Annotated in this window: 83 protein-coding genes, 1 tRNA gene and 4 pseudogenes (1 of these 88 cut by a window edge); 50 read left to right on the top strand and 38 right to left on the bottom strand. The window is 70.5% G+C overall.

The window, feature by feature from the left end:
- Positions 1–702, bottom strand: partial view of a 3-hydroxyacyl-CoA dehydrogenase family protein gene (locus ACFVWW_RS05725; RefSeq protein ID WP_386876122.1) — the 5' end (the start) only. The gene continues 1,080 nt to the left of window position 1, outside the view; the window shows 702 of its 1,782 coding nt (coding positions 1–702); it begins with the start codon at positions 700–702; its stop codon lies beyond the left edge, outside the window.
- Positions 703–1,030: 328 nt separating this feature from the next.
- Between ACFVWW_RS05725 and ACFVWW_RS05720 the strand changes: the two genes are divergently transcribed.
- On the top strand, positions 1,031–1,597 hold the full coding sequence (locus ACFVWW_RS05720) for an adenylosuccinate lyase (protein ID WP_384181324.1): 567 nt from the start codon (positions 1,031–1,033) through the stop codon (positions 1,595–1,597).
- Between the two features lie 37 nt (positions 1,598–1,634).
- Here ACFVWW_RS05720 and ACFVWW_RS05715 read toward each other — a convergent pair whose 3' ends face one another.
- Both ACFVWW_RS05715 and ACFVWW_RS05710 read right to left on the bottom strand, forming a co-directional pair.
- Positions 1,635–2,048 carry a RidA family protein gene (locus ACFVWW_RS05715; protein WP_386876120.1) on the bottom strand — a complete coding sequence of 138 codons (414 nt, stop codon included), beginning with the start codon at positions 2,046–2,048 and terminating at the stop codon, positions 1,635–1,637.
- 69 nt (positions 2,049–2,117) lie between these two features.
- Positions 2,118–3,176 (bottom strand): Rv2578c family radical SAM protein, encoded by a 1,059-nt coding sequence (locus tag ACFVWW_RS05710; RefSeq protein ID WP_386876118.1) that lies wholly within the window; start codon positions 3,174–3,176, stop codon positions 2,118–2,120.
- A 136-nt stretch (positions 3,177–3,312) separates the two neighbouring features.
- Here ACFVWW_RS05710 and ACFVWW_RS05705 point away from each other — a divergent pair, with 136 nt between their 5' ends.
- From ACFVWW_RS05705 to ACFVWW_RS05690, 4 genes are all read left to right on the top strand, one after another.
- Positions 3,313–3,804 (top strand): SRPBCC family protein, encoded by a 492-nt coding sequence (locus ACFVWW_RS05705; RefSeq protein ID WP_384181332.1) that lies wholly within the window; start codon positions 3,313–3,315, stop codon positions 3,802–3,804.
- A 255-nt stretch (positions 3,805–4,059) separates the two neighbouring features.
- Positions 4,060–6,513 (top strand): MFS transporter, encoded by a 2,454-nt coding sequence (locus ACFVWW_RS05700; RefSeq protein ID WP_384181335.1) that lies wholly within the window; start codon positions 4,060–4,062, stop codon positions 6,511–6,513.
- A 135-nt stretch (positions 6,514–6,648) separates the two neighbouring features.
- Complete coding sequence (locus tag ACFVWW_RS05695) at positions 6,649–9,099, top strand: SpoIIE family protein phosphatase (RefSeq protein ID WP_386876117.1); 2,451 nt, start codon at positions 6,649–6,651, stop codon at positions 9,097–9,099.
- A 100-nt stretch (positions 9,100–9,199) separates the two neighbouring features.
- Positions 9,200–9,928 carry a class I SAM-dependent methyltransferase gene (locus ACFVWW_RS05690; protein WP_386876115.1) on the top strand — a complete coding sequence of 243 codons (729 nt, stop codon included), beginning with the start codon at positions 9,200–9,202 and terminating at the stop codon, positions 9,926–9,928.
- A 305-nt stretch (positions 9,929–10,233) separates the two neighbouring features.
- Here the strand turns inward: ACFVWW_RS05690 and ACFVWW_RS05685 are convergent, their stop codons facing one another.
- Positions 10,234–11,199 (bottom strand): hypothetical protein, encoded by a 966-nt coding sequence (locus ACFVWW_RS05685; RefSeq protein ID WP_386876113.1) that lies wholly within the window; start codon positions 11,197–11,199, stop codon positions 10,234–10,236.
- Between the two features lie 206 nt (positions 11,200–11,405).
- Here ACFVWW_RS05685 and ACFVWW_RS05680 point away from each other — a divergent pair, with 206 nt between their 5' ends.
- From ACFVWW_RS05680 to ACFVWW_RS05655, 6 genes are all read left to right on the top strand, one after another.
- Positions 11,406–13,292, top strand: coding sequence for a LamG-like jellyroll fold domain-containing protein (locus ACFVWW_RS05680; protein ID WP_386876111.1), 1,887 nt, complete (start codon positions 11,406–11,408; stop codon positions 13,290–13,292).
- A 103-nt stretch (positions 13,293–13,395) separates the two neighbouring features.
- Positions 13,396–14,229, top strand: a complete 834-nt coding sequence (locus tag ACFVWW_RS05675) for a M55 family metallopeptidase (RefSeq protein ID WP_384181343.1) — start codon at positions 13,396–13,398, stop codon at positions 14,227–14,229.
- Position 14,230: 1 nt separating this feature from the next.
- Positions 14,231–15,571 (top strand): M20/M25/M40 family metallo-hydrolase, encoded by a 1,341-nt coding sequence (locus ACFVWW_RS05670; protein ID WP_384181486.1) that lies wholly within the window; start codon positions 14,231–14,233, stop codon positions 15,569–15,571.
- 20 nt (positions 15,572–15,591) lie between these two features.
- Positions 15,592–17,604, top strand: a complete 2,013-nt coding sequence (locus ACFVWW_RS05665) for a prolyl oligopeptidase family serine peptidase (RefSeq protein WP_386876759.1) — start codon at positions 15,592–15,594, stop codon at positions 17,602–17,604.
- A complete protein-coding gene (locus ACFVWW_RS05660; RefSeq protein WP_386876109.1) occupies positions 17,601–18,533 on the top strand; it encodes an LD-carboxypeptidase in 933 nt (310 codons plus the stop codon). Before ACFVWW_RS05665 ends, ACFVWW_RS05660 begins: the two co-directional genes overlap by 4 nt.
- A 63-nt stretch (positions 18,534–18,596) precedes the next feature.
- The gene (locus tag ACFVWW_RS05655; RefSeq protein ID WP_386876107.1) at positions 18,597–19,157 is read left to right on the top strand and encodes a GNAT family N-acetyltransferase; all 561 of its coding nucleotides are present in this window, start codon (positions 18,597–18,599) and stop codon (positions 19,155–19,157) included.
- On the opposite strand, the gene ACFVWW_RS05650 is transcribed toward ACFVWW_RS05655, so the two are convergent.
- A complete protein-coding gene (locus ACFVWW_RS05650) occupies positions 19,138–19,473 on the bottom strand; it encodes a DUF6204 family protein (protein ID WP_386876105.1) in 336 nt (111 codons plus the stop codon). The genes ACFVWW_RS05655 and ACFVWW_RS05650 overlap by 20 nt on opposite strands.
- A gap of 383 nt (positions 19,474–19,856) precedes the next feature.
- On the opposite strand from ACFVWW_RS05650, the gene ACFVWW_RS05645 reads away from it, so the two are divergent.
- Positions 19,857–21,827 carry a DUF5107 domain-containing protein gene (locus tag ACFVWW_RS05645; protein WP_386876103.1) on the top strand — a complete coding sequence of 657 codons (1,971 nt, stop codon included), beginning with the start codon at positions 19,857–19,859 and terminating at the stop codon, positions 21,825–21,827.
- 53 nt (positions 21,828–21,880) lie between these two features.
- On the opposite strand, the gene ACFVWW_RS05640 is transcribed toward ACFVWW_RS05645, so the two are convergent.
- From ACFVWW_RS05640 to ACFVWW_RS05625, 4 genes are all read right to left on the bottom strand, one after another.
- A complete protein-coding gene (locus tag ACFVWW_RS05640; RefSeq protein WP_384181353.1) occupies positions 21,881–22,240 on the bottom strand; it encodes a VOC family protein in 360 nt (119 codons plus the stop codon).
- Between the two features lie 57 nt (positions 22,241–22,297).
- Positions 22,298–23,107 carry a class I SAM-dependent methyltransferase gene (locus ACFVWW_RS05635; RefSeq protein WP_386876101.1) on the bottom strand — a complete coding sequence of 270 codons (810 nt, stop codon included), beginning with the start codon at positions 23,105–23,107 and terminating at the stop codon, positions 22,298–22,300.
- A 70-nt stretch (positions 23,108–23,177) separates the two neighbouring features.
- Positions 23,178–23,753 carry a GNAT family N-acetyltransferase gene (locus tag ACFVWW_RS05630; protein ID WP_384335184.1) on the bottom strand — a complete coding sequence of 192 codons (576 nt, stop codon included), beginning with the start codon at positions 23,751–23,753 and terminating at the stop codon, positions 23,178–23,180.
- Positions 23,754–23,829: 76 nt separating this feature from the next.
- A complete protein-coding gene (locus ACFVWW_RS05625) occupies positions 23,830–25,335 on the bottom strand; it encodes a bifunctional phosphatase PAP2/diacylglycerol kinase family protein (protein WP_386876099.1) in 1,506 nt (501 codons plus the stop codon).
- Positions 25,336–25,679: 344 nt separating this feature from the next.
- Between ACFVWW_RS05625 and ACFVWW_RS05620 the strand changes: the two genes are divergently transcribed.
- Positions 25,680–26,897 carry an aminotransferase class I/II-fold pyridoxal phosphate-dependent enzyme gene (locus ACFVWW_RS05620; RefSeq protein ID WP_384335178.1) on the top strand — a complete coding sequence of 406 codons (1,218 nt, stop codon included), beginning with the start codon at positions 25,680–25,682 and terminating at the stop codon, positions 26,895–26,897.
- Positions 26,898–26,956: 59 nt separating this feature from the next.
- On the opposite strand, the gene ACFVWW_RS05615 is transcribed toward ACFVWW_RS05620, so the two are convergent.
- The gene (locus ACFVWW_RS05615) at positions 26,957–27,574 is read right to left on the bottom strand and encodes a DedA family protein (RefSeq protein ID WP_386876757.1); all 618 of its coding nucleotides are present in this window, start codon (positions 27,572–27,574) and stop codon (positions 26,957–26,959) included.
- A gap of 11 nt (positions 27,575–27,585) precedes the next feature.
- On the bottom strand, positions 27,586–28,377 hold the full coding sequence (locus ACFVWW_RS05610; RefSeq protein ID WP_386876097.1) for an MBL fold metallo-hydrolase: 792 nt from the start codon (positions 28,375–28,377) through the stop codon (positions 27,586–27,588).
- A 220-nt stretch (positions 28,378–28,597) separates the two neighbouring features.
- Here ACFVWW_RS05610 and ACFVWW_RS05605 point away from each other — a divergent pair, with 220 nt between their 5' ends.
- The 4 genes from ACFVWW_RS05605 to ACFVWW_RS05590 all read left to right on the top strand — a co-directional run bounded on the left by ACFVWW_RS05605 (position 28,598) and on the right by ACFVWW_RS05590 (position 32,041).
- Positions 28,598–29,002, top strand: a complete 405-nt coding sequence (locus tag ACFVWW_RS05605) for a hypothetical protein (RefSeq protein WP_384181365.1) — start codon at positions 28,598–28,600, stop codon at positions 29,000–29,002.
- An 87-nt stretch (positions 29,003–29,089) separates the two neighbouring features.
- Positions 29,090–31,309 (top strand): phage holin family protein, encoded by a 2,220-nt coding sequence (locus ACFVWW_RS05600; RefSeq protein WP_386876095.1) that lies wholly within the window; start codon positions 29,090–29,092, stop codon positions 31,307–31,309.
- Between the two features lie 91 nt (positions 31,310–31,400).
- Complete coding sequence (locus ACFVWW_RS05595; protein ID WP_386876093.1) at positions 31,401–31,787, top strand: hypothetical protein; 387 nt, start codon at positions 31,401–31,403, stop codon at positions 31,785–31,787.
- Positions 31,788–31,861: 74 nt separating this feature from the next.
- Complete coding sequence (locus ACFVWW_RS05590) at positions 31,862–32,041, top strand: hypothetical protein (RefSeq protein WP_386876091.1); 180 nt, start codon at positions 31,862–31,864, stop codon at positions 32,039–32,041.
- A 170-nt stretch (positions 32,042–32,211) separates the two neighbouring features.
- Here the strand turns inward: ACFVWW_RS05590 and ACFVWW_RS05585 are convergent, their stop codons facing one another.
- The 7 genes from ACFVWW_RS05585 to ACFVWW_RS05555 all read right to left on the bottom strand — a co-directional run bounded on the left by ACFVWW_RS05585 (position 32,212) and on the right by ACFVWW_RS05555 (position 38,927).
- Positions 32,212–33,798: an AbgT family transporter gene (locus ACFVWW_RS05585; protein WP_384181374.1), complete on the bottom strand. Its 1,587-nt coding sequence runs from the start codon at positions 33,796–33,798 to the stop codon at positions 32,212–32,214.
- 57 nt (positions 33,799–33,855) lie between these two features.
- Positions 33,856–34,872, bottom strand: coding sequence for an alpha/beta hydrolase family esterase (locus tag ACFVWW_RS05580; protein ID WP_386876089.1), 1,017 nt, complete (start codon positions 34,870–34,872; stop codon positions 33,856–33,858).
- 292 nt (positions 34,873–35,164) lie between these two features.
- Positions 35,165–35,938, bottom strand: a complete 774-nt coding sequence (locus ACFVWW_RS05575; RefSeq protein WP_386876087.1) for a creatininase family protein — start codon at positions 35,936–35,938, stop codon at positions 35,165–35,167.
- Positions 35,935–36,672 carry a FadR/GntR family transcriptional regulator gene (locus ACFVWW_RS05570; protein ID WP_386876085.1) on the bottom strand — a complete coding sequence of 246 codons (738 nt, stop codon included), beginning with the start codon at positions 36,670–36,672 and terminating at the stop codon, positions 35,935–35,937. The genes ACFVWW_RS05575 and ACFVWW_RS05570 overlap by 4 nt, the downstream gene beginning before the upstream one ends.
- Before the next feature lie 32 nt (positions 36,673–36,704).
- A complete protein-coding gene (locus ACFVWW_RS05565) occupies positions 36,705–36,974 on the bottom strand; it encodes a hypothetical protein (RefSeq protein WP_386876083.1) in 270 nt (89 codons plus the stop codon).
- Between the two features lie 96 nt (positions 36,975–37,070).
- A complete protein-coding gene (locus ACFVWW_RS05560; protein ID WP_384181384.1) occupies positions 37,071–37,964 on the bottom strand; it encodes an RNA polymerase sigma factor SigF in 894 nt (297 codons plus the stop codon).
- A gap of 135 nt (positions 37,965–38,099) precedes the next feature.
- The gene (locus ACFVWW_RS05555; RefSeq protein WP_386876080.1) at positions 38,100–38,927 is read right to left on the bottom strand and encodes a helix-turn-helix domain-containing protein; all 828 of its coding nucleotides are present in this window, start codon (positions 38,925–38,927) and stop codon (positions 38,100–38,102) included.
- A gap of 146 nt (positions 38,928–39,073) precedes the next feature.
- Here ACFVWW_RS05555 and ACFVWW_RS05550 point away from each other — a divergent pair, with 146 nt between their 5' ends.
- Together ACFVWW_RS05550 and ACFVWW_RS05545 are read left to right on the top strand one after the other, a co-directional pair.
- Positions 39,074–39,379, top strand: a complete 306-nt coding sequence (locus ACFVWW_RS05550) for a 4a-hydroxytetrahydrobiopterin dehydratase (protein ID WP_386876079.1) — start codon at positions 39,074–39,076, stop codon at positions 39,377–39,379.
- A gap of 47 nt (positions 39,380–39,426) precedes the next feature.
- Positions 39,427–40,428, top strand: a complete 1,002-nt coding sequence (locus tag ACFVWW_RS05545; RefSeq protein ID WP_386876077.1) for an AraC family transcriptional regulator — start codon at positions 39,427–39,429, stop codon at positions 40,426–40,428.
- Positions 40,429–40,524: 96 nt separating this feature from the next.
- On the opposite strand, the gene ACFVWW_RS05540 is transcribed toward ACFVWW_RS05545, so the two are convergent.
- The 7 genes from ACFVWW_RS05540 to ACFVWW_RS05510 all read right to left on the bottom strand — a co-directional run bounded on the left by ACFVWW_RS05540 (position 40,525) and on the right by ACFVWW_RS05510 (position 50,682).
- Positions 40,525–41,355 carry an aldo/keto reductase gene (locus ACFVWW_RS05540; protein ID WP_384181392.1) on the bottom strand — a complete coding sequence of 277 codons (831 nt, stop codon included), beginning with the start codon at positions 41,353–41,355 and terminating at the stop codon, positions 40,525–40,527.
- 103 nt (positions 41,356–41,458) lie between these two features.
- Positions 41,459–43,258, bottom strand: a complete 1,800-nt coding sequence (locus tag ACFVWW_RS05535; RefSeq protein ID WP_386876075.1) for an AMP-dependent synthetase/ligase — start codon at positions 43,256–43,258, stop codon at positions 41,459–41,461.
- Between the two features lie 799 nt (positions 43,259–44,057).
- The gene (gene fdhD, locus ACFVWW_RS05530) at positions 44,058–44,897 is read right to left on the bottom strand and encodes a formate dehydrogenase accessory sulfurtransferase FdhD (protein WP_384336893.1); all 840 of its coding nucleotides are present in this window, start codon (positions 44,895–44,897) and stop codon (positions 44,058–44,060) included.
- A 24-nt stretch (positions 44,898–44,921) separates the two neighbouring features.
- Positions 44,922–45,779 carry a 2Fe-2S iron-sulfur cluster-binding protein gene (locus ACFVWW_RS05525; protein ID WP_384181398.1) on the bottom strand — a complete coding sequence of 286 codons (858 nt, stop codon included), beginning with the start codon at positions 45,777–45,779 and terminating at the stop codon, positions 44,922–44,924.
- A complete protein-coding gene (locus tag ACFVWW_RS05520) occupies positions 45,776–47,656 on the bottom strand; it encodes an NAD(P)H-dependent oxidoreductase subunit E (protein WP_386876073.1) in 1,881 nt (626 codons plus the stop codon). Before ACFVWW_RS05520 ends, ACFVWW_RS05525 begins: the two co-directional genes overlap by 4 nt.
- A 6-nt stretch (positions 47,657–47,662) precedes the next feature.
- Positions 47,663–49,588, bottom strand: a complete 1,926-nt coding sequence (locus ACFVWW_RS05515; RefSeq protein ID WP_384181402.1) for a molybdopterin oxidoreductase family protein — start codon at positions 49,586–49,588, stop codon at positions 47,663–47,665.
- Between the two features lie 116 nt (positions 49,589–49,704).
- Positions 49,705–50,682, bottom strand: coding sequence for a 2-dehydropantoate 2-reductase (locus ACFVWW_RS05510; RefSeq protein WP_384181404.1), 978 nt, complete (start codon positions 50,680–50,682; stop codon positions 49,705–49,707).
- A gap of 184 nt (positions 50,683–50,866) precedes the next feature.
- Between ACFVWW_RS05510 and ACFVWW_RS05505 the strand changes: the two genes are divergently transcribed.
- The 19 genes from ACFVWW_RS05505 (at position 50,867) to ACFVWW_RS05415 (ending at position 74,317) form a co-directional block, all read left to right on the top strand.
- Entirely contained in the window at positions 50,867–52,228 is a 1,362-nt protein-coding gene (locus tag ACFVWW_RS05505) for an OFA family MFS transporter (protein ID WP_386876071.1), read from the top strand.
- Entirely contained in the window at positions 52,191–52,337 is a 147-nt protein-coding gene (locus tag ACFVWW_RS05500) for a hypothetical protein (RefSeq protein ID WP_384336889.1), read from the top strand. Before ACFVWW_RS05505 ends, ACFVWW_RS05500 begins: the two co-directional genes overlap by 38 nt.
- A gap of 114 nt (positions 52,338–52,451) precedes the next feature.
- Positions 52,452–53,399 carry a beta-ketoacyl-ACP synthase III gene (locus ACFVWW_RS05495; protein WP_384336887.1) on the top strand — a complete coding sequence of 316 codons (948 nt, stop codon included), beginning with the start codon at positions 52,452–52,454 and terminating at the stop codon, positions 53,397–53,399.
- A gap of 93 nt (positions 53,400–53,492) precedes the next feature.
- Positions 53,493–54,170 (top strand): GntR family transcriptional regulator, encoded by a 678-nt coding sequence (locus tag ACFVWW_RS05490; protein ID WP_384181410.1) that lies wholly within the window; start codon positions 53,493–53,495, stop codon positions 54,168–54,170.
- A gap of 345 nt (positions 54,171–54,515) precedes the next feature.
- Positions 54,516–55,697, top strand: coding sequence for an ROK family protein (locus ACFVWW_RS05485; RefSeq protein ID WP_384181412.1), 1,182 nt, complete (start codon positions 54,516–54,518; stop codon positions 55,695–55,697).
- Between the two features lie 284 nt (positions 55,698–55,981).
- Complete coding sequence (locus ACFVWW_RS05480; RefSeq protein WP_384181414.1) at positions 55,982–57,517, top strand: sugar ABC transporter ATP-binding protein; 1,536 nt, start codon at positions 55,982–55,984, stop codon at positions 57,515–57,517.
- Positions 57,514–58,584 carry an ABC transporter permease gene (locus ACFVWW_RS05475; protein ID WP_384181416.1) on the top strand — a complete coding sequence of 357 codons (1,071 nt, stop codon included), beginning with the start codon at positions 57,514–57,516 and terminating at the stop codon, positions 58,582–58,584. Before ACFVWW_RS05480 ends, ACFVWW_RS05475 begins: the two co-directional genes overlap by 4 nt.
- An 83-nt stretch (positions 58,585–58,667) precedes the next feature.
- Positions 58,668–59,699: a substrate-binding domain-containing protein gene (locus ACFVWW_RS05470; RefSeq protein ID WP_384181418.1), complete on the top strand. Its 1,032-nt coding sequence runs from the start codon at positions 58,668–58,670 to the stop codon at positions 59,697–59,699.
- A 52-nt stretch (positions 59,700–59,751) separates the two neighbouring features.
- Positions 59,752–60,993: a Gfo/Idh/MocA family protein gene (locus tag ACFVWW_RS05465; RefSeq protein WP_384181420.1), complete on the top strand. Its 1,242-nt coding sequence runs from the start codon at positions 59,752–59,754 to the stop codon at positions 60,991–60,993.
- An 8-nt stretch (positions 60,994–61,001) separates the two neighbouring features.
- Positions 61,002–62,006 carry a sugar phosphate isomerase/epimerase family protein gene (locus ACFVWW_RS05460; RefSeq protein ID WP_384181422.1) on the top strand — a complete coding sequence of 335 codons (1,005 nt, stop codon included), beginning with the start codon at positions 61,002–61,004 and terminating at the stop codon, positions 62,004–62,006.
- Positions 62,007–62,450: 444 nt separating this feature from the next.
- On the top strand, positions 62,451–66,143 hold the full coding sequence (locus tag ACFVWW_RS05455; protein ID WP_384181424.1) for a ThuA domain-containing protein: 3,693 nt from the start codon (positions 62,451–62,453) through the stop codon (positions 66,141–66,143).
- 120 nt (positions 66,144–66,263) lie between these two features.
- The gene (locus ACFVWW_RS05450) at positions 66,264–67,397 is read left to right on the top strand and encodes an inositol-3-phosphate synthase (protein WP_384336885.1); all 1,134 of its coding nucleotides are present in this window, start codon (positions 66,264–66,266) and stop codon (positions 67,395–67,397) included.
- Complete coding sequence (locus tag ACFVWW_RS05445; protein ID WP_384336883.1) at positions 67,394–68,359, top strand: SCO3242 family prenyltransferase; 966 nt, start codon at positions 67,394–67,396, stop codon at positions 68,357–68,359. The genes ACFVWW_RS05450 and ACFVWW_RS05445 overlap by 4 nt, the downstream gene beginning before the upstream one ends.
- Positions 68,356–69,201: a sugar phosphate isomerase/epimerase family protein gene (locus tag ACFVWW_RS05440; protein WP_386876067.1), complete on the top strand. Its 846-nt coding sequence runs from the start codon at positions 68,356–68,358 to the stop codon at positions 69,199–69,201. The genes ACFVWW_RS05445 and ACFVWW_RS05440 overlap by 4 nt, the downstream gene beginning before the upstream one ends.
- Positions 69,198–69,815 (top strand): EboA domain-containing protein, encoded by a 618-nt coding sequence (locus tag ACFVWW_RS05435; RefSeq protein WP_386876065.1) that lies wholly within the window; start codon positions 69,198–69,200, stop codon positions 69,813–69,815. Before ACFVWW_RS05440 ends, ACFVWW_RS05435 begins: the two co-directional genes overlap by 4 nt.
- Positions 69,815–70,663 carry a TatD family hydrolase gene (locus ACFVWW_RS05430; RefSeq protein ID WP_384181434.1) on the top strand — a complete coding sequence of 283 codons (849 nt, stop codon included), beginning with the start codon at positions 69,815–69,817 and terminating at the stop codon, positions 70,661–70,663. The genes ACFVWW_RS05435 and ACFVWW_RS05430 overlap by 1 nt, the downstream gene beginning before the upstream one ends.
- Positions 70,664–70,667: 4 nt before the next feature.
- Entirely contained in the window at positions 70,668–71,837 is a 1,170-nt protein-coding gene (eboE, locus tag ACFVWW_RS05425; protein ID WP_384336877.1) for a metabolite traffic protein EboE, read from the top strand.
- Positions 71,834–73,216, top strand: a complete 1,383-nt coding sequence (locus tag ACFVWW_RS05420) for an alkaline phosphatase family protein (protein WP_384181438.1) — start codon at positions 71,834–71,836, stop codon at positions 73,214–73,216. The genes eboE and ACFVWW_RS05420 overlap by 4 nt, the downstream gene beginning before the upstream one ends.
- 54 nt (positions 73,217–73,270) lie before the next feature.
- On the top strand, positions 73,271–74,317 hold the full coding sequence (locus ACFVWW_RS05415) for a sugar phosphate isomerase/epimerase family protein (RefSeq protein ID WP_386876062.1): 1,047 nt from the start codon (positions 73,271–73,273) through the stop codon (positions 74,315–74,317).
- Between the two features lie 109 nt (positions 74,318–74,426).
- Here the strand turns inward: ACFVWW_RS05415 and ACFVWW_RS05410 are convergent, their stop codons facing one another.
- The 4 genes from ACFVWW_RS05410 to ACFVWW_RS05395 all read right to left on the bottom strand — a co-directional run bounded on the left by ACFVWW_RS05410 (position 74,427) and on the right by ACFVWW_RS05395 (position 81,038).
- Positions 74,427–75,815 carry an OFA family MFS transporter gene (locus ACFVWW_RS05410; protein WP_384181442.1) on the bottom strand — a complete coding sequence of 463 codons (1,389 nt, stop codon included), beginning with the start codon at positions 75,813–75,815 and terminating at the stop codon, positions 74,427–74,429.
- 130 nt (positions 75,816–75,945) lie between these two features.
- Complete coding sequence (locus ACFVWW_RS05405) at positions 75,946–78,084, bottom strand: acetate--CoA ligase family protein (protein ID WP_384181444.1); 2,139 nt, start codon at positions 78,082–78,084, stop codon at positions 75,946–75,948.
- Between the two features lie 2 nt (positions 78,085–78,086).
- Positions 78,087–79,343: a formyl-CoA transferase gene (gene frc / locus ACFVWW_RS05400; protein WP_386876060.1), complete on the bottom strand. Its 1,257-nt coding sequence runs from the start codon at positions 79,341–79,343 to the stop codon at positions 78,087–78,089.
- 12 nt (positions 79,344–79,355) lie between these two features.
- Positions 79,356–81,038: a thiamine pyrophosphate-binding protein gene (locus tag ACFVWW_RS05395; RefSeq protein ID WP_384181448.1), complete on the bottom strand. Its 1,683-nt coding sequence runs from the start codon at positions 81,036–81,038 to the stop codon at positions 79,356–79,358.
- A gap of 148 nt (positions 81,039–81,186) precedes the next feature.
- Between ACFVWW_RS05395 and sucC the strand changes: the two genes are divergently transcribed.
- The 4 genes from sucC (at position 81,187) to ACFVWW_RS05375 (ending at position 85,192) form a co-directional block, all read left to right on the top strand.
- The gene (gene sucC / locus ACFVWW_RS05390) at positions 81,187–82,320 is read left to right on the top strand and encodes an ADP-forming succinate--CoA ligase subunit beta (RefSeq protein ID WP_384181450.1); all 1,134 of its coding nucleotides are present in this window, start codon (positions 81,187–81,189) and stop codon (positions 82,318–82,320) included.
- A 13-nt stretch (positions 82,321–82,333) separates the two neighbouring features.
- On the top strand, positions 82,334–83,236 hold the full coding sequence (gene sucD, locus ACFVWW_RS05385; RefSeq protein WP_384181452.1) for a succinate--CoA ligase subunit alpha: 903 nt from the start codon (positions 82,334–82,336) through the stop codon (positions 83,234–83,236).
- A gap of 137 nt (positions 83,237–83,373) precedes the next feature.
- Complete coding sequence (locus ACFVWW_RS05380; RefSeq protein WP_386876057.1) at positions 83,374–84,927, top strand: aldehyde dehydrogenase family protein; 1,554 nt, start codon at positions 83,374–83,376, stop codon at positions 84,925–84,927.
- A gap of 177 nt (positions 84,928–85,104) precedes the next feature.
- Positions 85,105–85,192, top strand: a tRNA-Leu gene (locus ACFVWW_RS05375).
- Positions 85,193–85,295: 103 nt separating this feature from the next.
- Here ACFVWW_RS05375 and ACFVWW_RS05370 read toward each other — a convergent pair.
- Both ACFVWW_RS05370 and ACFVWW_RS05365 read right to left on the bottom strand, forming a co-directional pair.
- A complete protein-coding gene (locus ACFVWW_RS05370; protein ID WP_386876055.1) occupies positions 85,296–85,454 on the bottom strand; it encodes a hypothetical protein in 159 nt (52 codons plus the stop codon).
- 147 nt (positions 85,455–85,601) lie between these two features.
- Positions 85,602–86,372, bottom strand: a complete 771-nt coding sequence (locus tag ACFVWW_RS05365) for an SDR family oxidoreductase (protein ID WP_386876053.1) — start codon at positions 86,370–86,372, stop codon at positions 85,602–85,604.
- 57 nt (positions 86,373–86,429) lie between these two features.
- Here ACFVWW_RS05365 and ACFVWW_RS05360 point away from each other — a divergent pair.
- Positions 86,430–86,516, top strand: a pseudogene (locus ACFVWW_RS05360) (alpha/beta hydrolase); the annotation flags it as partial.
- Positions 86,516–86,674 (top strand): annotated as a pseudogene (locus ACFVWW_RS05355) (transcriptional regulator); the annotation flags it as partial. The pseudogenes ACFVWW_RS05360 and ACFVWW_RS05355, both read left to right, overlap by 1 nt.
- A 152-nt stretch (positions 86,675–86,826) precedes the next feature.
- Here ACFVWW_RS05355 and ACFVWW_RS05350 read toward each other — a convergent pair.
- Positions 86,827–87,360, bottom strand: coding sequence for a putative immunity protein (locus ACFVWW_RS05350; RefSeq protein WP_386876051.1), 534 nt, complete (start codon positions 87,358–87,360; stop codon positions 86,827–86,829).
- A 196-nt stretch (positions 87,361–87,556) separates the two neighbouring features.
- Positions 87,557–91,000, bottom strand: coding sequence for a CARDB domain-containing protein (locus ACFVWW_RS05345; RefSeq protein WP_386876049.1), 3,444 nt, complete (start codon positions 90,998–91,000; stop codon positions 87,557–87,559).
- Positions 91,001–91,579: 579 nt separating this feature from the next.
- On the opposite strand from ACFVWW_RS05345, the gene ACFVWW_RS05340 reads away from it, so the two are divergent.
- Positions 91,580–92,773: a beta-propeller fold lactonase family protein gene (locus ACFVWW_RS05340; protein WP_386876047.1), complete on the top strand. Its 1,194-nt coding sequence runs from the start codon at positions 91,580–91,582 to the stop codon at positions 92,771–92,773.
- Positions 92,774–92,850: 77 nt separating this feature from the next.
- On the opposite strand, the gene ACFVWW_RS05335 is transcribed toward ACFVWW_RS05340, so the two are convergent.
- Positions 92,851–100,488: an Ig-like domain repeat protein gene (locus ACFVWW_RS05335; RefSeq protein WP_386876045.1), complete on the bottom strand. Its 7,638-nt coding sequence runs from the start codon at positions 100,486–100,488 to the stop codon at positions 92,851–92,853.
- A gap of 628 nt (positions 100,489–101,116) precedes the next feature.
- On the opposite strand from ACFVWW_RS05335, the pseudogene ACFVWW_RS05330 reads away from it, so the two are divergent.
- A pseudogene (locus ACFVWW_RS05330) lies at positions 101,117–101,752 on the top strand (IS5 family transposase); the annotation flags it as partial.
- Between the two features lie 65 nt (positions 101,753–101,817).
- On the opposite strand, the gene ACFVWW_RS05325 reads toward ACFVWW_RS05330, so the two are convergent.
- Complete coding sequence (locus tag ACFVWW_RS05325; protein WP_386876044.1) at positions 101,818–102,375, bottom strand: hypothetical protein; 558 nt, start codon at positions 102,373–102,375, stop codon at positions 101,818–101,820.
- A 343-nt stretch (positions 102,376–102,718) separates the two neighbouring features.
- Between ACFVWW_RS05325 and ACFVWW_RS05320 the strand changes: the two are divergent.
- Positions 102,719–102,937: pseudogene (locus tag ACFVWW_RS05320) on the top strand (hypothetical protein); the annotation flags it as partial.
- 289 nt (positions 102,938–103,226) lie between these two features.
- The gene (locus tag ACFVWW_RS05315; protein ID WP_386876042.1) at positions 103,227–107,702 is read left to right on the top strand and encodes an Ig-like domain repeat protein; all 4,476 of its coding nucleotides are present in this window, start codon (positions 103,227–103,229) and stop codon (positions 107,700–107,702) included.
- A 152-nt stretch (positions 107,703–107,854) separates the two neighbouring features.
- Here ACFVWW_RS05315 and ACFVWW_RS05310 read toward each other — a convergent pair whose 3' ends face one another.
- The gene (locus tag ACFVWW_RS05310) at positions 107,855–108,592 is read right to left on the bottom strand and encodes a nucleotidyltransferase domain-containing protein (RefSeq protein WP_386876755.1); all 738 of its coding nucleotides are present in this window, start codon (positions 108,590–108,592) and stop codon (positions 107,855–107,857) included.
- A 166-nt stretch (positions 108,593–108,758) separates the two neighbouring features.
- Between ACFVWW_RS05310 and ACFVWW_RS05305 the strand changes: the two genes are divergently transcribed.
- Positions 108,759–111,497: an ATP-binding protein gene (locus tag ACFVWW_RS05305; protein ID WP_386876040.1), complete on the top strand. Its 2,739-nt coding sequence runs from the start codon at positions 108,759–108,761 to the stop codon at positions 111,495–111,497.
- Between the two features lie 136 nt (positions 111,498–111,633).
- The gene (locus ACFVWW_RS05300) at positions 111,634–112,521 is read left to right on the top strand and encodes a pentapeptide repeat-containing protein (protein ID WP_386876038.1); all 888 of its coding nucleotides are present in this window, start codon (positions 111,634–111,636) and stop codon (positions 112,519–112,521) included.
- Here the strand turns inward: ACFVWW_RS05300 and ACFVWW_RS05295 are convergent.
- Complete coding sequence (locus tag ACFVWW_RS05295; RefSeq protein WP_386876036.1) at positions 112,499–113,932, bottom strand: D-alanyl-D-alanine carboxypeptidase family protein; 1,434 nt, start codon at positions 113,930–113,932, stop codon at positions 112,499–112,501. The genes ACFVWW_RS05300 and ACFVWW_RS05295 overlap by 23 nt on opposite strands.
- 464 nt (positions 113,933–114,396) lie before the next feature.
- Entirely contained in the window at positions 114,397–115,341 is a 945-nt protein-coding gene (locus ACFVWW_RS05290; RefSeq protein WP_386876035.1) for a helix-turn-helix transcriptional regulator, read from the bottom strand.
- Positions 115,342–115,343 lie beyond the last annotated feature (2 nt).

Here is a 115,343-nt window from a genome sequence, read left to right as displayed (position 1 = left end):
GAGCAGGGCGAGCGGTCCCATCGGCAGACCGCAGCCCAGCCGCATCGCCGCGTCGATGTCCTCGCGGGAGGCGTACTTGGCCTCGTACATCGCGGCGGCCTGGTTGAGATAGCCGAAGAGCAGCCCGTCCGCGACGAAACCGGGCCGGTCGCCCACCGCGACCGGCTCCTTGCCCAGCTCATGGGCGAGCGCGGTGACCGCGGCGACGGCCTGGGGGGAGGTGAGGACCGAGGAGACCACCTCGACCAGCTTCATCGCCGGGGCGGGGTTGAAGAAGTGCAGCCCGAGCACGCGCTCGGGGTGCGCGGAGTCCGCGGCGAGCCGGGTCACCGACAGCGCGTTGGTGCCGGTCGCGAGGATCGCCGTGGGGCCGACGATCCCGTCCAGCGCGCGGAGGACCTGCTGCTTCGTCTCGTACGACTCCGGCACGACCTCGATCACCAGCTCGGCGTCGGCGGCGGCGTGCAGATCGGAGAAGGTACGGAAGCGGGCCAGGACCGTGCGCCGCTCCTCCTCGGTCAGCCGCCCGCGTGCGACGGCCCGTGCGGTGGACGCTTCGAGCGCGGCGACGGCCTGGCCGGTGGCCGCGTCACTGATGTCGATGCCGATGACCTCACGGCCGGCGCGGGCGAGGACCTCGGCGATACCGGTCCCCATCGTGCCGAGGCCGACGACGGCGATGGTGGAGAGAGGGATGTCCATCACGGGACTCCAGGGGATGAGTGACGACTGAAGAAGGGCGCGCGCGGGGCGGCTCCGGCAGACATGCGGAGCGCGGCGGATGCGGATCGCTGTTCGCTGCGAAAGGGTGACGGGACTCTGTTCCGGAGTCGCGTCGCGCGGCCCGGACGGGCCGGACCACGGTGTGCTGAACCGACAGCACTCTCGATGGCTGCGTCACCAGGCCACCGGGAGCCGCGGGGGGTTACCCGCTCATCTGAGATTAACCGACGAGTAACGAGCGCGCCATAGCTGGCTCATTGTGCGCTGTGTCACGGATGCTCCGGCGGGCGCCGATACGCTGGCCGCCATGGATGAGGACTTCCGCTCGCTCGCGGACCGGGTGCGGGAGGAGTCCGGCGGCTCCGGCCCGTACGAACTGCTCATCGGGACCGAGGATCACGAAGAGCTGGCCGGTGTCCTCACCGCGCGCGGACAGCCCTTGTGGGCCCGGGAGATCGCCGCGTTCCGGCTGGGCTGCGCCGGCGACCGGCGGGCCTTCGAGGCGCTGGTGCTGCTCCTCAACCACCGCGATCCGGAGCGCTGCGTCTCCGCCTCGTACGCACTGGCCCGGCTCGACGACCCGCGCACCCCCAGGGCCGCGGCCGCGCTCGCCGGCAACGGGCTGCGCACGGCGTACGCGCTCCACCCCGTACGGCTGCTCACCGAACTGCGCGCCCCCGAGTCCGTACCGGCCCTGATCACCACGCTCGAACGGCTACTGGCCCCCGACGAACCCCACTGGCGGGTAGCACTCGCCTGCGTAGAGGGCCTGGGCCTGCTCGGCGACGCCCGGGCACGCACCGTCCTGGAAGCGGCCCGAAATCACCCGCGACTGTCCCCCGCCGCCACGACAGCACTCAACCGCCTCCCATAACGCACCTCCCCCACCGAGACCCCGCCCACCTCGACGGTCATCGGGACCGGGCCGGGTCTTCGGCTATTGCGAACGCCTCGATCTCCACGAGCAGTTCGGGCCGGAACAGCGCGGTCACCTGGACCGCTGAGCTCGCGGGCGGGTGTTCGGTGTCGATTACCGCGTCCCGGGCCGCCCGTACCGCGGGCAGGTGTGCGACATCGGTGACGAAGTACGTCAGCTTGACGACGTCGTCGAAGGTGGCGCCGGCCGCGGCGAGACAGCGGCGCAGGTTCTCGAAGACCTGGCGGGCCTGGGCGGCGGGGTCACCCACGCCCACGATCTCGCCGGCCTCGTCGAAGGCGCACTGGCCGGAGACGGCGACGAACCGGCCCGTCCCCCAGACGACATGGCTGTAGCCGTTTCCTGGGGCGACCCCGTCGGGGGAGCCGAGATGGGTGAGTCGAGTCATGGGCCCATCCTGGCCGACGCCACTGACAACGGCCCACGGGGTTTCCGCCCGGCCGGACGCGGAAGGCCGTCACAGGAGCGTGAGCTGCGTGGCCCCGGGCCCGGGCTCCGGCGCCGTCGGCGGGTCCGGATCCTTGGGGTCGGTGATGCGCCGGGCGGCGCCCCGGCTCGCGGGGCCGATCCCGTACTCGTTCGCCAGCTCGTGCACCTGCCGTGTGACGCGGCGCTGGTACCAGGTGGGCGCGTACGCACCCTCCGCGTACATGCGCTCGTAGCGCGCCACCAGCCGTGGATGGTGCTCCGCCAGCCAGGCCATGAACCACTCGCGGGCGCCCGGCCGCAGATGCAGGACCAGCGGGGTCACGGACGTGGCGCCGGCCTCGGCTATCGCCCGTACCGTCTCCCGCAGCTGGTCGGGGCTGTCGCCCAGGAAGGGGATGACCGGCGCCATCAGCACCCCGCAGCCGATGCCGTTGTCGGCCATGGCGCGTACGACGTCGAGGCGGCGCTCGGGCGACGGCGTGCCCGGTTCCACCGTGCGCCACAGCTCCTGGTCGGTGAAGCCGACCGAGACCGAGACGCCCACCTCGGTGACGGAGGCCGCCTCCCGCAGCAGCTCCAGATCGCGCAGGATCAGCGTGCCCTTGGTGAGGATGGAGAAGGGATTGGCGCGGTCGCGCAGCGCCGAGATGATGCCCGGCATCAGCCGGTAGCGCCCCTCCGCCCGCTGATAGCAGTCGACATTCGTCCCCATCGCGATATGCGCCCCCTGCCAGCGGCTGGAGGCCAGCTGGCGGCGCACCAGCTCCGGCGCGTTGATCTTGACGACGATCTGGGAGTCGAAGCCCAGGCCGGTGTCGAGATCCAGATAGCTGTGGGTCTTGCGCGCGAAACAGTAGACGCAGGCGTGTGTGCAACCCCGGTACGGGTTCACCGTCCATTCGAACGGCATACGGGACGCGCCCGGCACCCGGTTCACGATCGAGCGGGCGCGGACCTCGTGGAAGGTGATGCCGCGGAACTCGGGGGTGTCGAAGGTGCGTGTGGTCACCGCGTCCGTACCGAAGAGCGCGATGTCCCCCGCCGGTCCGTTTGCCGGTGGGTTTTCGGCCAGATTGTCCCAGCGCATGGGTACCTCCTCGGTAGTGCTCCTCTCAGAATAGAACACTTGTTCCCTTGATCGCCGCGGCGCGGATTTGGGCGGGGGTTCCGGAGGTGATTGGCTGGCCGCACCCCACCGAAGTACGAGTGCTGGAGGAAGAGCCATGGCGCAGGTCGAGGCCACGACGGAGCGGATCATCGCGGCGGACGCGGAGACGGTGTTCGATGCGCTGGCCGACTACGAGGACACCCGTGCGAAGGTCATGCCCGCGCAGTACAGCGAGTACGAGGTGCGGGAGGGCGGCGACGGCGAGGGCACCCTCGTCCACTGGAAGCTGCAGGCCACCAGCAAGCGCGTGCGCGACTGTCTGCTGGAGGTGACCGAGCCGAGCGACGGGCGGCTCGTGGAGAAGGACCGTAACTCCTCGATGGTCACCACCTGGACCGTCACCCCGGCCGGTGAGGGCCGTTCGAAGGCCGTCGTCACCACCGTCTGGGACGGCGCCGGCGGTATCGGCGGCTTCTTCGAGCGGACCTTCGCCCCCAAGGGCCTGGCACGCATCTACGACGCGCTGCTCGAAAAGCTCGCCGCCGAGACCGAGAACAAGCCCGAGCCGGGCACCGCCACCGAGCCCGGCGCCGAGCCCGGGAAGTAGCCGGGCGAGAAGCCCGGCAGGCTTCTGCCGAGGTCACCGCCGAAGTCACCGTTTCGAGTGGTTTTCCCCGCGGCGCCGTTGTGCGTCCAGCGCGCGACACGTCGCGGGAAAGCCCCTGATGAGCGCCTCGGCGGGCGTTCCCCGGCCCAACCCGCCCCCGTCACAACCCCCTTCGGCGGACAACATTCCGCTTGCTCCCGCTTGGCGCGCAATGCGAAGAATGACGCCGCGCAGGTGTGACGAGGGGAGCAGTACGTGGGCGGGATCACTCTGGTGAAGGACGTCGGGCCCGACGTCGGGCAGGACGCCGAGCGGGCCGCGGCGCTGCCCGCTCCCGCCACGGCCGGCCCGCCACCACCACCGCGCACCGCGGGCGCGGCCGCCGCCGAACCCCTCAGCCCCCGCCGGGTGCGCCTGGTCTTCCTCGGGCTGATGCTCGCCCTGCTGCTGGCCGCGCTGGAACAGATGATCGTGGCCACCGCGCTGCCGAAGATCGTCGGCGAGCTGCAGGGCCTGGACCGGATGTCCTGGGCGATCACCGCCTATCTGCTGACCGCCACGATCGGCCTGCCGATCTACGGCAAACTCGGCGATCTCTTCGGCCGCAAGGGCGTCTTCCAGTTCGCGATCGTCGTCTTCGTGATCGGGTCCGCGCTGGCCGGCTGGTCCCGCACCATGGACCAGCTCATCGCCTTCCGCGCCATCCAGGGCATCGGCGCGGGCGGACTCATGATCGGCGTCCAGGCGATCATCGCGGACATCGTGCCGGCCCGGGAGCGCGGCCGCTTCATGGGGCTCATCGGCGCCGCCTTCGGCCTCGCCTCCGTGGCAGGACCGCTGCTCGGCGGCTTCTTCACCGACCATGCCTCCTGGCGCTGGTGCTTCTACTTCAACGTGCCCTTCGGCCTGGTCACCCTCGCCGTCGTGACCGCCGTGCTCAAACTCCCCAAGCCCACCGCCCGGGCCCGGCTGGACGTCCTCGGCGCGCTGATGCTCGCCGCCGCGTCCACCTGCCTGGTCCTGCTGACCAGTTGGGGCGGTACGGAGTACGCGTGGGGCTCGCGCGTCATCCTCGGCCTGGCCGCGGGCGCCGCCGGAACGGCCGTACTGTTCCTGGTGGTCGAGCACTTCGCGCCCCAGCCGATCATTCCCCTGCGGCTGTTCCGCGACTCGGTCTTCAACATCACCAGCCTGATCGGCGCCGTCGTCGGCGTGGCGCTGTTCGGCGCCGCCAGCTATCTGCCGACCTTCCTGCAGATGGTCGACGGGGCCAGCGCCACCGAGTCCGGTCTGCTGATGCTGCCCATGATGGGCGGCATCGTCGTCGCCTCTGTCGTCTCCGGGCAGCTCATCAGCCGCACCGGGCGCTACAAGGTCTACCCGGTGCTCGGCAGCGCGATCTCGGTGGCCGGGATGTGGCTGCTGTCCCGGCTGGAGACCGATACGTCCCGGCTCGAATGCGGTATCGCGCAGGCGCTCCTCGGCCTGGGGATCGGCCTGGTGCTGCCGGTGCTCATCCTCGCCGTGCAGAACGCCGTGCCGCCCGCCGACCTCGGCACCGCCACCAGCGCCAACAACTACTTCCGGCAGATCGGCGGCAGCGTGGGGGCCGCCGTCTTCGGCACGCTCTTCGCCAACCGGCTCGACCACGCCCTCGCCGACCGCGTCCCCGTCGCGACCGGCCTGCCCGGCGCCGAGTCCATCACCCCGCAGGCGGTCCACGCCCTGCCGCCCGCGCTGCGCGACGCCTACATCCAGGCGTACGCGGACGCCATGCCGCGGATCTTCCTCTACCTCGTGCCGGTGCTCGTCCTCGGCCTGTTGATCGCCTTCTTCCTCAAGGAGAAACCACTGGTGTCCCACAACGCCTCCACCGCAGTCCCCTCCGCGCGCGCCGCGGCCTCCGGTTCCCCGGCCGCCACCCCGGGCCCGCCCGCGCCCCCGCACACCTCCGGCGTGGCTGTTTGCGGCACCGTGCAGCACCACGACGGCAGCATCGTGCCGCACGCCGCCCTCACCCTCATCGATGTCCATGGACAGCAGATCGGGCGCGGGGCGAGCGGCGGGGACGGGCGGTACGCGCTGAGCGTGCCGGGCTCCGGCTCGTACGTGATGATCGCGGCGGCGGGCGGGCACCAGCCGCAGGCCGTGACCGTCACCGTCGGCGAACGGCCCATCGAACTGGACGTGGTCCTCGGCGGTGCGGGTCGCCTCGCCGGGTCCGTGGTCACCGCTGACGGCACCCCGGTGCGCGACGCCGCCGTGACCCTCACGGATGTACGCGGAGAGGTCGTGGCGTCCACCCGCAGCGGCCGCGAGGGCAGTTATGTGATCTCGGAACTGGTGGCGGGGGAGTACACCCTCGCCGCGAGCGCCCCCGCGTTCCGTCCCGCGGCGCTTCCGGTCAGTGTGCAGGCCTCGCGCGAGACCCGCCAGGACATCGAACTGGCCGGCGGAGCGGTGCTGCGCGGCACCGTACGCGCCGGCGGCGGCCGCCCCGTCGAGGACGCGCGCGTCACGCTGCTCGACGCGGCGGGCAACGTGGTGGACACCCTCACCACGAGCGCCGACGGCACCTTCCGGTTCGTGGACCTCTCGTCCGGCGAGTACACCGTCATCGCGGCGGGTTATCCGCCGGTCGCCACCGTGCTCCAGATGGCGGGCGGCGGGCGCACCGAACGCGATCTCCAACTGGGCCATGAAGACTGACTGATTTTCAGTCAACCGGGGGGCGTGCGCGGGCGCACAACCTATTAGTTCATTGACCGGCGGAACGTGCGTGAAGGGTCGTACCGTGGAGGGCGGAGCCGCAGAACCTGGCGGCGGGGAAGGAGCCTCCCACCCATGGACAGGGGTATTCCGCCGGGGCTGCCGCGGCCACTCGCCGCGGCCGGCCGGGTTCCGCTCGCCGTGGTCGTCGTGGACGGTGACGGCCTGGTGTCGCACTGGTCGACCGGGGCACGGCGGCTTTTCGGCCGTGCGAGGGAAGACGCGGTCGGCCGGCCCGCAGGTGATCTGATGCCGGTCGCCGGCGCCCTCGCCGAGAACGAGCACGGCGTGGCTCACGGTGCGTACGACACGTACGACGAGCTGGGCCCTGAGCTGCACGCCCGTGGCTCCTACCCCACCGCAGGCTGGGCGAAGGTGTCCGGGACGGGACGCGACCGGCTCGATGTCCTCTGGTGGGCCTACCCACTGGTCGGGCCGGGCCCGGGGCGCCATCTCATTCTCGCCGCCGACGCGGGCCAGTTCCGGACGGACAGCGAGGGCGAGAGCGACGGCAAGGGCGAGGACGAGGGCGAGGACCCCGACATCCTGCGGATCGCCCCGGGCTTCGCCCTGCACACGGAGTTCCAGGACGCCGACGCGCTGGCGCGGCGGCTGCCGGACATCCTGCCGAACATGGGCCCCGCCGAGTCCGGGCGTATCGTCGCGCAGGTCCTCGAACTGGGCTATCCCGTACTGGAATTCAGCCACCACGACCGGGTGCCGGTCACCCCCGACTGGGGGGTGCCGCGCCGGGCGGCCGGACGGCAGAGCGCGCCGGAGCCCTCGGTGGGAGCCGCGCGGCTCCGGCGCGAGCCGGTGCCCCGCCCGCGACTCGACCTCGAATACGCCGCGGTGCGGGAGCGGCTGGAGTTCCTGAACGAGGTCAGCGGCCGTATCGGTACGTCCCTCGATCTCGCACGCACCATCCGTGAGGTCACCAGCGCCGCCGTGCCGCGCTTCGCCGACTTCGCGGGCACCCATCTGCGGGCCGCGGTCCTCGCCGGCGAGGGATTCCCCGACGGCCCGCCCGATGTGACCACGGTCTGGCACCGGGTGTGGGTCGAGCACACCGACGAACCGGGCCGCTGGGACGACACCGTGCCGGTCGGCGAGGCCATCTCCTTCCCCGAGCACACGCCGTTCTTCCAGTGCATGGTCACGGGCGAGCCCGTGCTCATCCCGCGGCTCAGCGAGGAGGACGGCGACCGCATCTCGGGGGAGTTCGAGAAGCGCGATCTGCGCCCCCTCATCAACAACCGGTCCCTGCTGCTCGTGCCGCTGAAGGCGCGCGACGTGGTGCTCGGCTTCATGGTGCTGCTGCGGCGTCCCGACCGGGAGCCGTTCGACGACATGGACCGTACGACCGGCGCCGAACTCGCCGCCAGGGCCGGTCTGGTGCTCGACAACGCCCGGATGTACACCTACCAGGAGCAGGTCGCGGAGACGCTGCAGGACAGCATGCTGCCGCAGGTCACGCCGCGCATGGCGGGGTGTGACATCGCCACCCGCTATCTGCCGGGCACCCAGCTCGGCCGGATCGGTGGCGACTGGTTCGACGCCGTCAAACTGCCCGGCTCACGCACCGCGCTCATCGTCGGCGACGTCATGGGCCATGGCCTCAACTCGGCCGCGATGATGGGCCAGTTGCGTACCGCCGTACAGACGATGGCGACCATGGAGATGCCGCCCGCCCAACTGCTCCGTAATCTCGACGACTTGGCGCAGCGGCTCGGCGAGCTGTATCTCGCGACCTGTCTCTACGCGGTGTACGACCCCATCCACTCCGAGCTCCAGATCGCCAACGCCGGCCATGTCCCGCCGGTGCTCGTCCGGGCCGAGGACGGCAGCGGCGAGGTGCTCGACCTGCCCACGGGCGCGCCCATCGGTGTCGGCGGAGTGGCCTTCGAGACGGCGATCGTACGGGTCCGTCCCGGCGACCGGCTGGTGCTGTGCACCGACGGTCTGGTCGAGGTCCGCGGCGAGGACATCGGAGACGGGCTGGCGGCGCTCTGCGCGTCCGCCGCGCATCCCGCCGCCTCGATGGACGACGCCTGCGACACCATCATCCGCGCGCTGAACACCCGTGGCGGGCGCAAGGACGATGTGGCCCTGCTGATGGCCAGGCTGAACGGCATCCCGGACGAGAACGTCGCCGAATACAAACTCGCCCTGGACCCGCGCGAGGTGGCCAGGGCCAGACGCCTGGTGCGCGGACGGCTGCTCGACTGGGAGCTGCCGGACGCGGTGGAGACGGCCGAGCTGCTGGTCAGTGAGCTGGTCACCAATGCCATGAACCACGCGCGGTCGGGCCGGATCGGGCTGCGGCTGGTCCGTACGGACGCCCTGCTGTGCGAGGTCATGGACGACGAACCGGCCCCGGCGGCCCTGCTGGACGCGGGCCGGGACGACGAGTTCGGGCGCGGGCTACGGGTGGTGAGCAGCCTGGCCAGGGAGTGGGGCACCAGCACGACAGCTCTCGGCAAGACGGTCTGGTTCGAACAGGCACTGGCGCGCAAGGCACGCTGAGGGAAGGCCGCCGCCCTCGTGCCCCCGACGGGTGGCGGCGCCAGGTCCTGTCCGGTCCACTGCAACTCGCCTTCGGCAGGACGCACTTCGAGGAGGTCATATGGACGCGTCACGGCGTTACCGGGAAGCATGGGAGGGCTTCTGGCGCGAGACCTCCGACGCGCCGGGCGAGGCGATCTGGGACTCCGACCCCGCACTCGCCTCCGTGCCGCACAGCGAGCTGTTGCTGCCGTACGCCGACGTCTCGCTGCCGGTGGTCGACCTGGGCTGTGGCAACGGCACCCAGACGCGCTATCTGGCCACGTGCTTCGACCGCGCGGTGGGCGTGGATCTCTCGCACGCGGCGATCGAGCTCGCGCGCCGCGCCGACACCGCGAAAGTGGCGGAGTTCGAGCAGCTCGATCTGGTCGACCACGACGCGGTGCGCGCCCTGCGCGAGCGGCTCGGGGACACCAATGTCTATATGCGGGCGGTGATCCACCAGAGCGAGCCGCAGGACAGGCCCGCCGTCGCGGGGGCCGTCGCGGAGCTGCTCGGTGGGCGCGGCCGGGCCTTCGTCGTGGAGCTCACCCCCGCGTCGAAGGCCGTGTTGCTGAAGGCCGCGGAGGGCCCCGGCGGGCCACCCGAGAAGCTCCGGCGGGTCTTCGACCACGGGCTCAAGCCGGCTGGCGCCGCCGAGGAGGAGGTGCCCGAGCTGCTGCGCGCGGCGGGCCTGACGGTCCTCGCGACCGGGGACACCGCGCTCGCCCAGACGGAGCGACTGCCGGACGGCACCCGTATCGACCTGCCCGCCAGGTGGTTCGTGCTCGCCAGGGCGGACAGGGCCTGAGGAAACGGGACAGGGCTTGGGGGAACGCGACAGGGCTTGGGGGAACGCGACAGGCCTGACGGCCGGCCGAGGCGCTGAGCGGCGGGCGGCCGGCCGCGGAGGCGCTGGAGACGGTGCGCCACCTGCTGGTGGTGACCGGTGCGCCGGAACTGGCCAAGCAGGAGTGTTTCGGTGGCCAGGCCTGCCATGGCCCATCCGCCGTCCGGGCGGCGGCCGGCACGGCGCCGGTCCCGCAGGCCCGCGCCGTACCCGGACTCAGCCGCCCCGCGTCGCGCCGGCGGGCGTGATGGCCGAAATGACGGTCCTCAGGCCGTGAACCCGGCGTGCACGTGGTCGTGATGGGTGTTGTCGCTGAAGAACTGACCGGCCGCGCCCCCGGCGAGCTGGACCGGTCCGCCGACGTTGTACGAGCCGGCCGCCGCCGCGTCCCGCATGAAGGACTCGACCAGCCGGCGCGGCGTGGCCGGGTCGACGACCGCGTGCCCGTCGATCTGCCATACGTCGAAGGCCCGGCCGAGCGGATGGTCACTGGGCCGGTCGGTGCCGAACACATCCAGCGGATGCCCGGAGCGCACCACACTGACGTACATCCGGTAGGTACCAGCCAGCCGCAGCAGCGCCCGCCCCACGCTCGGGTGGACCTTCCCGCTGCGGAAGTCGGCCTGCGCAGCGGGTGGCAACGTGATCCGCGGGTCGGCCAGCACCTGCCGCGCGGTGGTCGGCAGCGACGCCGCGGCGGCGCCGGGTCGCGCCGGGTGGAGCGCGGTGACCTCCCAGCGCGGCCGTGCCCGGCTCAGCCGTACGTCGACGGTCGTGCCGCCCGCGTGCCCCGGGGTCCACTGACGGCACACCACCAGCACGCTGGCCCTGTCCGCCAGGATCCCGCCGTACTGCGCGTCGACCACCTGGAGCGTGGCCTCGGCGGCCCGGGGCAGCAGCGCCCCCGCCTGATCCACCAGTGACGGCGCCGCCCCCAGCGCGGCCACCCGCCGCTTCGCCGCCGCCGCACCGCCCTGCCCGGCGGCCCAGGCACCGATCGCCTCCACCACCTGTACGGCGCGCAGCTTCACGGCGGGGTCCACATCACCGCGGTCGGGCCGCCACGCCGTGGTCGTCGGCAGCGGCGAGGGCGGGGATCCGGACGCGGACAGCGCAGACGCAGCGCCCGACGGGCCGGCGCGTGTCGGTGAGGTTCCGGAGCAGCCGGCGGCTCCCGCCAGCAGTCCGCCGGCAGTGAGCAGCAGCGCCCGCCGGCCGAGTGGTCCTCTCATGCGGCACCTCGTTTCTGTTCCCACGCCCCCGTCCGTCCTCAAGAGTGCGGGGCCGCCCTGTGGTCGTGCCGGATGCCTCGCCCGCTGCCTGACCAGCCCATTCGTACGGCGGACAGCGGTTGGCCGTTCAGCTGTCTGCCACCGGACAGCCATGGACGATCAGCACAGTGCAGCTGACACCAGCGTCCAGTGCATGGAGTGCGAAGATGGGTACGGCAGGCAATCAGAAGGACTTCCACAGAAGGGCCTTGCTCCAGGCAGCCCTTGTCGTGCCGGCCGCGGGCGCCGCGGCGACGGTGCTCGACACCTCACCGGCCCGGGCGGCGTCGGAGAGCGGCGCGGCAGGCGGCGGAGGCCGGTTCGACACCGAGAGCCCCCGGTTCGCCGTGGCCGTCCTTCCGGACACCCAGTATCTTTTCGACGCCGACAGCTCCGACCCGGCGCCGCTGCGTGAGACATTCCGCTACCTCGTCTCGGAACGCGGCGAGTCCAACATCGCGTTCATGACGCACCTCGGTGATGTCACGGAGCACGGCACCGGGGAAGAGATCGAGCTCGCCGCCGACACCTTCCGTACCCTGCACGGCAAAGTGCCGTACAGCGTCCTCGCGGGCAATCACGACATCGCCTCCTCGACGGACGACCAGCGCGGTGACAGCGCCTACCTCAGGGCCTTCGGGCCGAAGCGCTTCTCCTCCATGCCGACCTTCGGCGGCGCCTCCCCCGACGGCTACAACAGCTATCACGTGCTGCGCGCGGCGGGACGTGAATGGCTGGTCCTCGCCCTGGACTGGCGGGTGTCGGACAAGGGACTGCGCTGGGCGCAGGGCGTGCTCGACCGGAATTCCTCGCTGCCGGCCATCCTGACCACCCATGACATCGCGTGGTCGGACGACGCCGGCACGGCGCAGCTGTCGGACAACGGCAAGCGGCTGTGGGACGGCCTGGTCCGCGGCAACGACCAGATCTTCCTCGCCCTGGGCGGTCACTACTGGCCGCCGGGCCGCACGGTCCTCACCAACGACGCGGGCCACGACGTCCATGTCCAGATCACCAACTATCAGGACCGCTACTACGGCGGCGCCGGGATGATCCGGATGTACGGTTTCGACCTCGCCCGCGGTGTCATCGACGTCGAGACGTTCTCCCCGTGGTTCCTTGCCCGTGATCCGCGCAAGCGGACCCCGCTGGAGGCCGAGACCATCGAACTGACCGGTCCGGTCGACCGGTTCAGCATGAACATCGACTTCACCGAACGGTTCGCGGGCTTCGCCCCGGCCAGGCCGCCCGCCCCGCGTCCGGCCGCCGCCGTGATGCCGCGTGGCACCGTCGCGTACTGGCGCTTCGACTCCTCGGGGCTGCGCGACGCCGGCCGGGCGGGCCAGCCGGTGACGGACGGGAAGGTCGCCCGTGACCTGACCGGCAACGGCAACGACCTGATGGTGCGCCGGCTGCACGCGAGCGGCGCCGACGCGCTGACCTGGTCCGCCGAGCACCACCTCGGCCAGCCGGCCCACGCGAGCCTGCGCTTCGACGGCGGCAAGGAGCCGGACCGCGGCGCCGTCCTCACCACCGCCGCGGGCGCCCCGCTCAACAGCGCGACCTTCACCTCGGGTTACACCATCGAGACCTTCGTCAAGCTGCCGGATCCCTTCGACGGCAATCACGACTGGATGGGGATCCTCAGCTGGGAGGGGCGTAACGGCGACGCGGGCAAGACCACCGGCTGGTCGCCCGACGAGCCCACGTGCAGCCTCAATCTCTCCCCCGAGAGATTCCTCCAGTTCGTCGTCTACCCGCACCGGCAGGACGCCGACCCCACCTCGTGGAGCCACGCCGTCCCGGTCGGCCGCTGGATGCACATCGCGCTGGTCAACGACGGCCGCCGTACGGTCATGTATGTCGACGGATCGAAGATCGCCCGCAACCCGTCCCAGAAGTCGACCGGCATCGCCACCCTGGGCAAGCCGTTCGTCATCGGTGCCACCCAGTTCAATGAGGAGTTCGGCCAGGGCTTCTACGGCTGGATCGGTGACACCCGCATCGTGAGCCGCGCACTCGCGTCCAAGGACTTCCTGGCGCCGTTCGCGTAAAGCGCTGGTCGTACGCCATACGGGGTGGCTTTGGAGGTCTAGACCACCGTTAGTTTTCCACAGGGCTGGCCCGGTCCTGCCGGGACGCGTACGGTTTCCAGCCATGAAGATCCTTATCAGCGCCGACATGGAGGGCGCCACGGGTGTGACCTGGCCGGCGGACGTCCTGCCGGGCACACCCCAGTGGGAACGCTGCCGCGCCTTGTTCACCTCCGACGTGAATGCCGCCGCGCTCGGCTTCCTCGACGGCGGCGCCGATGAGGTGCTCATCAACGAGGCGCACTGGAGCATGCGCAACCTGCTGCTGGAGCGGCTGGACGAGCGCGTCGAGATGCTCACCGGCCGGCACAAGCCGCTGTCCATGGTCGAGGGCGTGCAGCACGGCGACGTCGACGGCATCGCCTTCGTCGGTTATCACACCGGCGCGGGCACGGAAGGCGTGCTCGCGCACACCTACCTCGCCAACTCCATCACCGGGGTGTGGCTCAACGGCGCACGGGCGAGCGAGGGCCTGCTGAACGCCCATGTCGTCGCGGAGTACGGCGTCCCGGTGGTGCTGGTCACCGGCGACGACCTGACCTGCGAGGACGCGGAAGGCTACGCGCCGGAGGCCCGCAAGGTCGCGGTGAAGGACCATGTCTCGCGGTACGCGGCGGTGTGCCGCACCCCGGCCCGTACCGCCGCCGACATCCGCGCCGCCGCCAAGGAGGCCACGGCGCTCGCCCGCCGGTACGCACCGGTGAGCGGCGGCCCGTTCACGGTGGAGCTGGAGTTCGACGCCGACCATCTCTCCGCCGCCGCCACGGTCGTGCCGGGCGTGACCCCCAGCGGCGAACGGCGTGTCGCGTACACCTGCGGGACGATGTATGAGGCCATTCGCACCTTCAAGGCGGTCACCACGATCGTCTCCGCCGCAGTGGAGGAGCAGTATGGCTGACATGACGCCCATCGACACGAGTGCCGCTCTCGATACGGCGGCGCTGGACGAGGTGGTCACCTTCACCTCCGAGCTCATCCGTATCGACACCACGAACCGGGGGAGCGGCGACTGCCGGGAGCGGCCCGCGGCCGAATATGTCGCGCAGCGGCTCGCCGACGCCGGGATCGAACCCACCCTCCTGGAGCGGACCCCCGGGCGCACCAATGTGGTCGCCAGGATCGAGGGCACGGACCCGTCGGCCGACGCGCTGCTCGTCCACGGCCACCTCGACGTGGTGCCCGCAGAGGCCGCCGACTGGTCCGTGCACCCCTTCTCCGGGGAGGTCAGGGACGGCGTGGTGTGGGGCCGTGGCGCGATCGACATGAAGAACATGGACGCGATGGTGCTCTCCGTCGTCCGGGCCTGGGCCAGGGCCGGGATCCGGCCACGCCGCGACATCGTGATCGCCTACACCGCGGACGAGGAGGCCAGCGCCGAGGACGGCTCCGGCTTCCTCTCCGAACAGCACCCCGAGCTGTTCGAGGGCTGCACGGAAGGCATCAGCGAGTCCGGGGCCTTCACCTTCCACGCGGGCCCAGGAATGGCCCTTTATCCGATCGGCGCGGGGGAGCGCGGCACGGCCTGGCTGAAGCTGACCGCCCGCGGCAAGGCCGGGCACGGCTCCAAGGTGAACCGCGCCAACGCGGTCAGCCGGCTCGCCGCCGCCGTCGCCAGGATCGGCGACCACCCGTGGCCGGTCCGGCTGACCCCGACCGTACGGGCCGCCCTCGCCGAACTCGCCGCGCTGCACGGCATCGCGGCCGATGTCCATGCCGAGGACTTCGACCCGGACGGCCTGCTGGGCAAGCTCGGCCCGGCCGCCGCACTGGTCGAGCCGACGATCCGTAACAGCGCCAATCCGACCGTGCTGGAGGCCGGCTACAAGGTCAATGTGATTCCGGGCCAGGCCACCGCCTATGTCGACGGGCGGATGGTGCCCGGCGGCGAGGAGGAGTTCCGCACCACCCTGGACCAGCTCACAGGACCGGACGTGGAGTGGGAGTTCCACCACCGCGAGATCGCGCTCCAGGCGCCGGTCGACTCGCCGACGTTCGCCAAGCTGCGCGCCGCCATCGAGCGCTTCGACCCGGCCGGGCACGTCGTCCCGTACTGCATGTCGGGCGGTACGGACGCCAAGCAGTTCTCCCGGCTCGGTATCACCGGCTACGGCTTCTCGCCGCTCAAGCTGCCCCCCGGCTTCGACTACCAGGCGCTCTTCCACGGCGTCGACGAGCGGGTGCCCATCGACGCGCTGCATTTCGGCGTCCGCGTCCTCGACCACTATCTGCAGTCCGCTTAGGAGCGTTGTCCATGGTGTCCATGCCGTCCAAGGGGGCCTACGGAACGTGGCCGTCACCGATCGACGCCGCGCTGGCCGCCTCGCACGACGGACGCCCGGAGTATGCCGGGGCGGTCGGTGACGAGGTGTGGTGGACCGAACCGCGTCCCGCCGAGGCGGGCCGGCGCGCGCTCGTGCGCCGACGGGCGGACGGCCGCGAGGAGTCGGTGCTGCCGGCCCCGTGGAACGTCCGCAGCCGGGTGATCGAGTACGGCGGCGTGCCCTGGGCCGGCGCCGCACGCACCGAGGGCGGCCCGCTCGTCGTCTTCGTCCACTTCCCCGACCAGCGGCTGTACGTGTACGAGCCGGACGGCGCCGGCGAGCCCCGCCCGCTCACGCCGGTCTCCGCGACCGGCGGCGGGCTGCGCTGGGCCGATCCGCGGATCCATCAGGACCGGGGCGAAGTCTGGTGCGTGCTGGAAGAGTTCACCGGCGAGCGGCCCACCGACGTACGCCGCGTCATCGCGGCCGTCCCGCTGGACGGCTCGGCCGCCGAGGACCGCGCGGCCGTACGGGAACTCTCCGACGACCGGCACCGGTTCGTCACCGGGCCCCGGCTCTCGCCGGACGGGCGCCACGCGGCCTGGATCGCCTGGGACCACCCGCAGATGCCCTGGGACGGCACGGTGGTCATGCTCGGCGAGGTGACGCGAACGGGCCCCTTCACCGGGGTCAGGCCCGTGGTCGGGGACACCGACGAATCGGTCGCCCAGGTCGACTGGGCGCCCGACGGCTCGCTGCTCTTCGTCTCGGACGCCGGCGACTACTGGGAACTCCAGCGCGCGCGCCTCGGACCGGACCTGGACGCGCTCGCACCCGGCGTCATCCCGAGCACCACGCTGTGCCCCGGCCGGGGGGAGGAGTTCGGCGGGCCGCTCTGGAAGATCGGACTCCAGTGGTTCCACCCCCTGGAGAACGGGCTGATCGCCGTCATCCACGGCAAGGGCACCACCGCCCTCGGCATACTCGACCCGGCGACCGGTGAGCTGGTGGACGCCGCCGGGCCCTGGACCGAATGGGCCGCCACCCTCGCGGTGCAGGGCACCCGCGTGATCGGTGTCGCGGCAGGTCCGCACAGCGGGTACGAGGTCGTCGAGCTGGACACCGCGACGGGACGGGCCCGGGTGATCGGCTCCGCGCACCACGACGCGGTGGACCCCGCGTATTACCCGGAGCCCCGGATCCGTACCTTCACCGGACCGGGCGACCGCGAGATCCACGCCCATATCTATCCGCCGCACAGCCCCGGCCACAGTGCGCCCGACGGCGAACTGCCGCCCTATGTGGTGTGGGCCCACGGCGGGCCCACCGGCCATGCCCCGCTCGTCCTCGATCTGGAGATCGCCTACTTCACCTCGCGGGGCATCGGCGTCGCGGAGGTCAACTACGGCGGCTCCACCGGCTACGGCCGGGAGTACCGCAACCGGCTGCGCGAGCAGTGGGGTGTCGTGGACGTCGAGGACTGCGCGGCCGTCGCCGAGGCCCTGGCCGCGGAGGGCACCGCCGATCCGGCCCGGCTCGCCGTGCGCGGCGGCAGCGCGGGCGGCTGGACCACCGCGGCCTCCCTCACCACCACCAGCGTCTACGCCTGCGGCACCATCATCTATCCGATCCTCGATCTGCTGGGCTGGGCCACCGACGAGACGCACGACTTCGAGTCGCGGTATCTGGAATCGCTCATCGGACCGCTCGCCGAGGTCCCCGACCGCTACCACGACCGTTCGCCGTCGCACCACGCCGACGCGATCACCGCGCCGTTCCTCCTGCTGCAAGGGCTGGACGATGTGATCTGTCCGCCCGTCCAGTGCGAACGGTTCCTGGAGCGGATGGAAGGACGCGGCATTCCGCACGCGTACATCGCCTTCGAGGGCGAGGGCCACGGCTTCCGCAGGGCCGACACCATGGTCCGCGCGCTGGAGGCCGAACTGTCCCTGTACGCGCAGACGTTCGGCATCACCCGCACCGACATCCCGAGGCTGGAGCTCAAGAAGTGACCGTCACGCCGCTGACCAGGCCCGCGCGACTGCGGCCGGGGGCCAAGGTCGCCGTCGTGGCGCCCAGCGGCCCGCTGCCCGCGGACCGGCTCGAAACGGGCCTCGACATCCTGCGCGGCTGGGACCTCGACCCCGTCGTCGCCCCGCACGTCCTGGATGTCCATCCACGGCTCGGCCATCTCGCCGGCACGGACGAGGACCGAGCCCGCGATCTGCAGGAGGCGTGGTGCGACCCGTCCGTCTCCGCCGTGCTCTGCGCCCGCGGCGGCTACGGAGCACAGCGCATGGCCGATCTGCTGGACTGGACCGCGATGCGGGCCGCAGGACCCAAGGTCTTCGTCGGCTACAGCGACATCACCGCCCTGCACGAGGCGTTCGCCGTACGGATGGGCCTGGCCACGCTGCACGGCCCGATGACCGCCGCGGTGACCTTCCTCAAGGACGCCAGGACCCAGGAGTCGCTGCGGGCCACGCTCTTCGAGCCCGAGTCGGTACGGACACTCGGCCTGGACACGGCCCGCGCGCTGGTGCCCGGCCGGGCCAGGGGTGTCACGCTCGGCGGCTGTGTCAGCCTGCTCGCCGCCGACCTCGCCACGCCGCACGCGCGTCCCTCGGCCGCCGGCGGGCTGCTGCTGATCGAGGACGTCGGAGAGGAGCCGTACCGTCTCGACCGCGTCCTCACCCAGCTGCTGCGCTCCGGCTGGCTCGACGGCGTCGCCGGCATCGGCCTCGGCTCCTGGGCGGAGTGCGGCCCGTACGAGGACGTGCGCGAGCTGTTGCTCGACCGGCTCGGCGGCCTGGGCGTACCGGTCGTCGAGGAGCTGGGCTTCGGTCACGGCGAGACGGCGCTGACCATACCGCTGGGCGTGCCCGCGGTCCTGGACGCGGAGAGCGCCACCCTCACCCTGGACGTGCCCGCGCTGAGCTGACCCCACGACCGCCGGTCAGCACCGACCGGCCACGACCGACCGGACAGGACCTAAGCTGGCGCGATGCCCGCCGTTCCCACCCCGCTCGCCGAGGGCCCGCGCACGCTCATCCGGCCCTGCCGCCACGAGGACGCCGGGGAGTTCACCGCCGCCGCCCGCGCGAGCAGGGCCCTGCACCACCCGTGGCTCTTCCCGCCCGAGCACGCCGAGGCGTACGCGCAGTACGCGAGCCGGCTCATCGACGACCCCGCCAAGGCGGGCTTCCTGGTCTGCGCCCGGGACGATGGCCGGATCGCCGGCTTCATCAACATCAACAACATCGTCCAGGGCGGCTTCCAGAGTGGCGCGCTCGGGTACGGCGCCTTCGCGCACGCCGCCGGCCGCGGTCTGATGACCGAGGGGCTCGGGCTGGTCCTGCGCCATGCCTTCGGCCCGCTCGGTCTGCACCGGCTGGAGGCCAACATCCAGCCCCTGAACACCGGATCCATCGCGCTCGTGCGGCGCGCGGGCTTCCGGCTGGAGGGCTTCTCGCCGGACTTCCTGCACATCGACGGCGCCTGGCGCGACCACGAACGCTGGGCGGTCACCGCGGAGATGCCGGCCCTCAGCGGCCCTTGCGGTTGATTTTCATGGTGTCCATGTCGGTCACCGTGGAGCGCAGCCCGCGATAGCCGCAGCCGAGCCCCTTCAGCGCCGTCTCCGCCCGGTCCTCGGCCAGCACGGCCGCCATCTCCTCGCCGTCCGCCACGTCCGAGACCACGACATAGCGGTAGCTGAAGTGCCGGAGCGCCGGATCGTAGGTGAGCGAGCCCTCCGGGGTGAACCGCATCTGCGCCAGACCGTGCCGGTCCACGTCCGCGAGCAGCCGGGTACGGGCCTCGTCCGTCAGCCCGTCCCACGTCCCGCGCACGATCACCCGGTACGTGTGCTGAGTGGTCATCCCGCTTACCGCCTTCTGTCCGTGGCGGCCGTCCAGGTCCGCCGTACCGCTTTGAGGATGAGCGTACGGCGGTGAGGATGGTCCGCATGCGGAATATCGTGGTGATCGACGCGCCCTCCAACGCGGCGAGGAGCTGGCGCTCTCCACGGGACGCGGCCAGCGGGACCTGACCGATCTGGAGTTGATCGTGGGAGCCTTCACCGACGGCGACGCACCGGCGGCCGGACGGTAGCCGGTACCCCGGCCGGCGCCCCGCGCGGGCGGACGCCGCTTCCGCACGCCCCGAGGGCCCCTGGTCAGCGGGGCGTTCACCGTGTTCCATGGTCGACGGGCCACCGGCCAACGGAGTCGCCGGCCGCCCGCGTGAACGAAGCGAGGTTACCGTGGCCACGACCGTGCGACGTGCCGTACTGACCCTGCCCGCCGCCCCCTTGGGGCCGGAGAACCCGCTGCCCGCCCTGGGGGTCCTCGACGAGACGCACACCCTCGACGAGCGCGCCAGGAAGCGGCTGCCGCGCGACATGGTGCGGCAGATCGGCTACGAGCCGCTGCGTACCCTGCTGCCCGTCCGGATTCTCGACGGATACGAACGAGAACGTACGGACACGGATCTCGACGCCGTCGTGATCGAGAACGACCGGCTGCGGGTCACCGTACTGCCCGGTCTCGGCGGCCGGATCCACTCGCTGCACCACAAGCCGACCGGCCGTGAACTGGTCTACCGCAACCCCGTGTTCCAGCCCGCGAGCTTCGCGCTCAACGGCGCCTGGTTCTCCGGCGGTATCGAGTGGAACATCGGCGCCACCGGCCACACCACCCTGTCCTGCGCGCCGCTGCACGCCGCTCTCGTACCCGCCCCCGACGGCGGCGAGATGCTCAGGCTCTGGGAGTGGGAGCGCCTGCGCGACCTGCCGTTCCAGGTCGACCTGTGGCTGCCCGACGGCTCCGACTTCCTCTACGCCGGAGTACGGATCCGTAATCCCCACGAGCGGGCGGCGCCCGTCTACTGGTGGTCCAACATCGCGGTCGAGGAGGACGAACACACCCGGGTTCTGTCTCCCGCCGAGTCGGCCTGGCACTTCGGGTACGAACGCGACCTGCGCCAGGTCCCGGTGCCCGAGTTCCGGGGTGAGGACCGTACGTACACGCTGCGCGGCGACGTCCCGGCCGACTACTTCTACGACGTGCCGGACGAGGAGCGGAAATGGATCGCCTCGCTCGACGCGAACGGGACGGGGCTCGTCCAGACGTCGACCGACGCACTGCGCGGCCGCAAGCTCTTCCTGTGGGGCGCGGGCCGGGGCGGCCGGCGCTGGCAGCGCTGGCTGACCGAGCCGGGCACCCCCGGATACGCCGAGATCCAGGCCGGCCTCGCCCGCACCCAGCTGGAGCACGTCCGGCTCGAAGGCGAGGCGGAGTTCAGCTGGCTGGAGGCGTACGGACCACTCGCCGCCGACCCCGCGGCGGTCCACGGAACCGACTGGGACCGGGCCCGCGCGGCGGCCGCGGACCGGCTCGAAGCGGTCCTCCCGCGCGCGGAGGTCGACGCCGCGTACGCGGCCTGGCTGCCGTACGCCGACGCCGCGCCGGGGGAGCGTCTGGCGACCGGTTCCGGCTGGGGCGCACTCGAAGTGCTGCGGGCCGGGCACAAACTTCCCGGTACGCCCTTCGAGGAGTCCACGCTCGGCGAGGAGCAGGAACCCTGGGTGGAGCTGCTGACCAGCGGGCTGCTTCCGGAGCCTCGCGTGGACGCCCCGCCGGGCCCCACGCTCGTGGCGCCGCACTGGCGCGACATGCTGGAGACCGCCCCGGCCGAGCCGCTCACCGAGTACCACCTCGGTATCGCGCAGTGGCACGCCGGGGATCTGGCCCAGGCCGTGCGCAGCTGGGAGCGCGGCCTGAAACTGGCGCCCTCGCGGTGGCCGCTGCTGCGCTGTCTGGCCGTCGCCGACCGGCAGAGCGGCCACCCGGACCTCGCCGCCGACCACTACGCGGCGGCGTTCGACGACCTCTGCGCGGGGCGCGGCGACGACGGCGAGGCATGGACCGCCGTGCACACCGCGCTCGGCCGCGAGGCCGTCACCGCTCTGCTCGCGGTGGACCGTACGGCAGAGGCGCGCCGGGTCTGGGACCGGTTGCGGCCGGACGTACGGCGGCGCGGCGCGTTCCGGCTCGTCGAGGCGCGACTCCTGCTCGCCGAGGGGGAGAAGGACGCGGCTCGCGCCGTCTTCCACGCCGGTTTCGAGGTGGCGGACCTGAGGGAGGGCGCCGAGACGCTGGGCGAGGTGTGGGCAGCGCTGACGGACGATCCGCTGCCCGACGCCTATGAGTACCGGATGCGGCCGGGGGACTGAGCGAGGCGCACGGCCCCCGTCACAGGCCCCACCCCGTCACAGGACCCGTCTCGTCACGGGCCCTGGACCACTCGGCGGTCGACGTACTCGAAGACCGAACCGTCGGGGTGCAGGGCGATCAGATTGCGGCCCGCCGGGGTCGGCACCGGTCCCGCGAGGACCCGGGCGCCGACCTCGGTGAGCGCGGCGAGTGCCTCGTCGACGTCCTTGACGGCGATCGTCGCCGTCACCTTGCGCAGGACATCGATCTCCGACGCGGGTCCGCTCATGAGGAGGAAGCAGCCGACGGCGGCGACCGAGACCCCACCGCGCTCGAAGCGGAGCGCGGGGCTTCCGGTGAGGCGTTCGTAGAACACCACCGAGGTCTCCAGGTCGTCGACGCAGATGCGCAACGTGGTTCCCAGGATTTCCATGCGCACCAGCCTAGTTGGCCGTGCCGGGACAGGTGATCGATTCGGGCGGCAAGGAGGTCACACCCGGCACAGGATCTCGCCGTGCGGGACCATGAACCAGGCGTCTTCGGCGCGGCCCCACTTTTGCCAGGCCTCGGCGATCTCCGCCAGCCGCCCGCGTGTCGTATGGCCGCCGGCGACCGCCAGGTCGGCATATCCGGACGCGGTGGTGCGCTCCGCCCACAGACCGCTCCACCAGGCACGCTCCTCGGTAGTGGCGAAGCACCAGGTCGTGGCGGTCGCGGTGATGCCGGTGAATCCCGCCTGCCGCGCCCAGGACAGCAGCCGGCGCCCGGCGTCCGGCTCACCGCCGTTGGCGCGGGCCACCCGCCGGTACAGCTCCTGCCAGCCGTCCAGCACCGGCACCTCGGGGAACCAGGCGAAGGCGCCGTAGTCCGCGTCGCGCGCCGCCACGACACCGCCGGGCTTGCACACCCGGCGCATCTCGCGCAGAGCCTGTACCGGATCGCCGACATGCTGCAGGACCTGATGGGCGTGGACGACGTCGAAGGAGTCGTCGGGGAAGTCCAGCGCGTGGACATCGGCGACCGCGAAGCGGATGGTGTCCACGCCGGCCGCGTCCGCCGTCCGCCGGGCCTGGTCCAGGATGTCCGCCGCGGCGTCGATCGCCGTCACCACGCCCGGCGAGACGAGCGCGGCCAGGTCGGCGGTGATGGTTCCGGGGCCGCAGCCGACGTCCAGCACGTCCTGGCCAGGACGCAGTTCGGCCAGGAGGTACGCCGCGGAGTTGGCGGCGGTGCGCCAGCGGTGCGAGCGCAGCACCGACTCGTGATGCCCGTGGGTGTAGACCGCGTTCTCCTTCGGCACGGCAGGCTCCTAGCGTGAGGCAGTCCGGCCACGGTACGCCGCTATGTCGGATAATGAGATACGCGTCTTGCTATGTGGTCGGATGTGCGGCGGACCCGGTACGCCCGGCCTCCGCCCACTCCTTCCGGGTGAGTTCGTACGCCACATCGCCCTGCTCCGACCCCTCGATGGTCTCCGGCCACTCCTCGAAGAACGTGCGGACATACGTCAGCCCCGCCTTCTCCATCACGCGCCGCGAACCGGTGTTGACCGTCATGGTCTGCGCCGTCACCCGCTCCGTGCCGAGGTCGGTGAAGGCCTTGCCGACCAGGGCGCGTGCGCCCTCGGTGGCATACCCCAGGCCCCACGCCGCACGGTGCAGCCGGTAGCCCAGCTCGACCACGTCCCAGCCGGGTTCCTCGCCGGGCTCCAGCGAGAACCAGCCCAGCCACGCCCCCGTGGACCTCTCCTCGGCGGCCCAGAAACCACGGCCGAGCATCCGGGGCAGGGTCAGGCGGCGGACCGTGTCGCGGGAGACCGGACGGCCGGCGTCGATGAATCGCCGCACGCCCGGGTCGTTGTCGAGGGCGACGAGCCGGTCGAGGTCGCCCTCGGTGAAGGACCGCAGCCTCAGCCGCGGGGTCTCCAGGAAGAATCGAGGATCCATGGCCGCGATCCTCGGCCGCCCCGTCCGTGCCTGTCCATCGGGTTTCCGTGCCGGTACGGACCCCCTGCCACCGGGCCTACAGCAGGGCCTGCGGGCGGTAGACCGTCAGTGCCTCGATCGCCTTGTCCAGTATCAACTCGCGCGGCGCCTCGGCCACTTCGCCGTCGAACGCCAGCGGTGTACCCGGCGCGATGTCCGCGATCCTTACCCGCCGCATCCGCTCCGCCGCGTGCACCGGCGAGCGGCTCAGCGGCCCGGCGAGCGCGGCGGCGAGCAGCCGCAGCCCCGGGGTGCGGCCGCCGTGCACGATCCGTACGTCCAGCAGACCGTCGGCCAGATCGTGCCGCCGGCCGGGGGTCGGCCCCATCCGCTGGTAGATGCAGTTCCCCGCGAACAGCAGCCACAGCGCCCGGTGCCGGCCCTCGAACTCCGCCGCCAGCTGATGTTCCCCGCGCAGTACCTTCAGCGCCGCCAGGACCCCGGCGGGCCAGCCGCCGATCCGCGGCGCCCAGTGCTCCCGCACCCGTACCAGCTCCGGATAGACGCCCAGGCTGAAGGTGTTGAGGAAGTGACCGGACTCCGCTCCGTCCGGCCCGGGGGTGAAGCGGCCGAGGTCCACCCGGACGGCGTCCCCCTCCGTCAGCGCCCTGACCGTGTCGTGCACGTCCTCGATGCCGAGGTCGTACGCGAAGTGATTGAGCGTGCCACCGGGAAAGACGGCCAGCGGCAGGCCGCGCCGCGCGGCGAGGGCCGCGGCCCGGTTGATCGTTCCGTCACCGCCGAGGATGCCGAGGGCGCGGCAGCGGCCCGCCGCCTTCTCCAGCTCGGTGTCCATCTCCTCGGGCTCGCACTCCACGATCTCCGCGAGCGGCAGCGCGTCACGCACCAGCGTGGCGGTCTCCGACGAACCGGACGCGCGGTTGACCACGACGACCAGATCCCGGCCGCCCGGCAGCGCGGGGGCCTCGGCGTACGGCCGCCCCGGTGACGGCATCTGGGAACGGGTCGGTACGATCCCGCGCACCGCGAAGGCCGCGCCCACCCCCAGCGCCGCGCCCACCAGCACATCGCTCGGATAGTGGACCCCCGTGTACACCCGGGAGAGAGCCACCGCGGCGGCCACGGGCGCCACCACGGCGCCCCAGCTCTTGGACTCCAGCGCCACCCCCGTCGCGAAGGCGGCGGCCGAGGCCGCGTGCCCGGACGGGAAGGAGGTCGTGAACGGCTGCCGCTTCAGCTGCCGTATCAGCGGCACGGCGTCGAGCAGCGGCCGCTGACGGCGCACCGCCCGCTTGCCCACGGTGTTGATGGCGGCCGAGGCGAGCCCCAGCGACACCACGCCCCGCAGGGCGGCGCGGCGCGCACGTGCTCCGTGCCCCAGCGTGGCGATGCCGGCCGCGGCACCGAACCAGAGCAGTCCGTGGTTCGCGCTGCGGCTCAGTCGCGGCAGCACAGGATCGGCGCCCGGCCAGTGCCGGGTGGCGACGGAACGGAAGACCTGCTCGTCCCAGGACTCGAGCAGTGCGGCGATCCTGGCACGGGTTCCCGGAGTCGCCTGGTGGGCCGCAGAGGTGTCGAACATGGAACGCGGGTACCCCGCGGATGGCGGACCCAAGCAGCCCGTACGGCATCCGGACGGACGGGCGGACGGGCCGGCTCGCGCCCGTGCCCGTGCCCGCTCCTCGGCTCGCGCGGGAGCGCACGCGGCGGAGAGCCGGCGTGCGCTGCCGGCGACGGGCAACCGCCGGGCGTCCCCGTGGGCGCGCCGGCGGGTACGGACGCGGCCGTCCCGGGTAGCAGGGGGGAGCGGAGCCCGGGGAGCACGGAGTGCCGAATCTCCGTATAAAGGGCTCAAGGCCCGTGCGACGGGCCGGTGGGCCCGGCCGGTGGGCCGGGCTTCCGGCGGGTGACGGCTGGAGGTGGCGTATGCGGCGGACGGCTCCCGAAGGCCGTGGCCCCGTCCGGTTCGGCCCGCCCGCCCCCGAGTCGGGGCTGCCCGCGCTGCCGGAGCTCGTCGACGTGTGCGCGGCGGCCGCCGGACGCTCCTCGGCCGAGGAGCCCGGCGGTGACGCCGTCCTGCGGGAGGCCGCCTGCGGCTACTGGGGGCGGCGCGGTCTGCACACGGCACCGGACGACGTGGCCGCCGCGCCCGGCGTGCAGCCCCTGCTGTTCGCGCTGCTCGCCGCGTACGGCGGGGACGTCCTCATGCCGAGGCCCTGCCCCGCCTGGTGGACCCCGCAGGCCCGGCTTCTCGGGCGGCCCGCCTACCATGTGCCGACCCCGGCGGAGGCGGGCGGCGTGCCCGATCCGTACGCCCTGCTGGAGACGGTCCGCCGGGTACGCGCCGAGGGCGGTACCCCTCGGGTCCTGCTGCTCTCCCTCGCCGACGACCCCACCGCCACCGTCGCCCCGCCCGAGCTCGTCCGCGAGGCCTGCGAGGCCGCGGCCGACGAGGGGCTGCACATCATCAGCGACGAGACCTGGCGCGACACCCTGCACCGGCCGCACGAGACGGTACTGCTCAGCCCGGCCGAGATGTGGCCCGACGAGGTCGTCATCGTCTCCGACCTGGCGGGCGCGCTGCTCCCGGCCGCCTGGCCGATGGCCGTCGCACGCTTCCCCGCCACCCCGGACGGAGCCGCCCGGCGGGCCAGAACGCTCGACATCCTCACCGCGCTCGGCGCGATGGTCGCCGGTCCCGTCGCCGCGGCCGCGGCCCACGCGCTGGACGAACCCGGTCCTGTCACGGCCAGAGCGGCGGCCGCGGCGGCCTTGTACGCGCGCGTGACCGCGGCCGCCCACCGCGCGGTGCTCGTCTCCGGCGCCCTCGCCAGGCCCCCGCAGGCGGGCCGTCATCTCTACGCCGACCTCGGGCCGCTGCGCGCCCGCCTGGCCGCTCTGGGGGTCACCGACTCGATGGAGCTGGAGAACCATCTGAGCGAACGCCTGGGCATGCCCGTACCGGGCGGCCACCGGTTCGGGGACGAACTGGGCGCGCTGCGCGTACGCCTGTCCACCGGACCGCTGCTCGGATCAACCCCGCGGCAGCGCCTGGAGTCCCTCACCGAGCCCGACCCCCTGGAACTGCCCCATGTCGCGCGAGCGCTCGACGTGTTCGGATCCGCCTTCGACGAACTGCGGTGAGCGGAGCCTCTATGACGGAACGAACCGGGCGAACCGACCACACGGAGCGAACCGGTGCCTCACGTCTCCTGGCTCTCCGAGCCGGGCCGGCGCAGTCGGCGCCACAGCGCCGGGGCGCCACTGACCACCACCGTCAGCACCACCGCCGCGAGCACCCCTTCCCAGGGCCGGGCGAAGAGCGACCCGCCGAGGACCCCGATCAGCTGATACGTCGCGGCCCAGGCCAGACAGGCCGGCACATCGCCCCGGGCGAACCGCCGCAGCGGCCAGTTCGCGAGCAGACAGGCCAGCATCACCGGAATCCGCCCGGCCGGTACCAGCCGGGACAGCACCAGCACCGTCACCCCGTTCTCCCGCAGCTTGCGCTGCGCCTGCTCCAGCCGGTCGGGCGGGGCATGCCGGCGCAGCGCGGCCAGCCAGCGCGAGCCGTTCTTCGAGCCGACGCCGCGCCGCCCGAGCCAGTAGAGCGAGACATCGCCGAGGAAAGCCGCGAAGGCCGCCACGACGAATATGTAGACCATCGAGAGCGGCGCGGTCTGGTGGAAGGCCACCACCGCCGCCGAACTCACCACCGCGCCCGTCGGCACCACCGGCACCAGCGCTCCCAGCGCCACCAGCAGAAAGAGCGACGGATAGCCGACGGCCTGCTGGGTCGACTCGGCCGGCAGCTGCGACATGAGCTGGTCAATCACCGCGTGACCTCCGGCCGCACACTCTCGCCGTGCCCCAGCAGATGCACCGTCACCTTCGGCGCGAGCCGCGCCGCGTTCCGTACGAACTCGTCGCCCGGCGAGAAGAACTCGTGGGGCCTGACGCCGTCCAGGCCGATCGGCCAGTACGTGCCGTAGTGCACCGGCACCGCCGCGCTCGGCGCCAGCCGGACCAGCGCCTGCGCCGCCCGCTCCGCGTCCAGATGCTCGGGCCCCAGATGGGGCCCCCAGCCGCCGACCGGCAGGAGCGCCACATCCACCGGTCCCACGGCGTCCGCCATCCCGTCGAAGAGCCCGGTGTCACCGGCGAAGTAGGTCCGCGACTCACCGCTGATCACATAACCGAGGGCGGGGGAGCGGTGCGGCCCGACCGGGAGCCGTCGTCCGTCGTGCCGCGCGGGCACGGCCCGTACCCGCAGCGGCCCGATCTTCACCTCGTCGCCCGCGTCGACCTCGGTGATCCGCAGCCCGGCCGGATTTCTGCGGCAGTCGAGCCTTCTGAGCCCGGGGACGGAGCGCGCCGCGTCGCGCGGCACGATCAGCAGGGTGCCGGGCACGAGTCTCGCCAGCGACCGCGGATGGAGATGGTCGGAGTGGAGATGCGAGACGAGCACCGCGTCGGCGACCGTGGCCCCGGCAGGCGGTACGGCTCCGAGACGGCGGCGCAGATGGGCCAGCCGGCGTACGAAGAGCGGGTCCGTCAGCACCCGGACCCCGGAGTCCTCGACGGTGCAGGTGGCATGGCCCCACCAGGTGATGACAGTTCCCAACCCGACCTCAGCTCCGTCCGCCCGGGGAGGTGTACGCCCCGGGCACGATCTCCGTACTCAGCGTACGGCGGGTACCCGCACGGGGTGGCCGGGATGCGCGGCGTCGCCCGCCGCCCGCCCGCGCGCGCCGCAGGCCATCCGGTGCGCTCCTCCCTCCCGGGGCCACACGCGGAGTAGGGTCTGCGGACCAGGGCGAGTGCGGGGGCACGGGGGGACGGACATGGATGCGTTACGAGTGGCTGCGATCGCCAGCCTGACCCCACTGGAGGAACTCGACCGCGTCCCCTTCCTGGTGGACACCCGCGGCCAGCACGCGATGTGCGCGCGGTGGGCCGAGGACAAGGGCTATGCCGTCACCACGCAGCTGCTCCTCTACGGACTGCGCCCCGGCCACCGCGGGTTATGGGCGGATGTCGAAGAGGGGCAGGTGGACCTCTTCGTCGCCGCCAACGAGCGGGTGCTCGACCGGGCGTTCACCTCGGCGCCCGCCTTCGCCGCCGAGTGCGAGCGCAGGGGCGTACGGCTGGAGACCGTCGGCCTGGACGAACCCCCGTACGACGCCGCCATGAAGGCCGATGTGCACCGCAGGCTCTCGATGCCGACGGCCGGGTACGGCGGCTGCTGACCGTACCGCCCGGGGACCGCGGCGAGCTGTGTCAGGCTGGGCCGAGCCCGTGGGTCGGTACGGGCCCTGACGTGAGGTGACAGCGGAGTGCTCCAGGGGCGATGGCGAACGACGGGCAGAGCCCTGCTGCGGGTGATCATCGTGTGGCTGGTGTCCACGCTGACCCTGCTGGTGCTCGCCGGGATCCTGCCGGACTTCCAGCTCCAGTCCGACGTCGGGGACAGCGCCACCAGGACAGCGGTCACGGCGGCCTGGGGCGCGGGCGCGTTCGGTCTGCTCAGCGCGCTGGTCTGGCCGCTGCTCGTACGGGCGCTGCTGCTCGTCCCCGCGCTGATACTCGGGCTGCTGGTGTTCTTCCTCAACGGCTCGCTGCTGCTGATCGCGCTCTGGCTCATTCCCGACGGCCGGGGCGCCGCCAACCCGGAGACCGCGGTGGTCGTCGCCGCGGTGATGTCCGCCGTGGCCTCCGCCACCTCCACGGCGCTCGCGGTCGGCGACGACGGCGCCTACCGGCGAAGACTCTGGCGCCTCGCCGACCGGCGGCGCCGCAGGAGCGGCGAGGACGGCAGCCACGGCGGCCAGCCCGGCACGGTCTTCCTGCAACTCGACGGGGTGGGGCACCAGGTGCTGCTGGACGCCGTCGCCGACGGGGTGATGCCCCATGTCGCCGGCTGGCTGGGCAGCGGACGGTCGGGATCCATGGCCGATTCCGGGCAGCCGACGCACCGGCTGACGCCCTGGCGCACCGACTGGTCCAGCCAGACCGGCGCCAGCCAGCTGGGCATCCTGCACGGCTCCAACCACGACATCCCCGCGTTCCGCTGGTACGAGAAGGACAGCGGCCGGATCATGGTCAGCAACCGGCCCGCCAGCGCCGCGGAACTCCAGCGCCGGGCCATCGAACGCACCGGCGACGGCGGGCTCCTCACCCTCGACGGCGCCAGCCGCGGCAATCTCTTCAGCGGCGGCGCCGACCAGCTGGCCCTGGTGCTCTCGATGGCCGCCAGACGCGGCAGGGCCAACCGCTCCCGCGCCGGCTACTTCGCGTACTTCTCCGATCCGGCCAACGCCGTCCGTACGGTGGTCTCCTTCGTCGCCGACGTCGGCCGCGAGATCGGCCAGTCGACGCGGGCGCGGCTGCGCGGCGACCGGCCGCGGGTCGGCCGGGGCGGGCTCTACCCGCTCATCCGGGCCTTCGCGACCGTCGTCGAGCGGGACGTGGTGGTCGCGGCGGTGATGGGGGACATGCTCGCCGGACGCACCGCCGTCTACGCCGACCTCGTCGCCTACGACGAAGTGGCCCACCACTCGGGACCGCACAGCCGCGACGCCGCGCGCGTCCTCGAACGCCTCGACCGCTCGGTCGGCCTGATAGCCAAGGTCGCCGAGCACGCGCCCCGTACCTACCGGATCGTGCTGCTCTCCGACCACGGCCAGAGCCCCGGCGAAACCTTCGAAGGCCGCTACGGGCTCACCCTCAAGGACCTGGTCAGAGCGGGCTGCGGACTGCCCGTGTCGCGCAAGGCCGAGCGGACGAAGAGCGGCGCGGAGGCGCGTGACGCCGCACGGCACGCCGTACTCAGCGCGCTCCACCGGCCGATGGGGGAGGAGGACACCGGGCGGAAGCCCGCCCAGGACTCGGAACCGATCGTGCTCGCCTCCGGGAATCTCGCCCTGATCTCCTTCCCCGAGGTACGGGGGCGGATGAGCCGCGAACAGATCGACCGGCGCCACCCCGCGCTGCTGCGGACCCTCGCGGGGCACCCGGGGATCGGCTTCCTGCTGGTCCGCAGTGAGAGACACGGATCGGTGGTGCTCGGCCCTGACGGGGTGGAGGTCCCGGTCGCCGAGCTCGGTGACGAAGGGCCGCTCGCCGCCATGGGGCCCGGCGCGGCCGACGCCGTACGGCGCACCGACACCTTTCCGCATGTCGCCGACATCATGGTCAACTCGATGTACGACCCGGTGACGGGCCGGGTGCACGCCTTCGAGGAACAGATCGGCTCGCACGGCGGCCTCGGCGGCGAACAGTCGCGGGCCTTCCTGCTGTCACCGCTGGTGCTCTCGGCGCCGGTCCCCGACAGCGGTGAACTCGTCGGCGCCGAAGAGGTGCACCGGGTGCTCGCCCGCTGGCTGCGCGAAGGCAGCGGACCGCAGGTGCCGCTCGGACCCGCGGCGGAACCCCGTCCGGCGGAATCCCGTCCGGTGGAGCTCCGTCCGGTGGAGGGGCCGTCGGCGCAGGCGCAATCGGGCGATGTACGGCCCGCTGCGGCGCGTTCGGCCGAGGGCGAAAGGAATTCGGCGTAACGAACGTCCCCCATACGGGCGATTTCCGGCGGTAGCAGGACGAGTCGCGGCCGTTGATGGGCAGGGGTGGCATGTCCAGGAGGTCGTGCCCATGCGCCACGCCGCGTCCGTCAGCCCCAGCACCGCAGCCGCCCGCGCGGCCGCCTCCGCGCGCCGGACCGCGCTGGTGACCCTGCTGGTGCTGGTCGCGCTCCTGGGCATGTCGCTCGATGCCCGTTCCGCGGTGGCGCGGGGCGCGGAGTCCCGGCCACCCGCCTCGGCCGCCCCCGATCCCGCGGGCGAGGGAAAGCAGGACACGGCCGAGACCGAACAGGCCGCCCCCTCCAGGACCGAGCGGGCGGGCAGGGCCCGTATCGAGCCGTTCGCCCGCTCAGGCCCGCAGGCGGGGACGGAACAGGATCCGTACGCCGGGCGCCGCGCTCCGGCCGGGCCCCCGCGGGCGCCGAGTGCCTCGCGCTGTGTGGTGCTGCGCTGCTGACAGGCCCGAGGGCCCCATGTGCCCATCGAGTCACAGCAGTTGCTTCAGCCCCATCTCACAGCGAGGACACCACCATGCCTATTGACCCCTTCGCCGCACTCAACGCCATGCTCCGCGCCGAAGTCGCGCGCGCCGACGTGTCAGAAGCCCGTCGACGGGCCTCGCGCGGTTCCGACCGGGACGCCGAGCCCGTAGCCGCGTCCGACGGCGGGGCCGCGGACGGAGAACGCACCGAGAGCGGCAGTCCGCAGTAACGCCCTGACCGCACGCCCGGCCGCGCCGCTCTCGGTGGGCGCGGCCGGGTCGCGGGCCGGTCCGGCCGGCCGGCGGAAGAAGCCGGTCCGGCCGGCGGAAGCCGGGGAGAACGGGGGAAGGGCCGTGGGCGCGGCGGCCCATGGCCCTTCCCTTCGGTACACCGGTTTCCTCAGCGCACCGGCGCGCCGGGCCCGAGCGGTATGCCCACCGCCCACCAGATGAGGAACAGCGCCGTCCACGCGACCGTCATGGCGACGGCCAGCGGCAGTGTGTACGAGGCGAGCGTGCCGATGCCGGCGCTCTTGCGGTACCGCTGGAGGAAGCCAAGGGCCATCACGAAGTACGGACTCATCGGGGTGATGGCGGTCGACCCCGAGTCCGCGATCCGGAACAGCGCCTGCGTCGTCTCCGCCGGGACGCTGACGAGCATCAGCATCGGCACCAGGACCGGCGCGGCCAGCGCCCACATCGCCGACCCGCTGGTGACCATGACATTGACCAGGGTCAGCAGCACCAGGATCAGCAGGAACACCAGGACGATCGGCATCCCGCTCTGTTCCAGCGCCTCGGCGGCCCTGACGGCGAGCACATCGCCGATATTCGTCCAGTCGAAGTACGCGAGGAACTGGGCGATGGCGAAGAACAGCACCAGCACCGGCGCCATCTGCATGACACCCTGCCCCATCAGTTTCGGTACGTCGCCCGGTGAGGTGATCGAGCCCGAGCGGTATCCGTACACGATGCCGACCAGCCCGAAGACCAGGGCGACGACCGCCGCGATGCCGTCGAGGAGCGGCGAGTCCACGATGCTGCCGCCCTCGCCCCGCAGTGGCGACGACTGCGGCAGCATCACCGCGACCAGCACCACGAGCGTCGCCACCAGGGTGAGGACGGCAGCGCGCAGCGCCGAGCGCTCCCGGGGACTGAGAGTGAGCGCGCCGAGGTCTTCGAGATCGGCGTCCGGGTCGGCGTCGAGATCGGGCCGCCGGCTCAGGACGAATTTCGTCACGAGCGTGATGACGGCCGCGAGCAGCAGCGACGAGGCGATGTTGAAGAACCAGTTGCTCAGCGGTGAGACATAGGCGGCGTCTCCTCCGACGATCCGCGCGGCCGCGGTGGTGATGCCGGCGAAGATGGCGTCGTTGGGCGTGGGGATCGGGCTGGCGTCGTACCCGGAGGCGATGGCCGTGTAGGCGACGACGATGCCGAGGATCGGGGAGCGTCCCACGGCGCGGAAGGCCAGACCGCCCAGCGGTACGAGAATGATGTACGCGGCGGCCGAGGCGACATGCGCCACGGTGCCGGCGAACGCGACGGCGAACACCACCCAGGAGGCCGGCACCCGCGAGACGCTGACCCGCATCAGCGCCGCGAGGAAACCGGTCCGCTCGGCGACGGCGACGCCCATGATCACCACCACGATGGTGGCCATCGGCGGGAAGGTGGCGAAGTTCTCGATCATCGTCGAGACCGCCATGGACAGTCCGTCACCGCTGAGCAGATTCTGTACCGCGACCGTCTTGCCGTCGCTGGGAGCGACGACGGAGACATCGGCCGCGGCCAGCACCGCGCTGATGACCGCGAGCACCGCGGACAGGATCCAGAACAGCCAGAACGGATGCGGCAGCGCGTTGCCCGCCCGTTCGATCACGGCCATCGCGCGGACGACGCGCGGCAGCCGGGTTCCGTCGGGCGGTGGGGAGGACGTACCGGGTGGCGAGGGCGTACCGGCGGGGGCGGGGGTCGGCGTGGTCATGGGAGCGGCTCCTTGCTCGGGTCCACGGTGTCAGGTGGAGGGGTTCTGCGGGAGGGGTCAGCGCCGGTGGGACGGGGGAGTGCGGAACTGGCGCAGGAACTGCCACATGACCTCGTGCGCCTCGATGGTCTGCGTGGTGTAGCCGCCGCCGCTGTAGATGTCGGCGCCCGGCCAGGTGTGTCCGCCGTCGGTGACCGCGACATGCCGGACCTCGGCCCCGCGGTCGCAGCCGAGCCGGCGCGACACGGTGATGTCGGGCTCGGTCACCCGGTCACGGGCGCGCAGGACGCAGCCGTTGAGGCCGGCCCAGCCCGCCACCCAGTCCTGAATGGCGGGGAGTCCGCGCTCGGCGTCGCCGGCGTACGGGATGGTCGCGTCACCCGTGCCGTGGAACTCGATGACGGGGACCGGCCGGGAGGGCTCGCATGCCTCGCCGGTCGGGTAGAGGGCGGCGGCGACGGGGGCGATGGCGGCGATCCGGTCGGCCGTACGGCAGGCGAGCAGCGTCCCGACGAAGCCCGCTCCGTTGGACTTTCCGGTCGCGTACACCCGCCGCTCGTCGACGCACAGCGTGTCTTCGAGCCGGTCCAGGAGGTCTTCGGTGAACGCGACGTCGTCGACGCCGGCCGCCGCGTAGGGAGCGCCCTGCCAGGCCTGCCGGTCGCCGTCCCCGGTACCGATCACGCCGTTGGGGTAGACGACGACGGCGGGCAGCGTCGACAGCTTGGAGAACTCCTCCGTTCCCGCGCCGGTGTTGCCGCGGCCGTGGAAGGCCAGGATGACCGGCCAGTCGCGCTTGTGGCTGTATCCGGCCGGGAGATGGAGCTGATATGTCCGGTCGCGGCCGCCGCTGGTGAGGGTGTGCTGTTCGCTGGTGCCGGGCTGCTGAGGGGCGGGCAGCCGGCAGGCCTTGGAGGCCGCGGCGGGTGCTTTGGCCGCGCCGCCGGGTGCGGCGGTGGCGGTCCCGGCACCGGTGGCTCCGAGGGACAGGACGAGGCCCAGGGCGGCCGTCGCCGTCCGCCGCAGGGGGCGGGTGGTACGACTCTTCCGGCTGCTGTGCGGGGTGCCAGTCATGGCAGGCTCCTTCTGCCGGACGCCTGGGGCGGACGGCTCACTGATGTGCGGGCAGGGGTGCCCCACGCTGCGGGGGCGGGGGATCGCGGTCCGGGGGCCCGAGGTGCGACGAGCGTCGTACGGGCCCGGCGGCGCGGGAAGGTCCGGCCCACGGCACCACGCGCGATGAGGCGGGCGCGGTGCCGTGTGCGGAGGGTGCGGGGTTACGGGTGCGAAGGGTGCGCGGTGTTCGGCGCGGGTCCGGCGTGCGGGGTGCGCGCGGTGCGCGGGCGGAGTGGCTGGTCAGCCGGTGTCAGACGTCCAGCCACTCCTTGACGAAGGCGACCACACGGACCACGACGGCGTCGACGACCGCCTGTCCGTCCTCGGCGGTCGCCCGGCGCGGGTCACCGAGGATGCCATTGGGGCTGAGCCGGTCGTAGCGGACGGCGAGCGCCGGATGGCTGCCGTGCCGTGAGAGCCGGGAGAGCGGATCGAGTTGGGCGGTGACGGTCGTACCGGCGGCGAGCCGGTCGGTGTGCACCAGATGCGGGGTGAGATGGAGCAGCTGCGCGGTCTCGGCCTCGCCGCCGTGGCCGTGCACCTCGCTGACCCCCATACCGGACACGACATCGGCAGCGAGCGCGGTGACGGGTGTCCACGCGAACTGCAGATCGGGGTGGGTGGTGAGCAGATCCTGCGCCACCGTGGCCAGGGTGGCGTTGTTGCCGCCGTGACCGGTTATCACGAGCACCTTCCGCCAGCCGTGCCGGTACAGGCTCCCGACGTACTCACGGACCACCGCGGCCAGGGTCGTGGTGGTCAGGGTGACCGTGCCGGCGAAGGCGAGATGGTGCGGGGAGACACCGACCGGCAGTTGCGGACCGATGACCGCACGGCCGGCCAGTTCGGCGGCCACGCGTTCGGCCACCCCCTCGGCCCGGATGGTGTCCGTGGCGAGAGGCATACCGGGACCGTGCTGTTCGAACGCGCCCGCCGGGATGATCACCACGGGGCTCGCCGTGACCGCCGCGGCCGCCTCTTCGGTGGTCATCTCGGCCAGCCGCAGGGGCTGTCGGGCGCTCATCGGCCGGTCCCCGAGGCGGTTTCCGGGACAGTGTCCGCGGCGGTCTCCGGGACGGTGTCCGGGAAATCGGCGGCGAGGACCGCTTCGCGGATGGACCCCAGATGTTCCCGGGTCAGCCGCTCGGCCGCGGCCGCGTCCCCGTCCCGTACCGCCTCGAAGATCTCCACGTGTTCGGCGTGGTCCCGGGCGCGGTCGTTGTACCGGTGCCGGATCTCGACCTGTTCCCGCGCCCTGACCTGGAGCAGCGCCTCGACGGCTTCCCGCAGCAGCGCGTTGCCACTGGCGGCTGCCAGCGCCACATGGAAGTGCACCGACTGCCGCAGCGATTCCTCCGGCGGATGCAGCGCGTTGGCGGACGCCGCCTCCAGCTCCCCGACCGCCTCCGGCGCGCGGGTACGCGCCGCGGCGGCGGCCACGGCCGGCTCCAGGACCAGCCGCGCCTCGACGAGTTCGAGCACCGACTCGCGGCTGCCGCGCGGAAGGTGGGGATTGGCCAGCAGCCGTCGCTCACTGCCCGGGCCCACGTACGTGCCCGAGCCGTGCCGGAACTCCACCACGCCGGTGGCCTCAAGTCTGCGCAGGGCCTCGCGGACCGTGGGCGTGGTGACGTCGAACCGTCGGGCGAGGTCCCGCGAGGACGCCAAAGCGTCTCCCGGGACCAGCCGTTCGGTACGGATGATCTCGACGATGCTGTCCGCCAGATGCTCGGACAGTGACAGTTCACTGCGACTCATAAAGTGAATAGATCACTTGATCTCTTCGGGTGTCAATGGTCGCGACGTGATGTGTTCTGTCCGGGCGCGGGGTCCAGTGCCTGGGCGGCCACGAGATGAAGGAACTCGCGCTCGTTGCCCGCCAGGCCCGCCGCGCTGAGGGCCTCGTCCGCCTCCGCGATCGGGGCCGCCAGTAACGGGGCGCTCAGGGAGGCCTGCAGGGGATCGTCCAGGACGGCCCGGACAGCCGCCAGAAGGCGGAGATAGGCCCGAGCCGCGGTGTACTCACTGGACATGCCGGACGTTCGGGACGCGGTGGTCATCTCGGCTTCCTTCCCATGAATCCGTCGGACTTTCCAGTCTGATTCATGGGTCTGACAAAGCCGCCGCGCCCGCGTCACCGTCGCCCGGCCGACGCGTCACTCCTCGACGAGCATCCCCTTGCGGAGCCGGCTGATGATCCGGCTCAGCAGCCGGGACACATGCATCTGCGAAACGCCCAGTTCCGCGCCGATCTGGGACTGCGTCATCTCCCGGCCGAAGCGCATCTCCACGATGCTGCGCTCGCGCTCGTCGAGCTGCTCCAGCAGCGGGGCCAGTGTGTGCAGGTCCTCGACCTTCTCCATGGCCGGGTCCGCCTCGCCCATCACATCGGCGAAGGTGCGCCCGCCGCCGTTGGGCTGTCCCTCGTCGCCGGTGGGCATGTCCAGGGAGCCGGCCGTGTAGCCGTTGGTCGCGACCAGGCCCTCGATGACCTCTTCGTCGCTGATGCCGAGCAGCTCGGCGAGTTCCTTGACGGTCGGATCCCGGTCCAGGCTGGTGGCCAGGTGCTCCTTGGCCTTGGCCAGCTCGACGCGCAGCTCCTGGAGGCGGCGCGGGACATGGACGGCCCAGCTGGTGTCACGGAAGAAGCGCTTGATCTCGCCCACGATGTAGGGGACCGCGAAGGAGGTGAACTCGACCTCGCGGGACAGATCGAACCGGTCGATCGCCTTGATCAGGCCGATCGTGCCGACCTGGAGGATGTCCTCCATGTCGCCGCCGCCCCGGTTGCGGAAGCGGCTCGCCGCGAAGCGGACCAGCGACTGGTTCATCTCGATGAGCGTGTTGCGCGCGTACTGGTACTCGTGCGTGCCCTCTTCCAGGACCTGGAGCTGATCGAAGAACACCTTCGACAGCGCACGCGCGTCCTTCGGGGCGATCTTGCCCGCGTCCTCGATCCACGGCAGCTCGTCGGAGGGTGCTCCTGCCCTGGGAGCGAGGACACCCTCCGCCTGCTCCACTTCGGCAGCATGCACAGTTCTGGTCGTCATGACATCACCCTCCAGCGCAGCGGACCCTACAAAGGGCGCTCCTGCCCTGAACGCGCCCACTCATGTCCGGCTGTCCGAGATCAGTTTTCCGGAGCCCGCTCCGGCGGCCGCCGCACCGTACGACAAGCGCCACGCCTACGGAAGGACCGACGTCAGATACTTGACCGTCGCCGGATCCGCCGGGAGGAAGGTCTCGACGGCCAGTTCGGCGACCGTCACATCCATCGGCGTGTTGAAGGTGGAGATGGACGACACGAAGGACAGCACGTGCCCGTCGTGCTCGATCCGCATCGGCAGCGCGAAACCCGGCATCGCGGCAGGGCCGTCCGCGTGGGCCGCCGCCTCTGTCCGTGCCGCGCCGGGGCGTGGGGCCGGCAGCGGATAGGCGGCCACCTCCTCGTACAGCTCGCGCAGCGCCGGGGAGCGGGAGAGCGCGAGCTGACGCCCCATCTGCTCCAGCAGATGCCCGCGCCACTCCGGCAGATTGCGGATCCGCGGAGCGAGCCCCTCCGGATGAAGGGTGATCCGCATCGCGTTCAAGGGCGGTGCGAGGAGCTTCTCGGGCAGCCCCTCCATCAGCAGGGCGATGCCCCGGTTGGCGGCCACCACGGTGTACGTCCCGTCGACGACCACCGCCGGATACGGCTCGTAGCCCCGCAACAGCTGACCGAGGCCCTCGCGCAGGGCGTCCATGGCCGGGTCGTCGAGCGCCGTCTCGGTGAACCGGGGCGCGTAACCCGCCGCCAGCAGCAGGACATTGCGCTCCCGCACCGGAACGTCGAGATGCTCGGCGAGCCGCAGCACCATCTCCTCGCTGGGGCGGGACCGGCCCGTCTCGATGAAGCTGATGTGCCGGGCGGACGAATCCGCCCGCAGGGCCAGCTCCAGCTGGCTGACCCGGCGCTGCCGGCGCCAGTCGCGCAACAGGGGACCGACTGCCGTGTCCGGGGCGAGAGCTGCCATACGAGGACCGTAATGCAACGGCCGAGGAGGGTCATACACCGCGGGACATCCGCTGGAACCGACCCGCGCGGCACGGCGGACACGGGGCGCGCGCAGGACGACGTATCGTCGGCCGGGTCGCTGCCCGTTCCCGGAAGGAGCCCCCCATGGCCACCGAGGCGCTGTCGCAGAAGGAGACCGAGGACCGGCTGCGGGAGCTTCCCGACTGGAGCCTCAAGGAGGGGCGCATCACCCGCTCGTACCGGCTCGGCAGCCACTTCGCGGCGACCGCCATGGTCGTCCATGTCGCCCAGATCCAGGAGGAGCTGAACCACCACTCCGACCTGACCCTCGGCTATAACACCGTCTCCCTCGCCGTGCACACGCATGACGCGGGCGGCGCCGTCACCGAGCGGGACTTCACGCTCGCGCGACGCGTCGAGGAAATTGCCCCGGCACACGGCGCGAACTGATCGGTGCGGCGCCAAACACCCCCGCCGGTGCATTTACGCTGGTGACCATGGACGTACTGGCCGGACTCCTCGACGGACCGCGGGCCCGGGGGGCTTTTCTGCTGCGCATGGTGATGGAGCCGCCATGGTCCGTCCGCATCGAGGACCGCGCCCCGCTCTGCCTGATGTGCGTCACCCGCGGTGAGGCCTGGATCGTCCCCGACGGCGGCGGGGATCCGGTGTGCTTACGTCCCGGGGGTGTCGCGGTCGTCCGCGGCCCGGAGCCGTACATCACCGCCGACCGCCCCGAGACCAGCCCCCGCGCGCTCATCGGCCCCGGCGGCGTCTGCCACACCCTGGAGGGCGAACCGCTCGCCCAGTCCATGCGACTGGGGGTACGGACCTGGGGGAACGCCCCGGACGGCGGGACGACCGTCCTGATCGGTACGTACCAGATGGACGGCGAGGTCAGCAGACGGCTGCTCGACGCGCTGCCCACCCTGCTCCAGCTGCCCGCCGACGCGTGGAACGGTCCGCTGATGCCGGTCCTCGACGACGAGATCTCCCGGGACGAGCCCGGCCAGAGCGTGGTGCTCGACCGGGTGCTCGACCTGATGCTGATCGCCGTGCTCAGGGCGTGGTTCTCGCGCCCCGACGCGGAGGCACCCGGCTGGTACCGCGCCATGGCCGACCCGACGGTCGGCGGCGCCCTGCGGCTGCTGCAGAACGACCCGGCCCGTCCCTGGACGGTCGCCTCGCTCGCCGCCGCGTGCGGAATATCGCGGGCCGGGCTCGCCCGCCGCTTCACCGAGCTGGTCGGGGAACCCCCGATGGCATACCTCACCGGCTGGCGGCTCGCGCTCGCCGCCGATCTGCTGCGCGGAACGGACGCCACGGTCGAGTCGGTGGCCAGGAAGGTCGGCTACAGCGGTTCGTTCGCGCTCAGCGCGGCCTTCAAGCGGGTACGGGGCGTCAGTCCGCAGGAGTACCGGGCGGGCGGCGCGACGACCGGAGCGGTACCGGGCGCCGCGGCAGGCACCGTGCCGGAGCAGCAGCGGAGCTCGCCGTAACCCCGGCAACGACGGCGCCGCCGGCCGGTGTCGGCCGGCGGCGCCGGGTGACGCGGTGTCCGGTCGGGTCTTCCGTACCGGCCGGTCCCGCTCGCGTCAGCGGTTGACCGTCGCCGGGTCCGGGCCGATGCGCTTGCCCTCGTCGAGCGCGGCGAACGCCGCCAGGTCGTCGGCGTCCAGCTCGAAGCCGAACACGTCGAGGTTCTCCCGGATCCGGGACGGGGTCACGGACTTGGGGATCACCACGTTCCCCAGCTGGAGATGCCAGCGCAGCACCACCTGGGCCGGGGTCTTCCCGTGCTTCCGCGCGATGGCCACCACCGTCGGGACCTCCAGCAGACCCTTGCCCTGGCCCAGCGGCGACCAGGCCTCGGTGAGGATGGAGCGCTCCGCGTGGAAGGCACGGGACTCGCCCTGCTGGAGCTGCGGGTGCAGCTCGATCTGGTTGACCGCCGGGACCACGGAGGTCTCGCCGATCAGCCGCTCCAGGTGCGCCGGAAGGAAGTTGGAGACACCGATGCTCCTGGCCCGGCCGTCCGCGTGGATCTTCTCGAACGCCCGGTACGTGTCGACATAGGTGCCGGCCTCCGGCATCGGCCAGTGAATGAGATAGAGATCGACATAGTCCAGGCCGAGCTTCTTCAGCGAGGTGTCGAAGGCGCGCAGCGTGGAGTCGTACCCCTGCTCGCTGTTCCACAGCTTGGTGGTGATGAAGAGATCCTCACGGGGTGTCCCTGAGGCGGCGATGGCCTTGCCCGTGCCCTCTTCGTTGCCGTAGATGGCGGCGGTGTCGATGCTTCGGTAGCCGGCCTCCAGCGCGGTGCCGACGGCCTGTGCCGCCTCGTCGTCCGGCACCTGCCAGACACCGAAGCCGAGCTGCGGCATTTCGATGCCGTTGTTGAGAGTGAGGGTGGGGACCTTGCTCACGGGCGGTCGATCCTAACGTCGTCGGTTGCTTCTCCGTCGTACAACGATCACGAGGGCGGACGGATTCCCGCCACCGTGTCCGTCGGGCGCCGGCGGTGCCGCCTCAACGGTAGAGCGCGTCGACCTCGACGGCGTAGGCGGCCTCGATCGCCTTGCGCTTGAGCTTCAGCGACGGCGTCAGCAGCCCGTGTTCCTCGCTGAACGGATGCGCCAGGATCCGGAACGTACGGATCGACTCGGCCTGCGACACCGCCGTGTTGGCGGCCACCACCGCGCGCCTGACCTCCATCTCCAGATCCGGATCCCGCACCAGCTCGGCGGGTTTGAGCCGTGGCTTGCCCTGGACGGACAGCCAGTGTTCGACGGCCTCCTGGTCCACGGTGACCAGCGCCGCGATGTACGGCCGGTCGTTGCCGACCACGATGCACTGCGACACCAGCGGATGCGCCCGTACCCGCTCCTCCAGCGCCCCGGGAGACACGCTCTTGCCGCCGGAGGTCACCAGGATCTCCTTCTTCCGGCCGGTGATGGTCAGATAGCCGTCCTCGTCGAGCGCCCCCAGATCGCCGGTCGCGAGCCAGCCGTCCTGGAGGACGCCGTCGGTGGCCTTCGGATCGTTGAGATAGCCGGCGAAGACCTGGCCGCCGCGCAGCCACACCTCGCCGTCCTCCGCGATGTGCACGGTGGTGCCGGGGATCGGCTGCCCGACCGTGCCGTAGCGGGTGCGCTCCGGAGGGTTGGCCGTGGCCGCCGCGCACGACTCCGTGAGCCCGTACCCCTCGTAGACGATGACACCCGCGCCCGCGAAGAACAGCCCGAGCCGCCGGTCCATCGCGGAGCCGCCGGACATGGCATGCCGTACGCGGCCGCCCATCGCGTCGCGGACCTTGCTGTAGACGGCCTTCTCGAAGAACTGGTGCTGCACGCGCAGCGCGGGGGAAGGCCCGTGCCCGACTCCGAACGCCCGGTGCTCCATCGCCTCCGCGTAGCGCACCGCCACCTCGACGGCCTTGTCGAAGGGCCCGGCCTTGGCGTCCTTCTCCGCCTTGCGCCGCGCGGCGTTGTAGACCTTCTCGAAGATGTACGGCACCGCCAGGATGAACGTCGGCCGGAACGCGGCCAGATCGGGCAGCAGGGCGCTCGCCTGGAGGGCCGGCTGATGGCCCAGCTTCACCCGGCCGCGGACCGCCGCGATCTCGACCATCCGTCCGAAGACATGCGCCAGCGGCAGGAAGAGCAGCGTCGACGCCTCGTCACCCGACTTGGTGTGGAAGACCGGCTCCCAGCGGTTGAGCACCGTGTCCGCCTCGAACATGAAATGGGCGTGGGTGAGCACACAGCCCTTGGGGCGGCCGGTGGTGCCCGAGGTGTAGATGACGGTGGCCACGGAGTCGGGCGTCACCGCTTTCCTGTGCCGGTGCACCACGTCGTCGTCGATGCCGGCGCCCGCACCGAGCAGCTCGTCGACGGCGCCCGCGTCCAGCTGCCACAGCCGCCCGAGCCGTGGCAGCCGGTCGATCACCGAGCCGACGGTCATGGCGTGGTCCTCGTGCTCGACCACACAGGCCGAGACGTCGGCGTCGTGCAGCATCCAGTAGACCTGCTCGGCGGAGGAGGTCGGGTAGACGGGCACGGACTGGGCGCCGACGGCCCAGATCGCGAAGTCGAAGAGCGTCCACTCGTAGCGGGTACGGGACATGATCGCGACCCGGTCCCCGAACCGCACGCCGTGCGCGAGCAGCCCCTTCGCCAGACCGAGCACCTCGTCGCGGAACACGGCGGAGGTCACGTCCCGCCAGCGGCCCTCCTCGTCCTTACGGCCGAGCGCGATACGGCGCGGGTCGTCGAGGGCATGATCGAACACGGCGTCCGCGAGCCCACCGACGGGGGGCGCAGCGGCCAAGGGGGGGACGGTGAACTCGCGCAATGACTTGCTCCTTGTGGCGCTCCGCACAGCGCCGGTGACGGTACCCCACGGCGGGGCCCGGCGGGAGAGTGTGCGCGGCGCCGGAGCAGAGCCGTATCACCACAGGTCAGCGCCTGAAACGAGACCGGATCGGCGAGGGCCGGGCACACTTCTGACCGCAGGGTAGGTTCGTTGCGGTGGAATCTCCACCAAACCCGTACGACGTTGTCACGCGGGCCAGGGATCTTGGTCTGTACCTGCGGGGTCGCCGTCCGGCGGGGGTGGGGGCCGGTCCGGCTGGGGTGCGGGGTGCGGGGCCGTTCGTCGTGGTGCGGGGGGCGGGGGCTCCGGAGGTGTGTGTCCGGACTGCATGATTTACGGCGCCGTGCGGCTCGTTTGTCGGGTGCGGCTTGGTGTGCGCCACAAATCACGCTCTACGTCCGGACACACACCTCCTGCGCCCCCACCCCCCTCCCGCCGGTGGCCCACCAGCCCGCCCGGCCCCGCCTGGGGAAGGTGGGAACGCGCGCGCCCGTGGACCGGAGGACCGCTCCTCCCGTGTGACGACCGCCCGTCTCCACGACCGCCGGCGAGTGAGCCGAAGGGGCGCGCCGCTGTCGAAAAGGAGAGCGCGCACAGGCCCCGAGGTACGAGGGGCCGAGCACGGTCGACTGTCGACAGGGGCATAAGGCGCCCCGGAGGCGAACCGAGCCCCAAAAAAGGGGGAGGCGGAACCCGGCCGACGCAGGGGGCGCTCCCCGTCGGCCGGGCCCTTTTCCCGTGCAGCGGGGACGAGTCAGACCCCGGTGTGCAGGGCGATCCGCTCATCGCCCGCGTACACGTTCATGGAGGGGCCGCGGAGAAAGCCGACCAGCGTCAGCCCTGTTTCCGCGGCGAGGTCGACGGCGAGCGACGACGGTGCCGACACTGCTGCCAGGACGGGAATGCCCGCCATCACGGCTTTCTGTGCCAGTTCGAAGGAGGCGCGGCCCGAGACCAGCAGGATCGCCCGGGAGAGCGGCAGGAGGTCTTGTCGCAGCGCGCGGCCGACCAGTTTGTCGACCGCGTTGTGGCGGCCGACGTCCTCCCGGATGTCCAGCATCTCGCCGTCCTCGGAGAACAGGGCGGCCGCGTGCAGCCCCCCGGTCCGTTCGAAGACCTGTTGTGCCGCCCGCAGCCGGTCGGGGAGGCTGGAGAGCAGTGCGGGCTCGACCCGGACCGGGGGAGTGTCGTTGATCGGGAAACGGGCGGTGGTCCGTACGGCGTCCAGGCTGGCCTTGCCGCACAGGCCGCACGAGGAGGTCGTGTAGACGTTGCGCTCCAGCGTGATGTCCGGGACGGGCACGCCGGGCGCGAGCTGTACGTCGACCACGTTGTACGTGTTGGAGCCGTCGTCCTTCGCGCCGGCGCAGTACACGATGGACCGCACATCGGCGGCCGCCGCGAGCACGCCCTCGCTCACCAGGAAGCCCGCCGCGAGCGCGAAATCGTCGCCCGGGGTGCGCATCGTGATGGCGAGCGGCTTGCCGTTCAACCGGATTTCCAGGGGTTCTTCGGCGACCAGGGTGTCGGGCCGGGTCGTGACGGATCCGTCCCTGATGCGGATGGTGCGGCGGCGCTCGGTGACCCGTCCCATGGTGATCAGTCCTACTCGTGTCGATCAGCGCTGCTGTACGTGCTGGAAGCCGAAGCGGCCCTTGATGCAGAGGTTGCCGTGGGTCACCGGGTTGTCGTGCGGCGAGGTGACCTTCACGATCTCATTCTCCTGTACGTGCAGGGTCAGATTGCAGCCAACACCGCAGTACGCGCAGATCGTGGTGGTCTCCGTCTGGACCGACTCGTCCCAGGTGCCCGCCTCGCGCATGTCGAACTCCGACTTGAAGCTGAGCGCCCCGGTCGGGCAGACCTCGATGCAGTTGCCGCAGTAGACACAGGCCGAATCGGTGAGCGGCGCGTCGTGCTCGGTGGAGATACGGGCGTCGAAGCCGCGGCCCGCCACGGAGATCGCGAAGGAGTTCTGCCACTGCTCGCCGCACGCGTCCACGCACTTGTAGCACTGGATGCACTTGTCGTAATCGCGGACATAGAGATCGTTGTCGATCTTGGGCTCTTCGTTCAGCCGGGCCGCGTCCGGGCCGAAGCGGGCCGGCTCGGCCTCGTACTCCTTGATCCACTCGGCGGCCCTCGGGGTGGTCGAGAGATCCGTCGAGGAGGCGAGGAGTTCGAGGACGATCTTCCGGCTGTGCCGGGCGCGCTCGGTGTCCGTACGGACGTCCATGCCCGCCTCGGCGCGGCGCGAGCAGGCCGGCGCGAGGGTACGGGCGCCCTCGACCTCGACGACACACACCCGGCAGGCGTTCTTCGGCGTGAGCGTGTCGCCCTCGCAGAGGGTCGGGATGTCCTTGCCCGCCGCCCGGCAGGCGTCGAGGAGGGTGGCGCCCTCGGGGATCCGCGTCTCCTGGCCGTCGAGCGTGAACTCGATCAGGCGGCGGGGCGGTTGCAGAGGTACGGCGGTCACTTGTAGGCCCCCAGACGGTCGATGGCGGACTCGATGGCGTTCCACGCGGTCTGTCCCAGACCGCAGATCGAGGCGTCCTTCATGGCTCGCCCGACCTCGCGCAGCAACGTGATGTCGTCGGCGGCCGCGGCGCCGGTACGGTCCACGATCCGGTGCAGCGCCTCCTCCTGCCGGACGGTGCCGACCCGGCAGGGCACGCACTGCCCGCAGGACTCGTCGCGGAAGAATTCGGCGATGCGGAGCAGGATCCGCGGCAGCTCGACGGTGTCGTCGAGGACCAGCACCACGCCGGATCCCAGGGTCGTACCGGCCGCCCTGGTCCCTTCGAAGGTGAGCGGGATGTCCCGCTCGTCGGGCCGTACGAAGCCGCCCGCGGCGCCGCCCAGGAGGATCGCCCGCGTGGTGGCGGACGGGCCGGCCAGATCGAGCAGTTCGCCGAGGGTCGCGCCGAACGGCAGCTCGTAGATACCGGGGCGCTCGACGTTCCCCGAGACACAGAACAGCTTGGGTCCGGTGGACCCGCCGGTGCCGATCGCCGCGTACGCCTGCGCGCCGCGCGTCAGGATGGGCAGCACGTTGATCAGCGTCTCGACGTTGTTCTCGGCGGTCGGCTTGGAGAACAGGCCCTTCTCCACCGGGAACGGGGGCTTCGAGCGCGGCTCGCCGCGGTAGCCCTCGATGGAGTTGAACAGCGCGGTCTCCTCACCGCAGATGTAGGCGCCCGCGCCGCGCCGGATCTCGATGTCGAAGGCGTACCCCTGGCCGAGGATGTCGTCCCCCAGCAGTCCGCGGGCGTGCGCCTGGTCGATCGCGTGCCGCAGCAGGCGCAGGGCGCGCGGGTACTCACCGCGCAGATAGAGGTAGCCCCGCCGCGCGCCGACCGCGTACCCGGCGATGGTCATCGCCTCGATCAGCGAGTACGGATCGCCCTCCATGATCACCCGGTCCTTGAAGGTGCCGGGCTCCGACTCGTCGGCGTTGCAGACCAGATAGTGCGGATGGTCCGGCTGCGAGGCGGTGGCCTGCCATTTGCGCCCGGTGGGGAACGCCGCCCCGCCGCGGCCGACCAGGCCGGCGTCCGTGACCTCCCGGATGACCGCGGCGGGACCGATGTCGAAGGCCCGCCGCAGGGCGGTGTAGCCGCCGTGCGCCCGGTAGTCGTCGATGCTGTACGGGTCGACGACCCCGACACGGCCGAGCAGGGTCAGCCCCGGCTGCCCCGCCTGCGGTACGGCCATCACGGCGCCCGGCTCCCCGGGCGCCTCCTCGGGAGCGGCCACCGCGCGGACGAGCGACTCGGCGGTCGCGGGCGCGATGACGGCCGTCGCGTACCGCCGCGACGCCGGCTCCGCCGCCGCGCCGGCCGCGTCGGCGGGCGTGCCCGCCTGGATCACCAGCGCCGCCGGGGCCCGCTCGCACAGGCCCAGGCAGGGACTCGCCTGCCATACGACGCCTCCCGAGGCCGAGCCCGCCGCCCCGAGGCGTTCCTCCAGATCCGCGCAGAGCGCCGTGGAGCCGCGGCTCGCGCAGGCCAGGTCGGTGCAGACGTGCAGCACCTTCGCGGGGCGCGGCTTGACGGCGAACATCGCGTAGAACGTGGCCACGCCGTAGGCCTCCGCCGGCGGCACTGTCAGCCGCCGGCAGAGGTAGTCCAGCGCGCCCTCGCTGATCCAGCCGACCCGGTCGTTGACCGCGTGCAGCCCCGGCAACAGCAGGTCTCGCCGCTCGCGTGCCTCGCGGCCGCCCCGTGCCCAGCGCAGATCCGCGTCCGTACGGTCGTCCGCGCCCTCCCAGGCCGACGTCGGGGGGCCGAGCAGCGCGTCGACCGCCGCCCGTTCCTCGTCGGTCGGCTTGCTGTCACCGAAGTGCAGGTCCACTGCGTCTCAGCTCCTGACGGCTGCCACGGGCAGCTTCTCGATCCGGATCGCGGACGCCTTGAACTCGGCGGTGCCCGCGATCGGGCAATTGGCCTCGATGGTCAGCTGGTTGGTGTCCACCTCGTCCGGGAAGTGCATGGTCATGAAGGCGAGCCCGGGACGGAGCCCGGGATCGACCCAGACCGGCGCTTGTACCGTTCCGCGCCGGGAGCTGATCCGTACCTCCTCGCCCACCGACACGCCGTACCGCTCGGCGTCCTCCGGGCACAGCTCCAGATACTCGCCGCGACGCAGCGGGGAGGCGAAACTCCCGCTCTGCACACCGGTGTTGTACGAGTCCAGCCGGCGTCCCGTGGTGAGCCTGATCGGGAATTGATCATCCGTCAGGTCGACCGGCGGGTCGTGCTTGACGAGGCCGAACGGCGCGAGCGGGCCGCGCCTGGCGGGGTCCGCCTCCCAGAGCCGGCCGTGCAGATAGGTGGGTTCGAGCTTGTCCGTCTCGGGGCAGGGCCACTGGATTCCCTGATGCTCCGCCAGCCGCTCGTACGTCATGCCGAAGTGGTCGGGGGAGACCGAACGCAGCTCGTTCCAGACGGATTCCGCGTCGGCGTACTTCCAGGCGTGGCCGAGCCGGCCCGCCAGGTCACAGATGATGTCGATGTCCTCACGTGCCTCACCGGGCGGCTCGATCGCCTTGCGCACCCGCTGCACCCGGCGCTCGCTGTTGGTGGTGGTGCCGTCGGTCTCGCACCACGCGGCGGTGGCCGGCAGCACCACATCGGCGAGTTCCGCGGTCTTGGTGAGGAAGATGTCCTGCACGACGAGACAGTCGAGCTGCTTCATCCGTTCGACGGCCTGCTCGCTGTCGGCCTCGGACTGGGCGGGGTTCTCGCCGATGCAGTAGACGGCTTTGAGCTCGCCGGACTCCATCGCCTCGAACATCCGGGTAAGGGTCATCCCGTACCGGGGCTGGATGACGGTGTCCCACGCGGTCTCGAACTTCCGCCGGACGGCGGGCTCCAGGATGTCCTGGAAGCCGGGCAGCCGGTTGGGGATGGCCCCCATGTCGCCGCCGCCCTGGACATTGTTCTGGCCGCGCAGCGGCTGCACGCCGGAGCCGTACCGGCCGACATGCCCGGTGAGCAGCGAGAGGTTGATCAGCGCCCGTACGTTGTCGGTGCCGTTGTGGTGCTCGGTGATGCCCAGCGTCCAGCACAGCTGGGCCCGTTCGGCGCGGGCGTAGGCGTGGGCGAGGCCGCGGATCGCCTCGGCCGGCACACCCGTCACCTTCTCGGCCACGGCGAGCGTCCAGGGCTCGACCTCGGCGGCGTACTCCTCGAAACCGGTGGTCGCCCGCTCGATGAAGGAGGTGTTGTGCAGCCCCGCGTGGATGATCTCGCGGCCGACCGCGTGGGCCAGCGGGATGTCGGTGCCGACATTCAGCCCGAGCCAGCTCTCGGCCCATTCCGCGGTCGAGGTACGGCGGGGGTCGACGGCGTACATCCGCGCGCCGTTCCTGATGCCCCGCAGCACATGCTGGAAGAAGATCGGGTGGGCAAAGCGGGCGTTGGAGCCCCACATCAGGATCAGATCCGTGTGGTCGACCTCCTCGTACGAGGAGGTGCCGCCGCCGGATCCGAAGACCGCGGAGAGGCCGGCCACACTGGGTGCGTGACAGGTCCTGTTGCACGAGTCCACATTGTTGGTGCCCATCACCACCCGCGCGAACTTCTGCGCCACATAGTTCATTTCATTGGTGGCGCGGGCGCAGGAGAACATCCCGAACGCGCCGCGCGCGGCGCGCAGGCCCTCCGCTGCCCGGTCCAGCGCCTCGTCCCAGGTCGCCCGCCGCAGCGGGCCGCCCTTCTCGTCCCGCACCATCGGATACGTGATGCGGGCATATGTCTTCGGCGTTCGGTCTCGCTTTTTCACGCTGCGCTCTCCTCGGGAGTGATGACGCGCTCATTGCATACAGTATTCTGTAGGCGGGTACGCAGCGGAACCCCGTGTACGGGATATGACGCGTACCCGCCCCTCGGAGGGCGGGATCAGGCCGCCGCGGCCACGCCACGGGCGAGCAGATCCGAGATCGCGTCCACCGTGCGGAGTGTCGGCACCGGCACGCCGGTGATCGCGGCGAGTTCCACGACGGCCGTGAGCAGCACGTCCAGCTCCAGCGGCTTGCCCTTCTCCAGGTCCTGGAGAGTGGAGGTCCGGTGGTCGCCGACCCGCTCCGCGCCGGCGAGCCGGCGCTCGATGGAGATGTCGGGGCGGCAGCCCAGCGCCTCCGCGACCTGGAGCGTCTCCGCCATCATCAGCTCGATGACCTGGCGGGTGGAGCGGTGCAGGCACATCTCCCGCATGGTCGCGCGGGTGAGGGCGCTGATCGGGTTGAAGGAGATATTGCCGAGGAGCTTGATCCAGATGTCATTGCGCAAGTCGGCCTCGACGGGACATTTGAGACCACCTGCCCGCATGGCATCGCTGAATTCCAGACAGCGCGGGGAGACCGAGCGGTCGGGCTCCCCGATGGAGAACCTGGTCCCTTCGAGATGCCGGACGATGCCCGGCCCCTCCAGTTCCGTCGCGGCGTAGACCACGCAGCCGATCGCGCGCTCGGGCGGCAGTACGGCGCTGACCGAGCCGCCCGGGTCGACGCTCTCGACGCGCTGCCCGTCGTGCGGACCGCCGTGGCCGTGGAAGTACCACCAGGGGATGCCGTTCTGGGCGGCGATGACCGCCGTACTGTCCTGGAACAGAGGCGTGATCAGCGGCCCGCACGCCGCGTACGAGTTCGCCTTCAGCCCCAGAAACACATAGTCGACCGGACCGATGTCCTCCGGTCTGTCGGTGGCGTGCACCCGCGCGGTGAAGTCGCCGCGCGGGCTGTACACCCGGACTCCGTGCTGCCTCATGGCCGCCAGATGCGGTCCACGGGCGATGAGATGGACGTCGGCGCCCGCTCGGTCGAGAGCGGCTCCGACATAGGCGCCGATCGCACCGGCACCGACAACTGCGACTTTCACCGTGGGGCTCTCCGTTCGGTTTGAGGGGGACCGAGGAAGGGTCACACCTGATGCCCACTCTGTGTCGACGATATATTGTCTACAGTATGTAGTTCTGGCCGACAAGGCTCCTGTTCGGTATGCAGTCGGCAAACTCCGTTGTAGATCTTCCCAACCGATCAACCGGTTCCTAGAGTTCGCGACCATGACCCCACCTCTCGCCCCCGCCGGCTGGAGCCGCTGGCTGGTACCCCCCGCCGCGTTGTCGGTACACCTGTCGATCGGCCAGGCCTACGCCTGGAGCGTGTTCAAACCCCCACTCGAATCCGCGCTCGGTCTCACCGGCACCGAGAGCGCGCTCCCCTTCCAGCTGGGCATCGTGATGCTCGGCCTTTCGGCCGCCTTCGGCGGCACACTCGTCGAACGCAACGGGCCGCGCTGGGCGATGACCGTCGCCCTGTGCTGCTTCTCCTCCGGGTTCCTGATCGCCGCGCTCGGCGCCGCGACCGAGCAGTACTGGCTGATCGTCCTCGGCTACGGCTTCGTCGGCGGGATCGGTCTCGGCATCGGCTACATCTCGCCCGTCTCCACGCTGATCAAGTGGTTCCCCGACCGGCCGGGCATGGCCACCGGCATCGCCATCATGGGTTTCGGCGGCGGCGCGCTCATCGCCTCGCCGTGGTCCGCCCAGATGCTGGAGTCGTTCGGGACCGGCAGCGACGGCATCGCGCTCGCCTTCCTGGTGCACGGCCTGGTGTACGCGGTGTTCATGTCACTCGGCGTCCTGCTGGTCCGCGTCCCCCGGCCGTCCGGCAGGCCGGCGAAGGCCCCCGACGCGCCGGAGGCGCCGGCGGGTTCGCTGGTCTCCACCGCCCAGGTCTCGGCCAGGTCGGCCGTGCGCACCCCGCAGTTCTGGTGCCTGTGGGTCGTCCTGTGCATGAACGTCACCGCGGGCATCGGGATCCTGGAGAAGGCCGCCCCGATGATCACCGACTTCTTCGCGGAGACGGACACCCCCGTCTCCGTCTCCGCGGCGGCCGGCTTCGTCGCCCTGCTCTCCGCCGCCAACATGGCGGGCCGGATCGGCTGGTCCTCCACCTCCGACCTGATCGGCCGCAAGAACGTCTACCGCGTCTACCTCGGCGTCGGCGCCCTGATGTATCTGCTGATCTCACAGTTCGGCGACTCCTCCAAGCCGCTGTTCGTCCTCTGCGCGCTGGTGATCCTCTCCTTCTACGGAGGCGGCTTCGCCACCATCCCGGCCTACCTCAAGGACCTCTTCGGCACCTATCAGGTCGGTGCCATCCACGGCCGGCTGCTCACCGCGTGGTCCACCGCCGGCGTGCTCGGCCCCCTGATCGTCAACCGGGTCGCGGACGGCCAGGAGGAGGCGGGCCGGAGCGGCTCAGGGCTGTACGGACTCTCGTTCACCATCATGATCGGCCTGCTGGTCGTCGGCTTTGTCGCCAATGAGCTGGTCAGGCCCGTCAACCCGCGCCACCACATCCCCGCCCCGAGGAAGGCAGTCGATGACCACATCACCAACGAGCAGCAGCGCCCCGCCTGAGTCCCGGCGTACCGGTCTGATCGTCTTCGCGTGGCTTTGGGTGGGCATCCCACTCGCGTACGGTGTGTACGAGCTGGTCCTCAAGGCCGCACAACTGTTCACCAGATGATGCGGAGTCTCCAAGCGGCGCGTGCGAATCCTGTTGGTTTTCCTGTCCCCATACGGGTGAGTCGCTGACGAGACTGGAGGACTCCTGACGTCGACAACAGAGGGGGTCCCGGGCATGACCGGCACTCGTATCGCCGCGCTCGGGCACTATCAGCCCGCCAAGGTGCTCACCAACCACGACCTGGCGGCCATCGTCGACACCAGCGACGAGTGGATCAGCAGCCGGGTCGGGATCAAGACCCGCCATGTGGCGGGGGAGGACGAGCCGGTCGACGAGCTGGCCGCGCACGCGGGCGCCAAGGCGCTCGCCGCGGCCGGCCTCACCCCGGGGGACATCGATCTGGTCCTGGTGGCCACCTCCACCGCGATCGACCGCTCGCCGAACACGGCGGCCCGGGTCGCGGCCCGGCTCTCCATGGGCTCGCCCGCCGTGATGGACCTCAATGTCGTGTGCGCGGGATTCACCCACGCGCTCGCCACGGCCGACCACGCCGTACGGGCGGGCTCCGCGTCCCGGGTCCTGGTCATCGGCGCCGACAAGATGGCTGCCATCGCCGACTGGACCGACCGCTCCACCTGCGTTCTCCTCGGCGACGGCGCGGGCGCGGCGGTCGTCGTGGCGACCGGTCCCGACGAGGAGCCGGGCATCGGCCCGGTGCTCTGGGGCTCGGTGCCGGAGATGGGACACGCCGTACGGATCGAGGGCACCCCGCCGCGGTTCGCCCAGGAGGGCCAGTCGGTCTACCGCTGGGCGACCACCCAGTTGCCGCCCATCGCGCGCAAGGTCTGCGAACGGGCCGGGGTCACCCCCGAGGAGCTGGCCGCGGTCGTGCTGCACCAGGCGAATCTGCGGATCATCGAGCCCGTCGCCCAGAAGATCGGCGCCATCAACGCGGTGATCGCCCGCGATGTGGTGGACTCCGGCAACACGTCCGCCGCGTCGATTCCGATGGCGCTGTCCAAGCTGGTGGACCGCGGCGAAGTGGAGTCCGGGGCACCGGCCCTGCTCTTCGGGTTCGGGGGAAACCTCTCCTACGCCGGTCAGGTCATCCGCTGCCCGTGAACCGTGCGGCCTCCCGGTAGACTGTAGACGATAGCCAATGTCTTGATCTGATCGCTACAGTCATTGGCACTGTCGGCCACGAGGGGGACCGCGATGTTGTCTGCAAAACTGGCGCAGGGAGCCGTGCCCAAGCTCGAACGACCGGGTCCACTGCGCGAGCGTGTGTACGAGGCGCTGCTCGAACTGATCACGACCCGGGCGCTGCAGCCGGGCCAGCATCTGGTCGAGAGCGAGCTCGCGGGTCATCTGGGGGTGTCCCGGCAGCCGGTGCGCGAGGCGCTCCAGCGCCTCAACACCGAGGGCTGGGTCGATCTGCGCCCGGCCCAGGGCGCGTTCGTCCATGAACCCACCGAGGACGAGGCGGACCAGCTGCTGTCGGTCCGTACGCTCCTGGAGGCGGAGGCCGCCCGGCTGGCCGCGGCCAACTCCGGTACGGCGGGGATCGCCGCCCTGGAGGAGCTGTGTGCCAGGGGCGAGCAGTCGGTGGCGGACGACGACGTGGATCTGACCGTCGCCACCAACGCCGCCTTCCATGCCAAGGTCATGGAGCTGGCGGGCAATATCGTGCTGGCCGAATTGGCCGCCCAGGTGGACCGCCGGGTCCGCTGGTACTACACCCCGGTCGCCCGGCAGCGCGGCAAGCAGTCCTGGATCGAGCACCGGGAGCTGATCGCCGCCATCTCCGCGCGGGACGAGCGGCGCGCGACCGAGGTCATGAAGGGGCACACCGAGCACACCCGCACCACCTATCACCAGCGCGAACGGTCCTGACCGGGACCGTCGAGACCCACCGGCCCGCTCCCCGGCCCCACCCGGAAGGCGCACCGCTGCCCTCCGGTGCCCCCCCGCGGGGCCGGCGGTGCGGGCCGCGGTGTGTGGACCCCCGGTGTGCCCGGGTGGAGCCGCCGCCGTGGCCGAATGCCGTCCGTTTCCCTTCAGCCGGACAGTAGGCACATTCCACCCCAAAAGCCATGCCTGGAAACAGCTTTGTCCTCGGCGTGGAGAAAGTTGGGGCAGATTCCCGCGCAACTTCTTCCCACTGCGGTCAAGCGCTGCTACGTTCCCTCGAAAGCCGAAGGAAAACAGCCGAGAAGGCGGGGAGGGCGCGTGAGACGCATGACCGCACGACCCGCGAACGCGCACCAGGCGCGACTGCTCAGGCTGTTGCGCGACGGCGGCCCCAACTCCCGTGCGCAGCTGGGCGATCAGGTCGATCTCTCCCGCTCCAAGCTCGCCGTGGAGGTCGACCGGCTGCTGGAGACCGGACTCGTGGTCGCCGACGGACTCGCCGCCTCGCGCGGCGGACGCCGCTCCCACAACATCCGGCTGGCGCCCGCCCTGCGCTTCCTCGGTGTCGACATCGGCGCCACCTCCATCGATGTGGCCGTGACCAACGCGGAGCTGGAAGTACTGGGGCACCTCAACCACCCCATGGACGTCCGCGAAGGTCCGGTCGCCGTCTTCGAGCAGGTGCTCGCCATGGCGGCCAAGCTCAAGGTCTCCGGGCTCGCCGACGAGTTCGACGGAGCCGGGATAGGGGTGCCCGGTCCTGTCCGGTTCCCCGAGGGTGTCCCGGTCGCGCCGCCGATCATGCCGGGCTGGGACGGCTTCCCCGTACGGGAGGCGCTCAGCCAGGAGCTCGGCTGCCCGGTCATGGTCGACAACGACGTGAACCTGATGGCGATGGGGGAGCAGCACGCGGGCGTCGCACGCTCCGTGGGCGACTTCCTCTGCGTGAAGATCGGTACCGGTATCGGCTGCGGCATCGTCGTCGGTGGCGAGGTCTACCGCGGGACGACCGGCAGCGCCGGCGACATCGGCCATATCCAGGTCGAATCGGACGGCCGCGCCTGCGCCTGTGGCAACAGGGGCTGTCTGGAGGCCTACTTCAGCGGCGCCGCGCTCGCCCGCGACGCCGACGACGCGGCCCGCAGCGGACGCTCGCCCGAGCTGGCCGCCCGGCTGGCGACGCCCGGCCGGCTGAGCGCGGTGGATGTCGCCGCGGCCGCGGCCGCGGGTGACCCCACCTCGCTGGATCTCATCCGCGACGGCGGAAACCGGGTCGGGCAGGTCATCGCCGGACTCGTCAGCTTCTTCAACCCGGGTCTCGTGGTGATCGGCGGCGGGGTGACCGGCCTCGGCCACACGCTGCTGGCCAGCATCCGTACCCAGGTCTACCGGCAGTCACTGCCGCTGGCCACCGGCAATCTCCCCATCGTCCTGGGCGAGTTGGGCCCGGCCGCCGGAGTTACCGGCGCCGCCCGGCTCATCAGCGACCACCTGTTCTCACCGGCCTGACGCCGGTAGCGCACCACCGCACCACCAGACACCACCGCACCACCCCGCACCGCCCGCACGAGACGCAGTACCCGCACGAGCCGCACCACCCGCACCACCTGCACGAGCCGCACCATCCGCACGAGCCGCACCACCTGCACGAGCCGCTTCACCGCACCCGTACGACCGCATCACCGCATCCGTACGACAGCTCCGCCGCACCTGGTCCCGCCCTGCCTCAGTTCCACCCCTTCCCTTGTTCTGCCCTGCCCGCTCAACGGCCGCATCCGCCGAGGGGATACGCCATGGCACCCGCACCACCCGACAGTCTTCTGCTCACCATGTCCGGCATCACCAAGTCGTTCCCGGGCGTCCGCGCCCTCGACGGCGTGGACCTGGAGGTCGAGGCAGGCGAGGTCCACTGCCTGCTCGGCCAGAACGGCGCCGGCAAGTCCACCCTCATCAAGGTGCTCGCCGGGGCCCACCAGCCCGACGACGGTGTGATCATCTGGCGCGGCGAAGAGGTCACCCTCAAGTCGCCCATCGCCGCCATGCGGCTCGGCATCGCGACCATCTACCAGGAACTCGACCTCGTCGAGGGCCTGTCGGTCGCCGAGAACGTCTTCCTCGGGCACGAGCCGACCACCGCCGGCTTCGTGGTCAGGGGCCGCGAGGCCAGGACCCGGGCGACCGCGCTGCTCAAGCGGCTCGGCCACCCCGAGATCCAGGCACACCGGCCCGTCGGCTCGCTCTCCGCCGCCCAGCAGCAGATCGTGTCCATGGCCCGCGCCCTCTCCCACGACGTACGTCTCATCGTGATGGACGAGCCGTCCGCGGCCCTCGACCCCGACGAGGTCGACAACCTCTTCCGTACCGTCGCCACACTCACCGCCGACGGTGTGGCCGTCATCTACATCTCCCACCGGCTGGAGGAGATCCGGCGCATCGGCGACCGCGTCACCGTCATCAAGGACGGGCGGACCGTGGCGGTCGCCCTGCCCGCGAAGGAGACCCCGACGAGCGAGGTCGTCGCGCTGATGACCGGCCGGAACGTCGAGTACGTCTTCCCCGAGCGGCCCGCCACGGCGGACGGCGCCCCGCGCGCCGAGCCCGTACTGCGGGTCGAAGGGCTCGCCAGGGACGGGGAGTTCGCCCCGGTCGACCTCGAACTGCGGCCCGGCGAGATCGTCGGCCTCGCGGGGCTCGTCGGCTCGGGACGCTCCGAGATCCTGGAGACGATCTACGGGGCCCGCAAGCCCAGCGCGGGCCGGGTGCTGGTCGACGGCAAGGAGCTGAAGCCCGGCAGCGTCCGCGCCGCCGTAGGCGCCGGACTCGGCCTCGCACCCGAGGAGCGCAAGGCCCAGGGCCTGCTGCTCATCGAGTCGGTCACCCGCAACGTGTCGGTGTCGTCGCTGTCCCGGTTCTCCCGCGGCGGCTGGCTCGACAGCGCCGCCGAGCGCAAGGCCGCCAGGGCCGCGACCCAGGAACTCTCCCTGCGCCCCGACAACCCCGACGCGATCATCCGCACCCTGTCCGGCGGCAACCAGCAGAAGGCGGTCCTGGCCCGCTGGCTGCTGCGCGGCTGCCGGGTGCTGCTCCTCGACGAACCCACCCGCGGTGTGGATGTCGGCGCCCGAGCCGAGCTCTACTCCGTGATCCGCCGGCTGGCCGACGACGGCCTCGCCGTACTTCTCGTCTCCAGTGAGGTCCCCGAGGTCCTTGGCCTCGCCGACCGGGTGCTGGTGCTCCGGGAGGGCCGTGTCGTCCATACGTCACCGGCCCAGGAGCTGGACGAGCACCGTGTACTCGACCTTGTGATGGACGGGAGTCCGACGCCATGAAACAGCCTGCCTCCGAGGCACGGCAGGGCGGGCCCGACGCCGCACCCGCCGACGCCGTATCCGTACCGCGGACCGAGCCCGCCGGAAAGACGCCGGGAGGTTCCGGGGGCCGGCCGCCGCTCGGGCTGCGTCTCGATTTCCGTACCCTCTCGCTGCTCGGCGTGCTCGCCGCCCTGATCGTCGTCGGCGGTATCACCAAGCCCGAACAGTTCCTGGACACCAACAACCTCCAGCTGGTCCTCACCCAGGCGTCGATCATCGGTGTGGTCACCGTCGGTATGACGTTCGTCATCACCAGCGGCGGCATCGACCTGTCGGTCGGCGCGATCGTGGCCCTGGCCTCGGTGTGGGCGACGACGCTGGCGACCCAGGAGTACGGCTTCGCCGGCATCCTGTTCACCGCGATCATCGTGGGTCTGGCCTGTGGTCTGGTCAACGGTGTGCTGATCGCGTACGGCGGCATGGCGCCCTTCATCGCGACCCTCGCGATCATGGCGTCCGCCCGTGGTCTGGCCCTCCTGATCACCGACGGCAGCACGCAGATCGTCACCCTGAAGTCGGTGCTCGACCTCGGTGCCCGTGAGTCGTACATCCTCGGGATCCCGCCGCTCGTCATCATCTTCGCGGTGGTGACGGTGGTCGGCTGGCTGCTGCTGAACCGTACGACCTTCGGCCGCCGCACGATCGCGGTCGGCGGCAACGCGGAGGCGACCCGGCTCGCCGGTATCGACGTCCGCAGGCAGCGGCTGTATCTGTACCTGTTCTCCGGTCTGTGCTGCGGTATCGCCGCCTTCATGCTGATCGTGCTCTCCGGCTCCGGACAGAACACGAACGGAAACCTGTACGAGCTCGACGCCATCGCGGCGGCGATCATCGGCGGCACCCTGCTCAGCGGTGGTCGCGGCACGATCGTCGGCTCCGTACTCGGTGTCCTGATCTTCACCACCATCACCAACATCTTCGCGCTCAACAACCTGCAGAGCGACGTCCAGCAGATCGCCAAGGGCGCGATCATCGTCGCCGCCGTACTGGTCCAGCGCCGCACGGCGCGCAACGGCGAGGGCTGACCTCGTAGCCCGGGGCCCGACCTCGTACCGCTTCCCTACGCACCGCTTCCGACGCACCGCTCGATCGAAGGGTCTGAATCGTCATGCCAGAAACGAGCCGTAGAGGCCTGCTGTTCGGCACCGCCGCCATTTCCGCGGGTGCCTTCCTCACCGCCTGCACCAGCAACGAGAAGGAAGAGCCCGCCGCGAACACCGCGCCGGCCGCCGACGACAAGCCCGGCAAGCCGGTCACCATCGGCTTCGCCGGCCCCCAGGCCGACCACGGCTGGCTCAACGCGATCAACGACAACGCCCGTGCCCAGGCGAAGAAGTACTCGGACGTCACGCTCGACATCACCGAGGGCTCGAACGACACCGCCGCCCAGATCGGCCAGATCGACGCCCTGATCAACAAGAAGGTCGACGTCCTGGTGATCCTGCCGGCCGACGGCAAGGCCCTCACCCAGGCCGGTCTCAAGGCGATGCGCGCGGGCATCCCCGTCATCAACCTGGACCGGATCTTCGCCGACCCGCAGGCGTTCCGCTGCTACGTCGGCGGTGACAACTACGGCATGGGCGTCAACGCGGGCAACTACATCGGCGAGAAGCTGAAGGACAAGGCCGGCGCCACCGTCATCGAACTGTCGGGCCCCGACAGCCTGGAGCTGACCAAGCAGCGCACCCAGGGCTTCGACGACGCGCTCGCGAACTACCCCAACATCAAGAAGGTCGCCCGCCAGGCGGCCGACTTCACCGTTGAGTCCGGCCAGGCCAAGATGGCTCAGCTGCTCCAGGCGCAGCCCAAGTTCGACGCCCTGTGGAACCACGACGACGACCAGGGCGTCGGCGCCCTGCGCGCCATCGACCAGGCCGGCCGTGACGGCTTCCTGATGGTCGGCGGCGCCGGTGCCAAGGCGGCCATGGACGCCATCAAGGCCGACAACAGCGTCCTGAAGGCGACCGTGCTGTACCCGCCGATCATGGCGTCGTCGGCGATCGACCTCGCCCGCGCGCTGGGTCAGAGCAAGGGTGTCAGCGGCCTGGCCGGTCTGGAGATCCCGGCTCAGGTGACCCTGTTCTCGGCGGTCGTCGACAAGACGAACATCGACGAGTACCTGCCGCAGGGATTCAGCTGACCGGCTCCGCCAGTCTGCCCCCACACGCGCGAGAGACGAGGAGTACTCCCTTATGACCAGCAGGGAAGCGTCGGAGAAGGAAGCCGGCGCACCGCCGCCACTCGGTATCGGCATGATCGGATACTCGTTCATGGGTGCCGCCCACTCCCAGGGCTGGCGCACGGCGGGACATGTCTTCGATCTGCCGATGCGGCCGCACCTCGCCGCCATCTGCGGGCGGGACGAGACGGCCGTCGTCAAGGCGGCCGACAAACTCGGCTGGGCCGCCGCGGAGACCGACTGGCGGGACCTCATCGCGCGTGACGACGTGCAGCTGGTCGACATCTGCACGCCGGGGGACAGCCATGCGGAGATCGCCATCGCCGCGCTGGAGGCGGGCAAGCACGTCCTGTGCGAGAAGCCCCTCGCCAACTCGGTGGCCGAGGCCGAGGCCATGGTCAGGGCCGCGGAGGCGGCCAGGTCACGCGGCCAGCTGGCCATGGTCGGCTTCAACTACCGCCGGGTGCCCGCCATCGCGTACGCCCGCAAGCTGATCGCGGAGGGCAGGCTCGGCACCCTGCGGCACGTCCGGGTCAGCTATCTCCAGGACTGGCTGGTCGATCCGGCGTTCCCGCTGACCTGGCGGCTCAAGCGCGAGCACGCGGGATCCGGGGCGCTCGGCGACCTGGGGGCGCACATCGTCGACCTCGCGCAGTTCCTGACGGGGGAACTGCTGGTCGGGGTGTCCGCGCTCGCGGAGACGTTCGTCAGGGAACGGCCGCTGCTCAGCGGGGCGTCGGCCGGCCTGTCGGCGACCGGGGGAGGCGAGCTCGGCCCGGTGACCGTGGATGACGCGGCGCTGTTCACCGGACGGCTCGCCTCGGGCGCGCTGGCCTCCTTCGAGGCCACCCGCATGGCCGCGGGACGCAAGAACGCGCTCCATCTGGAGATCAACGGCGAGCGCGGCTCGCTCGCCTTCGATCTGGAGCGCCTCAACGAGCTGTCGTTCCACGACCACACCGAGCCCGCGCCCACGTCCGGCTTCCGCCGGATCCTGGTCACCGAGCCGGAGCATCCCTATCTGGAGGCGTGGTGGCCGCCGGGCCACGCGCTCGGCTACGAGCACACCTTCGTCCACCAGGCCCGCGATCTGGTCGAGGCGGTCGCCGCCGGAACCGATCCGGTGCCGTCCTTCGCCGACGGGCTGCAGGTGCAGCGGGTGCTCGCCGCGGTGGAGGACAGCGCGGCGAAGAACGCCGTGTACACGCCTGTGCCGCTGCCGTCCGGAGCATCCACGCCCGGAATTCACGCCTAGGAGGTCCCATGCCACGTCCGTTCACGCTGTTCACCGGCCAGTGGGCCGATCTGCCCCTGGAGGAGGTGTGCCGGCTCGCCCGTGACTTCGGTTACGACGGTCTGGAACTCGCCTGCTGGGGCGACCACTTCGAGGTCGACAAGGCACTCGCCGACCCGGGCTACCTGGACAGCCGCCACCAGCTGCTCGACAAGTACGGGCTGAAGTGCTGGGCGATCTCCAACCATCTGGTGGGCCAGGCCGTCTGCGACAACCCCATCGACGAGCGCCACCAGGGGATCCTGCCGTCCCGGATCTGGGGCGACGGTGAGCCCGAGGGCGTCAGGCAGCGCGCCGCCGCCGAGATCAAGGACACCGCCAGGGCCGCGGCCGCCTTCGGGGTCGACACGGTCATCGGCTTCACCGGCTCCTCGATCTGGCATCTGGTCGCGATGTTCCCGCCGGTGCCGCCCGGCATGATCGACCGGGGGTACGAGGACTTCGCGGAGCGCTGGAACCCGATCCTCGACGTCTTCGACGCCGAGGGCGTGCGCTTCGCCCACGAGGTCCACCCGAGCGAGATCGCGTACGACTACTGGACCACGAAGCGCGCGCTGGAGGCGGTCGACAACCGGCCCGCGTTCGGGCTCAACTTCGACCCGAGCCACTTCGTCTGGCAGGACCTGGACCCGGTCAACTTCCTCTACGACTTCCAGGACCGGATCTACCACGTCGACTGCAAGGAGGCGCGCAAGCGTCTCGACGGCCGCAACGGGCGCCTCGGCTCCCATCTTCCCTGGGGCGACCCGCGGCGCGGCTGGGACTTCGTCTCGGCCGGCCACGGCGATGTCCCGTGGGAGGACGTCTTCCGGATGCTGCGCTCGATCAAGTACGAGGGCCCCATCTCGGTCGAGTGGGAGGACGCCGGCATGGACCGGCTGGCGGGAGCCCCGGAGGCCCTGGCCGACCTGAAGCGCTTCGACTTCGACGCCCCGACCGCGTCCTTCGACGCCGCGTTCGGAGGCGGCGACTAAAGCTGCGCACAGGCCGTCCGCCCGGCGAGTGAGCCGAAGGGGCGCGCCGCTGTCGAAAGGGAGAGCGCGCGGAGGTTCGCGAGGTACGAGCGAATCGAGCACGGTCGGCCGTCGACAGTGGCATAAGGCGCCCCGGAGGCGAACCGAGTCCCTGAATAAGGGGCGCCGCCGGGCGGTCTGGCATGCCCGGAAGTTGCTTTGTCCTGAGACAGGAAGAAGTACAACTTCCCCAGTGCGCAAGGTCTTTCGGTCCCGGACGAACACGGCTACCGTCCAACTGAGATGTACAGGACATAGATGGTCTCCGATGTGACGGCGCACGTCGGTGAACAGCCACCTCCCCCCGGGGGGCCCGGTGCGAGAGCACCACCCCTGAGAGGGGAGCGCGATCCCTGCGCTCCCCTGGCAACCCGCACGTACGAACGGCCATTGTGGAGGACTTTCGTGCCCAGAAAACGCCCCCGAGCCAGATCCCTCCTCGCACTCCTGACCGGCGCCGTGCTCGCGGCAGCGAGCCTCAGCGCCGTACCCGCCGCCGCTCACGATCCCGAGCCGCCGGCCGCGGAAGAAAGCTTCCAGCAGGTGACCCTCGCGAAGGGCGCCGACGAGGTGGGCGAGCCGATGTCGCTCGCCGTCCTGCCGGACCGGCAGGTGCTGCACACCTCGCGTGACGGCACGCTGCGTATCACCGACGCGGGTGGCGCCACCAAGGTCTCCGGCACGCTGGAGGTCTACAGCCATGACGAAGAGGGACTCCAAGGCGTCGGGATCGACCCCGACTTCGCCGAGAACCGGGCGATCTATCTGTTCTACGCCCCCAAGCTCGACACCCCCGCCGGCGACGCGCCCGAGAACGGCACGGCCGCCGACTTCGCCCCCTTCGACGGGTACAACCGCCTCTCGCGCTTCACGCTGAACGAGGACGGCACCCTCAACAAGGCGAGCGAGAAGAAGGTCCTCGACGTCGCCACCTCGCGCGGCACCTGCTGCCATGTCGGCGGCGACATCGCCTTCGACGCGGACGGCAACCTCTATCTGTCGACCGGCGACGACACCAACCCCTTCGCCTCCGACGGCTACACCCCGATCGACGAGCGGTCCGACCGCAACCCGGCGTTCGACGCCCGGCGCAGCTCGGGCAACACCAACGACCTGCGCGGCAAGGTCCTGCGCGTCAAGGTCGCCGAGGACGGCTCGTACACGATCCCGGAGGGCAACCTCTTCGCCCCCGGCACCGAGAAGACCCGGCCCGAGATCTACGCGATGGGGTTCCGCAACCCGTTCCGTATCTCCGTCGACAAGAAGACCGGCATCGTCTACGTGGGTGACTACGGCCCCGACGCCGGCGCCGCCTCCCCGACCAGGGGACCGTCCGGACAGGTCGAGTTCGCCCGGGTCACCGAGGCCGGCAACTTCGGCTGGCCGTACTGCACGGGTGAGAACGACCCGTACATCGACTACGACTTCGCGACCGGGACCTCCGGCGCGGCCTTCGACTGCGCCGCGCCCAAGAACACCTCGCGGCACAACACCGGCCTGACTGACCTCCCGCCGGCGCAGTCCGCCTGGATCGCGTACGACGGCGGCAGCGTCCCCGAGTTCGGCACCGGCTCCGAGTCCCCGATGGGCGGCCCGGTCTACCGCTACGACCACGACCTGGACTCCCCGGTCAAGTTCCCGGAGTCCTACGACGGCGACTACTTCGCCGGCGAGTTCGGCCGCCAGTGGATCAAGCGGATCGAGCAGGGCGAGGACGGCACGGTCAGCGCGATCAACGACTTCCCGTGGACCGGCACCCAGGTCATGGACATGGAGTTCGGCCCCGACGGCGCGCTCTACGTGCTCGACTACGGCCTGGCCTGGTTCGGCGGTGACGAGAACTCGGCGGTCTACCGCATCGAGAACTCCACCGGCGGCAAGTCACCGATCGCCGTGGCCGCCGCGAACAAGACCTCAGGGAAGTCCCCGCTGAAGGTCACCTTCTCCTCGGCGGGCACCGAGGACGCCGACGACGATCCCCTCACCTACGCGTGGGACTTCGGCGACGGCACCACCTCCACCGAGGCCAACCCCAGCCACACGTACAAGAAGAACGGCACCTACACCGCGAACCTCATTGTCACCGACCCCACGGAGCGGACCGGTTCGGCGTCCGTACGCGTGGTCGTCGGCAACACGGCGCCCACGCTGACGCTGGAAATCCCGGCGGAGGGAACGCTCTTCAGCTTCGGTGACACCCTGCCCTTCAAGGTCAAGGTCACCGACCCCGAGGACGGCGCCGCAGGGCCCATCGACTGCTCCAAGGTCGTGGTCAGCTACATCCTCGGCCATGACAACCACGGCCACCCGATCACCTCCGCGAACGGCTGCGAAGGCACCATCACCGCGCCCGCCGACGGCGAGCACGACCCCAACGCCAATATCTTCGGCGTGATCGACGCCTCGTACACCGACGGCGGAGGCGGCGGCCAGGAGGCGCTCACCGGCCACGACCAGGCGCAGCTGCAGCCCCGTCACCGGCAGGCCGAGCACTTCAACAACTCGTCCGGCATCAAGACCTACGACAAGGCGAGTGCCAACGGCGGCAAGACCGTCGGCGACATCAACAACGACGACTGGATCTCCTTCACGCCGTACAACCTGACCGGGTCCAAGACGCTCACCGCCCGGATCTCCTCCGGCGGCGCCGGCGGATTCCTGGAGGTGCGGACGGGCTCCGCCACCGGCAACCTGCTCGGCTCCGCGCCGATCCCGGTCACCGGAAGCTGGGACATCTTCCAGGACATCGACGTACCGCTGCGGTCCGTACCGAAGAAGACCACCGAGCTGTTCCTGGTCTTCAAGGGCGGCGACGGCGCGCTGTACGACCTGGACGACTTCCAGCTCAGTACGGCCGTCGCGGGCAAGACCGAGAAGCGGGTCCTGGTCTTCTCCAAGACCGGCGGCTTCCGCCACGACTCGATCCCCGCGGGAGTCACCGCCCTCAAGGAACTGGGCAGCACCACCGGGATCACGGTCGACTCCACCGAGGAGGCCGGCCAGTTCACCACCAACAACCTGGCCAGGTACGACGCGGTGGTCTTCCTCTCCACCACCGGTGATGTCCTCAACGCCGACCAGCAGAAGGCGTTCGAGAACTATGTCGCCACCGGCGGCGGCTACATGGGGGTCCACGCCGCGGCGGACACCGAGTACGACTGGTCCTTCTACGGCGGCCTGGTGGGGGCCTACTTCGACTCCCACCCGGCGATCCAGTCCGCCACCGTGCGGGTAGAGGACCACGACCACCCGGCGACCGCCCATCTGGACGACGAGTGGCAGCGTACGGACGAGTGGTACAACTACCGCACCAACCCCCGTACGCAGGCCAAGGTCCTCGCCACCCTGGACGAGACCACCTACCAGGGCGGCAACATGAAGGGCGATCACCCGATCGCCTGGTGCCAGACGTACGAGGGCGGCCGTGCCTTCTACACCGGGGGCGGCCACACCAAGGAGTCGTACGCGGACGCGCCCTTCCGGCAGCATCTGCTCGGCGGACTGCGGTACGCGGCCGGCCAGGTCAAGGCCGACTGCAAGCCGGACACCGGCTACCGGGACATCTTCAACGGGAAGAGCCTGGCGGGCTGGAAGCAGGCAGGGCCCGGCACGTTCAACGTCGTCGACGGTGAACTGCGCTCCGAGGGCGGCATGGGCATGCTCTGGTACCAGGCCAAGGAGCTGAAGTCCTACTCGCTGAAGCTGGACTGGAAGCTGGCCGGCGACGACAACTCCGGAGTCTTCGTGGGCTTCCCGGCCTCGGACGACCCCTGGTCGGCGGTGAACAACGGGTACGAGGTGCAGATCGACGCCACCGACGCCCCGGACCGCACCACCGGCTCCGTCTACACCTTCAAATCGGCCAACATCAAGGCCAGGGACCAGGTTCTGCGGCCCCCGGGGCAGTGGAACAACTACGAGATCCGGGTTCAGGGCGAGCGTCTGCAGATCTTCCTGAACGGCGTGAAGATCAACGACTTCACCAACAGCGACCCGGCGCGCAGTCTCAAGGACGGCTACATCGGCATCCAGAACCATGGCGCCGACGACCAGGCGTCCTTCCGCAACATCCAGCTCAAGGAGCTGCCCTCCTCCTAGAAACCTCTAGGAGTCCTGGGAACCCCCAGGAGAGCAGCCCGTCAGCCGGCGGCGGGCGGGGAGGCGCCGTACCCCCCGCCCGCCGTCCACCACACCACATCACCGGCAGGGAGGCAGCCCGTGGCGACGACCACTACCGAATCGACTGCAGCACGCACCGGAGTCTGGTTCGTCGGAGCCCGCGGCTCCGTCGCCACGACTGCCGTCGCGGGATGCGCGGCGGTCACCGCCGGGCTCCACCCCGCGACGGGCATGGTCACCGAGACCCCGCCCTTCGCGGGGACGGGCCTCCCCGCCCTCTCCTCCCTGGTCTTCGGCGGACATGACACCGCGAGCTGTCCGCTGCCCAAACGGGCCGAGGCGCTGACCGCGGCGGGCGTACTGCCGCACGGTCTGCCCTCCGCGCTCCATGCCGAACTGACCGCCGCCGACCAGGAGATCAGGACCGGCGGACCCCACCCCGGCGACACCAGGAGCGACGAGGAACTCATCGCCGCCTTCGCCGCCGACATCACGGACTTCGCACGGCGCACCGGCGTCGCCCGTACGGTCGTCGTCAATGTCTCCTCCACGGAGGCCGAGCCCGCGCCGGACGATCCACGGCTGCCCGCCAGCTCGCTGTACGCGGCGGCCGCCGTCCAGGCCGGCTGCTCGTACGTCAACTTCACGCCGTCCACCGGGCTGCGCACCGCGGCCCTCACCGCCGCCGCCGAGGCCGGCGGCCTTCCCCACGCCGGCCGCGACGGCAAGACAGGCCAGACGCTGCTCCGTTCCGTGCTCGCCCCGATGTTCGTCCAGCGGGCCCTGACCGTACGGGCCTGGTCGGGCACGAACCTGCTGGGCGGCGGGGACGGAGCGGCGCTGGCCGACCCGGCCGCGGCGGCGGCCAAGAACGCGGGCAAGGAACGCGTCCTCGCCGACACGCTGGGCGCGGCCCCCGAGGGCGAGGTCCATATCGACGACGTCCCGGCGCTCGGCGACTGGAAGACCGCGTGGGACCACATCGCCTTCGACGGCTTCCTCGGCTCCCGGATGATCCTCCAGACGATCTGGCAGGGCTGCGACTCGGCGCTCGCCGCGCCGCTGGTGCTCGACCTGGCCCGGCTGGTGGCGCGCGCGCACGAGGCGGGGCTGAGCGGGCCGCTGCCCGAGCTGGGCTTCTACTTCAAGGATCCGGACGGCGGCCCCGCCGCCCTCGCCGAACAGTTCGAGGCACTGCTCACCTTCGCCGAGCGGCTGAGGGAGACGCGGTGAGCCTGCGCGCCTGGGCCGAACTGCTGAGGGTGTCCGCCCTGTTCACGGTCCCGGGCGACGCCCTGGCCGGCGCGGCCGCCCTCGGCATACGTCCCCACCGCGGCACCGCGCTCGCCGTGGGCGCCTCGCTCTGCCTGTACGAGGCGGGCATGGCGCTCAACGACTGGGCGGACCGCGAGGAGGACGCGCGCGACCGCCCCCACCGCCCGATCCCCTCGGGCCGGATCTCCCCGGCGGCGGCGCTCGCGGCGGCGGGCGCCCTGACCGGCGCGGGCCTGGCCCTGTCGGCCGGCGCGGGCCGCCCGGCCCTCGCGGTGAGCACGGCGCTGGCGGCCAGCGTCTGGGCGTACGACATCCGGCTGAAGCACACCCCGGCCGGGCCCGTCGCGATGGGCGCGGCCAGGGCCCTGGACCTGCTGCTCGGCGCGACGGCGACGGCGGGCGCGCTGCGCGGCGCGCGAGCCGCCCTGCCGTCCGCCGCGCTCCTCGGAGCGCACACCGTCGCGGTCACCACCGTCTCGCGCCGTGAGGCGCAGGGCGGTTCGACGGCCGCGCCGCTCGCCGCGCTCGCGGCCACCGCGGTCCTGGGCGTCCTGGCGGGCCGCCGCCGTAAGGCCGCGCCGCGACCGGCCGTCGTGGCCGCCCCGCCGGGACCTCCGGCCCCGCTCTCCTTCGGTCCGCGCCACGTCTCCCGCGGAGCCGGGCAGCCGGCCGTCCTCGCGCCCGTCCTCGCGGGCGCGCTCGCCGCCGTCTACGCGGGCACCGCAGGACGGCCCCTCCTGCACGCCGCGCTCAACCCCTCCCCGCCCCTCACCCAGCGCGCCGTCGGCGGCGGGATCCGGGCCATGATCCCGCTCCAGGCCGCGCTCGCCGCACGCGGCGGGGCGGCCGGTGTCGCGGCCGGCGTCATGGCGCTCGTGCCGCTCGCCCGCGCACTCGCACGGAAAGTGAGCCCCACATGAGTCTGCGTTTCGGATACGGCACCAACGGGCTCACCGACCTGCGGCTCGACGACGCCCTCGCGCTGCTCGCCGATCTCGGGTACGACGGGGTCGGGCTGACGCTCGACCACATGCATCTCGACCCGATGGCCCCCGAACTCGCCGCCCGCACCCAGCGGGTCGCCCGGCGGCTGGCCGAGCTGGGGCTCGGCGTCACCGTCGAGACCGGGGCCCGCTACGTACTCGACCCGCGCCGCAAGCACGGTCCTTCCCTGCTCGACCCGGACCCCGAAGGGCGGGCGGCCCGTACGCGACTGCTGATCACCGCCGTCCAGGTCGCCGCGGACCTCGGCGCCCACGCCGTGCACTGCTTCAGCGGCATCACCCCCGCGGGCACCGACACGGACACCGCCTGGAAGCGGCTCGAAGAGGCGATGGGACCGGTCCTCGACGCCGCGGAGGCCGCCGACATCCCGCTCGCCGTCGAGCCGGAGCCCGGCCATCTCGTCTCGGACCTCGCCGGCTTCCACCAGCTCAGGCACCGCCTCGGCGACCCGGACCTGCTCGGCCTCACGCTCGACATCGGCCACTGCCAGTGCCTGGAACCCGCCGCGCCCGCCGACTGCGTGCGCGAGGCCGCGCCCTGGCTGCGGCACGTACAGATCGAGGACATGCGGCGCGGCGTCCACGAGCATCTCCCGTTCGGGGACGGCGAGATCGACTTCCCGCCCGTGCTCGACGCGCTCGCCGCCACCGGCTACGAGGGCCTGACCGTCGTCGAACTGCCCCGCCACTCCCACGCCGGGCCCGAACTGGCCCGCACCTCCCTGGACTTCCTGCGTACGAAGGGAGCATCGGCATGACACCCACCCGCGAGGAGCTGTCTCCCCGGCTCGAGGCGGCCGCCGCGGCCTGGCTCGACGAGGCACTCGCCGAGGCGGCGACGGCCCGGGACGCGGCCCCCGCCGCCGCCGACAACGTTGCCGCCTCCTGGGAGCTGCGCTTCGCCGCCGCCGGACGCCACTGCGGGCGGTCCGGCGACACGGTCGACTCCGTACGCACCCTGCTCCTCCAGGAAGCCCGCGCCGATCTCGCCACGCTCACCCGGCTCTACCACCAGGGCGCCGCCGCCGAGCGCCGCGCCGTCCTGCTCGCCCTGCCGGACCGCGTCGAAGGGCCCGGCGCGCTGCCCCTGACCGAGGACGCGCTGCGGACCAACGACACCCGGCTGGTCGCCGCCGCCGTCGGCCCGTACGCCGCCGCCCACCTCGACCCCCACGCCTGGCGGCACGCCATCCTCAAATGCCTGTTCACGGGTGTGGACCTCGACGCCGTCGACGGCCTGGACAGACGTGCCCACGGAGACGCCGAACTGGCCAGGATGCTCGCCGACTTCGCGGCCGAGCGCACCGCCGCGGGCCGCTCCGTACCCGCCGACCTGCACCGCGCACTGAACCTGACCGGCGAGGAGTCCTGATGCGCATCTTCGACCCCCACATCCATATGACCTCCCGCACCACGGACGACTACCAGGCGATGTACGCCTCCGGTGTGCGCGCCCTGGTCGAGCCGTCCTTCTGGCTCGGCCAGCCCCGCACGTCGCCCGCCAGCTTCTTCGACTACTTCGACGCGCTCCTCGGCTGGGAGCCGTTCCGCGCGGCCCAGTACGGCATCGCCCACCACTGCACGCTCGCCCTCAACCCCAAAGAGGCGAACGACCCGCGCTGCACCCCCGTCCTGGACGCCCTGCCGCGCTATCTCGTCAAGGACTCCGTCGTCGCCGTCGGTGAGATCGGCTACGACTCCATGACCCCGGCCGAGGACTTCGCGCTCTCCGCGCAGCTCCAGCTCGCCGCCGACCACGGCCTGCCCGCGCTCGTCCACACCCCGCACCGGGACAAGCTGTCGGGCCTGCGCCGCACCATCGACGTCATACGCGAATCCGCCCTCGCCCCCGACCGGGTGCTGCTCGACCACCTCAACGAGACGACGGTCAAGGATGCGGCGGAGAGCGGCAGCTGGCTCGGCTTCTCCATCTACCCGGACACCAAGATGGACGAGGACCGCATGGTCGCCGTCCTCAAGTCCCACGGCACCGAGAAGGTGCTCGTCAACTCGGCCGCCGACTGGGGCAAGAGCGATCCCCTGAAGACCCGCAAGGTCGCCGACGCGATGCTCGCCGCCGGCTTCAGCGAGGACGACGTCGACCTGGTCCTGTGGCGCAACCCCGTCGCCTTCTACGGCCTCAGCGGCAGACTCCAGCTCGACGTCCCCGCCCCGGAGGCCCTCCACGAGGGCAACTCCATCCTCCGCGGCGGGGAGTGAGGCCATGCGCTTCCGCCACCCCGACGGCTCCACCGTCCACCTCTCGTACTGCACCAATGTCCACCCCGCCGAGACCCTCGACGGCGTCCTCGCCCAGCTGCGCGACCACTGCGAACCGGTACGCAAACGGCTCGGCAGGGACCGCCTCGGCATCGGCCTCTGGCTCGCCAAGGACGCCGCCCAGGCCCTGATCAACGACCCCTCGGTGCTGCGCGGCCTGCGCGCCGAACTGGACCGGCGCGGGCTCGAGGTCGTCACACTCAACGGCTTCCCGTACGAGGGCTTCGGCGCCGAAGAGGTCAAGTACCGCGTGTACAAACCGGACTGGGCCGATCCCGAGCGGCTCGCCCACACCAGCGACCTGGCCAGGCTGCTGGCCGCGCTGCTGCCCGACGATGTCACGGAAGGTTCCGTCTCCACCCTCCCGCTCGCCTGGCGCACCCCGTTCGACGACGCCGCGGCCCGCGCCGCCCACACCGCGCTGACCACGCTGGCGAAGCGGCTCGACGCGCTGGAGGAGCTGACCGGCAAGTCCATCCGGATCGCCCTGGAACCGGAGCCGGGCTGCACGGTCGAGACCACCGCCGACGCGATCGGCCCGCTCACCGACATCGCCAGCGGCCGGATCGGCATCTGTATCGACACCTGCCATCTCGCGACGTCCTTCGAGGACCCGGCCACCGCCCTGGCCGCGCTGCACGCCGCGCGCATCTCCATCCCCAAGGCCCAGCTCTCCGCGGCCCTGCACGCCGAACAGCCGCATCTGCCGGAGGTACGGGAAGCTCTCGGCGCCTTCGCCGAGCCCCGCTTCCTCCACCAGACCCGCACCCGCACCGCCGCCGGGCTGCACGGCACCGACGACCTCGACGAGGCCCTCAACGGCGGGGCACTGCCCGACGGCGCCCCCTGGCGCGCGCACTTCCACGTCCCGCTGCACGCCCCGCCCGCCCCGCCGCTCGCCTCCACCCTCCCCGTACTCCAGGACGCGCTGACCCGGCTCGTCGGCGGCGCGCAGCCGCTCACCCGCCATCTGGAAGTCGAGACCTACACCTGGCAGGCGCTCCCGCCGGAGCTGCGTCCCCGCTCGCGCGGACAGCTCGCCGACGGAATCGCCGCCGAACTCACCCTGGCCCGCGACCTCCTGGTCGACCTCGGCCTGAAGGAGCTGCCATGACCGAGAGCCCGACCCCGCTCCTCGTCCTCGATGTCGTCGGCCTGACCCCCCAGCTGCTCCACCACATGCCCCACCTCAAGAAGCTGGCCGGCGCCGGATCCCAGGCCCCGCTGACCACGGTCCTGCCCGCCGTCACCTGCAGCGCGCAGTCCACCTTCCTCACCGGGACGCTCCCCGCCGAGCACGGCATCGTCGGCAACGGCTGGTACTTCCGCGAGCTGGGCGACGTACTGCTCTGGCGCCAGCACAACGGGCTCGTCTCCGGCGACAAGCTGTGGGACGCCGCCCGCCGTGCCCACCCCGGCTACACCGTCGCCAACATCTGCTGGTGGTACGCGATGGGCGCGGACACCGACTTCACCGTCACGCCCCGCCCCGTCTACTACGCCGACGGCCGCAAGGAACCCGACTGCTACACCCGTCCGCCGGCGCTGCACGACGAACTCACCGAGAAGCTCGGCACGTTCCCCCTCTTCCACTTCTGGGGCCCCGGCGCCGACCTCGTCTCCTCGCAGTGGATCGTGGACGCCACCCGCCACATCATCGCCACCCGCCGGCCCGACCTGGCCCTGTGCTACCTCCCGCATCTCGACTACGACCTCCAGCGCTACGGCCCCGACGACCCCAGGTCCCATCAGGCGGCCGCCGACCTCGACGCGGCCATGGCACCGCTGCTGGACGACGCCAGGGCCGAGGGCCGTACCGTCGTCGCGCTGTCCGAGTACGGCATCACCCGGGTCTCGCGGCCGGTCGACATCAACCGGGCGCTGCGCCGGGCCGGGCTGCTGGAGGTGCACACCCAGGACGGCATGGAGTATCTCGACCCGATGGCCTCCCGCGCCTTCGCCGTCTCCGACCACCAGCTCGCCCATATCTACGTGCGCCGTCCCGAGGACCTCGACGCCACCCGCGAGGCTCTCCGGGATCTCCCCGGCATCGACGAGATCCTGGACGACGAGGGCAAGAAGAGCCACGGCCTGGACCACCCCCGCTCGGGCGAGCTGGTGGCCATCGCGGAACCGGACGCGTGGTTCACGTACTACTACTGGCTCGACGACGACCGGGCACCCGACTTCGCCCAGCTGGTCGAGATCCACCGCAAGCCGGGCTACGACCCCGTCGAGCTGTTCATGGACCCCCTCGATCCGTACGTACGCCTCAAGGCGGCCAAGGCGATAGCCCGCAAGAAGCTCGGCATGCGCTACCGCCTCGCGGTCGTCCCCCTCGACCCTTCTCCCATTCGCGGCAGCCACGGCCGCCTTCCGCAGAGCGACGACGAAGGTCCGCTCATCCTGTGCTCCACCCCCCGTGCCGTCAGTGGCCGTGTCGCGGCCACTGATGTGAAGTCCCTGCTCCTCCAGCTTGCCGGACTGCACTGACAAGCAAGCACTGACAAGCAAGCACCGCCAGTACAGACACAAAGGAGTTCCGCAATGAGCCGCAAGAAGTCAGCCGACCCCGAGCTCGCGCAGAAGCTCAGCAGACGCGGCATGCTCGGTGTCGCCGCGGGCGCCACCGCCGCCGCTGTCCTGGGTGCCTCGGCCACCCCCGCCGCCGCCCACGGCCGGGGACACGGGCACGACCACGGTCACGGCAAGGGACAGCCGGTCCTGCCGCCCGGCCGTCTCGGCATCCAGCTCTACTCCTTGCGTGACAAGGTGTCCTCGATCGGCTTCGCCAAGGTCTTCGACGAGCTGGAGCGCTTCGGCTACGACGAGATCGAGTACGCCGGTTACACCCAGGGCACCGGAGAGATCACCCTGGCCCAGCTCAAGAAGCTGGCCAGGGACCACGGTCTCAAGGGCATCGGCAGCCATGTCAACTACGCCGATGACAACAACCCGGACGCCTACAGCTTCGCCCAGAACCTCGACAAGGTCCTGGACGACGCCCAGGCCCTTGGTCTCGAGCACATCGGAACGGCCTCGGGGCCGTTCCGCTACGGCTCCACCGTCGATGCCTGGAAGCGGGCGGCCGAGGACTTCAACACCTACGGCGCGGCGGCCAGGCGGCGCGGCATGAAGTTCTACCAGCACAACCACGCGGAGGAGTTCTCCTTCGCCACCGACCAGCCGAACGTCCGTCTCTACGATGTTCTGCTGGCCGAGACCGACCCCGATCTGGTCTTCCTGGAGATGGACATCTACTGGGCGTTCGCCGGCCAGTTCCGCTTCAGCAAGACCGTCGAGGGCAAGCCCGCCCCCTTCGACCCGCTGCGCTACGTACTCAAGCAGCCCCACCGCTACCCGCTCTTCCACGTCAAGGACGGCATCGAGGACATCACCGCCCGCGACGGCTACCGGATGGTGGACGTCGGCGACGGTGACATCGACTACCAGCGCTTCATCTCGGCCGTGAACAAGACCCATGGCGGCCGCCGTGACCACCACTGGCAGGTGGAGCACGACCAGCCGGTGGACTCGATCGCCTTCGCCCGCAAGTCGTCGGCGCACCTGCACTCGCTGCGCGAAAAGCGGTAGGACCCTAGGCCCTGTCCGGCGCCCCACCCGCACACGGGGGACGGCCCTCCCCGCGGCTCTGTCCGAGCCGTGGGGAGGGCCGTCCTTCTGTGCGGGGCCGGGTGCCGGGTCAGGCGGCGTCCCGGCCGATCGGGTTCGGGTTCGGTTCGATCTTCTTGGCGTCCGGCCTTCCCGGCGCCTTCAGGAACAGCGCCAGCACCGCCGAAGCGAGTCCGATGCATCCCGCGATGACGAACGCGCCCTCGTAACCCCAGGCGCCCACCACCACGGCTCCCATGCCGGAGCCGACCAGGCCCGATATGAGCTTGGAGCTGTAGACCATGCCGTAGTTGGAAGCGTTGTTGTTCTCCCCGAAGTAGTCCGCGGTCATCGCCGCGAACAGCGGGAAGATCGCGCCCCCGCCGAAGCCGGAGACCATCGAGCAGAAGAGGAAGAACGGCATGCTGCCCATGGACCCGGAGACCAGCACGCCGAACTGAGCGCTGCCCAGGACCAGACAGACGAAGATCAGCGTGTTACGGCGTCCGTACCGGTCGGAGATCCAGCCGATGACCCCGCGCCCCGTACCGTTCACGATCGCCTTCAGCGACATCGCGGTGGCCACGATCCCGCCCGCGAACCCCATGTCCTTTCCGAAGGGCACCTGGAACGCGATTCCGAAAATATTGATTCCGGCCGTGCAGAGCAGGCAGAACCACATCATCCACAGCACCGGTGTGCGTGCCGCTTCCTTGGGTGAGTACTGCTTCACCGCCGGCGGGTTCTTCGCCAGCGCCCGCCGGATCCTCGGGTCCTCCGAGGTCTTGAGCGGGTCGGCGCCCGTCGGCCACCAGTACTTCGGCGGGTCCTTGAAGAACCAGCCGGCGACCGCGACGACGAGGCAGCAGATCACGCCGACGAGCACCAGCACGGTCTGGTAGTTGCTCAGGTCCATGTACGAGGTGAAGAGGAAGACGAAGGGCACGGAACCGTAGGCGAAACCGCCGTTGACGAGGCCGGTCTTGCCTCCCTTGCGTTCCGGATACCACTTGCCGACCATATTCACGCAGGTGGCGTAGACCAGACCGGCGCCGATACCGCTGAACATCCCGAAGCCGATGTACGCCACGATCACATGCGGCGCGTAGGCCAGGGAGACATAGCCGAGCAACGTACCGAGCGCGCCGAGCATCATGGCGTAGCGAGCGGGCAACTTGCCGCTCTCACGCAGCTGCCCGGCGGGGAAGGCGACGGCCGCCTGGAAGAAGATCCAGACGCCCATCAGCCAGAAGATGTGCCCGCTGTTCCAGAGATGGGCCTCGTGCAGAGTGTCCTCCGCCGAGGTGAACGCGTACTCCGACGAACTGATGCCGAGCATGCCCATCCAGGGGAAGAGCACCATCGTCCATCGCGGCCGGCCCATGATGTCCCGGTCGGTCTCACCGATCCGGTACACGCGGCCGTTGCGGTCCGTCACCTCCTTGAAGGGGACGGAGCTGGTGATGTGAGTCGTTGTCATAGGTGTCGCACCCCTTGCATCGAAAGAGCTGGCCAGCGCCCCCTGTCCAAAACCTTTCGTGCTCGCCCGGGCGGGTCAGGTCATTGATCGCCTCCCAACCGCCCGGTCGGTGCCGCGTGCTGACGAGGCGTCACAGCAGCCCCGCCGCCCGTGCCCAGCGATATTTCGCACCGAGCACCTCGACCGGCCTCTCGGTGGTGTACGGGTAGGCCACGACGCCGTGCTCGAAGAGGTACTGGCACGCCTCCTCGACCTCGACATCGCCCGCGAGGGAGGCCACGACGGGCTTCTGGATGCCCCGTGCCCGGAACTCCGCGACGACCCGCGCCGTCAGTTCGGCGAAGACCATCGGCGGGGTGACGATCGTGTGCCAGTAGCCCAGGACCAGCGAGTGGATCCGCGGGTCCTCCAGGCCGAGCCTGATCGTCGCCTCGTAGGTGGACGGAGGCTCGCCGCCGGTGATGTCCACCGGGTTGCCGGCCGCTCCGAAGGGCGGGATGAACTTACGGAACGCCTCGTCCAGATCCGGCGGTATCTCCATCAGCGACAGACCGTTGTCGACGATGGCGTCCGAGAGCAGGACCCCCGAGCCGCCCGCGCCCGTGATGATCACGACGTTGTCGCCCTGCGGAGTGGGGAGCACCGGCAGCGCCCGCGCGTACTCCAGCATCTCGTTGAGACCCGGCGCCCGGATGACACCGGCCTGCCGCAGGATGTCGTCGTACACCGCGTCGTCACCGGCGAGCGCGCCGGTGTGCGAGCCCGCGGCCTTGGCGCCGGCCGCGGTACGACCGGCCTTCAGGACCACCACCGGCTTCTTCGGCACGGTCGCGCGGGCCGCCTCCACGAAGGCCCGGCCGTCCTTCAGGTCCTCCAGGTGCATCGCGATGCACTCGGTGTTCGGGTCCTCGCCGAACCAGGTCAGCAGATCGTCCTCGTCGAGGTCCGACTTGTTGCCGAGGCCCACGATGGCCGAGACACCCGTCTTGGTGCTCCTGGCGAAGCCGAGGATCGCCATGCCGATGCCGCCGGACTGCGAGGTCAGCGCCACGCCGCCCTTGACGTCGTACGGGGTGCAGAAGGTGGCGCAGAGGTCCTGCCAGGTGGAGTAGTAGCCGTAGATGTTCGGCCCCAGCAGCCGTACGCCGTACTCCTCGGCGATCTCCACGATCCGCGCCTGGAGTTCGTGCTCGCCGGTCTCGGCGAAGCCGGACGGGATCAGGACGGCGTTCGGTATGCCCTTGCGGCCGACCTCTTCCAACGCCGCGGCGACGAACTTCGCGGGAATCGCGAAGACCGCCACATCGGGCTCGCCAGGAACATCCATCACGCTCTTGTATGCCTTACGGCCGAGTATGTCATCGGCCTTGGGGTTCACCGGATGAATATCGCCCGGAAACCCTCCGTCGATCAGGTTCCGCATGACCGAATTCCCGATCTTGCCCTGCTCGTTCGAGGCGCCGATCACGGCCACCGAGCGCGGCTTCATCAGCCGCCGCATCGAGACGAGGATCTCCTCGCGCGTGTATCTCCGCCGCTCGGCCGGCACCTCGGTGGTCAGCAGGATCCGCACATCGGCGGCCATCACCCCGCTCTCCGAGGCGAACACCGGATTGAGGTCGACCTCGGCGATCTCCGGGAAGTCGGCCGCGAGCCGGGACACCTTGACCACCAGCTCGGCCAGCGCGTCCCGGTCGACGGCCGCGCCGCCCCGGACGCCGCGCAGGATCTCCGCGGCGCGGATCCCGTCGAGCATCGACAGCGCGTCGTCCTTGGAAGCCGGGGCGAGCCGGAAGGTGACGTCCTTGAGGACCTCCACCAGCACGCCGCCGAGGCCGAAGGCCACGATCTTGCCGAAGGTCGGGTCCGTGACCGTACCGATGAGCACCTCGGTACCGGCCGGCACCATCTGCTGCACCTGGACGCCGAGGATCCGCGCGTCCGGGTCGTACGCCTTGGCGTTGGTGACGATCGAGGTGAACGCCCCCCGTACCTCGGCGGCCGACGTCAGCCCGATCCGTACGCCGCCCGCGTCCGTCTTGTGCAGGATCTCGGGCGAGACGATCTTCATGGCGACCGGGAAACCGATCCGGTCGGCGAGCGCCACGGCGGCGTCGGCGTTCTCGGCGAGGGCCTCGGCCGGGGTGGGGATGCCGTAGGCGTCCGTGACGGCCTTGCCCTCGGGCGCAGTCAGGGACGTACGCCCCTGGGCGAGCGCGGCGTCCAGGACGGCGCGTACGGCCGCGTGATTCGGTTCTGTGGTGTCCACTGCTAGATGACTCCGTTCGTCTTGAGCAGGCGCAGTTCCTCGGCGCCCAGACCCAGCTCGCCGATGTACACCTCTTCGTTGTGTTCGCCGAGCAGCGGTGAAGTGACCACGTCCACGGGGGAGTCGGAGAGTTTCAGTGGGCTGCCGACCGTGGTGAACGAGCCGCGCTCGGGGTGGGAGACCTGGACGACCATCTCGTTCGCCGCCAGCGACGCGTCCTCGATGATCTCCTTGGTGGAGAGGATCGGACCGCACGGGATGTTGTGGGCGTTGAGCTTCTCCAGCACCTCCCACTTGGGAAGGGTGGCCGTCCACTCCTCGATGAGCTGGAACATCTTGCCCAGCTTGGGCAGCCGGGCCTCCGGGCTCGCCCACTCCGGGTCCTCCGCCAGCTCGGGCCGGCCGATCAGCTCGGTGACCGGGCGCCAGCCCACGGGCTGCACGATCACATAGACGTAGTCGTTCGGACCGCCGGGCGCGCACTTCACGGCCCAGCCCGGCTGCCCGCCGCCGCTCGCGTTGCCGCTGCGCGGCACCTCGTCGCCGAAGTCGTCGTTCGGGTACTCGGCGAGCGGACCGTGGGCCAGACGCTGCTGGTCGCGCAGCTTCACCCGGCACAGATTGAGCACCGCGTGCTGCATCGCGACATTGACCCGCTGGCCGCGGCCGGTGCTCTCACGCTGGTAGAGCGCGGCGAGAATGCCGGCGACGGCGTGGATGCCGGTGCCGGAGTCGCCGATCTGCGCCCCGGTGGCGAGCGGCGGCCCGTCCTCGAAGCCGGTCGAGGTCATCGAGCCGCCCATGGCCTGGGCGACGACCTCGTACGCCTTGAAATTGGTGTACGGGCCCTCGCCGAAGCCCTTGATGGAGGCGTAGACGATCTGCGGGTTGATCTCCTGGATGCGCTCCCAGGTGAAACCCATCCGGTCCACGGCGCCGGGGCCGAAGTTCTCCACCATGACGTCCGAGCGGCGGATGAGCTCCGTGAGGATCTCCTTGCCGCGCTCCGACTTGGTGTTGAGGGTGATGGACCGCTTGTTGCAGTTGAGCATCGTGAAGTACAGCGAGTCGACATCGGGGAGATCGCGGAGCTGCTTGCGGGTGATGTCGCCGGTCGGTGCCTCCAGCTTCACCACGTCCGCGCCGAGCCAGCCGAGCAACTGGGTTGCGGAGGGCCCCGACTGAACATGCGTCATGTCGAGGACCCGGACGCCGGTGAGCGCTTTCGTTCCTTGCGGGGTCTCAAGAGCCTGCGTCATGGGAGGGCTCCTTCACTTGTACATGGTCTGGTTCATGGTTCCGGGGGCGTACGCGTCGGGGTCGACCCAGACGTTGATCAGCGACGGCAGACCCGACTCACGGGCCCGCTGGAGCGCGGGCGCGATGTCGGCGGGGTCGCGGACCTCCTCGCCGTAACCGCCCAGCATCTGGGCGAACTTGTCGTAGTGGACATCGCCGAGGGTGTTGCCGACGCGCTCGCGCTCGTCGCCGTACTTGGCCTTCTGGCCGTAACGGATCTGGTTCATCGAGGAGTTGTTGCCGACGATGCCGACGAACGGCAGGTTGTAGCGGACCAGCGTCTCGAAGTCCCAGCCGGTCAGGGAGAACGCACCGTCGCCGAAGAGCGCGACGACCTCCTTGTCGGGCCGCGCCTGCTTGGCGGCGAGGACGAAGGGGACGCCGACACCGAGGGTGCCCAGCGGGCCCGGGTCCATCCAGTGGCCCGGCGACTTGGGCTGGACGACCTGGCCGGAGAAGGTGACGATGTCGCCGCCGTCGCCGATGTAGATCGAGTCCTCGGTGAGGAATTCGTTGATCTCGCTGACCAGCCGGTAGGGGTGGATGGGGGAGGAGTCCGACTTCAGCTGCGGCAGCCGCTTCTCGATCGCCGTCTGTTCGGCGGCGCGCAGCTCGTCCAGCCAGGCCTTGCGCCGGACCGATCCGCCGTTGACGCGGCCGCTCGCGGCCTGGGTGACCGACGCGAGCACGAGCCCCGCGTCGCCCACGATGCCCAGGTCGATGTCCCGGTTCTTGCCGACCGTGCGGTAGTCGAGATCGATCTGGACGACCGTCGCGTTCGGCGAGAGACGCTTTCCGTACCCCATCCGGAAGTCGAAGGGGGTTCCGACGATGACGATGAGGTCGGCGTTGGAGAAGGCGTAGCGCCGGGACAGCTGGAAGTGGTGCGGATCGCCCGGCGCCAGCGTGCCGCGTCCCGCCCCGTTCATGTACGCGGGGACGTTCAGCGTCCGCACCAGCTCGATCGCGGAGTCGGTCCCCCGCGTCGTCCAGACCTGGCTGCCGAGCAGGATGGCCGGCTTATCGGCCTGGACGAGGAGGTCGGCGAGCTTCTCGATGGCTTCGGGGTCACCGGCCGAACGGGTCGAGGCCCGGTAGCGCCCGGACTCGGGGATCCGGGCCTTCTCCACCGGCACCTTGGCGTCCAGCACATCGCGCGGGATCTCCAGGAAGGACGGGCCGGGAGCGCCGTGATAGCACTCGCGGAACGCCATCGACACCATGTCGGCCGCGCGCGCCGTGTCCGGCACGGTCGCGGCGAACTTGGTGATCGGGGTCATCATGTCGACGTGCGGCAGGTCCTGGAGTGAACCCATCTTGTGCTGGGTGAGGGCGCCTTGGCCGCCGATGAGCAGCATCGGGGACTCGGCGCGGAAGGCGTTGGCGACACCGGTGACGGCGTCGGTGGTGCCCGGACCCGCGGTGACCACCGCGCAGCCCGGCTTTCCGGTGATACGGGCGTAGCCGTCCGCGGCGTGCGCGGCTACCTGCTCATGACGTACGTCGACGACTTCGATGCCTTCGTCGACGCAGCCGTCGTAGATGTCGATGATGTGGCCGCCGCAGAGGGTGTAAATGACCTCTACGCCCTCTGCTTTGAGGGCCTTGGCGACCAGATGACCACCGGAGATGAGTTCCTGGCTGTCGTCGGGCATGAGGTAGTCCCTGTCCCTTCGTAGGGGAGGGCCTGCGCCCTCCCGGTACATTGCATACAGTCGACGAATACTGTATGAAACTTGTTATCCCGCATCCAGCGGATGGTGTCCAGGGGGCGTGCGGCACTTTCGTCAAAAGGGAGCCGGTATGGATCTGTACGAGCACCAAGCACGAGAACTCTTCGCGGACCACGGCATCGCGGTGCCGGAGGCCGAGGTGGTGGAGCTGGCCAGGGAGGCCAAACTCGCCGCCGAACGGCTCGGTGGCCGCGTGGTCGTCAAGGCTCAGGTGAAGACCGGAGGCCGGGGCAAGGCGGGCGGGGTGAAGCTCGCCGCCGACCCGGCGGCAGCCGAACTGACCGCCCGTCAGATGCTCGGCATGGATATCAAGGGCCACACAGTCAGGAAGGTGATGCTCGCCCGACCAGTGGATATCGAGGCCGAGTTCTACGTCTCGTACGTCCTCGACCGCGCGGCCGGGACCTTCCTCGCCATCGCCTCCGCAGAGGGCGGCATGGACATCGAGGAGGTCGCGGCCACCCGCCCGGAGGCGGTGGCCCGGATCCCCGTCGACCCGGCGGAAGGGGTCACGGAAGCCAAGGCCGCCGAGATCGCGACGGCCGCCGGACTACCGCCCGCCACCGTGCCCGTACTCCGGGCCCTCTGGCAGGTGCTGGTCCGCGAGGACGCTCTGCTGGTCGAAGTGAACCCTTTGGTACGCACTCCAGATGGGCTGATTCTCGCCCTCGACGGCAAGGTCACCCTTGACGACAACGCCCGCTTCAGGCAAGTGCGGTGGGGCGACGGCGAGCACGACCCGAACGGTGACCCGCTGGAGGCCGCGGCCGCCGCCAAGGGACTCAACTACGTCAAGCTCGACGGCGAGGTCGGCATCATCGGCAACGGCGCCGGCCTCGTCATGTCCACCCTCGACGTGGTCGCCGGCTGCGGCGCCCGCCCCGCCAACTTCCTCGACATCGGGGGAGGGGCGTCCGCCCAGGTGATGGCGGACGGTCTGTCCGTCATCCTCTCCGACCCGGCCGTGAACTCCGTCTTCGTCAATGTCTTCGGTGGCATCACGGCCTGCGACGCCGTCGCCGAAGGCATCGTCCAGGCGCTGGAATCGGTACGGCTGACCAAACCGCTCGTGGTACGCCTCGACGGCAACAGCGCCGCCCGCGGCCGCGCGATCCTCGCGGACCGCGCGCATCCGCTCGTACAGCAGGTCACCACGATGGACGGGGCGGCCCGGGAGGCCGCCGTACTGGCGAACGCCGGATAAGGAGAAGGACACCATGGCCATCTTCCTGACCAAGGAGAGCAAGGTCCTCGTCCAGGGCATGACCGGCGGCGAGGGCATGAAGCACACCCGGCGGATGCTCGCCGCCGGCACCGACATCGTCGGCGGCGTCAACCCGCGCAAGGCGGGCCGCAGCGTCGACTTCGACGACCGTGCCGTGCCCGTCTTCGGCTCCGTCCGCGAGGGCATGGCGGCGACCGGCGCCGATGTCACCGTCGTCTTCGTACCGCCGCCGTTCGCCAAGGCAGCCGTCATCGAGGCGGCGGACGCCGGGATCGGGCTCGCCGTCGTCATCACCGAGGGCATCCCCGTCCATGACGCCGTCGTCTTCCACGCGTACGCCAGGGAGCGCGGCACCCGTATCGTCGGCCCCAACTGCCCCGGACTGATCAGCCCCGGGCAGTCCAATGCCGGCATCATCCCGGCGGACATCGCCTCCAAGCCCGGCCGGATCGGCCTCGTCTCCAAGTCCGGCACCCTCACCTACCAGCTCATGTACGAGCTGAGGGAGATCGGCTTCTCCTCGGCGGTCGGCATCGGCGGCGACCCCGTCGTGGGCACCACCCACATCGACTGCCTGGCCGCGTTCGAGGACGACCCGGACACGGAGCTGATCGTGCTCATCGGAGAGATCGGCGGCGACGCGGAGGAACGCGCCGCGGCCTATGTCGCCGGGCATGTGACCAAACCCGTGATCGGCTACATCGCCGGATTCACCGCGCCCGAGGGCAAGACCATGGGGCACGCGGGAGCGATCGTCTCCGGCTCCTCCGGCACCGCGGAGGCCAAGAAGAAAGCCCTGGAGGCGGCCGGCGTACGGGTCGGCTCGACCCCCTCGGAGACCGCGCGGCTGGTGCTGGACCGCCTCGCGGCGTCGCGTGACGTCACTCATACTTGATGGCGAGTGCGTGCCACCACCCACCCGGCTCACTACCGTCCAGTAACAGCGATACGCCGCGGCGGCCACACCTCTGTGTGCTGCCGCCGCGGCGGCCGAGCCATGCACCTCCCGCCTCCTCAGAGCGGAGACCCTCAATGGCACCCACCCTCACTCACCACCTCACTCTCAAACCCGGCACGGCCTGGTCCGACGCGTGGCAGCGCTGTCTCGCCGTCGCCCCGGAGGCCTTCCACGACGACCGGGTGCGCAACCTCTGGGCGTCGCGATGGCAGTCCGACGGCCGCGCCCTGTCCGCCACCAGTCCGGTCGACGGCAGCCCCATCGCGGGGCCGCCCCGGCTGGACGGCGCCACCGCCCAGCAGGCGGTGCGCGCCTGTCTGGACGAGCACCGCGCCTGGCGACACGTACCGCTGGCGGAACGCAAGGCCCGCGTAACGGCCACGCTCGACGCGCTCGCCGAACACCGAGAGCTGCTCGCCCTTCTCCTCGTCTGGGAGATCGGCAAACCGTGGCGGCTCGCCCAGGCCGACGTCGACCGTGCGATCGACGGCGTGCGCTGGTACGTCGACGGCGTCGAACCGATGCTGGAGGGCCGGACCCCGCTGTCGGGACCGGTCTCCAACATCGCCAGCTGGAACTACCCGATGTCGGTCCTGGTCCACGCCATGCTCGTCCAGGCGCTGGCCGGCAACGCGGTGATCGCCAAGGCCCCGACCGACGGGGGAGTGGCCTGTCTGACCCTGGCCTGCGCGCTCGCCGTCCGCGAGGGCATCCCCGTCACCCTGGTCAGCGGCAGCGGCGGCGAACTCTCCGAGGCGCTCGTCCGCTCGCCGGAGATCGGCTGCGTCTCCTTCGTCGGGGGCCGGGACACCGGCGCCGGTATCGCCACGGCAGTCGCCGACCTGGGCAAACGCCATATCCTCGAACAGGAGGGACTCAACACCTGGGGCGTCTGGAACTACAGCGACTGGCCCGCGCTCACCGCCGTCATCCCCAAGCTGTTCGACTACGGGAAGCAGCGCTGTACGGCGTACCCGCGCTTCGTCGTCCAGCGCTCGCTCTTCGCGGACTTCCTCGCGGCATACCTCCCAGCCGTACGCTCCATCCGGCTGGGCCATCCGCTGGCGGTCCAGCTCCCCGAGGACCCGCTGCCCGAACTGGACTTCGGACCGCTCATCAACGCGGCCAAGGCCAAGGAGCTCGACGACCAGGTGTCCGAGGCGATCGACCGCGGCGCGGTCCCGCTGCACCAGGGCACGCTGGCCGACGGCCTCTTCCTCCCCGGCCAGGACACGAGCGCCTACCTGCCGCCCGTCACCCTGCTGGCCCCGCCCCCGTCCTCCCCGCTGCACCACGCGGAACCCTTCGGCCCGGTCGACACGATCGTCCTGGTCGATACGGAGGCGGAACTGCTGGCCGCGATGAACGCCTCGAACGGCGCCCTCGTCGCGACCCTGTCCACCGACGACCCGGCGACGTACGCCCGGCTCTCCCCCCAGATCCGCGCCTTCAAGGTCGGCCACGGAAAGCCCCGCTCGCGCGGCGACCGTGACGAGCTCTTCGGCGGCTTCGGCCACTCCTGGCGAGGCGCCTTCGTGGGCGGCGAGCTCTTCGTACGAGCCGTGACGGACGGCCCCCCGGGGGAGCGCCCGCCGGGCAACTTCCCCGATTACCACCTGATGCCGTAGGACACCCGTTTGCCGGAGGGCCACCGCGTCGAGCCCGGACTCGCCGCGGTGGCCCTCCCGACACCCACGCCGAGCGGCTACGGATCGCTGACCACCGGATATACGGGTGAGGACCGCCTCCATCCCCTGGTATCGTTGTCCATGTCGCCGCGGCCGAACGCCGCGGTACGACCACTCGTCCGGGTGGCGGAATGGCAGACGCGCTAGCTTGAGGTGCTAGTGCCCTTTATCGGGCGTGGGGGTTCAAGTCCCCCCTCGGACACCAGCGATTTCCCCACGGGGAGATGCGGCAGTGATCAGGTCCGGACAGAGGTTCGCCTCTATCCGGACCTGCTGCTTTCCGGGGTGACAATGAGCCTGGCAGGCGCTCACGGGTGCTGGGGCTCGTCGGCGTCGAGGCCGCGGTCGATGCCGTGGGAGACCACTCCTTGTCCGGGTTCGGGTTCGAGCCGCTGAAGCGGGGCGGGCGTCAGAAACCTTCCGATCGCGCCATGCGCGAGCGGAGCCTGCTGCCAGGCGAGTCCCATGATCTCTTCTCCCTGTCGTGCGGGGCATGTTGGTTGCTCTTACGTTCGGCCTGGGGTGCGCTTTCGCGAAGGCGGTCGAGAACCTTCGGCGTGCCGGACCTCCCGGCGGCCCTCAACCCCCCCCTCTCCGGACACGGACCGTGTCGGTCAGACGGACTTGACCTCGCCGCCGTCCATGCGCACGGTCGATCCGGTCATCCAGCGAGCCGCCGGTGAGACGAGGAACGCCATCAGCTCGGCGATCTCCTCCGGCCGGCCGAAGCGTGCGATGTCGGCTTCCTGCGGGAAGTTGGCCATGGCCTCCTCGACGGTCATGTCGTGGGCCGGCGCCCAGTGTTCGAGATAGGAGCGGCGGCGGCCGGTCATGACCGCGCCGGGCATGACGCTGTTGACCTGAACGCCGTCGGCGATGCCACGGTCGGAGAAGGCCTTCGCGAGGGCGGCAATCGCGGCGTTGATCGTGCCGACGGCCGCATAGGGCGCCTTGGGAAAGATGGCGGAGTTGCCCGACATCAGCACGACGGAACCCTTGGTCTCGGTCAGCGCCGGCCACGCCTCGATGGTCAGGCGCCGGGCACCGTGGAGCTTCAGGGCCATGCCCGCGTCCCACTGCTCGTCAGTCATCTCGAACAGATCGATCTGCGGCACCGCGCCGGCGATATTGACCAGGGCGTCGATCCGGCCGAACGCCCCGCGCGCTCTCTCGACCACTGTTCTGGCTGCCGAAGGCTCTGCGAGATCCAGGTCGATGACGAGGGTCTCGGCCCCGGCCGCCTGCACCTGGGAGGCGGTGTCCTCCAGATGGGACCGGTTGCGTGCGACGAGCACCACCGAGGAAAAGTCCCGCGCCAACCGGATCGCCGTGGAGCGACCGATACCCTGGCTGGCCCCGGTGACCACTGCTACGGAGCTGGACATGTGACGTCTCCTTCGCTGTTGACGACTCGTCGGCCCGGTGGTCTGCACGGGCTGACCGAGGACGCCGCGCGGATCACCGTGCCGGTGCGGTTCCTGGTCCAGTGGGACGACCAGTTGGTGCCGCGCGACCAGAGCCTGGCGTTGTGCTGATGGACTGCGAGACCCTGGTCACTCCCGACCAGGGCCAGCAGCTGCTGGTGCTCACCCCGGTGGATGCCGAGACCCGCGAGCGGCTGGAACTGCTGCGCGTACTCGGCAGTCAGGAATTTCCCACAGGGGCGACGGGCACGCCGACACGGTGAAGAAGCCGCCCCGCAGAGCACCGGCCGGGTACTCGCGGTGCCCGAAACGGCCGGCCAACCGCGGTTGCTCCCTCGGCGATCGGCCGTTGGGCTTCCCCGCGCTCAACCGGCCAACGCCCGGCCCCGCCGCGTCCGTTGGTGTCCGATCGCCCTCAGGCGCGCAGAGCGGCGTCGAGATCGCGAATGAACTCTCCTACGCGACCGCCTCCGGGAGGTGCGGCGGGAAAACGGCCGAGCACCGCGGTGACCGCCGCCGGTGCGTGATGACGCGCCCATTCAAGGGCTTCCGCAGCGACACGCTGGTCTTCCCCGGCTGCCAGCTCTTCCGCTCGTGCCGCATGGGCTGCCGCACCGAGAATGTGTTTCACCTGATGAGCGCTTGCCTTGGGATGAAGGTACGCGGCGCCGGCCGCGTGGCTCGCCGCTCGCGCCGCGTCGACCGCAGCGGGTGAAGCGGCTTCTTGTGCCGCTCTGTACGCCGCCCAGCCGCTCTGCCGCAGAGCGCCCGTGCGCCGGCCGCCCCCGGCGAACGTCTCCGCCGCGTCGATGGCGTCGCGAGGGCGCGTGTCATCAGGAAGATTCTCTTCGAAGATCGACAGCGCCCTGCGCGCACAATCAGCCGCGTAGCCCGCGACCTCACGAAGTTCGTGTTCGCTCAGCTCGATCTTGTCCGGCTCAGTTGTCACGGCTCAATCCTGCCGCAGGTCGCCAGTCGTCGCGGAGACCCGTCGGGAATCCCCATCGCCCTTTTCCGCGCGGCGCTCGGCCGACCGGACGAGTGGCCGGGTGATCTCTTGCTCGCGCTCGGCGCGGGGCTGGTGGCGGTTCCGCACAGCAGCAGGTGCGGAGCGAGGTCGGCCTCGCTCCGCACCTGCTCGGATCTCAGCGTCGGGTAGCCGACTTCCGATCCGGTGCCCTTGCCGCTCCGGCACCGCCCGTGATCACGAAGCCCGACCCCGGCTGGGTGACGATGTTGCCGTCAGCCGAGTTGGTTATGGTCACGTTGGTCAGCGTCGCCCCACCGCGAGCGCCGCTCATGGCCAGAATGCCGGCGCCGTTGTTGGACTTGTCGATCTTCACATTGTTGATCACTACGCCCGGCATGGTGCCGCCACCCGTCTTGAACTGGATGCCGTCGTAGGTCGAGTCGTAGATGTCGGTGTCCCGGATGGTGACCCCGGTGATGTCCCGGCTCGCCGCGAAGAGCGTGATGGCGCCGAACTCCTGGTCTTCGTTCCAGAAGGCGCCACCGGTGCGGTGGAGGGCGTTGTTGGCGATCAGGGTCTGCCCGGAGAAGGGCAGGGGGTCGTGGTCGGTCGCCAGCATGATGCCCGGGTAGTTCGCCGTGTCGTAGACCAGGTTGTTCTCGATCTTGTTGCCGTAACCGCCGTAGACCGCGATGCCGGTGGCCCGCCACGGCAGTTGGATGGTGTTGTTGACGAAGGAGTTGTCGTGCGCGACGTCGACCGTCGTGTCCTTGACGTACCGGTTCGCCCAGACCGCCAGGGAGTCGTCGCCGGTGGTGCGGAACGAGGAGTTGAACACCCGCGAGTTCCGCGCGCCGTTGGTGAGGTTGATGCCGTCGGCGTACGTGTTGCGGATACGCATCCCGGTGAACTCAAGCCCATCGGCAGGCCCCCACAGGGCCGGGATGTTGTCGTAGTCACGACCGGCCCAGACGCCCACGTTCGCGTGCTCGATCCACACGTTGGCGATCTTGGTGTTCTTGCCGAACCGCCCGTTCAGGCCCACCCCGCCCTCGGCGCCGCCCGGGCCGCCGCGGATGGTGCCGGAGCCGAAGATGGCGATGTCGGAGATCTGGGTGTTGTCGTCGATGTCGAAGCCGAAGTTGCCCTCGTGCGGGTGGTTGATGCTGCCCACCGCCTGGTGCGGCTCGGTCAGCGTGTAGAGCTGGGAGTGCCACATTCCCGCGCCGCGGATCGTGACGTTGCTGATGCCGACCTGGTTGTACTGACCCCGGTCCAGCGGGTCGTCGGTCAGGATTTTCTTCTCCTGCCGCCACTGCCCCGCCGGAATCCACACGCAGTCGATGACGTCCGTCTGGTTGTCCGTGACCGCCCGCTGGATCGCGGTCGTGTCGTCGATCCCGTCGTTGGGCACCGCCCCGTACGCCGTGATCGAGGTGCACTCGGCGGGCTTGCTCGTCGGCGGCGCCACCTGCTCCAGGTCGATCATGTCGATGATGTAGAAGGAGGCGTTGTCACCCGCGTCGCGCTGCAACTTGAACTTGGTGCCCGCCGGATAGGTCGTCGGCAGCAGCGAGTTCGACTCGTCGAACAGCCGCCGGGCGTCGGCCTGGGGCGTGTTCGTCAGCGCTTCGGGGCCGTCGGTGTCGCCGTACAGCCAGCTGTGCTTGGAGGTCAGCGTCAGCTTCTTGACGAAGGTGTCGTTGACGTAGAGGCCGATGGTGGCTTCCGCGCCGCCGCCGTTCGGCGCGTCGGGAACGGAGTTGCGCACCACGATCGAGTTCGACGGGTTGGTCGAGGTGAACTCGACGAACTGGCCCGTACTGTTCAGCCGCACCGACTTCCGGCCCGACGACTCGCTGGCGAAGTTGGTGTGCCCGAAGGTGCGCTCCGCGTCGGCCTCCAGCAGGGTGCCCTGGTACCTGGCGGCCTCCGCCTCGTACTCGACGTACGGGACCGCCGCACCGCGCCCGACCACGATCGAGCGTGAGAACGCGTTGTTGGTCTCGTTGGTCTCGGTGACGACGTTGGTCGCGTCCGCGGTGGCGACGATGGTGGCGCCGCCGTTGGTGGCGGTCCACGTGCCGTTGACGTTCACATTGGCCGTCGCGCCGGCCGCGATCGACGGGGTGTTGGTGTTGAGCGTGGTGCCGCCCACCCCCACGCGGGTGACCGTGGTGACGCCGGACGCGGTGGTCCCGCGGTTCTTCACCGCCACGGTGAACTGGACCGCCGCGCCGACGGCCGGATTCTGCGGGGTGGAGCTGATATCGAGCACCTGCAGGTCGGGGCCGGGACTCTGACCGACCACCAGCTGCGCGGTAGCGGTGAAGCTGTTGTTGTCGTTGTCCTGCTCGACGATCGTGTCGGTCGGGTCCACCACGGACGTGACCCTGTAGCTGCCCTCTGCCCGCTTCCCGACGGCGACCTGGACGGTGGCCGAGGCTCCCGCGGCGAGCCCGCTCACCGGGGCGCTGCCCGCGACGACTGCGCCCACGCTGACATTCACCGTGGTGGCGCCGGAGGCCGCTGTGCCCACATTGCGTACGGTCGCGCTCACCGTGGTCGCGTCGGTCTCCACCGGAGAGGCGGGGGTCCACGACAGCGCGCTGACCGTGAGGTCCGGGTTGGGTGCCGGGACTCCGATGACCTGGATCTCGGCGACCTGTCCGCCGGTCGCGCCGGTGTTGCTGAAGATCTGGAGCTGCACGTCGGCGGCGCGCCCGGTGACCGGGATCGTCACCGAGTTCTGGTTCGTCGACGGGTTGAAGGAGTAGTCGGCCCTGGCCTTCAGGGAAGTGAAGCCGGTGGCGCCCTGGGCGCGGCCGAGGACCTGGATGTTCTGAGTACGGGAACCCCACGCCGCGTCGGGGTTGAGCTTGACCACGACCGACGTGATGTCGGCTTCGGCTCCGAGCTTCACCGTCAGCGTCGACGGGTGCCCGGCGGACTCCCAGTACGTGGTGAGCTTGTCGTCGTTGGCGTTGGCCGCGACGAACGTGTGGACCGTCGACGACGCCTCGATCGGCTTGCCGCGGGCCAGATCGGAACCGTCCTCCGCGCCCGGGTCCTCACCCGGGTCCTCGCCGGGGTCCTCACCCTGCGGGCCGTAGATCCCGAACTCGGAGACCTGCGCGGCGGGCCAGCCCGTGTTGCCGGTGATGTTCAGCCGTACGTACCGGACGCTCGCGACGGGGAAGTCGATGGTGACGGTGTTGGCCGACGCCGGAGCGAAGGCCCGCCCCTGCGACGCGGAGAGGGTACTGAAGGTGGTCCCGTCGGTGCTGCCCTGGACGCTGAGGGCCTGGGTGCGCGCTTCCCACGTGGTCGGCAGCTTCAGCACCACTTGGTCGACGCTGACGGCGCTGCCGAGGTCGATCCGAATCCACTGCGGGAAGGAGTTGGACGGTCCCTCCCAGTACGTTGCCTGGCTGCCGTCGGTGACATTGGCGGCGGGATGACTCCCCTCGGATCCGCCGGCCAAGGCCGGCCTGCCCAGGGACAGGTTGGGACGTTCGGCCGCGGAGGCGGAGGCGGAGATGGGCAAGAGCCCGACGGCGATCAGGCCGGCCATGACTATGCCGGTGATCAGCCGCCGGATGGGCTGCTTCCGTTTCATCGGGTCCTCTGTTCGGTTGGAACGAGAGCGCGGGCGGCCCGCAGGACCGGGCCGAGCGGTGGGACCGGAGCAGGCAGGTCGGGCACCTGCCATGAAGTTGCAGAAAGATTCTTAGAAAATTGAGCCAGTTGCCCAGTTTTTTGCGAGTCAAAGGTTGCAATCATGTCACCGGTTTGTCAACGGTTTCCGCACGCCGATCGACCGGTTGGCGTGTCCCGGCCGGTCCGCGGGGGCGCGACATGATCATTTACGTGCGGTCGGGGACCGGGCTCGTACGCGTATCGGCCGATGGGCGATCTTTGTCCTCGCGGGTTCGGGCGGATCCCCGTGGGTCCGCGTTCTTCGCGTGGTTCGCACCGTCTGCTTGGTCCGGGCGGTCTGCTCGGTCCGCTCGCGAGGCGGCAAGGGGCTGTTGATCCGCCGCTGCGTCCTTCTGGCCGAACTCTCGTGGCGAGTGGCAAAGGGGCATCACAGGATGGCTGCTGGCGGATCGAGCCATGACGGCTGAATCGGCTCGCCGCGCCGTCCCCATCTTCTTTCCCGGCTCCGACGACGAGCCACAGCCTGTCAGGAGACACGATGCCTCTCGCCCGTAACGTGCCGCAGCAGTCCAAAGCCCTGGAGCGGAGGCCCCGCAAGGCGCCGTGCCCACGGCGGGGAACATGGGCGGTGGGGCTCGCGGCGGCGCTGTTTGCCGGCCCGCTGCTCGGTACTTCACCTGCCTGGGCGGGGGCCGAACCGGTCCCGGCATCGCGCGATGCGGCGGAGCTGATGCACGGGACCGCTCAAAGCGACGCCGGGGACGGCGGGCAGGGCGGCAGAGGCGGACGGCCCGTCTATGTCGTCAACCAGGGCTCGAACAGCGTGTCAGTGATCAATCCTGCCGGGGACATCGACACGGTCCGCGTCGGGCGCAGTCCGTTCGAGGTCGCTGTTGACGGCCGGCAACGACGCGCGTTCGTGGTCAATCATGGCTCGAACAATGTGTCGGTGATCAATACGAGCAGGAACAGGGTGACCGCCACCATCCCCGTAGGGAGCGGTCCGTTCGGGATCGCCGTCGACAGCCGGCGCAGCCGTGCCTACGTGGCCAACCGGGCCGCCGGGACGGTGTCGGTGATCAATACCGCCACCAACGCCGTGACCGCCACCATCGCGGTCGGCGGCAACCCGTTCGCGGTCGCTGTCGACCATGAGCGCGACCGGGCGTACGTCACCAACATGCTGTCCGGGACGGTGTCGGTGATCCGGACGGCCACCAATACGGTGATCGCCACCGTTCCCGTCGGCAGCACGCCCGCTGGAATCGCCGTGGACCGGGGCCGTGCGTACGTGACCAACCAGGGCTCGAACAGCGTGTCGGTGATCAATACGGCCGGAAACACCGTGACCGCCACCATCCCCGTCGGCGGTACTCCGTTCGGGGTGGCCATCGACGGCCGGCACCGCCGTGTGTACGTGGCCAACCAGGCATCAAACAATGTGTCGGTGATCGGAACCGCCACGAATACGGTGACCGGCACCATCCGCGTCGGCACCGCGCCCGTCGGAGTTGCCGTGGACGAGCGCAGCGACCGCGCTTACGTCACCAATCTTCTCTCCAACAACGCGTCAGTGATCAATACGGCCAGGAACAGGGTCATCCGCACCACCCGGGTCGGCACCGGCCCGACGGGCGTGGCGATCGGCTGCGGGCCCCACCACCGGAACGGGACCGACGAAGACGCCGCGGGTGCGCCTGCGGGCCGGCAGGAGCAGGCCGAACAGCGCTGACCTCATCCTTCCGAAGCATGCAAGCGCCCCGGCGCAGCTCAACGAGCTGGCCGGGGCGCTTTGCTGTGCCTACGGGGCTACGGGGTGACCGTCTGGGTGTCGATGGGCGAGGTCGAGGTGATGAAGCTGCTGCTGCCGTTGTATACGGCCGTGAGGCTGTGGGTGCCAACGCTGAGGGTGGATACGGAGAAGGTGGCGACTCCGCCGGTGAGGGTGCTGGTGCCGAGGAGGGTGGCGCCGTCGAAGTAGCTGACGGTTCCGGTGGGTGTGCCGGCTCCGGGTGGGGTTGCGGTGACGGTGGCGGTGAGGATTTTGGTCTGGCCGAAGACGGAGGGGTCGGGGGCCGAGGTGAGCAGGGTGCTGGTGTTGGCCTTGGTGACGGTGGTGGTGATGGTGGGTGAGGTCGAGGCGGTGAAGTTCCCGTCGCCGTTGTAGATGGCCCGCACGCTGCGGGTGCCTGCCGGTTGGGTCGAGGTGGTGAGGGTGGCGACTCCGCCGGTGACGGGCACGGGTGCCTGGGGGATGCCGCCGAGGAAGAAGGTCACGGTTCCGGTCGGCGTCCCGGCTCCTGGCGCGACGGGGGTGACGGTGGCTGTCAGCGTCTTGGGCTGCCCGAAGACGGACGGGTCGGGCGAGGCGCTCACGGCAGTGGAGGTGCTGGCCGAGCCGACCGTTTGGGTGTCCACCGGTGAGGTGGAGGTCGTGAAGTTGCTGTCCCCGTTGTAGACGGCGGTGAGGCTGTGCGTGCCGACGCTGAGGGTGGATACGGAGAAGGTGGCGACTCCGCCGGTGAGGGTGCTGGTGCCGAGGAGGGTCGCGCCGTCGAAGTAGCTGACGGTTCCGGTGGGTGTGCCGGCTCCGGGTGGGGTTGCGGTGACGGTGGCGGTGAGGATTTTCGCCTGGCCGAAGACGGACGGGTCGGGGGCCGAGGTGAGCAGCGTGCTGGTGCCGGCGGTGGTGACCGTCTGGGTGTCGATGGGTGAGGTGGAGGCGTTGAAGTTGCTGTCTCCGGCGTATACGGCGGTGAGGCTGTGCGTGCCGACGCTGAGGGTGGATACGGCGAAGGTGGCAACCCCGCCGGAGAGTGTGCCCGTTCCCAGAAGGGTGGCGCCGTCGAAGTAGCTGACGGTTCCGGTCGGGGTGCCGGCTCCGGGTGCGGTGGCCGTGACAGTAGCGGTGAGGGTTTTCGCTTGCCCGAAGACGGACGGGTCGGGGGCCGAGGTCAGAACCGTACTGGTGTTGGCGGTAGTGACGGTCTGGGTGTCGATGGGCGAGGTGGAGGCGTTGAAGTTGTTGCTGCCGTTGTATACGGCGGTGAGGTTGTGGGTGCCGACGGTGAGGGTGGATACGGAGAGGGTGGCGACTCCGCCGGACAGGGTGCTGGTGCCGAGGAGGGTGGCGCCGTCGAAGTAGCTGACGGTTCCGGTGGGTGTGCCGGCTCCGGGCGGGGTGGCGGCGACGGTGGCGGTGAGGATTTTCGCCTGGCCGAAGACGGACGGGTCAGGGGCCGAGGTGAGCAGGGTGCTGGTGTTGGCCTTGGTGACGGTGGTGTTGATGGTGGGTGAGGTCGAGCCGGTGAAGTTGCCGTCCCCGTTGTAGGTGGCTCGTACGCTGCGGGTGCCGGCGGGCTGGGTGGAGGTGGTGAGGGTGGCGGCTCCGCCGACGAGAGGCACGGGCGGCTGGGGGATGCCGCCGAGGAAGAAAGTGACGGTTCCGGTCGGCGTCCCGGCTCCTGGCGCGACGGGGGTGACGGTGGCCGTCAGCGTTTTGGGCTGCCCGAAGACGGAGGGGTCCGGCGAGGCGGTCACAGCCGTGGAGGTGTTGGCCTTGGTGACTGTCTGCGTGTCCACGGGTGAGGTGGAGCCCGCGAAGTTGGAGCCTCCGCTGTAGACGGCGGTGAGGCTGTGCGTGCCTGCGCTGAGCGTGGACACGGAGAGGGTGGCGACTCCGCCGGAGAGAGTGGAGGTGCCGAGGAGGGTCGCGCCGTCGAAGAAGCTGACGGTTCCGGTCGGCGTCCCGGCGATGGAACTCACGGTGGCAGTGAGGATTTTGGTCTGGCCGAAGACGGAGGGGTCGGGGGCGGAGGTGAGCAGTGTGCTGGTGCTGGCGGTGGTGACTGTTTGGGTGTCCACGGGTGAGGTGGAGGTGGTGAAGTTGCTGTCTCCGCTGTAGACGGCGGTGAGGCTGTGGGTGCCGACGCTGAGGGTGGATACGGAGAAGGTGGCGACTCCACCGGAGAGGGTGCTGGTGCCGAGGAGGGTGGCGCCGTCGAAGAAGTCGACGGTTCCGGTGGGTGTGCCGGCTCCGGGTGGGGTGGCGGTGACGGTGGCGGTGAGGATTTTGGTCTGGCCGAAGACGGACGGGTCCGGGGCCGAGGTCAGCAGTGTGCTGGTGCCGGCGGTGGTGACTGTTTGGGTGTCCACGGGTGAGGTAGAGCCGTCGAAGCTGCTGTCGCCGCTATAAACCGCGGTGAGGCTATGTGTGCCGACGCCCAGTGCCGAGGTGGTGAGGGTCGCGACTCCACCGGTAAGGGTGCCGGTGCCGAGGAGGGTTGCGCCGTCGAAGAAGTCGACGGTTCCGGTGGGTGTGCCGGCTCCTGGTGGGACGGCGGTCACGGTGGCGGTGAGGGTTTTGGCTTGCCCGAAGACGGAGGGGTCGGGGGCGGATGTGAGTGCCGTGGTGGTACTCGCCGTGGTGACTGATTGGGTGTCGATGGGTGAGGTGGAGCCGGTGAAGTTGGAGTCCCCGCTGTAGACAGCGGTGAGGCTGTGGGTGCCGACGCCGAGGGTGGATACGGAGAGGGTGGCGACCCCGCCGATGAGTGTGCCCGTGCCCAGCAGGGTGGCGCCGTCGAAGAAGCTGACCGTTCCGGTGGGGGTACCTGCTCCGGGTGGGGTGGCGGTGACGGTAGCGGTCAGCGTTTTGGCTTGGCCGAAGACGGAGGGGTCCGGCGCCGACGTCAGGGCGGTACTGGTGCCTGCGGCCGTGACGGTCTGGGTGTCCACGGGTGAGGTGGAGGTCGTGAAGTTGCCGTCTCCGCTGTAGACCGCGGTCAGGCTGTGGCTGCCGACGCTCAGCGTCGAGGTGGTCAGGGTGGCGACTCCGCCGGAGAGCGTGCCTGTCCCCAGAAGGGTGGCGCCGTCGAAGAAGTCGACGGTTCCGGTGGGGGTGCCGGCTCCTGGTGGGGTGGCGGTGACGGTGGCGGTCAGGATCTTGGCCTGACCGAAGACCGAAGGATCGGGGGCCGATGTCAGCGCTGTGCTCGTGCCTGCGGTGGTGACCGTCTGGGTGTCCACGGGTGAGGTGGAGGTGGTGAAGCTGCTGTCGCCGCTATAAACCGCGGTGAGGCTATGTGTGCCGACGCCCAGTGCGGAGGTAGTGAGGGTCGCGACGCCGCCGGCGAGGGCGCCCGTGCCGAGGAGGGTGGCGCCGTCGAAGAAGTCGACCGTTCCGGTGGGTGTGCCGGCTCCGGGTGGAGTGGCCGTGACGGTCGCGGTGAGGGTTTTCGCTTGCCCGAAGACCGACGGGTCTGGCGCCGAGGTGAGTGCTGTGCTGGTGCTCGCGGTGGTGACGGTCTGGGTGTCGACCGGTGAGGTAGAGCCGTCGAAGTTGCTGTCTCCGCTGTAGACGGCGGTGAGGCTGTGGGTGCCGACGGTGAGGGTGGATACGGAGAGGGTGGCGACTCCGCCGGTGAGGGTGCCCGTGCCCAGCAGGGTGGCGCCGTCGAAGAAGCTGACCGTTCCGGTAGGTGTGCCGGCTCCGGGTGGGACTGCGGTGACGGTGGCGGTCAGTGTTTTGGTTTGGCCGAAGACGGAGGGGTCCGGGGCCGAGGTGAGTGCTGTCGCCGTGTCGGCAGTGGTGACCGTTTGGGTGTCAACCGGCGAAGTCGAGCCGTTGAAGCTGCTGTCGCCGTTGTAGACGGCGGTCAGACTGTGGGTGCCGACGCTCAACGCCGAGGTGGTGAGGGTGGCGACCCCGCCAGTGAGGGTGCCTGTGCCCAGGAGGGTGGCGCCGTCGAAGAAGTCGACGGTTCCGGTCGGGGTTCCCGCTCCGGGTGGCACTGCGGTGACAGTTGCGGTGAGGACCTTGGGCTGCCCGAAGACGGAGGGATCTGGCGCCGAGGTGAGTGCTGTCGCCGTGTCGGCGGCGGTGACGGTTTGGGTGTCAACCGGCGAAGTCGAGCCGTTGAAGCTGCTGTCCCCGCTGTACACCGCAGTCAGGCTGTGGCTGCCGACAGTGAGGGTGGAGACGGAGAGGGTGGCAACCCCGCCGGTGAGGGTGGACGTGCCCAGCAGGGTGGCGCCGTCGAAGAAGCTGACGGTTCCGGTTGGGGTGCCGGCTCCAGGTGGGGTGGCACTGACGGTGGCGGTCAGCGTCTTGGCCTGGCCGAACACCGACGGGTCCGGCGCCGACGTCAGTGCTGTGCTGGTGTTGGCGGTGCTGACCGTTTGGGTGTCGACCGGTGAGGTTGAGGTGTTGAAGTTGCTGTCGCCGTTGTAGACGGCGGTCAGGCTGTGGCTGCCGACGCTGAGGGTGGATACGGAGAGGGTGGCAACCCCGCCGGTGAGGGTGGACGTGCCCAACAGGGTGGCGCCGTCGAAGAAGTCGACCGTACCGGTCGGGGTGCCAGCTCCCGGTGGGACGGCGGTGACAGTTGCAGTGAGAGTTTTGGCCTGGCCGAAGACGGAGGGGTCGGGTGCTGACGTCAGTGCTGTGGCTGTGTCAGCAGTGGTGACCGTCTGGGTGTCCACGGGCGAGGTGGAGCCGTCGAAGCTGCTATCCCCGCTGTAGACGGCGGTCAGGCTGTGGCTGCCGACGCTCAGCGTGGACACGGTGAGTGTGGCGACTCCGCCGGTGAGGGTGGAGGTGCCGAGGAGGGTGGCGCCGTCGAAGAAGTCGACGGTTCCGGTCGGGGTTCCGGCTCCGGGTGGGACTGCGGTGACGGTGGCGGTGAGGGTTTTGGCTTGGCCGAAGACGGAGGGGTCGGGGGCGGATGTGAGTGCTGTGGTGGCGTTGGCGGTGGTGACTGTTTGGGTGTCGACCGGTGAGGTTGAGGTGGTGAAGTTGCTGTCGGCGTTGTAGATGGCGGTGAGGCTGTGGCTGCCGACGCTCAGCGTGGATACCGACAGGGTGGCGGCGCCGCCGGAGAGTGTGCTCGTACCCAGGAGGGTGGCGCCGTCGAAGAAGTCGACGGTTCCGGTCGGGGTTCCCCCTCCGGGTGGGACTGCGGTGACGGTGGCGGTGAGGGTTTTGGCTTGGCCGAAGACGGAGGGATCTGGCGCCGAGGTGAGAGCAGTGGTCGTGTCAGCAGCGGTGACTGTCTGGGTGTCAACCGGCGAAGTCGAGCTGGTGAAGTTGCTGTCGCCGTTGTAGACGGCGGTGAGGCTGTGGCTGCCGACGCTGAGGGTGGACACCGACAGGGTGGCGACTCCGCCGGAGAGTGTGCTCGTACCCAGAAGGGTGGCGCCGTCGAAGAAGTCGACGGTCCCGGTCGGGGTGCCGGCTCCTGGTGGGGTAGCGGTGACGGTGGCGGTCAGCGTCTTGACCTGGCCGAAGACGGAAGGGTCTGGCGCTGACGTCAGGGCGGTGCTGGTGCTCGCGGTGGTGACGGTCTGGGTGTCCACGGGCGAGGTGGAGCCGTCGAAGTTGCCGTCCCCGCTGTAGACGGCGGTGAGGCTATGTGTGCCGACGCTCAGCGCGGAGGTGGTGAGGGTGGCGACTCCGCCCGTGAGGGTGCTGGTGCCGAGGAGGGTGGCGCCGTCGAAGAAGCTGACCGTACCCGTCGGTGTCCCGGCCCCGGGCGGGACAGCGGTGACGGTGGCGGTCAGGATCTTGGCCTGACCGAAGACCGAAGGATCGGGGGCCGACGTCAGCGCTGTGGTTGTGCCTGCGGTGATGACCGTCTGGGTGTCCACGGGTGAGGTGGAGGCGTTGAAGTTGGGGTCTCCGCTGTAGACCGCGGTCAAGCTGTGGCTGCCGACGCTCAGCGTCGAGGTGGTCAGGGTGGCGACTCCGCCGGAGAGCGTGCCTGTCCCCAGAAGAGTGGCGCCGTCGAAGAAGTCGACGGTTCCCGTTGGGGTGCCGGCTCCTGGCGGGGTGGCGGTGACCGTTGCGGTGAGGGTTTTGGCTTGCCCGAAGACGGAGGGGTCTGGTGCCGAGGTCAGTGCTGTGGCTGTGTCAGCAGTGGTGACGGTCTGGGTGTCCACGGGCGAGGCGGAGCCGTCGAAGCTGCTGTCCCCGCTGTAGACGGCGGTCAGGTTGTGGCTGCCGACGCTCAGCGTCGAGGTGGTGAGGGTGGCGACTCCGCCGGCGAGGGTGCCTGTGCCCAGAAGGGTGGCGCCGTCGAAGAAGTCGACCGTTCCGGTCGGAGTACCGGCTCCCGGTGGGACAGCAGTGACGGTTGCAGTGAGGGTCTTGGCCTCACCGAAGACGGAGGGGTCGGGCGCCGAGGTCAGGGCGGTGCTGGTGCTCGCGGTGGTGACGGTTTGGGTGTCCACCGGCGAGGTGGAGGTCGTGAAGTTGGGGTCTCCGCTGTAGACGGCGGTCAGGCTGTGCGTGCCGACGCTCAGCGTGGAGATGGAGAGGGTGGCGACTCCGCCGGTGAGGGTGGAGGTGCCGAGGAGGGTGGCACCGTCGAAGAAGTCGACGGTTCCGGTGGGTGTCCCGGCGGTGGAACTCACGGTGGCGGTGAGGATTTTGGCCTGGCCGAAGACGGAGGGGTCGGGCGCCGATGTGAGAGTCGTCGTGGTGGCGAAGGGAACGGTCTCAGCGACACTGACCGTGTTGTCACCGGAGTTGGCCACGTAGGCGTGCAGCCCGTCCGGGGTGATCGCCACCCCGATTGGTGCCACGCCGACGGGGATGGTGAAGGTGGTGGTGTTGGTGGCGGTGCTGATGACGCTGACTGTGTCGTCGTTCTGGTTGCTCACGTAGACGTGCAGGCCGTCGGGGGAGACGGCCACGCCGAACGGGGTGGTGCCCACGGGGATGGTGGCCGTGACGGTGTTGGTGGCGGTGCTGATCACGCTGACCGTGTCGTCACCCGAGTGGGCCACATAGACGTTGAGACCGTCCGGCGTGACCTCCACATCGAGAGGCGCGGTTCCCACCGGGACGGTCGCGGTGACCGTGTTGGTGGCGGTGCTGATGACGCTGACCGTGCCATCAACCGAGTTGGTCACATAAACAAACAGACCGTCCGGAGTAGTTGCGACGCCGAGGGGAACGGCTCCGACGGGGATGGTCGCGGTGACGGTGTTGGTCGCGGTGGAGATGACGGTGACGGTGTTGTCGCCGGAGTTGGTCACGTAGACGAACAGGCCGTTGGGGGTGACGGCTGCTTCGAGTGGAACGGCTCCGACGGGAACGGTCGCGGTGACGGTGTTGGTCGCGGTGGAGATGACGCTGACGGTGTTGTCACCGGAGTTGGCCACGTACACGTGCAGGCCGTCGGGGGTGATGGCCACGCCGAACGGTGCGGTGCCCACGGGGATGGTGGCGGTAACCGTGTTGGTCGCGGTGGTAATCACGCTGACGGTGTTGTCACCGGAGTTGGCCACGTAGGCGTGCAGCCCGTCCGGGGTGATCGCTACATCGGTAGGTGAACTTCCCACCGGCACGGCCGGATCGAGTAACGCTGCGACATTCGTGCGGCGGTTTCCGCGCCACACGATCCCGAGCAGTTGACGCCACTTCGGCTGAGAACTCTTGTCCATGAGGTACCCCTCGCGATCTAGATCCGCCTGGTCTAGATGGGGGCTGCTGAGGGATCGGCCACCGGTGCAGTCAGCGCACGGGGAAGCATGAGAAACGGTGCCGGCCGTCCAAGGAGCGCCCATCAGGTACTGCCACTGACCATTGCCAGCCAGCCTGCAACCACCAGTCCCCAGCCGAGGATGGGCGCCTCTTCAGGTCCAGTACCACGATTAACCCATCACGCCAGAACCCCGCACAGCCAAAAGAACCAAACATCACCCAAACGGACCAGCAACCGAAGACGCATAAACCGTTCCGGGGCGAATGGAAACTCGACTCTCCGAGAGGTTGCTGCTGGCAGGAGCCGAACCGACGGGGCCGTACGCCGGCCGGTCGGGCCGCGAGCCATGCTCTCGAGCACGGCGATGAGCGCTGTCGGAAGGTTACGGATTGCGTAGCCACGCGCTGGGTCATCAAGGGCGGCGTCGGAGACGTCGATTCGGCACGCATCCAGTCCATCCAACGCACCCGACGCACCCGTTCCAAGGACAAGAGCTGCTGCCAGGGGCGCGCAGCGCCTCAGGCGTGGTGGGCAGCGCCACCCTGCTAGGCCGTTTCGTTCGGATCATCTGATCTTTTGGTTCAGCTATGCCGTTAGCCGATGCGCAGTGGGCGCGGATCGAGCCGTTGTTGCCGGACCGGACGCCGAAACGTGGTGGACGGTGGCGGAACCACCGGCAGACGGCCGACGCCGAGGAGGACCTGAAGTGGGCCATCTCGGTCGACTCCACCATCGTGCGCGCGCATCAGCAAGCGGCCGGGGCCCGTAGAAAGGGGCCCCGGCCAGCGAGCCGCACGACCACGCCATCGGCCGGTCCCGCGGAGGCCTGACGACGAAAATCCACCTCGCGGCCGACGACCGATGCCGCCCCCTCGCCTTCGTCCTGACCGCCGGGCAGGCCGGTGATGCGCCCGCCTTCCCCGACGTGATGGCCAGCCTGCGCGTTCCCAGCCCACGGGGACGGCCCCGTACCCGACCCGACGTGGTCCGGGCCTACAAGGCGTACTCCTCACGCGCGATCCGCGAACAACTGCGCAGGCGCGGAATCCGAGCCGTCATCCCTGTCCCGGCCGACCAACGCAGCCATCGGTTTCGCCGAGGCGGCCCGGGGCGGCAGGCCACCGTCCTTCGACCGCGAGGCGTACAAGCAGCGCAACACCGTCGAACGCTGCATCAACCGCATCAAGCAGTGGCGCGGCCTCGCCACCCGATACGACAAGACCGCCACGAAACGGCGTAGCTGGTCCAACAGTCCGGGAACGACGGTTTCGAGGTCAGAGCTCAGGTGTCAGATGTCCCAGCTGAGGGTCTGGCCGTTGTACACAATGGACGCTGTGGCGTAGTGATTGGTGATGCCACACGTGTTGCCGATGCCGCATCCCCAGGTGTCCGTGTGCGTGAAGGTCCTCGCGTAGGACCACCCGATCCAGTTGCCCCAAGGGAAGCACGTCCCGGTCTGGTTGCAGTAAATGCCACCCTGACTTGCGGTGGTCATGGCAACCGCGGCATTGGTGCTGCAGTCGACCGTGACGGTGTAGTTCAACGTCTGGCCGCCAGTGGACGAGCCATAGCCTTCGGATTTGTAGCCGACGCAGCCGGGAACGGGTCCTGGAGTTGCGCTGATGTTGAGATGCACTGCACTGGTGGTCCCCAGCTTGGCTTGCGCTGATGCCTCCATGGCCGCCCTGATCTCCGCCGGGACGGCCACGGTGGAGCCAGTGCTGCTGTTCGGGGCGGCCGAGGCAGGCATGGCGGACGTTGCCGCCACGACGGTGAGACCCGCGGCGACGGCTGTCACGGACAACAGGCGGTACGCACGACGCGCGATCAACTTACCAATGGACATGATCGATCCTCCTTTTGCTGGAGCTGCTTGGGGCAGGCTTGACGTTTTGCTCATGCCTCGCACAACATGAGCAATTTGCGTACTTCCTCCTCGTTGGATCGTTAAAATCGACCGTTGCAGCGTAGGCTTCTCGATGTGGTTGGTCAACGCCCCCTACAAGCAAGGCTGTTGTAAGGTCTTTTGATCTCGGATCGGTGCTGGTCGGGCGATCCCGGGGAGAGCCGACGGGCGGTGGAACGGCTGGTAGGACATCTCGCGGAGGGCAGCGGCGATGTTCGTGCGACCAGCCGATCGGAGCAGCGGTCATTCTCGTCCCGGCGGACCAACGCGGCACCGCCAGCGCCGTGGCAGCCGAGGCGGCAGGCAACCCGTCTTCGACCGCGAGGCGTACAAGCAGCGCAACACCGTCGAGCGGTGCATCAACCGCATCAAGCAGTGGCGCGGCATCGCCACCCGCTACGACAAGACCGCGACCATCTACCTCGCCGGACTGCACATCTCAGGCATCTTCCTCTGCCGCCCGGTGATCCAAACGAAACGGCCTAGGTCGGGGGCACTCTGATCTTGGTTGATCAGCAGTTGGTCCGTTTGGGTGATGTTTGGTTCTTTTGGCTGTGCGGGGTTCTGGCGTGATGGGTTAATCGTGGTACTGGACCTGAAGAGGCGCCCATCCTCGGCTGGGGACTGGTGGTTGCAGGCTGGCTGGCAATGGTCAGTGGCAGTACCTGATGGGCGCTCCTTGGACGGCCGGCACCGTTTCTCATGCTTCCCCGTGCGCTGACTGCACCGGTGGCCGATCCCTCAGCAGCCCCCATCTAGACCAGGCGGATCTAGATCGCGAGGGGTACCTCATGGACAAGAGTTCTCAGCCGAAGTGGCGTCAGCTGCTCGGGATCGTGTGGCGCGGAAACCGCCGCACGAATGTGGCAGCGTTACTCGATCCGGCCGTGCCGGTGGGAAGTTCACCTACCGATGTAGCGATCACCCCGGACGGGCTGCACGCCTACGTGGCCAACTCCGGTGACAACACCGTCAGCGTCATCACCACCGCCACCAACACGGTTACCGCCACCATCTCCGTGGGCACCGCACCGTTCGGCGTGGCCATCACCCCCGACGGCCTGCACGTGTACGTGGCCAACTCCGGTGACAACACCGTCAGCGTCATTACCACCGCGACCAACACCGTCACCGCGACCGTTCCCGTCGGAGCCGTTCCACTCGAAGCAGCCGTCACCCCCAACGGCCTGTTCGTCTACGTGACCAACTCCGGCGACAACACCGTCACCGTCATCTCCACCGCGACCAACACCGTCACCGCCACCATCCCCGTGGGCACCGCGCCGGTTGGCGTCGCGGTTACCCCGGACGGTCTCCACGTCTACGTGGCCAACTCGGGTGACGGCACAGTCAGCGTCATCAGCACCGCGACGAACACGGTCACCGTGACCATCCCGGTCGGGGCCGCGCCCATCGATGCTGCGGTTACCCCGAATGGTCTGTTCGTTTATGTGGCCCACTCGGGTGATGACACGGTCAGCGTGATCAGCACCGCTACCAACACCGTCACGGCCACCATCCCGGTGGGCACCACCCCGTTCGGCGTGGCTGTCTCCCCTGATGGCCTGCACGTCTACGTGAGCAACCAGAACGACGACACGGTCAGCGTCATCAGCACCGCCACCAACACCGCCTCCCTGACGATCCCTGTCGGGGCGGCGCCGATCGGACTGGCCGTCACCCCGGACGGACTGCACATCTACGTGGCGAACAACGGCGACGACACCGTTACTGTCGCTGAGGCCGTTCCCTTCGCCACCACGACGACTCTCACATCGGCGCCTGACCCTTCCGTCTTCGGCCAGGCCAAAATCCTCACCGCCACCGTGAGTTCCACCGCCGGCACACCCACCGGAACCGTCAGCTTCTTCGACGGCGCAACCCTCCTCGGCACCTCCCCCCTCACCGGCGGAGTCGCCACCCTCTCCGTATCCACCCTCAGCGTCGGCAGCCACAGCCTCACCGCCGTATACAGCGGAGACCCCAACTTCATCGGCTCCACCTCGCCCGTGGACACCCAGACCGTCACCACCGCGAGCACCAGCACAGTCCTGACCTCGGCCCCGGACCCTTCGGTGTTCGGTCAGCCCAAAACGTTGACCGCTACGGTCGCTGCTGTCCCGCCGGGGGGTGGGACGCCGACGGGTACGGTCAGCTTCTTCGACGGCGCCACCCTTCTGGGTACGGCCGTCCTCGTCGGGGGAGTTGCCACCCTGTCGGTGTCCACCCTCAGCGTCGGCAGCCACAGCCTGACCGCGGTGTACGGCGGGAGCGGCAACTTCACCGGTTCCACCTCGCCGGTGGACACCCAGACGGTCACTACCGCGAGCACCAGCACAGTCCTGACCTCGGCGCCCGACCCGTCGGTGTTCGGCCAGACCAAAACGTTGACCGCTACGGTCACTGCTGTCCCACCCGGGGCCGGGACGCCGACCGGTACCGTCAGCTTCTTCGACGGCGCCACCCTCCTCGGCACCTCCCCCCTCACCGGCGGAGTCGCCACCCTCACCACCTCCGCGCTGAGCGTCGGCAGCCACAGCCTGACCGCCGTCTACAGCGGGAGCCCCAGCTTCACCGGCTCGACTTCGCCGGTGGACACCCAGACCGTCACTACCGCGAGCACCAGCACAGTCCTGACCTCGGCGCCCGACCCGTCGGTGTTCGGCCAGACCAAAATCCTGACCGCCACCGTCACCGCAGTCGCTCCCGGAGCGGGAACGCCGACCGGAACGGTGAGCTTCTTCGACGGCGCCACCCTTCTGGGTACGAGCCCCCTCGTCGGGGGAGTCGCCACCTTCTCCACGTCGACGCTGAGTGTGGGTGTGCACAGCCTGACCGCCGTCTACAGCGGGAGCGGTAACTTCACCGGCTCGACTTCCCCGGTGGACACTCAAACGGTCACCGGTGCCGGCACGGCCACGGTCCTGACGTCGGCGCCCGATCCTTCGGTCTTCGGCCAGGCCAAGACCCTCACGGCCACGGTCGCCGCCGTCCCGCCCGCAGTCGGTACGCCGACCGGTACCGTCAGCTTCTTCGATGGCGCGACTCTTCTGGGTACGAGCAGCCTCGTCGGGGGAGTTGCCACACTCACGACGTCGACGCTGAGTGTGGGTGTGCACAGCCTGACCGCCGTCTACAGCGGGGACCTCGTCTTCAGCACCTCGACTTCGCCGATCGATACGCAGACGGTCGCCAAGGCCAACACCAGTACGTTGCTGACGTCGGCGCCGGATCCCTCCGTCTTCGGACAGGCCAAGGTCCTCACGGCCGCGGTCTCCGCCGTGCCTCCCGGGAGCGGCACGCCGACGGGCACGGTGAGCTTCTTCGACGGTGCCACCCTGCTGGGCACCAGCGCCCTCATCGGCGGGGTCGCCACCCTCTCCGTATCCGCCCTCACTGTCGGCAGCCACAGCCTGACCGCGGTCTACAGCGGCAGCGGTAACTTCAACGGCTCCACCTCGCCGATCGACATGCAGACGGTCAGCAAGGCCAACACCAGTACGTTGCTGACTTCGGCCCCCGACCCGTCCGTCTTCGGTCAGGCCAAGGTCCTCACCGCCACGGTCTCCGCCGTGCCGCCCGGGTCCGGGACGCCGACGGGCACCGTGAGTTTCTTCGATGGTGCGACTCTTCTGGGTACGGGTGTCCTTGTCGGGGGAGTCGCGACGCTCACGACGTCGACGCTGAGTGTGGGTGTGCACAGTCTGACCGCGGTCTACAGCGGAGACCTCACCTTCAACGCCTCCACCTCACCCATCGACACCCAGACGGTCACGGCGGCCAACAGCAGTACGGTGCTGACGTCGACGCCCGATCCTTCGGTCTTCGGCCAGACCAAGACTCTGACGGCCACGGTCACCGCCGTCCCGCCCGCATCCGGGACGCCTACGGGCACCGTGAGTTTCTTCGATGGCGCCACCCTTCTGGGTACGAGCACCCTCGTCGGTGGAGTCGCCACCCTCACGACGTCGACGCTGAGTGTGGGTGTGCACAGCCTCACCGCCGTCTACAGCGGAAACCTCGTCTTCACCACCTCCACCTCGCCCGTGGACATCCAGACCGTCACCAAGGCCAACACCAGTACGTTGCTGACGTCGGCGCCGGACCCGTCCGTCTTCGGTCAGGCCAAGGTCCTCACCGCCACGGTCACCGCCGTGCCGCCAGGGGCCGGTACGCCGACAGGCACCGTGAGTTTCTTTGACGGTGCCACCCTTCTGGGTACGGGTGTCCTCATCGGCGGAGTCGCCACCCTCACTACCTCCACGCTGGGCGTCGGTAGCCACAGTCTGACCGCGGTCTACAGCGGCAGCAGCATCTTCAACGGCTCGACCTCGCCGATCGACATTCAGACAGTCGTCAAGGCCAACACCAGTACGTTGCTGACCTCGGCGCCGGACCCGTCCGTCTTCGGTCAGGCCAAAATCCTCACCGCGACGGTCGCCCCGGTCGGGCCCGGGGCCGGGACACCGACCGGAACGGTCAGCTTCTTCGACGGTGCGACCCTTCTGGGTACGGGTGTCCTCGTCGGCGGGGTAGCCACCCTCACCACCTCTACGCTGGGCGTCGGTAGCCACAGTCTGACCGCGGTCTACAGCGGCAGCAGCATCTTCAACGGCTCGACCTCGCCGATCGACATTCAGACGGTCGCCAAGGCCAACACCAGCACATTGCTGACCTCGGCTCCCGATCCGTCCGTCTTCGGACAGACCAAAATCCTCACCGCGACGGTCGCCCCCGTCGGGCCCGGAGGTGGCACACCGACCGGAACCGTCAGCTACTTCGACGGCGCCACTCTCCTCGGCACCAGCACCCTGTCCGGCGGAGTCGCCACCTTCTCGGTGTCCACGCTCAGTGTCGGCACGCACAGCCTGACCGCGGTCTACAGCGGCAATAGCAGCTTCAACGCCTCCACCTCACCCATCGACATCCAAACGGTGATCTCCGGATCCACCGCGGCCACCCAGCTGACAGCTGCCCCGGCCACCGCCACCATCGGGCTCGACGCACAGGCCCATATCGCCAGCCTGTCGGCGACCTTGACCTTGCTGAGCTCCGGAGCTCCGGTGCCTGGTCAGACCATTACCTTCAGGGTGGGTACGACCGTTGTGGCGACTGCTGTCACCAACAGCAGTGGTGTCGCCACCCGCACGAACATCATCATCAGTCCGTCGGCCATCATCATCGCCGGCAGCCGCTATACGGCGACCTTCGCCGGTACGGCCGGTTTCGGACCGTCCACAGCGATGGCGGCTCTCGTTCTCGCCTGAGCGAGCCTGGCTCGTCGGCGGCCGGAGACGAATGAACTCCCGGGGATCAGACGCCAACTCGGCAGTCCTGATCCCCGGGAGAGAACCCCGGCAGAACCCCGGCAGAACCCCGGCCCACGGCGCGGACGTGTCAGTCGGCCCGGGCCGGCGGGTCAGCGAACCTGTTCGCCCACCTCGTCGCGGCCCGCGATGCCTTCCCGGCGGTAGCCCTCCCACAGGCGGCCTCCCGCCGGGGCCAGCGCCTCGTCGACCAGGGCGACCAGTGCGTCCGTATGGCCGTCGAGGGCTGCGCGGACAGCGGCATTCAGCCGTTCGGGGAGCCCCGGGCGGGCGTCGGACAGGCGGCGGGAGAGCCATTTGCCGCCGCCGAGCCATGCTCCGTCCGACAGAAGGATGAACTCGGCGGTACGGCGCGCGAGTTCGTTGGTGATGAAGAGCCGCTCGCCTGAGTCCGTGCAGCCCGCCAGGTCGTCCAGGAGGTCGGTGAGGGGGTAGCGGCGGTCGTCCAGTTCCGACGCCGTCGCCTTCGGCGGCCCGTCAGCGACCAGTTGGCGGGCGTGCTGCTGCAGGCGGGCGCCCGCGCCGTCGTGGTCGATCAGCAGCGTTCCGGCCGCGCACATGAAGAGGAGAGGGCATCGGCGTTCGGGGATCTCGCGTTCCACATAGCCGTCCCAGCTGGACCGGGTGTGCACCAGGAGTTCGACCGGCCAGCCGGCGAAGCGCAGGCTTTCGCGGTAGGGGGCCGGGGCGCCGTCCAGCAGGACCACCATGTCCAGGTCGGAGTACGCCGTACGCCGGTGGGTGATCACGCTGCCGCCGAGGAACGCGGCGTACGCCTGAGGGTGGCGCTCGGCCACCAACGTCCTTGCCGCCAGGACCGGATCCGTCATCTCCATGCGGCAACTCTTCCAGTCGGGACGACGCCGTGCCCCTGGATTTCACGCCGGAGCGCCGAGGCGCGGTCATACGGCCGAATTCGAGTCGATTCAGGTCTGTTCCACGCCCTCCAGGGCTACCCTCGACACCTGACCTGCACAGTGTCCGAGAAAGGGAGGGATGCCGGTGACCCGGCAGGAACACTCGGTCAACCTCCCACTGCTGGAGCGTGAGCCCGAACTCGCCGCTGCGGCAAAGGCCGTTGACGCGCTGTGCGGCGAGCAGCGAGAGCCGCGAGAGCCGAGCCAGACGACCTCCGGCGGGATCCTCGTCTACCGGGGCGCGGCCGGACTCGGCAAGACAGCACTGCTCTCCGAAGTGCGCCGACTGGCGGCCGGACGGTGCACGGTCTGGTCCGCCCGTGGCGGCGAGACCGTGACCTCCGTCCCGTTCCATGTCGTACGGCAACTGCTGCACCCCGCCCTGACGGCGAGTGAGCTGACGAATGAGCCGACGAATGAGCTGACCCGCGAGCCGACGAGCGAGCCGGCCGACGAGCCCATGGACGCCCGCGAGCTGCTCGGTGACCGGTACGAGATCGTCGGCCCGGCGCTCGGCGTGGCCCCGCCCGGCGAGCAGCCCGCCGACCCTCAGGGTGTCAGGGACGGACTGGACACCCTGGTCGTACGGCTCGCGGAGCTGCGCGGCCCGCTCGTCCTCATCGTCGACGACGCGCAGTGGGCCGACCTGGAGACCCTCGCCTGGCTCGCGTCCTTCGCCCAGCGCCCGGTCGGCGGACTCCCCGTCCTCGTCGTCATCGCGTACCGCACCGAGGAGGCCACCGGCGAGACCGAGCAGCACCTCCGGAGCCTCGGCTCGGCGGCCAAGCTGCTGGTGACGCTGCGCGCGCTCACCTCCGAGGCCACGGCCGGCCTCGCACGGGCCGCGCTCGGTGAGCACGCGGACGACCCGTTCTGCCGCGAGGTGTGGGCGGTGACCGGGGGCAACGCGTACGAGACCGTCGAACTGCTCGCCAAGGTGCGGGACAGCCGGCTCGACCCGGTCGAGGGCTCCGCCGGCGAACTGCGCGCCCTCGGTGCCTCGTCGCGCGGCAAGGGTCTCATCGCCCGGCTGGAGGAGCTGGGCACGTCCACCACCCGGTTCGCCTGGGCGGCCGCCATCCTCGGCACGGACATCTCACTCGATCTGGCGATCTCGCTGGCGGGCATGGGCCGTGAAGAGGCAGCCGAGTGCGCGGAACGGCTCCGTGCCGCGCGCATCCTCGTGGGTACGGACCCGCTGGAGTTCGTCCATCCGCTGATCGCCGGCGCCGTCTACCGCGCGATTCCGCCCGGGGTCCGCACCGCGATGCACGGCCTGGCCGCCTGGGCGGTCTCCCGGAGCGGCCGGGGAGCGGCGGCAGCGGCGCCGCATCTCCTCGAAGTGCATCCGGACGGCGACTCCGAGCTGGTCGAACAGCTCCGTGAAGCCGCGGCCGAACATCTCGCGGTGGGAGCGCCGGACGCCGCCCGCCGCTGCCTCGAACGTGCCCTGCTGGAGCCGCCGTTGGAGACGGTGCGGCCCCAGCTGCTGTACGAGCTGGGCTGCGCCACCCTGCTGACCTCACCGGCCACCACGGTCGGCCATCTGCGGGCCGCGCTCGACGCCCGGCGGCTCGACAACGCGCTGCGGGTGGATGTGGTGTTCCGGCTCGCGCAGGCCCTGACGCACAACAACCAGACCGGGGACGCCGCCCACGCGGTGGCCACCGAAGCCGCCCGCACCGAAGAGGGCCCCGCCAGGATGCGGCTCCAGGCAGCCCACTTCCTGTGGGAGGGCGTGCAGGTCATCGAGGACGACGGCCCGGAGCGTTCCCGGCGCCTCGCCGAGATGGCGGGCGGCCTCACCGGACGCGACAACACCGAACGCGTCCTGCTGATGCTGCGCGCCTTCGACGGTACGGCCCGTGGCGAGAGCGCCGAGGAGATCGTCCAGATCGGTGAACGCGCCTTGCTGAACGGCCGGCTGGCGCCCGGCGTCGGCTGGACCGACCCCGCGTGGGGCTTCGAACCCCCGTCGCTGCTCGGCCTGTCCTATGTCTTCGCCGACCGGCTCGACCAGGCGGAGAGCCTGTTCACCGAGGGGCTGCGGGCCTTCGAGATCTCCGGCTGGAGCGGGGGCCATCTGGCCTTCGCCCATGCTCTCGTCGGATACCTCCACCGCAGACGCGGCCGGCTCGTGGAAGCCGAGACGTATCTCCGTGAGAGCCTGCGCCTGGCGGACCGGGTCGGGAACGGCCTCCCGATGCACTGGAACGCGGCGTGCATGCTCCTCGACACGCTGCTCGCCCGCGGCCATGTCGCCGAGGCCCTCGAAATGGCGGAACGCTATGCGTTCATCACGCCCCGCGCCTCCTCGATCGCCATCCCCGACGCGCCGTCCGTACGAGGGAGGCTGCTGCTCGCCCTCGGCCGTACGAAGGAAGGCATCGCCGAACTGGAGGCGGGCGGACAGGCGTTGACCGCTCGCGGACGGCACGGCACGGTCATGGCCCCCTGGGCGTGCGACCTCGCGAGGGCGGTCGCCGAGGAGGACCCGCGCCGCGCCGCCGAGCTCGCTTCGTACGCCCGTGACCGGGCCGAGCGCTTCGGTACGCACACGGCCATCGGCGTCGCCCTCTCCTGCGCGGCGTCCCTGGAGAAGGGCCCGGCCAAGGTCGAGCTGCTGGCCCAGGCCGTCGGTCATCTCGAAGCCTCGCCCTGTGCGTACGAACTCGCCGCCGCCCGCGTCGAGTACGGCATCGCCGCGGAGTCCCGGGCCGAACTGGCCCGCGGTCTGGAGCTCGCCGAGCGCTGCGGCGCCGACGGGCTGGCGGCACAGGCCCGTCAGGCGCTGGCTGTCGGCCGCCTGCCGAGCTGACCCGCCCGCCTGCCCGGCCGGCGCTTGAGGCCGTGGCGGGCGGACGATCCGGGCCGGGCGGGGGCGGCCGTCCGGTGAGCGGTACGCTCCACCGACGCCGACACACTGCGCACCAGGCAACAGGAGACCAGGACCCTTGTCCGACAAGCTCGACCCGTCAGACCCGTCAGACCCGTCAGACCGGCGCGACGGGCCCGACCGGCCCGGCTCCGCGGGCTCGGCCCTCGACCGAGGCGATCTGCGGGCCGACTGCGCGAACTGCTTCGGGTTGTGCTGTGTGGCCCTGACCTTCTCGGTCTCCGCGGACTTCCCGGTCGACAAGGACGCCGGGGAGCCCTGTCGCCATCTGCGGACGGACTTCCGCTGCGGCATTCACCGCACCCTCAGGCCGCAGGGCTTCCAGGGATGCACGGTGTACGACTGTTTCGGCGCCGGCCAGAAGGTCTCTCAGATCACCTTCGGCGGGAAGGACTGGCGGCAGGCCCCGGAGACCGCGGAGCGGATGTTCGCCGTACTCCCGGTCATGCGCCAGCTCCAGGAACTGCTCCGGTATCTGACCGAAGCGCTGTCGCTGGAGCCGGCCCGCCCGCTCCACGGCGAGATCCGCCACGCCCTGGACGAGACCGAACGCCTCACGCGGACCGATCCCGACACCCTGCTGGCACTGGACGTGGCGGCCCACCGAGGGGGCGTCAACACCCTCCTGCTGCGTACGAGCGAACTGACGCGGGCCCAGGTCAGGGGCAAGAAGAAGAACCGCAGAGGAGCCGACCTCTTCGGGGCGAAACTCAAGGGCGCCGACCTGAGAGGCGCCGATCTGCGCGGGGCGTATCTGATCGCCGCCGATCTACGGGGGGCCGATCTGAGGCTGGCCGACCTGATCGGGGCGGACTTCAGGGACACGGACCTGCGGGGCGCCGATCTGACCGGAAGCATCTTCCTCACCCAGGCGCAGGTCAACGCGGCGAAGGGCGACTCCGCCACCGGCCTGCCCGCGTCGCTCAGCCGACCGGCTCACTGGTAGTCCTCTCGTCCGTACGGCGCCGAATCGAGCGCCGTACGAGAATCAGTCCGAGCGCCCCGAGGCCGGCCGCGCCGGTGAAGGCGACGGGCAAGACGTACCCCGGCCCCGACTCGGTCCGCGACACCGCCCCTGTGCCCGACACCGACGCCGTACGGTCGCCCTTGACGGTCGCGGGCTGCGCCGCGAGTGCGACGGGTGCGGTCCTCAGCGCCTTCACGATCGGGCCGGGACCAGGACCCGCAGGTGCGGCCAGCCTCGGCGGGGCGGGCGGGGGAGGCAGCTGGAGCGAACCCACCGGAGTGACCCGGCCCGCAGCCTTGAAGCCCCAGTCCAGCAGCGTCCTGGCCTCCTCGTACACCGCCTGCGACCCGCCCCACTGCGGGTTCATCACCGTCACCAGCAGGGTGCGCCCGCCGCGGCGGGCGGCGGCGACCAGGGTGTAGCCGGCGTCCGAGGTGTAGCCGTTCTTGACACCGATCAGTCCCGGATAGGGCTCGACGCCGTCCTCACCGGTCAGCAGCCGGTTGGTGTTCTCGATGCCGAAGTTGTAGCCGTCGCCGGGGAACTCCGCGTCCCGGGTCGAGCTGTACCGCACGAACTCCGGGGAGGCGAGGCCCGTACGGCCGAAGACCGCCAGGTCGTACGCCGAGGACACCTGGCCGTGGGCGTCATAGCCGTCCGGGGACACGACATGGGTGTCGACCGCGCCCAGCAGCTTTGCCTTCTTCTGCATCTGGGAGACCGTCGCGTCCCAGCCGCCGTTCATCTCGGCGAGCACGCGTACCGCGTCATTGCCGGAGCTGAGGAAGACGCCCCGCCACAGATCCGCCACGCGGTACGACAGCCCCGCGTCGATCCCCACCAGGCTGCTGCCGTCCCCGATGTCCTCGAGCTCGGACTCGGCGACGGTGTGCTGGGCCCGCTCGGGCAGGCGGGGCAGCGCGGTGACGGCGAAGAGTGTCTTGAGCGTGCTGGCCGGAGGCAGCTGGAGGTGGGCGTTGTCGGCGGCGAGAACATCACCCGTGCGGGCGTCGGCGACCAGCCAGGACAGGGCGGAGAGGTCGCTCGGCGGCGCGGGTGTGCCGCGCTTGGGCCGCGCCTGTGTCCCGGAGCGGTACAGCACCGAGCGATCGACCGTGGCCGCGACCGAGGCGGCCGCCGGGGATCCGGAGGCCGCCGGTGACGGGGAGGAGCGGGCGGAGCCGGCCCGCGCCACCGGGGCCACGGAGGCCGCCGGAGCCGCGGGGGCGATCGTGGCAACGGTGGCCTCGGGCAGGCCCGGAGCCTGAGCGACCGGATCGGTTCGGGAATCCGCGGCGGCCGGTGGGGGCGCCGGCAGAAGGACCAGCAGGCCGGTGGCGAGAGCCACCGTCCCGGAGAACGCGGAGCGCATCACGGATCTGGTGATCATTCACTCAACTTAGGAACGGACCGCGTCCCGCGCACCGCCGCATGAGCCGACCGGAGGTATCCACGTCCCGCCCGGCCGGTCCGCCGCACGTAGCTGACGCCTAGGGCGTGTTGCGAAAGTCCCGCCTGGCTCGCGACGCCCGGCACGCACGCTCGCCGCGTTGTCGGAGTCGTCCAAGTACGTCCAGTACGAGGACGATCCTCCGCCTTGCGATCGCACGCACCGGACGCCGCGAGCCCCGCCCTGCGGGCGGACGGCGCTACTGTCGCAACACGCCCTGGCGCGAACGGGTGATATCGAGGCCCCCGGGCAGTCGGCAACGGACCCTCCAGCACCGCCGGTACGGGCTTCGGCCGCCCGAGGAACGGCGCCCGCTCGACCGCGCTCCCGATACCGTCGGTGACGACCACCACCGGGCACCCGATCGGGTGATTTTCCGTCAGGCCGTCCCGGTCATGACGGGCTCATCGGTCGGCCGGCGCGGCGGCCGGATCCGAGCCCGGGTCGGGTCCGGGGCCGGGGCCGGCGCCAGGGCCGGAGAGGTCGCCAGGGCCGGAGCCGGGGGCAGGCCCGGGCATCGCCTCGGTGGCGATCACGCTGAGGAGCCTGAGCTTGTCGGCGGCCTCGCTGCCGGGCGCCGCGGAGTAGGCGGCGATACGGAGGTCGCAGCCCGGCACGGTGAGCGTGTCGCAGTCCACGGTCACCGCTCCGACATCCGGGTGATGGATGGTCTTGCTGTCACTGTCGAGGAAACCGACGATGTGGGAGTTCCACAGCTCGGAGAACCGGCCGCTGACCCGCCGCAGCTCGCTGATGAGGAAGCGCAGCCGCACGTCGGTGGGGTAGCTGACCGTCGTGGACCGCAGGTCGGCGACGATGGCCGCCTCGAACCGCGCCTCCTGCTCCGGGGTGTGGGTGATCCGGCTCGGCAGGCCCGCGAAGTGCTGCCAGGCGGCATTCCGGTCGCGCTCGGGCACCACCGTCGGATCCCCGACGAGCGCGGCCCACAGCGGATTCCAGGTGACCAGATTCCAGGCGGCGTCGTAGACGCTGAGCGGGGCCCCCGCCAGCTGGTCGAGCAGGCGCTGCATGCTGGGCGGAATATGGTCCGAGACATGCCCGAGGGAGGGCGGCGACTGCCCCGCGAGGAGAAACAGATGCCTGCGCTCGCCGTCGGACAGCCGCAGGGCACGCGACAGCGAGGTCAGGACCTGGACGGACGGCGAGGTCGCCTGCCCTTGCTCCAACCGGACGATGTAGTCCACGGACAGGCCGGCCAGCTGGGCCAGCTCCTCACGCCGCAGTCCGGGCGCCCGGCGGGGCTCGCCCGCGGGCAGCCCGGCCTCGGCCGGTGCGATCCGGTCACGCCAGCGATGCAGGGCCGTGCCCAGCTCTCCGTGTCGGGTCATGC

Source organism: Streptomyces sp. NPDC058198 (genome assembly GCF_042882605.1).
Lineage (GTDB): Bacteria > Actinomycetota > Actinomycetes > Streptomycetales > Streptomycetaceae > Streptomyces.
Note: the sequence above shows the minus strand (reverse complement) of the source record. Positions and strands in the feature narration are given on the sequence as shown.

Coding starts and splice junctions, on each gene's coding strand:
- ACFVWW_RS05295 (WP_386876036.1), bottom strand. CDS start 113,932: ATGATCACCAGATCCGTGATGCGCTCCGCGTTCTCCGGGACGGTGGCT.
- ACFVWW_RS05620 (WP_384335178.1), top strand. CDS start 25,680: ATGCGGCGGACGGCTCCCGAAGGCCGTGGCCCCGTCCGGTTCGGCCCG.
- ACFVWW_RS05675 (WP_384181343.1), top strand. CDS start 13,396: ATGAAGATCCTTATCAGCGCCGACATGGAGGGCGCCACGGGTGTGACC.
- ACFVWW_RS05570 (WP_386876085.1), bottom strand. CDS start 36,672: ATGAGTCGCAGTGAACTGTCACTGTCCGAGCATCTGGCGGACAGCATC.
- ACFVWW_RS05590 (WP_386876091.1), top strand. CDS start 31,862: ATGCCTATTGACCCCTTCGCCGCACTCAACGCCATGCTCCGCGCCGAA.
- ACFVWW_RS05550 (WP_386876079.1), top strand. CDS start 39,074: ATGGCCACCGAGGCGCTGTCGCAGAAGGAGACCGAGGACCGGCTGCGG.
- ACFVWW_RS05465 (WP_384181420.1), top strand. CDS start 59,752: ATGACCAGCAGGGAAGCGTCGGAGAAGGAAGCCGGCGCACCGCCGCCA.
- ACFVWW_RS05470 (WP_384181418.1), top strand. CDS start 58,668: ATGCCAGAAACGAGCCGTAGAGGCCTGCTGTTCGGCACCGCCGCCATT.
- ACFVWW_RS05345 (WP_386876049.1), bottom strand. CDS start 91,000: ATGAAACGGAAGCAGCCCATCCGGCGGCTGATCACCGGCATAGTCATG.
- ACFVWW_RS05585 (WP_384181374.1), bottom strand. CDS start 33,798: ATGACCACGCCGACCCCCGCCCCCGCCGGTACGCCCTCGCCACCCGGT.
- ACFVWW_RS05305 (WP_386876040.1), top strand. CDS start 108,759: ATGCCGGTGACCCGGCAGGAACACTCGGTCAACCTCCCACTGCTGGAG.
- ACFVWW_RS05440 (WP_386876067.1), top strand. CDS start 68,356: ATGAGTCTGCGTTTCGGATACGGCACCAACGGGCTCACCGACCTGCGG.
- ACFVWW_RS05715 (WP_386876120.1), bottom strand. CDS start 2,048: ATGACTCGACTCACCCATCTCGGCTCCCCCGACGGGGTCGCCCCAGGA.
- ACFVWW_RS05575 (WP_386876087.1), bottom strand. CDS start 35,938: ATGAGCGCCCGACAGCCCCTGCGGCTGGCCGAGATGACCACCGAAGAG.
- ACFVWW_RS05705 (WP_384181332.1), top strand. CDS start 3,313: ATGGCGCAGGTCGAGGCCACGACGGAGCGGATCATCGCGGCGGACGCG.
- frc (WP_386876060.1), bottom strand. CDS start 79,343: ATGACGCAGGCTCTTGAGACCCCGCAAGGAACGAAAGCGCTCACCGGC.
- ACFVWW_RS05490 (WP_384181410.1), top strand. CDS start 53,493: ATGTTGTCTGCAAAACTGGCGCAGGGAGCCGTGCCCAAGCTCGAACGA.
- ACFVWW_RS05580 (WP_386876089.1), bottom strand. CDS start 34,872: ATGACTGGCACCCCGCACAGCAGCCGGAAGAGTCGTACCACCCGCCCC.
- ACFVWW_RS05485 (WP_384181412.1), top strand. CDS start 54,516: ATGACCGCACGACCCGCGAACGCGCACCAGGCGCGACTGCTCAGGCTG.
- ACFVWW_RS05625 (WP_386876099.1), bottom strand. CDS start 25,335: ATGTTCGACACCTCTGCGGCCCACCAGGCGACTCCGGGAACCCGTGCC.
- ACFVWW_RS05315 (WP_386876042.1), top strand. CDS start 103,227: ATGGACAAGAGTTCTCAGCCGAAGTGGCGTCAGCTGCTCGGGATCGTG.
- ACFVWW_RS05410 (WP_384181442.1), bottom strand. CDS start 75,815: ATGACAACGACTCACATCACCAGCTCCGTCCCCTTCAAGGAGGTGACG.
- ACFVWW_RS05640 (WP_384181353.1), bottom strand. CDS start 22,240: ATGGAAATCCTGGGAACCACGTTGCGCATCTGCGTCGACGACCTGGAG.
- ACFVWW_RS05395 (WP_384181448.1), bottom strand. CDS start 81,038: ATGCCCGACGACAGCCAGGAACTCATCTCCGGTGGTCATCTGGTCGCC.
- ACFVWW_RS05650 (WP_386876105.1), bottom strand. CDS start 19,473: ATGACCACTCAGCACACGTACCGGGTGATCGTGCGCGGGACGTGGGAC.
- ACFVWW_RS05565 (WP_386876083.1), bottom strand. CDS start 36,974: ATGACCACCGCGTCCCGAACGTCCGGCATGTCCAGTGAGTACACCGCG.
- ACFVWW_RS05365 (WP_386876053.1), bottom strand. CDS start 86,372: ATGTCCAGCTCCGTAGCAGTGGTCACCGGGGCCAGCCAGGGTATCGGT.
- ACFVWW_RS05680 (WP_386876111.1), top strand. CDS start 11,406: ATGGGTACGGCAGGCAATCAGAAGGACTTCCACAGAAGGGCCTTGCTC.
- ACFVWW_RS05630 (WP_384335184.1), bottom strand. CDS start 23,753: ATGGATCCTCGATTCTTCCTGGAGACCCCGCGGCTGAGGCTGCGGTCC.
- eboE (WP_384336877.1), top strand. CDS start 70,668: ATGCGCTTCCGCCACCCCGACGGCTCCACCGTCCACCTCTCGTACTGC.
- ACFVWW_RS05435 (WP_386876065.1), top strand. CDS start 69,198: ATGACACCCACCCGCGAGGAGCTGTCTCCCCGGCTCGAGGCGGCCGCC.
- ACFVWW_RS05290 (WP_386876035.1), bottom strand. CDS start 115,341: ATGACCCGACACGGAGAGCTGGGCACGGCCCTGCATCGCTGGCGTGAC.
- ACFVWW_RS05670 (WP_384181486.1), top strand. CDS start 14,231: ATGACGCCCATCGACACGAGTGCCGCTCTCGATACGGCGGCGCTGGAC.
- ACFVWW_RS05310 (WP_386876755.1), bottom strand. CDS start 108,592: ATGACGGATCCGGTCCTGGCGGCAAGGACGTTGGTGGCCGAGCGCCAC.
- ACFVWW_RS05370 (WP_386876055.1), bottom strand. CDS start 85,454: ATGGGACTCGCCTGGCAGCAGGCTCCGCTCGCGCATGGCGCGATCGGA.
- ACFVWW_RS05325 (WP_386876044.1), bottom strand. CDS start 102,375: ATGTCCATTGGTAAGTTGATCGCGCGTCGTGCGTACCGCCTGTTGTCC.
- fdhD (WP_384336893.1), bottom strand. CDS start 44,897: ATGGGACGGGTCACCGAGCGCCGCCGCACCATCCGCATCAGGGACGGA.
- ACFVWW_RS05665 (WP_386876759.1), top strand. CDS start 15,592: ATGCCGTCCAAGGGGGCCTACGGAACGTGGCCGTCACCGATCGACGCC.
- ACFVWW_RS05420 (WP_384181438.1), top strand. CDS start 71,834: ATGACCGAGAGCCCGACCCCGCTCCTCGTCCTCGATGTCGTCGGCCTG.
- ACFVWW_RS05415 (WP_386876062.1), top strand. CDS start 73,271: ATGAGCCGCAAGAAGTCAGCCGACCCCGAGCTCGCGCAGAAGCTCAGC.
- sucC (WP_384181450.1), top strand. CDS start 81,187: ATGGATCTGTACGAGCACCAAGCACGAGAACTCTTCGCGGACCACGGC.
- ACFVWW_RS05505 (WP_386876071.1), top strand. CDS start 50,867: ATGACCCCACCTCTCGCCCCCGCCGGCTGGAGCCGCTGGCTGGTACCC.
- ACFVWW_RS05655 (WP_386876107.1), top strand. CDS start 18,597: ATGCCCGCCGTTCCCACCCCGCTCGCCGAGGGCCCGCGCACGCTCATC.
- ACFVWW_RS05685 (WP_386876113.1), bottom strand. CDS start 11,199: ATGAGAGGACCACTCGGCCGGCGGGCGCTGCTGCTCACTGCCGGCGGA.
- ACFVWW_RS05710 (WP_386876118.1), bottom strand. CDS start 3,176: ATGCGCTGGGACAATCTGGCCGAAAACCCACCGGCAAACGGACCGGCG.
- ACFVWW_RS05500 (WP_384336889.1), top strand. CDS start 52,191: ATGACCACATCACCAACGAGCAGCAGCGCCCCGCCTGAGTCCCGGCGT.
- ACFVWW_RS05695 (WP_386876117.1), top strand. CDS start 6,649: ATGGACAGGGGTATTCCGCCGGGGCTGCCGCGGCCACTCGCCGCGGCC.
- ACFVWW_RS05545 (WP_386876077.1), top strand. CDS start 39,427: ATGGACGTACTGGCCGGACTCCTCGACGGACCGCGGGCCCGGGGGGCT.
- ACFVWW_RS05605 (WP_384181365.1), top strand. CDS start 28,598: ATGGATGCGTTACGAGTGGCTGCGATCGCCAGCCTGACCCCACTGGAG.
- ACFVWW_RS05560 (WP_384181384.1), bottom strand. CDS start 37,964: ATGACGACCAGAACTGTGCATGCTGCCGAAGTGGAGCAGGCGGAGGGT.
- sucD (WP_384181452.1), top strand. CDS start 82,334: ATGGCCATCTTCCTGACCAAGGAGAGCAAGGTCCTCGTCCAGGGCATG.
- ACFVWW_RS05690 (WP_386876115.1), top strand. CDS start 9,200: ATGGACGCGTCACGGCGTTACCGGGAAGCATGGGAGGGCTTCTGGCGC.
- ACFVWW_RS05555 (WP_386876080.1), bottom strand. CDS start 38,927: ATGGCAGCTCTCGCCCCGGACACGGCAGTCGGTCCCCTGTTGCGCGAC.
- ACFVWW_RS05430 (WP_384181434.1), top strand. CDS start 69,815: ATGCGCATCTTCGACCCCCACATCCATATGACCTCCCGCACCACGGAC.
- ACFVWW_RS05720 (WP_384181324.1), top strand. CDS start 1,031: ATGGATGAGGACTTCCGCTCGCTCGCGGACCGGGTGCGGGAGGAGTCC.
- ACFVWW_RS05340 (WP_386876047.1), top strand. CDS start 91,580: ATGCCTCTCGCCCGTAACGTGCCGCAGCAGTCCAAAGCCCTGGAGCGG.
- ACFVWW_RS05595 (WP_386876093.1), top strand. CDS start 31,401: ATGCGCCACGCCGCGTCCGTCAGCCCCAGCACCGCAGCCGCCCGCGCG.
- ACFVWW_RS05495 (WP_384336887.1), top strand. CDS start 52,452: ATGACCGGCACTCGTATCGCCGCGCTCGGGCACTATCAGCCCGCCAAG.
- ACFVWW_RS05475 (WP_384181416.1), top strand. CDS start 57,514: ATGAAACAGCCTGCCTCCGAGGCACGGCAGGGCGGGCCCGACGCCGCA.
- ACFVWW_RS05480 (WP_384181414.1), top strand. CDS start 55,982: ATGGCACCCGCACCACCCGACAGTCTTCTGCTCACCATGTCCGGCATC.
- ACFVWW_RS05335 (WP_386876045.1), bottom strand. CDS start 100,488: ATGGACAAGAGTTCTCAGCCGAAGTGGCGTCAACTGCTCGGGATCGTG.
- ACFVWW_RS05460 (WP_384181422.1), top strand. CDS start 61,002: ATGCCACGTCCGTTCACGCTGTTCACCGGCCAGTGGGCCGATCTGCCC.
- ACFVWW_RS05380 (WP_386876057.1), top strand. CDS start 83,374: ATGGCACCCACCCTCACTCACCACCTCACTCTCAAACCCGGCACGGCC.
- ACFVWW_RS05615 (WP_386876757.1), bottom strand. CDS start 27,574: ATGTCGCAGCTGCCGGCCGAGTCGACCCAGCAGGCCGTCGGCTATCCG.